108 protein-coding genes and 5 pseudogenes (1 of these 113 running past the window's edge) are annotated in these 113,945 nt (G+C 59.3%); 66 read left to right on the top strand and 47 right to left on the bottom strand.

Translation table 11 applies throughout. The features are described from left to right. Positions 1-298, top strand: the 3' portion of a protein-coding gene (locus ACTJKM_RS27490; RefSeq protein WP_113398635.1) for a RidA family protein. The gene continues 128 nt to the left of window position 1, outside the view; the window shows 298 of its 426 coding nt (coding positions 129-426); the start codon falls outside the window, past its left edge; it ends in the stop codon at positions 296-298. 19 nt (positions 299-317) lie between these two features. After that, a complete protein-coding gene (locus tag ACTJKM_RS27485; RefSeq protein WP_113398636.1) occupies positions 318-1,640 on the top strand; it encodes an NAD(P)/FAD-dependent oxidoreductase in 1,323 nt (440 codons plus the stop codon). 234 nt (positions 1,641-1,874) lie between these two features. Here the strand turns inward: ACTJKM_RS27485 and ACTJKM_RS27480 are convergent, their stop codons facing one another. Next, positions 1,875-2,564 (bottom strand): haloacid dehalogenase type II, encoded by a 690-nt coding sequence (locus tag ACTJKM_RS27480; protein WP_113398637.1) that lies wholly within the window; start codon positions 2,562-2,564, stop codon positions 1,875-1,877. A gap of 604 nt (positions 2,565-3,168) precedes the next feature. Here ACTJKM_RS27480 and ACTJKM_RS27475 point away from each other — a divergent pair. From ACTJKM_RS27475 to ACTJKM_RS27465, 3 genes are all read left to right on the top strand, one after another. Next, positions 3,169-4,170, top strand: a complete 1,002-nt coding sequence (locus ACTJKM_RS27475; protein WP_113398638.1) for a phosphotransferase — start codon at positions 3,169-3,171, stop codon at positions 4,168-4,170. Positions 4,171-4,178: 8 nt separating this feature from the next. Continuing rightward, positions 4,179-5,549 carry an aspartate aminotransferase family protein gene (locus ACTJKM_RS27470; RefSeq protein ID WP_113398639.1) on the top strand — a complete coding sequence of 457 codons (1,371 nt, stop codon included), beginning with the start codon at positions 4,179-4,181 and terminating at the stop codon, positions 5,547-5,549. A 78-nt stretch (positions 5,550-5,627) separates the two neighbouring features. After that, entirely contained in the window at positions 5,628-6,335 is a 708-nt protein-coding gene (locus tag ACTJKM_RS27465) for a GntR family transcriptional regulator (RefSeq protein ID WP_440661388.1), read from the top strand. Positions 6,336-6,750: 415 nt separating this feature from the next. On the opposite strand, the gene ACTJKM_RS27460 is transcribed toward ACTJKM_RS27465, so the two are convergent. From ACTJKM_RS27460 to ltaE, 5 genes are all read right to left on the bottom strand, one after another. Beyond that, positions 6,751-7,113 carry a hypothetical protein gene (locus ACTJKM_RS27460; protein ID WP_440661387.1) on the bottom strand — a complete coding sequence of 121 codons (363 nt, stop codon included), beginning with the start codon at positions 7,111-7,113 and terminating at the stop codon, positions 6,751-6,753. A gap of 147 nt (positions 7,114-7,260) precedes the next feature. Further along, a complete protein-coding gene (locus ACTJKM_RS27455; protein ID WP_440661386.1) occupies positions 7,261-8,109 on the bottom strand; it encodes a GNAT family N-acetyltransferase in 849 nt (282 codons plus the stop codon). Positions 8,110-8,313: 204 nt separating this feature from the next. Then, complete coding sequence (locus ACTJKM_RS27450) at positions 8,314-8,667, bottom strand: cupin domain-containing protein (RefSeq protein WP_113398643.1); 354 nt, start codon at positions 8,665-8,667, stop codon at positions 8,314-8,316. 109 nt (positions 8,668-8,776) lie between these two features. After that, positions 8,777-10,279: an NAD-dependent succinate-semialdehyde dehydrogenase gene (locus ACTJKM_RS27445; protein WP_162752516.1), complete on the bottom strand. Its 1,503-nt coding sequence runs from the start codon at positions 10,277-10,279 to the stop codon at positions 8,777-8,779. A gap of 452 nt (positions 10,280-10,731) precedes the next feature. Next, positions 10,732-11,766, bottom strand: coding sequence for a low-specificity L-threonine aldolase (gene ltaE / locus ACTJKM_RS27440; RefSeq protein WP_440661385.1), 1,035 nt, complete (start codon positions 11,764-11,766; stop codon positions 10,732-10,734). 426 nt (positions 11,767-12,192) lie between these two features. On the opposite strand from ltaE, the gene ACTJKM_RS27435 reads away from it, so the two are divergent. After that, on the top strand, positions 12,193-13,077 hold the full coding sequence (locus tag ACTJKM_RS27435) for a LysR substrate-binding domain-containing protein (protein ID WP_162752517.1): 885 nt from the start codon (positions 12,193-12,195) through the stop codon (positions 13,075-13,077). 338 nt (positions 13,078-13,415) lie between these two features. On the opposite strand, the gene eutC is transcribed toward ACTJKM_RS27435, so the two are convergent. From eutC to ACTJKM_RS27390, 9 genes are all read right to left on the bottom strand, one after another. Beyond that, entirely contained in the window at positions 13,416-14,411 is a 996-nt protein-coding gene (gene eutC / locus ACTJKM_RS27430; RefSeq protein ID WP_113398647.1) for an ectoine utilization protein EutC, read from the bottom strand. After that, complete coding sequence (gene eutB / locus ACTJKM_RS27425) at positions 14,411-15,394, bottom strand: hydroxyectoine utilization dehydratase EutB (protein ID WP_113398648.1); 984 nt, start codon at positions 15,392-15,394, stop codon at positions 14,411-14,413. The genes eutC and eutB overlap by 1 nt, the downstream gene beginning before the upstream one ends. 141 nt (positions 15,395-15,535) lie before the next feature. Continuing rightward, a complete protein-coding gene (locus ACTJKM_RS27420; RefSeq protein ID WP_440661384.1) occupies positions 15,536-16,855 on the bottom strand; it encodes an NAD(P)/FAD-dependent oxidoreductase in 1,320 nt (439 codons plus the stop codon). A 42-nt stretch (positions 16,856-16,897) separates the two neighbouring features. Beyond that, a complete protein-coding gene (locus ACTJKM_RS27415; RefSeq protein ID WP_113398650.1) occupies positions 16,898-17,251 on the bottom strand; it encodes a cupin domain-containing protein in 354 nt (117 codons plus the stop codon). 23 nt (positions 17,252-17,274) lie between these two features. Further along, entirely contained in the window at positions 17,275-17,955 is a 681-nt protein-coding gene (locus ACTJKM_RS27410) for an ABC transporter permease subunit (protein WP_113398651.1), read from the bottom strand. Between the two features lies 1 nt (position 17,956). Then, positions 17,957-18,670: an ABC transporter permease subunit gene (locus ACTJKM_RS27405; protein WP_113398652.1), complete on the bottom strand. Its 714-nt coding sequence runs from the start codon at positions 18,668-18,670 to the stop codon at positions 17,957-17,959. 60 nt (positions 18,671-18,730) lie between these two features. Then, positions 18,731-19,549, bottom strand: coding sequence for a transporter substrate-binding domain-containing protein (locus ACTJKM_RS27400; RefSeq protein ID WP_440661383.1), 819 nt, complete (start codon positions 19,547-19,549; stop codon positions 18,731-18,733). A 39-nt stretch (positions 19,550-19,588) separates the two neighbouring features. After that, entirely contained in the window at positions 19,589-20,365 is a 777-nt protein-coding gene (locus tag ACTJKM_RS27395; RefSeq protein ID WP_113398654.1) for an amino acid ABC transporter ATP-binding protein, read from the bottom strand. Positions 20,366-20,394: 29 nt separating this feature from the next. Further along, entirely contained in the window at positions 20,395-21,795 is a 1,401-nt protein-coding gene (locus ACTJKM_RS27390; RefSeq protein ID WP_113398655.1) for an aspartate aminotransferase family protein, read from the bottom strand. Positions 21,796-21,967: 172 nt separating this feature from the next. Here ACTJKM_RS27390 and ACTJKM_RS27385 point away from each other — a divergent pair, with 172 nt between their 5' ends. From ACTJKM_RS27385 to ACTJKM_RS27350, 8 genes are all read left to right on the top strand, one after another. After that, positions 21,968-22,444: an Lrp/AsnC family transcriptional regulator gene (locus ACTJKM_RS27385; RefSeq protein ID WP_113398656.1), complete on the top strand. Its 477-nt coding sequence runs from the start codon at positions 21,968-21,970 to the stop codon at positions 22,442-22,444. Positions 22,445-22,698: 254 nt separating this feature from the next. After that, positions 22,699-23,760 carry a homoserine dehydrogenase gene (locus ACTJKM_RS27380; protein ID WP_113398657.1) on the top strand — a complete coding sequence of 354 codons (1,062 nt, stop codon included), beginning with the start codon at positions 22,699-22,701 and terminating at the stop codon, positions 23,758-23,760. Continuing rightward, the gene (locus tag ACTJKM_RS27375; RefSeq protein WP_440661381.1) at positions 23,760-25,172 is read left to right on the top strand and encodes an aldehyde dehydrogenase family protein; all 1,413 of its coding nucleotides are present in this window, start codon (positions 23,760-23,762) and stop codon (positions 25,170-25,172) included. The genes ACTJKM_RS27380 and ACTJKM_RS27375 overlap by 1 nt, the downstream gene beginning before the upstream one ends. Positions 25,173-25,226: 54 nt before the next feature. Then, complete coding sequence (gene dapA, locus ACTJKM_RS27370; protein WP_113398659.1) at positions 25,227-26,105, top strand: 4-hydroxy-tetrahydrodipicolinate synthase; 879 nt, start codon at positions 25,227-25,229, stop codon at positions 26,103-26,105. Between the two features lie 10 nt (positions 26,106-26,115). Further along, entirely contained in the window at positions 26,116-27,513 is a 1,398-nt protein-coding gene (locus ACTJKM_RS27365; RefSeq protein ID WP_113398660.1) for an aspartate ammonia-lyase, read from the top strand. 29 nt (positions 27,514-27,542) lie between these two features. After that, positions 27,543-28,328: a homoserine kinase gene (locus ACTJKM_RS27360; protein ID WP_113398661.1), complete on the top strand. Its 786-nt coding sequence runs from the start codon at positions 27,543-27,545 to the stop codon at positions 28,326-28,328. Positions 28,329-28,347: 19 nt separating this feature from the next. Beyond that, positions 28,348-28,791 (top strand): Lrp/AsnC family transcriptional regulator, encoded by a 444-nt coding sequence (locus ACTJKM_RS27355; protein WP_113398662.1) that lies wholly within the window; start codon positions 28,348-28,350, stop codon positions 28,789-28,791. 228 nt (positions 28,792-29,019) lie between these two features. Beyond that, entirely contained in the window at positions 29,020-29,949 is a 930-nt protein-coding gene (locus tag ACTJKM_RS27350) for a LysR family transcriptional regulator (protein ID WP_113398695.1), read from the top strand. Here ACTJKM_RS27350 and ACTJKM_RS27345 read toward each other — a convergent pair. Beyond that, the gene (locus tag ACTJKM_RS27345; RefSeq protein ID WP_113398663.1) at positions 29,943-31,373 is read right to left on the bottom strand and encodes an aldehyde dehydrogenase family protein; all 1,431 of its coding nucleotides are present in this window, start codon (positions 31,371-31,373) and stop codon (positions 29,943-29,945) included. The genes ACTJKM_RS27350 and ACTJKM_RS27345 overlap by 7 nt on opposite strands. A 363-nt stretch (positions 31,374-31,736) precedes the next feature. Between ACTJKM_RS27345 and ACTJKM_RS27340 the strand changes: the two genes are divergently transcribed. The 4 genes from ACTJKM_RS27340 (at position 31,737) to ACTJKM_RS27325 (ending at position 35,590) form a co-directional block, all read left to right on the top strand. Continuing rightward, positions 31,737-32,765, top strand: a complete 1,029-nt coding sequence (locus ACTJKM_RS27340; RefSeq protein ID WP_113398664.1) for an ABC transporter substrate-binding protein — start codon at positions 31,737-31,739, stop codon at positions 32,763-32,765. Positions 32,766-32,827: 62 nt separating this feature from the next. Beyond that, positions 32,828-33,820, top strand: a complete 993-nt coding sequence (locus ACTJKM_RS27335; protein WP_113398696.1) for an iron ABC transporter permease — start codon at positions 32,828-32,830, stop codon at positions 33,818-33,820. Further along, positions 33,817-34,578 (top strand): ABC transporter ATP-binding protein, encoded by a 762-nt coding sequence (locus tag ACTJKM_RS27330; protein WP_113398665.1) that lies wholly within the window; start codon positions 33,817-33,819, stop codon positions 34,576-34,578. The genes ACTJKM_RS27335 and ACTJKM_RS27330 overlap by 4 nt, the downstream gene beginning before the upstream one ends. A gap of 535 nt (positions 34,579-35,113) precedes the next feature. Beyond that, positions 35,114-35,590 (top strand): Lrp/AsnC family transcriptional regulator, encoded by a 477-nt coding sequence (locus ACTJKM_RS27325; protein ID WP_113398666.1) that lies wholly within the window; start codon positions 35,114-35,116, stop codon positions 35,588-35,590. Between the two features lie 44 nt (positions 35,591-35,634). Here ACTJKM_RS27325 and ACTJKM_RS27320 read toward each other — a convergent pair whose 3' ends face one another. Then, on the bottom strand, positions 35,635-37,008 hold the full coding sequence (locus tag ACTJKM_RS27320; RefSeq protein ID WP_113398667.1) for an aspartate aminotransferase family protein: 1,374 nt from the start codon (positions 37,006-37,008) through the stop codon (positions 35,635-35,637). Positions 37,009-37,021: 13 nt separating this feature from the next. Continuing rightward, positions 37,022-37,855 (bottom strand): GNAT family N-acetyltransferase, encoded by an 834-nt coding sequence (locus ACTJKM_RS27315; RefSeq protein WP_440661376.1) that lies wholly within the window; start codon positions 37,853-37,855, stop codon positions 37,022-37,024. A 308-nt stretch (positions 37,856-38,163) separates the two neighbouring features. Here ACTJKM_RS27315 and ACTJKM_RS27310 point away from each other — a divergent pair, with 308 nt between their 5' ends. Together ACTJKM_RS27310 and ACTJKM_RS27305 are read left to right on the top strand one after the other, a co-directional pair. Then, a complete protein-coding gene (locus ACTJKM_RS27310; protein ID WP_440661375.1) occupies positions 38,164-38,832 on the top strand; it encodes a haloacid dehalogenase type II in 669 nt (222 codons plus the stop codon). A gap of 12 nt (positions 38,833-38,844) precedes the next feature. Further along, the gene (locus ACTJKM_RS27305; RefSeq protein WP_440661374.1) at positions 38,845-40,122 is read left to right on the top strand and encodes an NAD(P)/FAD-dependent oxidoreductase; all 1,278 of its coding nucleotides are present in this window, start codon (positions 38,845-38,847) and stop codon (positions 40,120-40,122) included. 161 nt (positions 40,123-40,283) lie between these two features. On the opposite strand, the gene ACTJKM_RS27300 is transcribed toward ACTJKM_RS27305, so the two are convergent. The 8 genes from ACTJKM_RS27300 to ACTJKM_RS27265 form a co-directional block, all read right to left on the bottom strand. After that, positions 40,284-41,324: a tartrate dehydrogenase gene (locus tag ACTJKM_RS27300; protein ID WP_440661373.1), complete on the bottom strand. Its 1,041-nt coding sequence runs from the start codon at positions 41,322-41,324 to the stop codon at positions 40,284-40,286. After that, positions 41,321-42,796 carry an aldehyde dehydrogenase family protein gene (locus ACTJKM_RS27295; RefSeq protein ID WP_440661371.1) on the bottom strand — a complete coding sequence of 492 codons (1,476 nt, stop codon included), beginning with the start codon at positions 42,794-42,796 and terminating at the stop codon, positions 41,321-41,323. The genes ACTJKM_RS27300 and ACTJKM_RS27295 overlap by 4 nt, the downstream gene beginning before the upstream one ends. A gap of 106 nt (positions 42,797-42,902) precedes the next feature. After that, positions 42,903-43,256, bottom strand: a complete 354-nt coding sequence (locus ACTJKM_RS27290; protein WP_113398673.1) for a cupin domain-containing protein — start codon at positions 43,254-43,256, stop codon at positions 42,903-42,905. A 27-nt stretch (positions 43,257-43,283) separates the two neighbouring features. After that, entirely contained in the window at positions 43,284-44,207 is a 924-nt protein-coding gene (locus ACTJKM_RS27285; protein WP_440661369.1) for a 2-hydroxyacid dehydrogenase, read from the bottom strand. Positions 44,208-44,216: 9 nt separating this feature from the next. Further along, on the bottom strand, positions 44,217-45,341 hold the full coding sequence (gene argE / locus ACTJKM_RS27280; protein WP_440661367.1) for an acetylornithine deacetylase: 1,125 nt from the start codon (positions 45,339-45,341) through the stop codon (positions 44,217-44,219). Between the two features lie 250 nt (positions 45,342-45,591). Further along, on the bottom strand, positions 45,592-46,566 hold the full coding sequence (locus ACTJKM_RS27275; RefSeq protein ID WP_440661365.1) for a threonine/serine dehydratase: 975 nt from the start codon (positions 46,564-46,566) through the stop codon (positions 45,592-45,594). Positions 46,567-46,722: 156 nt separating this feature from the next. Then, positions 46,723-47,718, bottom strand: a complete 996-nt coding sequence (locus ACTJKM_RS27270; RefSeq protein ID WP_440661363.1) for an ornithine cyclodeaminase family protein — start codon at positions 47,716-47,718, stop codon at positions 46,723-46,725. Positions 47,719-47,802: 84 nt separating this feature from the next. Beyond that, positions 47,803-48,000 carry a hypothetical protein gene (locus ACTJKM_RS27265; protein WP_440661362.1) on the bottom strand — a complete coding sequence of 66 codons (198 nt, stop codon included), beginning with the start codon at positions 47,998-48,000 and terminating at the stop codon, positions 47,803-47,805. 533 nt (positions 48,001-48,533) lie between these two features. On the opposite strand from ACTJKM_RS27265, the gene ACTJKM_RS27260 reads away from it, so the two are divergent. From ACTJKM_RS27260 to ACTJKM_RS27225, 8 genes are all read left to right on the top strand, one after another. Then, the gene (locus ACTJKM_RS27260) at positions 48,534-49,409 is read left to right on the top strand and encodes a GNAT family N-acetyltransferase (protein ID WP_440661360.1); all 876 of its coding nucleotides are present in this window, start codon (positions 48,534-48,536) and stop codon (positions 49,407-49,409) included. A 426-nt stretch (positions 49,410-49,835) separates the two neighbouring features. Then, positions 49,836-50,504 carry a haloacid dehalogenase type II gene (locus ACTJKM_RS27255; RefSeq protein WP_440661359.1) on the top strand — a complete coding sequence of 223 codons (669 nt, stop codon included), beginning with the start codon at positions 49,836-49,838 and terminating at the stop codon, positions 50,502-50,504. A gap of 147 nt (positions 50,505-50,651) precedes the next feature. Further along, positions 50,652-51,164 carry a hypothetical protein gene (locus ACTJKM_RS27250; RefSeq protein WP_440661357.1) on the top strand — a complete coding sequence of 171 codons (513 nt, stop codon included), beginning with the start codon at positions 50,652-50,654 and terminating at the stop codon, positions 51,162-51,164. 151 nt (positions 51,165-51,315) lie between these two features. Then, entirely contained in the window at positions 51,316-52,851 is a 1,536-nt protein-coding gene (istA, locus tag ACTJKM_RS27245; RefSeq protein ID WP_029742513.1) for an IS21 family transposase, read from the top strand. A 14-nt stretch (positions 52,852-52,865) separates the two neighbouring features. Next, complete coding sequence (gene istB / locus ACTJKM_RS27240; protein WP_014857536.1) at positions 52,866-53,609, top strand: IS21-like element helper ATPase IstB; 744 nt, start codon at positions 52,866-52,868, stop codon at positions 53,607-53,609. Positions 53,610-53,654: 45 nt separating this feature from the next. After that, on the top strand, positions 53,655-54,398 hold the full coding sequence (locus ACTJKM_RS27235; protein WP_440661403.1) for a phosphotransferase enzyme family protein: 744 nt from the start codon (positions 53,655-53,657) through the stop codon (positions 54,396-54,398). Between the two features lie 20 nt (positions 54,399-54,418). Next, positions 54,419-55,747 carry an aspartate aminotransferase family protein gene (locus tag ACTJKM_RS27230; RefSeq protein WP_440661355.1) on the top strand — a complete coding sequence of 443 codons (1,329 nt, stop codon included), beginning with the start codon at positions 54,419-54,421 and terminating at the stop codon, positions 55,745-55,747. 514 nt (positions 55,748-56,261) lie between these two features. Continuing rightward, positions 56,262-58,184, top strand: coding sequence for a HAMP domain-containing methyl-accepting chemotaxis protein (locus tag ACTJKM_RS27225; RefSeq protein ID WP_440661402.1), 1,923 nt, complete (start codon positions 56,262-56,264; stop codon positions 58,182-58,184). A gap of 557 nt (positions 58,185-58,741) precedes the next feature. Here the strand turns inward: ACTJKM_RS27225 and ACTJKM_RS27220 are convergent. The 4 genes from ACTJKM_RS27220 to ACTJKM_RS27205 are packed head-to-tail and all read right to left on the bottom strand — an operon-like array spanning position 58,742 to position 61,193. After that, complete coding sequence (locus ACTJKM_RS27220; protein WP_440661353.1) at positions 58,742-59,311, bottom strand: hypothetical protein; 570 nt, start codon at positions 59,309-59,311, stop codon at positions 58,742-58,744. Between the two features lie 48 nt (positions 59,312-59,359). Next, positions 59,360-60,055 carry a thermonuclease family protein gene (locus ACTJKM_RS27215; RefSeq protein WP_440661352.1) on the bottom strand — a complete coding sequence of 232 codons (696 nt, stop codon included), beginning with the start codon at positions 60,053-60,055 and terminating at the stop codon, positions 59,360-59,362. Further along, entirely contained in the window at positions 60,052-60,588 is a 537-nt protein-coding gene (locus tag ACTJKM_RS27210) for a thermonuclease family protein (protein ID WP_440661350.1), read from the bottom strand. The genes ACTJKM_RS27215 and ACTJKM_RS27210 overlap by 4 nt, the downstream gene beginning before the upstream one ends. Beyond that, positions 60,585-61,193 carry a hypothetical protein gene (locus ACTJKM_RS27205; protein ID WP_440661349.1) on the bottom strand — a complete coding sequence of 203 codons (609 nt, stop codon included), beginning with the start codon at positions 61,191-61,193 and terminating at the stop codon, positions 60,585-60,587. Before ACTJKM_RS27205 ends, ACTJKM_RS27210 begins: the two co-directional genes overlap by 4 nt. A gap of 159 nt (positions 61,194-61,352) precedes the next feature. Between ACTJKM_RS27205 and ACTJKM_RS27200 the strand changes: the two genes are divergently transcribed. The 15 genes from ACTJKM_RS27200 to ACTJKM_RS27130 all read left to right on the top strand — a co-directional run bounded on the left by ACTJKM_RS27200 (position 61,353) and on the right by ACTJKM_RS27130 (position 75,244). Further along, positions 61,353-62,312: a lytic transglycosylase domain-containing protein gene (locus ACTJKM_RS27200; RefSeq protein ID WP_440661348.1), complete on the top strand. Its 960-nt coding sequence runs from the start codon at positions 61,353-61,355 to the stop codon at positions 62,310-62,312. 11 nt (positions 62,313-62,323) lie between these two features. Then, positions 62,324-62,674 (top strand): TrbC/VirB2 family protein, encoded by a 351-nt coding sequence (locus ACTJKM_RS27195; protein ID WP_113399135.1) that lies wholly within the window; start codon positions 62,324-62,326, stop codon positions 62,672-62,674. Between the two features lie 2 nt (positions 62,675-62,676). After that, the gene (locus ACTJKM_RS27190) at positions 62,677-62,976 is read left to right on the top strand and encodes a type IV secretion system protein VirB3 (RefSeq protein WP_113399136.1); all 300 of its coding nucleotides are present in this window, start codon (positions 62,677-62,679) and stop codon (positions 62,974-62,976) included. Positions 62,977-62,978: 2 nt separating this feature from the next. Continuing rightward, positions 62,979-65,438, top strand: coding sequence for a VirB4 family type IV secretion/conjugal transfer ATPase (locus ACTJKM_RS27185; protein ID WP_440661400.1), 2,460 nt, complete (start codon positions 62,979-62,981; stop codon positions 65,436-65,438). Next, positions 65,435-66,517 carry a lytic transglycosylase domain-containing protein gene (locus ACTJKM_RS27180; protein WP_440661345.1) on the top strand — a complete coding sequence of 361 codons (1,083 nt, stop codon included), beginning with the start codon at positions 65,435-65,437 and terminating at the stop codon, positions 66,515-66,517. The genes ACTJKM_RS27185 and ACTJKM_RS27180 overlap by 4 nt, the downstream gene beginning before the upstream one ends. 11 nt (positions 66,518-66,528) lie before the next feature. Further along, the gene (locus ACTJKM_RS27175) at positions 66,529-67,230 is read left to right on the top strand and encodes a type IV secretion system protein (protein WP_440661399.1); all 702 of its coding nucleotides are present in this window, start codon (positions 66,529-66,531) and stop codon (positions 67,228-67,230) included. Further along, positions 67,220-67,447: a hypothetical protein gene (locus tag ACTJKM_RS27170; RefSeq protein ID WP_440661343.1), complete on the top strand. Its 228-nt coding sequence runs from the start codon at positions 67,220-67,222 to the stop codon at positions 67,445-67,447. The genes ACTJKM_RS27175 and ACTJKM_RS27170 overlap by 11 nt, the downstream gene beginning before the upstream one ends. Before the next feature lie 16 nt (positions 67,448-67,463). Next, positions 67,464-68,492 carry a type IV secretion system protein gene (locus tag ACTJKM_RS27165; protein ID WP_440661341.1) on the top strand — a complete coding sequence of 343 codons (1,029 nt, stop codon included), beginning with the start codon at positions 67,464-67,466 and terminating at the stop codon, positions 68,490-68,492. Positions 68,493-68,517: 25 nt separating this feature from the next. Then, positions 68,518-69,213, top strand: coding sequence for a virB8 family protein (locus ACTJKM_RS27160; RefSeq protein WP_440661340.1), 696 nt, complete (start codon positions 68,518-68,520; stop codon positions 69,211-69,213). Continuing rightward, complete coding sequence (virB9, locus tag ACTJKM_RS27155; protein ID WP_440661339.1) at positions 69,210-70,022, top strand: P-type conjugative transfer protein VirB9; 813 nt, start codon at positions 69,210-69,212, stop codon at positions 70,020-70,022. The genes ACTJKM_RS27160 and virB9 overlap by 4 nt, the downstream gene beginning before the upstream one ends. Then, the gene (virB10, locus tag ACTJKM_RS27150) at positions 70,019-71,230 is read left to right on the top strand and encodes a type IV secretion system protein VirB10 (RefSeq protein WP_440661338.1); all 1,212 of its coding nucleotides are present in this window, start codon (positions 70,019-70,021) and stop codon (positions 71,228-71,230) included. The genes virB9 and virB10 overlap by 4 nt, the downstream gene beginning before the upstream one ends. After that, positions 71,211-72,239: a P-type DNA transfer ATPase VirB11 gene (virB11, locus tag ACTJKM_RS27145; RefSeq protein WP_440661336.1), complete on the top strand. Its 1,029-nt coding sequence runs from the start codon at positions 71,211-71,213 to the stop codon at positions 72,237-72,239. Before virB10 ends, virB11 begins: the two co-directional genes overlap by 20 nt. Beyond that, complete coding sequence (locus ACTJKM_RS27140; protein ID WP_440661334.1) at positions 72,236-74,332, top strand: type IV secretory system conjugative DNA transfer family protein; 2,097 nt, start codon at positions 72,236-72,238, stop codon at positions 74,330-74,332. The genes virB11 and ACTJKM_RS27140 overlap by 4 nt, the downstream gene beginning before the upstream one ends. Positions 74,333-74,429: 97 nt before the next feature. Then, positions 74,430-74,771, top strand: a complete 342-nt coding sequence (locus ACTJKM_RS27135) for a hypothetical protein (protein ID WP_440661332.1) — start codon at positions 74,430-74,432, stop codon at positions 74,769-74,771. A gap of 56 nt (positions 74,772-74,827) precedes the next feature. After that, positions 74,828-75,244 (top strand): helix-turn-helix domain-containing protein, encoded by a 417-nt coding sequence (locus ACTJKM_RS27130; RefSeq protein ID WP_440661330.1) that lies wholly within the window; start codon positions 74,828-74,830, stop codon positions 75,242-75,244. 161 nt (positions 75,245-75,405) lie between these two features. Here the strand turns inward: ACTJKM_RS27130 and ACTJKM_RS27125 are convergent, their stop codons facing one another. The 3 genes from ACTJKM_RS27125 to ACTJKM_RS27115 are packed head-to-tail and all read right to left on the bottom strand — an operon-like array spanning position 75,406 to position 78,456. Further along, positions 75,406-75,618 carry a hypothetical protein gene (locus ACTJKM_RS27125; protein ID WP_440661329.1) on the bottom strand — a complete coding sequence of 71 codons (213 nt, stop codon included), beginning with the start codon at positions 75,616-75,618 and terminating at the stop codon, positions 75,406-75,408. Positions 75,619-75,624: 6 nt separating this feature from the next. Then, positions 75,625-78,051 carry a conjugal transfer protein TraA gene (locus ACTJKM_RS27120; RefSeq protein WP_440661327.1) on the bottom strand — a complete coding sequence of 809 codons (2,427 nt, stop codon included), beginning with the start codon at positions 78,049-78,051 and terminating at the stop codon, positions 75,625-75,627. A 3-nt stretch (positions 78,052-78,054) separates the two neighbouring features. After that, entirely contained in the window at positions 78,055-78,456 is a 402-nt protein-coding gene (locus tag ACTJKM_RS27115) for a plasmid mobilization protein (protein ID WP_440661325.1), read from the bottom strand. A gap of 576 nt (positions 78,457-79,032) precedes the next feature. On the opposite strand from ACTJKM_RS27115, the gene ACTJKM_RS27110 reads away from it, so the two are divergent. The 5 genes from ACTJKM_RS27110 (at position 79,033) to ACTJKM_RS27090 (ending at position 82,463) form a co-directional block, all read left to right on the top strand. Continuing rightward, positions 79,033-79,746 (top strand): AAA family ATPase, encoded by a 714-nt coding sequence (locus ACTJKM_RS27110; protein ID WP_440661323.1) that lies wholly within the window; start codon positions 79,033-79,035, stop codon positions 79,744-79,746. After that, positions 79,739-80,176 carry a hypothetical protein gene (locus ACTJKM_RS27105; protein ID WP_440661321.1) on the top strand — a complete coding sequence of 146 codons (438 nt, stop codon included), beginning with the start codon at positions 79,739-79,741 and terminating at the stop codon, positions 80,174-80,176. The genes ACTJKM_RS27110 and ACTJKM_RS27105 overlap by 8 nt, the downstream gene beginning before the upstream one ends. A gap of 622 nt (positions 80,177-80,798) precedes the next feature. Continuing rightward, on the top strand, positions 80,799-81,236 hold the full coding sequence (locus tag ACTJKM_RS27100) for a helix-turn-helix transcriptional regulator (protein ID WP_440661397.1): 438 nt from the start codon (positions 80,799-80,801) through the stop codon (positions 81,234-81,236). A 167-nt stretch (positions 81,237-81,403) separates the two neighbouring features. Continuing rightward, positions 81,404-81,979 (top strand): hypothetical protein, encoded by a 576-nt coding sequence (locus ACTJKM_RS27095; RefSeq protein ID WP_440661320.1) that lies wholly within the window; start codon positions 81,404-81,406, stop codon positions 81,977-81,979. Positions 81,980-82,091: 112 nt separating this feature from the next. Further along, positions 82,092-82,463, top strand: a complete 372-nt coding sequence (locus tag ACTJKM_RS27090; protein WP_440661318.1) for a hypothetical protein — start codon at positions 82,092-82,094, stop codon at positions 82,461-82,463. Between the two features lie 30 nt (positions 82,464-82,493). On the opposite strand, the gene ACTJKM_RS27085 is transcribed toward ACTJKM_RS27090, so the two are convergent. Then, a complete protein-coding gene (locus tag ACTJKM_RS27085) occupies positions 82,494-83,405 on the bottom strand; it encodes a nucleotidyltransferase and HEPN domain-containing protein (protein ID WP_440661395.1) in 912 nt (303 codons plus the stop codon). Positions 83,406-83,620: 215 nt separating this feature from the next. On the opposite strand from ACTJKM_RS27085, the gene ACTJKM_RS27080 reads away from it, so the two are divergent. Together ACTJKM_RS27080 and ACTJKM_RS27075 are read left to right on the top strand one after the other, a co-directional pair. Beyond that, a complete protein-coding gene (locus tag ACTJKM_RS27080; protein WP_440661316.1) occupies positions 83,621-84,100 on the top strand; it encodes a ProQ/FINO family protein in 480 nt (159 codons plus the stop codon). A 148-nt stretch (positions 84,101-84,248) separates the two neighbouring features. After that, positions 84,249-84,482: pseudogene (locus ACTJKM_RS27075) on the top strand (WGR domain-containing protein); the annotation flags it as partial. Between the two features lie 76 nt (positions 84,483-84,558). On the opposite strand, the gene ACTJKM_RS27070 reads toward ACTJKM_RS27075, so the two are convergent. Then, the gene (locus ACTJKM_RS27070; RefSeq protein ID WP_440661308.1) at positions 84,559-85,311 is read right to left on the bottom strand and encodes an ArdC family protein; all 753 of its coding nucleotides are present in this window, start codon (positions 85,309-85,311) and stop codon (positions 84,559-84,561) included. Between the two features lie 398 nt (positions 85,312-85,709). Then, positions 85,710-86,813 (bottom strand): IS110 family transposase, encoded by a 1,104-nt coding sequence (locus tag ACTJKM_RS27065; protein ID WP_440661307.1) that lies wholly within the window; start codon positions 86,811-86,813, stop codon positions 85,710-85,712. Between the two features lie 631 nt (positions 86,814-87,444). Between ACTJKM_RS27065 and ACTJKM_RS27060 the strand changes: the two genes are divergently transcribed. Beyond that, positions 87,445-87,801, top strand: coding sequence for a cupin domain-containing protein (locus tag ACTJKM_RS27060; RefSeq protein WP_334197404.1), 357 nt, complete (start codon positions 87,445-87,447; stop codon positions 87,799-87,801). 124 nt (positions 87,802-87,925) lie between these two features. Here the strand turns inward: ACTJKM_RS27060 and ACTJKM_RS27055 are convergent, their stop codons facing one another. The 6 genes and pseudogenes from ACTJKM_RS27055 to ACTJKM_RS27030 form a co-directional block, all read right to left on the bottom strand. After that, positions 87,926-89,353 carry an aldehyde dehydrogenase family protein gene (locus ACTJKM_RS27055; protein WP_440661305.1) on the bottom strand — a complete coding sequence of 476 codons (1,428 nt, stop codon included), beginning with the start codon at positions 89,351-89,353 and terminating at the stop codon, positions 87,926-87,928. After that, positions 89,350-90,870, bottom strand: a complete 1,521-nt coding sequence (locus tag ACTJKM_RS27050; RefSeq protein ID WP_440661303.1) for an FAD-dependent oxidoreductase — start codon at positions 90,868-90,870, stop codon at positions 89,350-89,352. Before ACTJKM_RS27050 ends, ACTJKM_RS27055 begins: the two co-directional genes overlap by 4 nt. After that, positions 90,867-91,169, bottom strand: a complete 303-nt coding sequence (locus ACTJKM_RS27045; RefSeq protein WP_440661302.1) for a (2Fe-2S)-binding protein — start codon at positions 91,167-91,169, stop codon at positions 90,867-90,869. Before ACTJKM_RS27045 ends, ACTJKM_RS27050 begins: the two co-directional genes overlap by 4 nt. Continuing rightward, on the bottom strand, positions 91,150-92,277 hold the full coding sequence (locus tag ACTJKM_RS27040) for an NAD(P)/FAD-dependent oxidoreductase (RefSeq protein ID WP_440661300.1): 1,128 nt from the start codon (positions 92,275-92,277) through the stop codon (positions 91,150-91,152). The genes ACTJKM_RS27045 and ACTJKM_RS27040 overlap by 20 nt, the downstream gene beginning before the upstream one ends. Before the next feature lie 58 nt (positions 92,278-92,335). Next, positions 92,336-93,658 carry an NAD(P)/FAD-dependent oxidoreductase gene (locus ACTJKM_RS27035; protein ID WP_440661298.1) on the bottom strand — a complete coding sequence of 441 codons (1,323 nt, stop codon included), beginning with the start codon at positions 93,656-93,658 and terminating at the stop codon, positions 92,336-92,338. 32 nt (positions 93,659-93,690) lie between these two features. Next, positions 93,691-93,825 (bottom strand): annotated as a pseudogene (locus tag ACTJKM_RS27030) (RidA family protein); the annotation flags it as partial. A 377-nt stretch (positions 93,826-94,202) separates the two neighbouring features. Between ACTJKM_RS27030 and ACTJKM_RS27025 the strand changes: the two are divergent. The 3 genes from ACTJKM_RS27025 (at position 94,203) to otnC (ending at position 96,975) form a co-directional block, all read left to right on the top strand. Continuing rightward, entirely contained in the window at positions 94,203-94,907 is a 705-nt protein-coding gene (locus ACTJKM_RS27025) for an aspartate/glutamate racemase family protein (protein ID WP_334197410.1), read from the top strand. Positions 94,908-95,074: 167 nt separating this feature from the next. Further along, positions 95,075-96,337 carry a 3-oxo-tetronate kinase gene (gene otnK / locus ACTJKM_RS27020; RefSeq protein ID WP_334198714.1) on the top strand — a complete coding sequence of 421 codons (1,263 nt, stop codon included), beginning with the start codon at positions 95,075-95,077 and terminating at the stop codon, positions 96,335-96,337. Beyond that, positions 96,334-96,975 carry a 3-oxo-tetronate 4-phosphate decarboxylase gene (gene otnC, locus ACTJKM_RS27015; protein WP_440661295.1) on the top strand — a complete coding sequence of 214 codons (642 nt, stop codon included), beginning with the start codon at positions 96,334-96,336 and terminating at the stop codon, positions 96,973-96,975. The genes otnK and otnC overlap by 4 nt, the downstream gene beginning before the upstream one ends. Here the strand turns inward: otnC and ACTJKM_RS27010 are convergent. The 3 genes from ACTJKM_RS27010 to ACTJKM_RS27000 all read right to left on the bottom strand — a co-directional run bounded on the left by ACTJKM_RS27010 (position 96,950) and on the right by ACTJKM_RS27000 (position 98,592). Further along, a complete protein-coding gene (locus ACTJKM_RS27010) occupies positions 96,950-97,591 on the bottom strand; it encodes a hypothetical protein (protein WP_440661293.1) in 642 nt (213 codons plus the stop codon). The genes otnC and ACTJKM_RS27010 overlap by 26 nt on opposite strands. Before the next feature lie 111 nt (positions 97,592-97,702). Beyond that, positions 97,703-98,116: a SyrB-like regulator gene (locus tag ACTJKM_RS27005; RefSeq protein WP_334196999.1), complete on the bottom strand. Its 414-nt coding sequence runs from the start codon at positions 98,114-98,116 to the stop codon at positions 97,703-97,705. A gap of 140 nt (positions 98,117-98,256) precedes the next feature. After that, complete coding sequence (locus ACTJKM_RS27000; RefSeq protein WP_440661292.1) at positions 98,257-98,592, bottom strand: tautomerase family protein; 336 nt, start codon at positions 98,590-98,592, stop codon at positions 98,257-98,259. Between the two features lie 223 nt (positions 98,593-98,815). On the opposite strand from ACTJKM_RS27000, the pseudogene ACTJKM_RS26995 reads away from it, so the two are divergent. The 3 genes and pseudogenes from ACTJKM_RS26995 to ACTJKM_RS26985 form a co-directional block, all read left to right on the top strand. After that, positions 98,816-99,298: pseudogene (locus tag ACTJKM_RS26995) on the top strand (transposase); the annotation flags it as partial. Positions 99,299-99,910: 612 nt separating this feature from the next. Continuing rightward, entirely contained in the window at positions 99,911-101,428 is a 1,518-nt protein-coding gene (ltrA, locus tag ACTJKM_RS26990) for a group II intron reverse transcriptase/maturase (RefSeq protein ID WP_440661291.1), read from the top strand. Between the two features lie 84 nt (positions 101,429-101,512). Next, positions 101,513-101,830 (top strand): annotated as a pseudogene (locus tag ACTJKM_RS26985) (transposase); the annotation flags it as partial. A gap of 451 nt (positions 101,831-102,281) precedes the next feature. Here the strand turns inward: ACTJKM_RS26985 and ACTJKM_RS26980 are convergent. Next, on the bottom strand, positions 102,282-103,133 hold the full coding sequence (locus ACTJKM_RS26980) for a ferritin-like domain-containing protein (protein WP_058330183.1): 852 nt from the start codon (positions 103,131-103,133) through the stop codon (positions 102,282-102,284). A 122-nt stretch (positions 103,134-103,255) separates the two neighbouring features. Between ACTJKM_RS26980 and ACTJKM_RS26975 the strand changes: the two genes are divergently transcribed. The 8 genes from ACTJKM_RS26975 (at position 103,256) to ACTJKM_RS26940 (ending at position 112,626) form a co-directional block, all read left to right on the top strand. Beyond that, positions 103,256-105,517, top strand: coding sequence for a NosR/NirI family protein (locus ACTJKM_RS26975; protein ID WP_058330182.1), 2,262 nt, complete (start codon positions 103,256-103,258; stop codon positions 105,515-105,517). 40 nt (positions 105,518-105,557) lie between these two features. Then, on the top strand, positions 105,558-107,471 hold the full coding sequence (gene nosZ / locus ACTJKM_RS26970) for a TAT-dependent nitrous-oxide reductase (RefSeq protein WP_058330181.1): 1,914 nt from the start codon (positions 105,558-105,560) through the stop codon (positions 107,469-107,471). Between the two features lie 23 nt (positions 107,472-107,494). Next, positions 107,495-108,838 (top strand): nitrous oxide reductase family maturation protein NosD, encoded by a 1,344-nt coding sequence (locus ACTJKM_RS26965; protein WP_245296317.1) that lies wholly within the window; start codon positions 107,495-107,497, stop codon positions 108,836-108,838. Continuing rightward, positions 108,835-109,749, top strand: a complete 915-nt coding sequence (locus tag ACTJKM_RS26960; protein ID WP_058330179.1) for an ABC transporter ATP-binding protein — start codon at positions 108,835-108,837, stop codon at positions 109,747-109,749. Before ACTJKM_RS26965 ends, ACTJKM_RS26960 begins: the two co-directional genes overlap by 4 nt. Then, the gene (locus tag ACTJKM_RS26955) at positions 109,746-110,573 is read left to right on the top strand and encodes an ABC transporter permease (protein WP_058330178.1); all 828 of its coding nucleotides are present in this window, start codon (positions 109,746-109,748) and stop codon (positions 110,571-110,573) included. The genes ACTJKM_RS26960 and ACTJKM_RS26955 overlap by 4 nt, the downstream gene beginning before the upstream one ends. Then, positions 110,570-111,139, top strand: coding sequence for a nitrous oxide reductase accessory protein NosL (locus ACTJKM_RS26950; RefSeq protein ID WP_058330177.1), 570 nt, complete (start codon positions 110,570-110,572; stop codon positions 111,137-111,139). Before ACTJKM_RS26955 ends, ACTJKM_RS26950 begins: the two co-directional genes overlap by 4 nt. Next, entirely contained in the window at positions 111,132-112,124 is a 993-nt protein-coding gene (locus tag ACTJKM_RS26945; RefSeq protein WP_058330176.1) for an FAD:protein FMN transferase, read from the top strand. The genes ACTJKM_RS26950 and ACTJKM_RS26945 overlap by 8 nt, the downstream gene beginning before the upstream one ends. Positions 112,125-112,191: 67 nt before the next feature. Beyond that, complete coding sequence (locus tag ACTJKM_RS26940) at positions 112,192-112,626, top strand: pseudoazurin (RefSeq protein ID WP_058330175.1); 435 nt, start codon at positions 112,192-112,194, stop codon at positions 112,624-112,626. A 305-nt stretch (positions 112,627-112,931) separates the two neighbouring features. On the opposite strand, the pseudogene ACTJKM_RS26935 reads toward ACTJKM_RS26940, so the two are convergent. After that, positions 112,932-113,303: pseudogene (locus ACTJKM_RS26935) on the bottom strand (PAS domain-containing protein); the annotation flags it as partial. A 325-nt stretch (positions 113,304-113,628) separates the two neighbouring features. Between ACTJKM_RS26935 and ACTJKM_RS26930 the strand changes: the two are divergent. Next, on the top strand, positions 113,629-113,945 hold a 317-nt coding region (locus tag ACTJKM_RS26930), incomplete at its 3' end, for an RrF2 family transcriptional regulator (protein WP_440661289.1).

The raw sequence follows: 113,945 nt of genomic DNA, 5'->3' as shown, positions 1-113,945 counted from the left end.
GCTTCCCGACGATGGGTTCGAGACGCAGGCGGGGCAGGCCATCGAGAACATGCTGGCGGTTCTGGAAGCCGCAGGCGGAACCCCGGACGATCTCGTCAGGGTGACCGCCTACATCGTTGGCGTCAGCAACTGGCCGCGCTTCAACCAGGTTTATGCAGCGCGGCTGGCAGAGGCGCGCCCGGCGCGCACCGTGGTTCCGGTACCCGAACTCCACTACGGCTATCTCGTCGAGATCGACGCCATCGCCGTGCTCGCGCAAGACGCTCCTGCGCGGCAGGCAGAAAACAGCTCCGACTAATCAATTCAGGTCAGCCACGATGTCACCACTCCTCAAACGCATACAGAGCGATCAAGAGCTTCCCGCGAGGGCCGACGTCGTCGTCATCGGCGGCGGCATTATTGGTGCGTCGGCGGCATTTTTTCTCGCAGAGCGGGGGCTTTCCGTTGCTTTGGTGGAAAAGGGCTATGTCGGCGGTGAGCAGTCCAGCCGAAACTGGGGCTGGTGCCGCCGGCAAAACCGGGATGAACGCGAACTGCCGCTCTCAGGGATTTCCATGCAGGCGTGGGACCAGTTTGCTGCCAAAATCGACGAGGACGTCGGCTTCCGCCAATGCGGCCTATTCTATGCGACAGACAACCCGCAGCAGCTGGCGGAATGGGAACGATGGCTTGATCTTGCCCGGCAATTCAACGTCAATACGAAGATGCTAACTGCCCGGGAGGCGCAAGACAGAATTCCGGCGCAAGGTCGCCGCTGGCTCGGCGGCGTCCATTCAGTCGATGATGGCAAGGGGGAGCCGGCCATTGCGGCGCCGACGATTGCGAATGGTGCCCGCAAGTTCGGAGCGACTATCCACCAGGAATGCGCTGCACGAGGTCTTGATATCGTCAATGGTGCAGTTGCGGGCGTCATCACCGAAAAAGGGCTTATCAGGTCGCAGGCAGTTCTGAACGCCGGCGGTGCGTGGACATCCTTGTTCTGCCGCCAGCACGGCGTTCAATTCCCGCAGGCAAGCGTGCGCCAGACCGCGATTCGTACGCGGCCAACAACCAATCTCGGCGAGGCGATCTACACGCCGGAGTGCTCGCTGACCCGCAGGTTGGACGGCAGTTATACGCTTGCTATCAGCGGCAGGGCGACCTTGGATATCACGCCACAAGGTCTCCGCTATGCGCGCTGGTTCATGCCCATGTTTCTGAAGCGCCTGAAAGCGGTCCAGATTGGCGTCGGCAGGTCCATGTTCCATGGACCGGAAGCCTTGGCGAGCTGGAACAAGGATACGCCTTCGCCGTTCGAGCGGATCCGTGTTCTCGATCCAAGACCGAGCCGCCGGACGGTCGCGGCTATTCTAAAGGGCGTCACCGAGCAGTTCCCGGCGCTTACGGGTATCGAACTCGCTGACAGTTGGGGCGCCTATGTGGATTGCACACCGGACGCGGTACCGGTTATCTCGGCGTCCGATCATGTGAAAGGCCTTTATTTGGCCGCGGGCGGTTCCGGCCATGGTTTCGGCATTGGTCCGGGCATCGGCCGCCTCGCCGCTGATCTAGTTGCTAACGATAGACCCTGCGTCGATCCCACGCCCTTCCGGCTGTCGCGCTTCTTTGACGGCTCCAGAGTCGAGGTAGGCGGTCTCTGATCGTGCCGGAAGGCCAGTGTAGGACAAGATTTTCCTAGCCGACGCTGTCCAGCATCTTGTTATACATACCGACCAGCGGCAGGAACCAGGGGGTTCAGAAGTGCCCCGGGACGGCCGGCCACGCGTACGAGAGGAGTGTCCGAAAGGCCATGCTTGCTCACCTTCGAACGTTAAAGAGAAGGGGCGAACGGACCGCCCCGGTCTCATCGTAGCAACAGCGCCTGAGCCCTGTTTTCAGGCGCGCTTGAGGGCTGGCTCCAGGCCAACGGCGGCGGCTAGCCCGCCGATATCCTTGATCTCGGTGTATTCGTAAAAGGGATTGGCCGGCTCATGGCCGCGGTTGACCCAGACCTTGCTCTTGATGCCCAGGTCATAGGCGGTCATCAGGTCGTAGCGGAAGGATGAGGACACATGAGTAATATCTTCCGGTCCGCAGCCGAGCCTGTCGAGCATGTATTCGAAGCCCTTCATCAGAGGTTTATATGCCCCGACTTCTTCTGCCGTGATTACCATATGGATGGGCGCGCCCAACTTATCAACGTTCGACATGATCAGGCTGTTCATGGAGTTCGACAGGATGACCAGCGGAATTTCCTTGGCCACTCTGGACAGGCCAGCCGGGACGTCCGGGTGCGGACCCCAGGTTGGCACCTCGTCATAGATGCGTTGGGCGTCTTCGGGTTTGAACGGGATACCAATGCGTTTGCAGCTGCGTTCGATTGAATTGTGCACCACTTCGAGGAAAGGTTTCCACGGCCCTAGCACCTCGTCAAGGCGATAGCCCCTGAAAGCCTCGACCAAGGCGGCCATCGCTTCAGGGGAGAGGCGCTCGCCGTAGACGCGTCGCGCAGCGCCGGCCATATCGAAATTGGTGAGCGTGCCGTAGCAGTCGAAGGTCACGTACTTCGGTCGAAATTGAGTCATAGCGTGTATTCCTTCCAATGTTTCATGGCACCGTGTGCCTATCCAAGGTCATCGTAGCGGCATGCCGCCTGTCTAAAGAGGTCGCGGTTCCAATAGACCGCAATGCGGCAGCGGCGCAGATACCTTTGCGAATCCGTAACTGGTCATTTCCTCCGCCTTTGTTGATACCGGGCCAATCCACCCAAGCGGAGCACTCGAACTTTTTGCTGCACTCCGACCAGTGGGAGCACACTGGCATAACTTGGTGGCGATGGCAACTAATTGTCCAACAATTTTTCATGCTCGATCGCCCTGCAACTGTCCGGCAACTTGAGTGCACCGCACCCAAGCCGCGACCAATATTACCGTATATTGTTGATAGTATTAGCTTATTTTTGTGCGAATTCATCAGAACATTCCGCTCTGTCGCCAATCGCCATCCACCCGAAAAGATCAATCACCTAGATCGGGAAAAATAAATTGTTGTACAAAAATTGGAATGTGAGATACTGCCTCGCATCGAGCTGCCCATTCTCGAGGCAGGATCTGAAATGAGTTGAAGATGGGTCATAAGCATCAGTGTGGGCCAGCCCGCGTCCCTGAGCTCTCCGACGCGTGCCATCCCGTGGGCGCTACGGAAGCCGAAGAAATCACCGAGCGGCTATATGGCGTGCGGGGCTCGGCAACGCGCTTTGAAACCGAGAAAGACGACACGTTCCTCCTCGACTGCGCCGCCCGAGGGAAGTTTGTGCTAAAGATCGCTCATCCTTCTGAGCGGATGGCGGAGCTCGAGTTCCAGGTCGCGCTGATGCGTCACCTCGAGGAGCGGGCCCCTGATCTACCTATCCCCCGCACACTTCGCGACGTCGGCGGCGCGGATTTGCCCATCGTCACTACGAGTGCCGGCGAGCGGCGAGTGGTGCGGCTCATCACCTTCCTCGCCGGAACTCCCCTCGACCGGACATCTTGCACAGCCCCACAGCGCGAACGGATCGGCGAAATCCTGGCAAAGCTGCGTCATTCCATGGCCGATTTCTCGCACCCCGCAGACGGCCGTGCGGTGGCCTGGGACGTCACCCATCTGCTCGACCTCACCAATCTGTTGAGCTTTATCCCTGAGGGCGGCAAGCGGACCTGGACCGTCCGTGCGCTCGAGCGGTTTGCCGAAATCAAGCCGAAGCTCGACCTGTGCCGGCGGCAAGTGCTCCACAACGACTTCAACACGTCGAACCTGGTCGTCGATCATGCTAGTCCGCACTTCCTGACCGGCGTAATCGATTTCGGCGATGCGGTCCGTACCGCCATCGCCGTCGATGTCTCCACGGCGTTGATGAACCAGATGCCAAAAGCCTTCGACCATGGAAACCGGCGCGACCTGTTCGACGAACCGCGCGACCTTCTGCGAGGCTATCTCCGCCACGCCGAACTGACGGAGGAGGAGCTCCGGCTCATTCCCTTCCTATCGATGGGACGTCTTGCGGTTCGTGCGCTGCTGACGAGCTGGCGCGCAGAGATCTTCCCCGAGAATAGCCGCTATATCCTGCGCAATACCGAAGCCGGCTGGGCCCATCTCGAGTGGTTCCACTCAATTTCGACCGCACAGATTTCCGATCTTCTGACACGATAGGAACAGCAATGTCCAAACAGGCGACTACCCTGCCCAAGGGCTTCCGTGGCGACATGCCAAATGGCTTCAACCCTCAGGACACGTCTCATCTCACAAGTGAAGATCTGGCGCATGTCGCCAGGCGGCAAAGGCTCCTCGGGCCAGCTTATCGGCTCTTCTACAAGTCCCCGGTTGAGATCTCCCGTGCGAAGGGCGTCTTCCTCTATGACAAGCACGGCAACGAATATCTCGACGCCTACAACAACGTGGTGTCGCTGGGTCACTCTCATCCGCGTGTCGTTGAGGCGATCCAGAAGCAGCTCGAGATACTCTGTACCCACACGCGTTACATGCAGGAGCCGCTGCTGGACTATGCCGAAGCCCTGATCAATACGTTCGGTGGCGAACTCGGCCGGACCGGATGCGCGATGTTCACATGCACGGGCTCGGAAGCCAACGATCTCGCCTTGCGGATCGCGCGTTACCACACACGCAAGACCGGCGTCATCGTCACGGCGGAAGCCTATCACGGCAACAGCGGCGCGGTGGCGGCAATCTCGCCGTCGCTCGGCAGGAGGTCGGCTCTGGATCCCTATCTTCGCACGGTCGCCGCGCCGGATTCCTATCGCCTGCCCGTCGAGGAAATCGGCCGGCGGATGGCGGAGGATGTCGCGCGGCAGATCACCGACATGGAGCGGCATGGCGGCGGCCTAGCGGCCTTCATCGCGGATTCCGTCTTCTCCTCCGATGGTCTCTACGTCGATCCGACGGACGTATTGGCGCCAGTGGCGGAAGTTGTGCGCAAGGCTGGCGGCCTGTTCATTGCCGACGAGGTGCAATCCGGATTCGGGCGAACCGGTACCCATCTTTGGGGCCACAGCCGTCACAAGGTCGATCCGGACATCGTCACAATGGGCAAACCCATGGGCAACGGCTATCCCGTTGCCGGCGTGGTGCTGCGGCCCGAACTCGTTGCCGAATTCGGATCCAGCATGCGCTACTTCAATACGTTTGGCGGCAACTCCGTCGCTATCGCCGCTGCAAGAGCCGTGCTCGACACGATCCTCGAGGAAGGCCTGTTGGACAATGCCGTCAAGGTCGGCGGCGAAATCCTCGACGGCCTCCGGGACCTTCAGAAGAAATATGAATTCGTCGGCGATGTTCGCGGGGCCGGCCTCTATTTCGCCGTCGAACTCGTCAAGGATAGAGACCGAAAAACGCCGGACATGGACCGTGCGCTTGCAGCCGTCAATGCCTTGCGCGACCGGCGCATCCTCATCTCCGCGACGGGAGCGGACGCGCATATCCTGAAGATCAGGCCCCCGCTCATCTTCACATCGGCCAACGCGGTGCGTCTGCTCGAGGGCGTCGACGAGGTGCTTCGGTCCGTGCAGATCTAGGACCGCCACCATGCGCCCAGGAGGCACAATATCATCTCCCTTGCCCTACGCCGCCGCATGTGGCGTAGGTAGACGAACATGATCAATGAACAAAGACAAGCCATGCCGCCGCAGCCCGCCGAGAATCAAGTCGAAGATCCAGAGATGAACGTCGAGCCCTTGCCCACCAGCGCGGTGGAAATCCTTACCCATGCCTTGCGACGGCGCATCTTGTCGGGGGATTTCCGACCTGGCGAGTTCCTCCGCGACGTGAAGATGTGCGAAGAGCATTCGACCTCGCGACACACATTCCGTACAGCAGCCCAGGTGCTCGTCACCCAGGGCCTGCTGCGTCAGATACCGAACCGAGGCTTTGTGGTGCCCGAATTCGGACCAGACGATATTGTCGATATCACGCGCGTGCGCGGCGCCATCGAGGGCGAGGCCATTCGTCTGATAGTGCTGACCGGCGTCATCCCATCTCAGGCGCTGGACGCGGTCGACGTCATGCACAGGTCGACTCTGTCCTCCGACAGATCCCTGCTGGTTGCTGCGGACCGCGACTTCCACCGCGCGATCATCGCCGCCAGCGGTAGCGCTCGGCTGAAGCGGACCTATTCGGACCTCGAGGGCGAGATCGAGCTCCTCCTCGCACAGCGGCAGGATTTCTACGCCACCGCCGAAGAGATGGCGGAAGAACACGAGCGGCTCATCAACAGCTTGAGAAGCCGCCACTACGATACGGCGCGGGACGCGTTCCAGGAGCACTGGGAAGATCTCCAGATCAAGTTGCTCGATCAACGCTGAGCAGCGCTCCGCGCAGCAAGCACCGTTTCGGATGCTTTCTCTCCGACTCCGCCAGAGCCTGCTTTTCGGCGTAGTTCCGGCGTCGACGCCAATCGCATGGCGCCGAAGGCGCAGTGACGGCCGGTGCCAGACCGGAAAGGCGCTCGATGGAAGATGGGCGATCGCAGGTGATCGCGATGCTTTCGTTGGCGTCGAAAACACCGGGCGCGCTCGTGCCGATCACGACACATCTGCCTTTCGGCGGGGATGGCAAATGCCGCGGAACGGTCAACGCGGGTTCGGCACGGCCCAATGCAGCGTCAAAGATCAGGCGCAATGACACCGCGCATGAACCAGCTCGCGCGCCACGATCGTAATGCGATTTTCATAGCGACCTGCCCAACTCACCACATCACCAACATCCGCGTAATCCTCATCAGCGGGAGCTCGCCAGAAGCGCGTAGTTGCGGTGTACGTGGGTTTGACGGACGAACCTGCCCTGGTGATGGGCGAGCAGGAAATCGATCAGGGGCCTTGGTTTCGGAATCGTTTCTCGCTGCCACCGGGCCGATGACCAGCCCACGGCCAAATCCGGATGGAGCGAAGTCCTGAATCTCGCCGTCATCGCGAACGACAGTGAACTTATCAGTGCCGTACGGTCATGGCCGCTTGCCTCGCGATCCAGCGCCACCAAGTTGGCATGATCGCCGCTCTCGCTCCATGTTACATGGGCCGGCGCCTCCACCCGCAACGGCTCACCCAGGTGCTGCACGGTCTCGCCAGTCGCAGCGAAACCCACCTTCTCCTAGAGCGGAAGACCTTCCTGCGTCGTCACCAGATAGCAGGTGGCGCTCCCGCCTCAGCAAGCGCCCCTTCCAACATCTAACGGCCGCGGTCGCGGCATTGCGGCATCGACGATGACCACGTCGATGGTGGCGACGTCTAATCAGCCAATAGCCTGGCTCGCAAGACAGAAAGTTTGAACGGCCCGTGTTTCAGATTGACCCGAAGCGCCGCGGACCATCGCAACGACGGTGCCCTCCCGAGGCAGCCCCCAGTCTTCGAGCGGTGACGAAAGGCCGGTCTGTTCGGGGATATCGACTCGCACAATGCGACCTTTCTTGCTGGAGAGGACGAAGGCAAGCAGGTCCCTAGCCTGTTCCGAGTTTTCCGCAACGACAGGCCCCACGACTTCACCCTTTCCGAACAACCGCGTTGCCGCAAATGCGACGATACGATCACCTTTCCGGATGGCGGCGAAACTACCCTCCTTCGCCAGAGCATTGTGTACCGAGTCACGGTCGGCCCCGAATCCCGCACGATCGAGCGCTTTGATTTCCGGCAGCGCTTCGGGCCCGACCCAGTCAACATATTTTGGGGCGTCGACGTGACTGGCGACCCCTTGGTGGCGGACAATCTGGTGCGTCGCGACGAATCCCAGTTTTTCATAAATAGGCAAGCCGTCATTCGTCGCCGTCAATCGGCATTCACGATCACCAGCGAGTTCCAACACGGCGGTGGTAAGTTTTCTTCCCACGCCCCGGCCACGCTGGCTTTCGTCGACAATAATCATGTTAATGGCCGCGCAAGTGTCGCCGAAGGGGGTCATGAGGGCGGTACCCACAACCCGGTCGCTCCCAAGCGCAACGCGTCCCTCGCTCAGAGACCATATTATTTCCCAGTCTTCCCTCCTGTGCGCCCAGCCCGCTGCACGCGACAGCGCGAGGGCTCCGCCCAAATGGTGAGCCTCGAAAGGCGCAAGAACGATCGATTCCGTTGGCATCAGTTCATCCATTCGTGGGTCTCTGGCTCTCCAGTGACAAGAGCGACGGGTCTATGAAGCCGCGGCCAGAATCGAGATTCCTGGCCGGACGAGCGACACGGATACAATAAGCCGCGTAAAGACGGCGGGCGGAATAAACCGCCCATCCGATTTCAAGAGGCGCCGACCGAACGGCTTGCCTGCCGCATCGTAAAACGGCATCGGTTGCTCGAATGATCACGTAACGGTGACGAAGATCTTCCGCACAGTCTCGATTGTCTTCCAAACCCCGACGTAGCCCGGCTTCATCACGAAGCTGTCGCCCGCGCGATAGATGACCGGGTCCTTACCATTCTCCGTCAGTTCGATTACACCATGCACAAGATGACAAAATTCAAACGTCTCGCCCTTGATGGAGTGCGTTTCACCGGGCGTCGCCTCGAAAACACCGGTATTGACCTTGCCATCCTTGGCGGTGTCCTGGAGCCACGTCTTGAAAGCGGGGCTGCCCGAAATCAGGCGATCCGGCTCGGCTGTTCTATGCTTCGGCTCGAAGGATGGATTCGGGTCGATGGTTTTCAATAGGGACATTCATCTCTCCTATTCTTGCGGCAGATCCCTGCGGCATTATTCCGTGTTTCGAGCCTGCCTGACGTCGGCACGTGATCGCCAACTGGTAACCAGCGTTGCTCGCGACGACCTACCAGGTCACCGCAATGTACTTCGTTTCGAGGTATTCGAGCATGCCGTGATGGCTGCCTTCGCGCCCGAGGCCGCTCTGCTTCATGCCGCCGAACGGCGCCGCAGCGTCGGAAACGACACCGCGGTTAATTCCGACCATCCCGCTCTCAAGTCTGCCGGCGACTGCAAGCACACGCTTGAGGTCTCGGCTGAAGATATAGGACACAAGCCCGTATTCGGTGTCGTTGGCCAAATCGACGACCTCGTCCTCGGTATCAAACACAATCACTGGCGCAACCGGACCGAAGATTTCTTCGCGAAGTATCTCGGCGTCCGGAGAGACATTGGCGAGAACGGTTGGCAAATAATAGAAACCCTCGCCACTCAGCCTGTTACCCCCCGTCACCAGCCGGGCTCCCTTGGCGATCGCATCGTCTACCAGACGCCCCACCTTGGTCACAGCGGCATCGGTGATCAGTGGGCCAAGCTGCGTATCGGGTGCCAGTCCCGGTCCGACGTTGAGCGCTGCCATCTCCTCCGCGAAGCGCCGAATGAAGTCAGCAGAAATTCCCTTTTGAACGTAGAAGCGGTTTGCGGCCGTGCAAGCCTCACCGCCGTTGCGCATCTTTGCAACCATTGCGCCGGCGACCGCCGTTTCCAGGTCGGCATCATCGAATACAATGAAAGGCGCGTTGCCGCCCAATTCCATTGAACAACTGATGACCTGGTCCGCGGCCTCGCGCAGCAGTATCCTGCCAACGCCGGTCGAGCCGGTGAAAGACAGCTTCCGGACCCGCTTGTCATGCAGCATTGCGCTAACCACAGGGCCGGCTTTTTTCGTGGGAACGATGTTGACCACTCCGGCAGGAACACCTGCCTGCCGCATGAGTTCTCCGATCGCGAGCGCCGTCAGAGGCGTCTCGGCTGCCGGCTTCAGGATGCACGTGCAGCCTGCAGCCAATGCCGGAGCAATTTTTCGCGTCGCCATCGCTGCCGGGAAATTCCACGGCGTTACCAATACGGCGATACCAATCGGCTCATGGCTCACAATGATCTGGTTTGCGCCCGAAGGGGCTGAGCCAAATTCACCGGGAGCCCTCACAGCCTCCTCGGCATACCAGCGGAAAAACTCGGCCGCGTAGGCGACTTCCGATCTCGCGTCGGGGAGCGCCTTGCCGTTTTCTACCGTTATCAGTTGCGCCAGCCACTCTGCCTGTTCGAGAAGAAGGTGAAAACACTTCATGAGAACATCCGCGCGCCGGCGCGGCGGAGTTGCTTTCCAGGCGGCAGCTGCCTTTTCCGCCGCGTCGACGGCCGCCATTGCATCCGGGATGTCGCCGTCACAAACTGTCGCAATTGCTTCAGCAGTCGAAGGATCGATCACATCAAAGGTCCGGCCACTCTTTGCCGAAACCCATTCGCCGCCGATGAAGAGTTGAGTGGGAGCTTCGCATGCTACAGCCGCCTGCGCAGTCGCACGGCTTGTTTCAAGTGTAGGAGTTGCTTTCACGTTCACCACCATTCGCTACCAATCAGGATCGTTGTGCGATCAATATAGAATTGGTTTAGCGATTGGTGTCAATATAGATCAAATTGGTCTCGCGGATTATTTTCGAATTTTTGAAACCGTGCTCCCGCTGCGTGAAAAAGGAGCTAGAAATGGCAGGCGTTCTCTCTCTCCTAGCTAAAGGGAGAACGCCTGCGAAAGGAGCTTTCTTGGTCGACGTGATTAGCTTCATGCGGGGCTTTTGGAAGCGCTCCTGCCCTACTTGATAAGCCGCCTCTCGGCTTCAGTTTGATGCAGCTGCCTCAAACGCCATGACGCTGATAGGTGGGCAAGGGCGAGGTCCGCTGCGCAGCACCCGCCCGCAAATTCCCGCACCGTTTTCGATTCAGAAGAGGCCTGCTTCCTTCTTAGGATGAAGCAGCCCTGGAACGAGCGCGCACCTTGCCTTGTTCAACTCGCCGGGGTCTTCATCTAGCACTTTGAGTGACCTCGCGCACCGCTGCGATAGCCTCGTCCACGGCGACACGATCGACGTCGAGATGGGTGACCCAGCGCATTCGCCCACCTGGCCAAAAACTCGCCGCAATGCCGCGCTCACGCAGCGCCTCGGATAGCCGCGTCGCCAGCTCGGGCGCGAGCTCAACAAAAACCATGTTGGACTGCGGCGGTTTAACCGTCAGTCCTGTGATTTCCGAGAATCCTTTGGCGAGAGCCTTGGCGTTGGCATGATCGTCGGCGAGACGTTGCACATGATGGTCGAGGGCGTACAGCCCCGCCGCCGCAACTATTCCTGCCTGCCGCATCCCTCCGCCAAGCATCTTGCGCCAACGGCGTGCCCGCCCGATCAACCTGACATCCCCGACGAGCACTGATCCGAGCGGCGTCCCGAGCCCCTTTGAGAGGCACACCGACACGCTATCAAAACCCTCAGCCAAACAAGCGACATCCACGTCGAGCGCCACGGCCGCGTTGAATATCCGCGCACCATCAAGATGAGTGGCGAGCTTCCGATCCTGTGCAAACTCGACGACCTCGTCCAGATGACCTCGCGGCAGTACCCGCCCCACGAACGTATTCTCGATCGTGACAAGTCGTGTGACCGCAAAATGCGGATCGTCCGCCTTGACGGCCGCGTGAAGGTCGTCGAGGTGGATCGTCCCATCCGCGCGGACCGGCAAAGGCTGCGGCTGGACCGAGCCGAGCACGGCGGCGCCCCCAGCTTCCCACAGATAGGTATGGGCCTCATTTCCACAGAGGTATTCCTCTCCGCGCTGGCAATGGCTAATGATCGCGGCCAGATTGGCCATGGTACCGGTCGGCAGCAGCAGCCCCGCTTCTTTGCCGAACAACTCGGCAATGCGCGTTTCGAGCGCCTTAACCGTGAAATCATTCCCCAACACATCGTCGCCCACCTCGGCGGCCGCCATCGCCGCGCGCATTTGCGCGGTTGGGCGGGTGACCGTATCGGAACGGAAGTCGAGACGGATAGCATTGGCTTGCATGATCGGGACCCTATCGGTTTGGCTGTATTGGTTATACTAGCGAGAGGATAGGCTCGGACTATCGAAATAAACTGACGGATTATGGTGATAGAGGATCACCAATCATGCGATCTAGCCGCGTCGAGTCATGGCGCCATATGTGCGTTGCAACTGCTTTTGGCCACCACCTGCAACATCGATCTTTGGCTCGATCTCTCGCGGCCTGTCTGCAATCGCCTGCGGCCCTGTGACGTCACATATGCTGCCTCGCCTTCACAGCATGCGGCTGCAGTCTTCCATGGAGACAACGTGCGGAACGTTGCCCTCTTGTCCTACTCTGCAGATTCGAGGAGCTGCGCTTCAGGAGAGCGCCGCCTCGACCGATCCTCCGTACTTCGAGATGGAAATTGATTTGATTTCAAACATACCGGTGATAGTTTGTCACCAATGAAGCGTTCGGACATTCCATCCCTCGATGATCTGCGTGCCTTTGAGGTCGTAGCGCGACTGGGTTCCGTGCGTGCCGCTGCGGGTGAGTTGAATTTGACGCACGGCGCTGTCAGCCGGCGCGTTGCGAAACTTTCCGAACACCTCGGCATTCGTTTGCTGGAAGTTGATGGGCGTGGCCTAAGGTTGACGGGAGAGGGTTCACGGCTCGCGCAGGCGACGACAGACGCTTTGTCCCTCGTTTCGGCGGCGCTGGAGGATATCCGCAAAGTCGACCTGTCACCGCCGATCGTCGTCTCATGCGAACGATCCGTCGCCATGCGATGGCTGATCCCGCGCCTCTCGGAATTTCAGGATCGCCATCCCGAAATCGACTTTCATCTTTCTGTCGGTGGTGGGGGGTTCGATTTCGCGCGCGACCGTATCACCCTTGCGATCCGCAGGCTGGATTTCGCGATCGATGCGAATTGGCAGATCGAACGGCTGATCCAGGAGGAAGTCGGTCCTGTCATGGACCCCGCCATGGCGGATCGGTTTGCTTCCGGCGATTACGTCGCGCTTGCCGCAAAGACCCGGCCGGATGGATGGAAGAAGTGGTCCATCGCCCATACGGACGCGCCAAAGCCGCGCTCAATGCGCTTTCTTGACCATCATTTCCTGATGGTGGAGGCCGCAGCCAGCGGTCTTGGTGTGGCCATGTGCCCAAAGATCATTGCCATTGACGATATCCGCAAAGGCCGCCTGACCGCACCGCTCGGCTTTCACCCTGATGGTTCACATTACGGCGTTATTCGTTCCGCGCTGGCGAGGAGGACGGCTGGAATCGATCAATTCGTGTCTTGGCTCCTCGCCACCATCCAAGAAGATTTCTATGCTGCGTCATGAGAGAAGCGATGGAGATGAGTCGGTTCGCCTGGATTCGTCAGAGCTGTCCAGGCTCCGGAGGATCGGGTAGATTAAGAGGCGAGGTCAAAGACCTCTCCCATGACGGCTCCTTCAATTATGCCTTTGGGGGTCCGAAACTTTCTCAAGGCGATGAGCAGACGTGCTCGTTCGGGTGGACTCTTGGCAAAGACAGAGTGGCGTATGAGGCGCAGGCGCCGCACATTCTGAGCTAGCTAAGCTAGTCTCCAGTGCAGGGTGAACGGCCCCAAATGCAGACCTTTGGCCGCCGAATCGGCAGTCAGGTCGCTGAGGCCTCGGCGGCAAAGAGCCGACCAGCATCAACTTTCAAAGAACGTGCCGGCACTTCGTTCTTCGGCGCGCGCAAACGCCAGCGTGGCAACAGCGGTATCCTGAACACCGGTCCCCGTGAGATCGGCTATGGTGATGTCCGAGGCACTTCTGCGGCCTGGTCTGGCGCCCGCAACGACCTGACCTAGTTCCGGAAAATCAGCGTCACTTGCGACGAGACCTGCGTCGATGGCATGGCGCAATTCACCCAGTCTTCGCGTTTGTTTGAGGCTGTCAGCCACGTAAACATCTGCCGCTTTGATAGCGATGGGGTCAATCTCGTTCTTATGTTCTGCGTCCGAACCCATGGCGGTCAGGTGCTGTCCGGGTTCGAGCCACGAGGCTTCGACAATCGGTCGGTCGGCAGGTGTCGTGGTGACGACGATCTGTGACCCGGCGATCGCGCTTCGCGGATCCTCAAATGCGGAAATAGAAAGATTTTGTCTTGCTCCGAGCTGCTCAACGAGCGCTTGCGCCCGCCGATAATCACGCGCCCAAACGCGGATCTCTCGAATAGGCCTCACCAGCATGAGGGCCTCGAGTTGCAGTCTGGCCTGAACGCCCGCTCCGAAGACCGTTGCGATCGACGCGTCCTTCCGTGCCATATGGTTTGCCGCGACAGCGCCAGCGGCCGCTGTGCGAACGTCGGTGAGGTAGCCATTGTCCAGCAAGAGAGCCTGCACCAAACCGGTTTTGCTCGAAAGCAAGACGATAAGACCGTTGGTGCTCGGAAGCCCGATCTTCGGATTATCAAAGAAACCCGGGCTGACTTTGATGGCAATGCTGCTCAAACCAGGAATATAAGCCGTCTTCACATCGACTTCGCCCCTGCTGTCGGGCACGTCGAGGCGCAAAATCGGGGGCATCTGAACCGCGTTTTCCAAGGCCAATGCGCGAAAGGCGTTTTCAACGCAATTCACCGCATCCATGTCGAGCGGAACGATGGTTCGAAGCTCTGGCTCGGTCAATATCCTTATTTTCGGCATCAGTTTCCCTCACAAATTGTGTCAAGGCCGTTGGCCACCTTCATGTGCAACGCCATGTCGATGTTCCCGCCCGAAAGAATGGCAACGATCGGGCCTTCAACCTGCGCCAGTTTAACCGAGAGCAGCGCAGCAATGCCGACTGCCCCAGCACCTTCGATTATCTCACGCTCACACGCGTAGGCGTGACGTATGCCGGCGGCTATCTCGCGCTCGCTAACAAGCACCACGTCGTCGAGAAGGGTTTTGCACATCGGATACGTCCAGGCATTGGCCAATCCGATGCCGCCGCCGAGCGAGTCGGCGAAACTTCGATACTCCTCAACCTGGACCGGGTGCCCCGCATCGATGCTAGCCTTCATCGCCGCTCCCCTTTCCATAGTTATACCGATCACCTTGGCATCCGGTCGTACCGCCTTGACAGCCGCCGCGACGCCTGCTGCCAAACCGCCGCCAGACAGGGGAACGAGAACCGCGGCGACGTCAGGCATCGCCTCGACGATTTCAAGTCCGACGGTGCCCTGGCCGGCGATGATCCAGGGGTGATCAAAGGGGGGAATCATGCTGAGGCCCTCCTCGGCGACGAGACGATCAACCTCAACCTGCGCTTCATCTTGGGATGACCCAACGATCCGTACGCGAGCGCCGAGCCGGCGGATTTCAGCCACCTTGTTTTCCGGCACGAGGTGCGACATGCAAATGGTCGCTCGGGAGCCAATCGCGCCGGCGGCATAGGACAGCGCGCGTCCGTGATTGCCAGTGGAAGCCGCAACAACGCCTCTATCCCGCTCGGATTGGGTGAGCTGCAACACTGCATTGGTTGCTCCACGAAGCTTGAAGCTTCCGGTCAACTGGCGATGCTCCAGCTTCAGGCTGACCTGCGTCCCGGCCAGTTCGGACAGTGCCGCCGACATGACGACAGGCGTGATGCGGATGTGCCTGCTGATGCGCTCGCGCGCCTGCTCGATCGTTTCCAGACTAATCATGTCTGTTCACCTCAGCTCCGGCCTTTGCCAGTTGTTGTCTGCTGCGCGTAGCGTCAACGCAGGGGCTTGATTGCAAGAGGACGGCACGAACCTTTTTCGGCGCCGTGGCGGACTTGCAGAAACGAGTATGGCATCTGAACCTCAGCCCTTCAGGCGTCTGAGGAGCATCTTCCTGTCGTGGCGCGCATACATCGAGTAAACGATAGGAATGAACCAGGGTTTGCCGTTGAAGAATGGCACGGCCCTGGGAGCGGCATCGAAATCGAACGCAGAGCGCGATTGTTCCGCGTCACCGAGGATCTTGAACGCCGCCTTCTTGCCCAGCCATCTGGCCCACACGACACCGGAGCCGCAATAGCCGGTCGCATAGACTGTATTTCCGCGGGAGACCAGGCGCGGGATCATGTCGCGGTTCATGGCGACATAGCCGAACCAGCTGTGCGTAAGACCTACTCCTGCGAGTTCGGGAAAAAGCCGAGCAAGTTCGCTTTGCAGATGTGCAATCGGAGCGGCGGAGTCTCCTTCAGTCGTCCCGTCGCGTCCGCCGAACAGGATCCGAGATCCATCGTGCGACGGCCGATAATAGTAACTGAGCTTACGCAGGTCGCCATACATCATGCGTGGCGGCATCAGCCGATCCATGACCTCTCTGTCGAGCGGTTCAGTCGCAATTATCCTGCTGCGGACAGGGACAAGGCGGCGACGGAGCCACGGGTCGAAACCGTCGGTGTAGCCATCCGTGCAGACAAGCAGCTTTCTGGCGAAAACCTCTCCGCGCTGCGTTTGAATTCGCACGCCTCCGGCCTCGCTGGTCGATCCAAGGACTGCGGTATTTTCGTGTATGACCGCCGTCGATGAACTTACCAGACCGATCATGGCCGCAAGAAGCTTGGCCGGTTGCAGCCCACCGATGTCTTTGCGCACAAGGCCTCCCACATAAAGGTCGGTTCCGATGAACTTCGGGACATCTGCCCTTTCCACCGGATATGCCTCGATGCCGAGATTCTGATGCAGAAAGTCTGCCTGACGACGAAGTTCGTCGGCTTGATCACCCGTCATGGCCCCGTTGAAGGCACCAGACAGCGAGAAATCACATTCGATATTCTCGTCTCTGAGAAAGCGCCAGAGATCCTCTCGCGCCGCCTTGCCTTCCAGGAGGATGGCTTGTGCCCTCTCCTGCCCGAACCGCCCGACCAGATCCCTGCGCCCCGGGCGGATGCTTCCGCTGGCCATGCCCCCATTGCGGGCCGATGCCGCCAGGCCAAGGGCCTGACGGTCGAACAGCTGGACATGCTTGCCGGCACGGGCAAGTTCGAGCGCCGCCGACAAACCAGTGTACCCTCCCCCAACGATCGCCACGTCGCACGTCTTCTCGACGTTCCGCGGTGGCAGGGCGGGAAACGTGCTGTCTTCCCACCAGTAGGGCGTGGACTTAACGGGATGCGGTTGAGCCTGGGCCATGAGAGCTTAAGTTCCGGAGAGATGATTTGAAGTGATGAGGGCTTAGTCTCGGCAGACCCAGAGCTTTCGAGTCGTTTCGATCACCCTCCAGGTTCCGACGAATCCCGGATGCATGGCGAAAGCGTCGCCTGCAACAATGCGCCGCGGCGCACAGCCATCCTCGATCAGTTCGGACACGCCCGAAAGAATGACACAGAATTCGAAAGTTTCACCCTTGATCGATCGGTAGGCGCCGGGCGTCGCTTCCCAGATGCCGGAGCGAACGACGCCGTCGCCTGTCTGCGCGATGTCCCAGGCGAGAAACTGCGGATTTCCCTCAACCAACCTTTCAGGCGCGGGCTGGCCTTTACGCGGTTCAGGCAGATTGTCGTAATCGACGAAAGTGAGTTTGGACATTGGAAGACCTTTCTTGGATCTGTTTATCGGGCAAACGACAGGCGCCGTTCGAGGAGTTTCAAGCCCGTCAAGACGACGACGTTTATGGTGAGATAGAACGCTGCGGTGATGATGAAGATATCCATGATCGCGAAAGTCTCGCTCATGAGCCGCTTCGCATATCCGGTGATTTCCAGAACGGTGATCGTCGACGCGAGGCTGGATTCCTTCACGATGATCGCCGCTTCGCTGCTATAGGCGGGAAGTGCCTGGCGCACGGCTAGGGGAAACTTCACCCTGCTAAACACGTGCCACGGGTGCATGCCGCAGGCTTCTGCCGCCTCGATAAGTCCTTTCGGCAAGGAGAGGAAAGCCGTGCGGAAAATCTCCGCCGTGTAGGCACCTGTGTTGAGCACCACGGCAAGGATTGCAGCGTTCAGCCCGTCTCCGATCATCCACCACAGAGCCGGGTTCTGACGAATAAAACTCACCTGGGCCAAGCCGTAATAGATGACGAAAACCTGTACCAGCATAGGCGTGCCGCGGAAGATCGCGCAGTAAGCGTCGCATACGCGGCGCAATGCTCGGCTCCTCGAGCACCGCGCGAGCCCGACGGCTACACCAAAGGGAAGCCCGATACCGACGCCGAATACGGCGATCAGCAACGTCGTCTTGGCACCTGTGACAAGGAACGGAACGGCATATGCAATTATCCCAAGATCCATGTCATCGTCCTCGGAAGCCGCGGTCGAGCGCACGTTCTGCGCGGGAAAACGCGGTTTGACTGACTGCGGTCATGCAGAAGAAGAGTGCCGCAGCGATGCAGTAGAAAAGCAGCGGGGACCGCGTGATTCCTGCACCGATGGCAGCCGTCCTCATCAATTCCTGTAAGCCGACGACGGAGACGAGCGACGTATCCTTGATCGTCATCTGCCAGACGTTGTTGATCCCGCCAAGCGCCAGCCGCAGTGCCAGCGGGAACGTGATGTGCATAAACGTCACCCCTCTTGGCAAGGCGAGTGACTGAGCGGCTTCCAGCAGACCGTAAGGCACCGCCTGAAGCGCACCCCGGATAACTTCAATCGAATAGGCACACGAAATGACGGCAATCGCGATTACCCCGACGATGTAGGGGTATGCGTTGTCAGCCGAGTCCTGGTAGCCGAACGCAGCCGTAATCGCCTTCACCCACTCGATCGACCCGAAAAACAGGAGATAGATGACCAGCAAGCCCGGAACGCCACGAACAAGAATGCTGTACCCGTCGACAAGTTGCGAGACGACCACGACCTTCCGCCAGCGCATGATGGCTAATGGTGTTGCGACCAGAAAACCGAGTGCCATCCCGATCAAGCCGATCGCGATCGTGACGACACTTCCTTTCAGTAGTGCGAGCGCCCAACTCTGCTCCACCATCAACATCCAAAGGTCACCCAACATGGACACAATCCCCGTGACCTGCCTTGGGCCGTGCCAAGGCAGGCTTCATGTTCGAAACGATCACTTCTTGCAGGAAATCGTGTAGTCGTCCTGGAACCAATGCATCGAGGATTCCTTGACCTTGCCATCGTTGATCATCTTGCAGAGGGCGGCATCGACCTTGTTCTTGAGTTCGGTATTGCCCTTGCGCATCCCGACTCCCATGCCATGGCCAAGAACGTCTGGGTCGTCCATGGCCATGATCTTCAGGTCGATCCTGGCGAAGTTGGCGCCATCAGGCGTTGCGAGAAAATCCATCCATGTTGGCGAATCCGCGAAGGCAACGTCGATACGGCCGCTCGCGAGATCGGCGGTCAGCTGAGTGACGGCGTCGTATGTCTTAAGATCGGCGCCGTGCATCCGCTTCTCCATGAACCTGGCGTAGGTCGTCCCGGTGACGACGCCGACACTCTTGCCCTGGAGGGCCTTCTCGATTTCGGCGAGGCTCTTGAGACCTGCAAACGGGGAGTCCTTGGCGACAGCGAAATAGAGCGGTGTCGTCGCATAGGGGATGGAGTAGTCGATCTTCTTCTGACGTTCGGCGGTGATACCAAGGCCGGAAATGATGACATCAAAGCGATCGCTATCCATTGAGGGCACCAGCGAGCTGAATGTCTGTACGACGAATTCGCACTTCAGTTTCAGCTCGGCGCAGATGCCGTTGGCGATATCGGCGTCGAAGCCCGTTACGTTGCCGCTCGGATCGGCCATGCTGAACTTTGGCGCATCGCCCTCCGTCCCGATGCGTAGAACGCCGTCCCTTGCCGACGCGCCCGTTGCCAGTGCGCAGACGAGAAGGCTGGTTCCGAATGCTGACTTGATGAGATTGCTGTTGATCATGATTGTTACCCCTTATGGTTTTCGTTGTAGCGCGCGCTTTCACGCGTTGGTCGTCATCACTGTCGATAGAAACCGCTTCACCCCTTCCGTCGCGGGATTTCGAAACAATTCCTTCGGCTCGTCATCCTGCTCAAGGCGGCCGTTTTGCAGGAATATCATCCGGTTCGACACATCGCGTGCGAACCGCATTTCATGCGTGACGAGGAGGATCGTAGCCCCCGCTTCTGCCAGCGCCCTTACGACTTTCAGCACTTCACCCACGAGCTCGGGGTCCAGTGCAGATGTCGGCTCATCGCACAGCATGAGTTTTGGTTTCATTGCCAGAACACGCGCGATTGCGACGCGTTGTTGCTGCCCGCCCGAAAGCTGTTGCGGGTAGCGGTCACGGAAACTCGCCATGCCGACTTTCGACAAGGCCGAGAGCGCAACCTCTTCGGCGTCTTTCTTCCCGAGTTTCAGCACCCAAACGAGTGCCTCGGTCACGTTGGACAGGACGCTCAGGTGAGGCCAGAGATTGAAGTTCTGGAACACCATGCCGATCTGTCTGCGAAGGCTCCTGATATCGCGACCGTTGACGATCTGGCTTCGGCCGCGCTCATCATTGACGACGGAGACGGACTGGCCCATGCACTCGATCCGACCTGATGTCGGCGTCTCCAGTAAATTGATACAGCGAAGTGCGGTGCTTTTTCCACATCCGGACGACCCGATCAGAGAAATGACCTCACCTTCTCTCATGTCGAAGCTGATACCATCCAGCACCTTCGTCGATCCAAACGTCTTTGTGAGTTCGTGAACCTTTAGAATTGCGTTCATGCGCAAAGCCTCAGACGATTGCCCATTCGTTATCCCGCCACCAGTCCTTGGGAGTCCAGTTCCCGCAGCACCTCGTCAACGGCAGCCCTTGCAATCGCAACCATTTCGTCGATTTCCGCCTCCGTCATCACAAGTGGCGGTGCAAAGCCCAGAACGTCTCCATGCGGCATTGCGCGCGCAATGAGGTTGCGATTGCGAGCGGCCTGGGAGATGCGCGCGCCGACCTTAAGGCCCGGATCGAACGAAGCCCGGCTACCGCGATCGGAAACGAACTCGATGGCTGCAAGCATGCCGACACCACGAACTTCCCCTACGATCGGGTTCTGCTCGAACTCTGCCTTCAGCCGTTGCAAAAGATAAGCGCCTTTCGTCGCGGACTGGCCCGCCAGATTTTCACGCTCGACGATATCAAGCACCGCGTTCGCGGCCGCTGCGCCGATCGGATGTCCGGAATAGGTGTAGCCGTGTGAGAAGGAGCCCACACGCGGCGTCGCCTCCTCCATGACCTCGTAGACTTTCTGCGAAACGATGGCCGCCGACAGGGGCACATAGGCTGACGTCAAGCCCTTGGCGACGGTGATCAGATCGGGATCCATACCGTAGAGATCCGAACCGAACATGGCACCGGTGCGGCCAAACCCGCAGACCACCTCGTCGGCAATCAACAGCACGTCGTACTTCTTCAGCACAGCCTGGATCTTCGGCCAATATCCTACCGGCGGCGGCGTAATGCCTCCCGTTCCGAGGACCGGCTCCGCTATGAAGGCGCCGACAGTGTCCGGCCCTTCGGCGAGAATAAGCGCTTCCAGCTCGTCAGCGCGACGCTGTGAAAAGGCTTCCTCGGTCTCGCCGGGCATCGCACCGCGATAGAAATGCGGGACGCCGGTACGCAGAATCCCCGAAACAGGCAGATCCATATGGTCGTGGTAAAAACTCAAGCCTGTCATGGAACCGGAAACCACGGAACATCCATGATAGCCACGCTCTCGCGAGATGATCTTCTTCTTTTGCGCTTTCCCGCGCAGATTGTTGTAATACCAGACGATCTTCGCCTGCGTCTCATTCGCGTCCGAACCCGACAGTCCGTAGAAGACTTTCGACATGTTGCCTGGCGCCATTCGCACCAGTCGATCCGAAAGTCGCGCGAGCTCCTCGGTCGTGTGCGCGGCGTACGAATGATAATAGGCAAGCTTGTAGGCCTGCCGGGCGATCGCTTCGGCGACTTCGGTCCGGCCGTAGCCGACATTCACGCAATAGAGGCCGGCAAACCCGTCCAGATATTCTCGGCCGGATGCGTCGCGAATACGAACGCCTTTCCCAGTCTCGACGATGGTAGGATCGGTCTCCCCGGCGGCGTAATTTTTAAGGTAGGTGAACGGATGCAGAACGGTCCTGCGGTCCATCTCAGCTATTTCAGCAGTGTTGGTCATTTCTTAATTCCTCATGCAGCGAGGTCATCGTCGGGCTGAACGTTTCTGCCGCCTCTGTCTTGTCCGTGAAGCGTAGAAGTATTGAGACGACGAATTCCGGCGTAGGTATTGCTGGGACGAGGAATTCCTGCTTTTTATGGCTGCCAAACGATGAAATCCTGCGGAGTTTCCCATGCGGCTCGATCGCCTAGATGCTCGTCTTCTCAGTATCGTGCAGGTTCAGAACAGGCACAGCAGCGAGGAGCTCGGTGCGATGGTTGGTCTTTCGGCCACTGCGGTGCAGCGCCGCCTCAAGCGGCTGCGTGAGGCGGGAGTGATTGAGGCGGAGATTGCGGTTGTGAAACCCAAATCTGTCGGCCGGCCCATCGCAATGCTTGTACTGGTCACGCTCGAGCGCGAAAGAGCGGACATCGTCGACCGGTTCAAGCAATCGATCCGGCAGACGGCGGAAGTGATGAACGGCTACTATGTAACGGGAGATGCGGATTTCGTCCTGATTGTCACTGCAGAGAGCATGGAGGACTACGAGGTCTTTACCCGCAAGTTCTTCTATGAAAATCCCGATATCAAGGGCTTCAAGACAATGGTGGTGATGGACCGCGTCAAGACCGGCTTTTCAGTTCCTATCGACTTTGATCACTTTTCCTGAGGTTTCTGCCGACAGCCAGTCAGACGCGTCCTCTTTGCGGAAAGATAGACACTCCTACGAATTTGCATCGGCATGCCGGCTTTCTTCGCCCGAAGCATTTGTCCGTCCGTGTGCTCGGGCCGGGCAGACCGGAACGCGCCAATCGGGCAGCATCATGAGCAAAATGCACGGCAGATTGGTCTGTTTGTGCCCTTCCGACTGAGCGATTCGCATCTGATGATTTGCGCACAAATCGCTTCCTCGGAGACAACCGCATGAAAATCTACAATATTGCCCTAATCGGATTTGGTGGCGTCAACCGCGCGTTGGCCGAGCTCATAGCAAAGAAGAATCCTCTGTGGGAGCGGGATCTCGCATTCCGCCTGAACATCGTTGCGGTCAGCGATCTCCATCTGGGCTCCGTCGTTTCGCCGAACGGTCTGGATGCCAAAACCCTCATCGAGGCGAATTTCGCGAAAGGCGGTTTTGGCCGGCTCTCCGGCGGCAATGCCGAGGCCGACAACGAAGCCATCATCAAGACGGCGCCTGCCGACATCGTCGTGGAGGCGACATTTACGAACCCGACGGACGGCGAGCCCGCGGTTTCGCACTGCCGCTGGGCTCTCAACTCGGGCAAACATGTCGTCACCACGAACAAGGGCCCCGTTGCAATCGCGGGTCGGGAGCTGAAGGCCCTCGCGACGGCGAACGGCCTTCATTTCGAGTATGAGGGCTCCGTCATGAGCGGCACGCCCGTCATAAGGATGGCAGAGAAGACCCTCGCCGGCGCGGAGATCAAAGGGTTCGAAGGAATCCTCAACGGCACGTCGAACTTCGTCCTCGGCCGCATGGAAGACGGTCTCGACTTCGCCAGCGCTGTCGCGGAAGCGCAGGCGCTGGGCTATGCCGAAGCCGATCCGACCGCCGACGTCGAAGGTTTCGACGTTCGCCTGAAAGTCGTGATCCTGGCAAATGAGCTGCTGGGAGCAAATCTCAAGCCGGGGGATGTCTCCTGCAACGGCATCTCCAAGCTTTCGCCCACCGACATTCAAGCAGCTACCAAAGCTGAAAGCCGTTGGAAACTGGTCGGCTCGGCAGTTCGCAATGCCGACGGGACGATAACCGGCAGTGTCGCGCCCAAACAGCTTGCCCTTGGACATCCGCTCGCCGGCGTCAACGGCGCTACCAACGCAGTATCGCTGGACACAGAGCTGCTTGGCCCCGTCACCGTTAGCGGCCCGGGCGCCGGTCGAATCGAAACCGCCTACGCACTGCTGTCCGACATCGTGGCTATACACAATGCCCAGTCGGCAAATTTCGCGAAGGAGGCAGCCTAATGCCCGGTCTAGCGCTGAAAACCACCTCATCCAACGAGATCATCGTCAATAATCCGTTCGACGGCAGTTTGGTCGGCGCGATCCGGGAGACCAGTGCGGACGCTGTGGACCTGTTGCTCGAACGCGCCAGACGCGGCGCGCAGGCTGCCCGGTCGCTTCCCCGCCACCAGCGCTCTGCAATTCTCGAAAGGGCCGCAGCCACCATCGAAGAACGCAAGGAGGAGTTTGCGCTCCTGATTGTGCGGGAGGCGGGGAAGACAATTGCCCAGGCGCGCACGGAGGCGACACGCTGTGTTAACACACTGAAACTCTCCGCCGAAGAAGCCAAACGGAATGCTGGCGAAGTCATTCCGTTTGATGCCTATGCTGGATCGGAATCTCGTCAGGGCTGGTATACCCGTGAGCCGCTAGGGATCATTACGGCAATCACGCCTTACAACGATCCGCTCAATCTCGTGGCACACAAGCTTGGCCCGGCCATCGCCGGCGCAAATGCGGTACTTCTGAAGCCGTCGGAACTTGCCCCTCTCTCGGCCATCAAGCTAGTGGACGTGTTAATCGAAAGCGGTTTGCCGGACGAGGTCATCACGGTCGCTGTCGGCGGCCCCGAACTGGGCAAGGCGCTCGTTTCGGCCAAAGACGTGCGCATGATCTCCTTTACAGGGGGATTTGTCACGGGCGAGGCGATTGCAAGATCTGCAGGCATCAAGAAGCTCGCAATGGATCTCGGTGGCAATGCGCCGGTTATCGTGATGGAAAACAGCGATGTTGATGCCGCCGTGGAAGATTGCGTGTCAGGAGCCTTCTGGGCGGCTGGCCAGAACTGCATCGGAACGCAGCGGATCCTCGTGGAGCGCTCGGTCTATGAACGGTTCAAGACCGAGTTCGTGGCCCGAACCGTCCGGATGAAGACTGGCGATCCGATGAACTCCGAGACTGACATGGGCCCGATGATCTCCGAAAGCGCGGTGAACCGCGCCGCCGCCATGGTGGAACGAGCAATCGCTGCCGGCGCGACGCTCCTCTGCGGTCACAAGCCAGCGGGCACGATCTATCCCCCGACCGTCCTGGAAAACGTATCGGCGACGTGCGACTTGCTGAATGAAGAAGCCTTCGCCCCGGTCGTCATACTGCAGCCGTTCGATGAACTTGAAGAGGCAATACAACTGGCTAACACGCCGGAATACAGCCTGCACGCCGGAATCTTTACGAACGATCTTGCCAGTGCCCTCGAGGCCGCCAAGCGGATCGATGCCGGCGGTGTCATGATCAACCAATCGTCGGACTATCGGTTCGACGCAATGCCGTTTGGCGGGTTCAAATACGGCAGCATGGGACGCGAAGGCGTGCGCTTTGCTTATGAGGACATGACCCAGCCGAAGGTCGTCTGCATCACGTCGCTGCAGCACTGATCGCCGGCGCCGGCGCCGCGCCAATCTGAACCCATTGTCGTTTTTGGAAGTCAAATGTTCAAAGGATCCATCTCCGCCCTTGTCACCCCTTTTGCGGATGGGAAAGTGGATGAGGTTGCGCTCCGCAGCCTCATCGAGTGGCAGATCGCCGAGGGCACGTCGGGGCTTGTCCCCTGCGGAACGACGGGAGAAAGCCCGACCCTCAGCCATGCCGAACACAAGCGAGTCGTGGAACTCGCGATCGCGGCAGCGAATGGTCGCGTTCCGGTCATTGCCGGCGCCGGCTCCAACAGCACCGAGGAAGCAATCAGCTTCGTTCGGCATGCACAGGAGGCCGGCGCGGACGGTTTGCTGATCGTCGCGCCCTACTACAATAAACCCACTCAAGAGGGAATCTATCAGCACTTCAAGGCGATCGACGCTGAAGCTACGGTTCCGATCATTGTTTACAATATCCCGGGTAGGAGCGTGATCGATATTGAAGTCGAGACGCTTGCCCGTATTTTCAGGGATTGTTCGAACGTCAAGGGTGTCAAGGACGCGACAGGTAATCTCTTGCGACCGTCGCTGGAGCGTATGGCCTGCGGCAATGAGTTCAATCTTCTCACCGGCGAAGACGGCACCGCGCTGGGTTACATGGCCCATGGCGGCCACGGTTGCATCTCCGTGACCGCGAACGTTGCTCCCAGGCTGTGTGCAGACTTCCAGCAGGCATGCCTAAAAGGCGACTTCGCGGCGGCACTGGCTCTTCAAGATCGACTGATGCCCCTGCATCGCGCGCTATTCCTCGAGACCAGCCCGGCTGGCGTGAAATTCGCGCTGGCGCAACTCTCGAAGATCCGCGGTGACCTGCGCCTTCCTCTCGTGGAGGTGAGCCATCTTGTTGCAGAGGTTATCGTTCATGCCATGCGCCACGCCGGAATTCTGGACTAGGGAGCGGCGAATGGGAATTGAACGCATAGAGACCGATTTGATCGGCCCCCTCCCCATCCCCGGTGACGTTCTCTACGGTGTCCATACGCGTCGAGCCGAGCTTAACTTCACCGTTTCGGGCCTTCGCCTGAAAGACTTCCCCGAACTCATTCAATCTATGGCTATGGTCAAGAAAGCGGCCGCGTATGCAAACGCCGAGCTTGGCCTGCTGTCAGCGGAAAAGGCGTCGGCGATCTCGGAGGCTTGCGATGAGCTCGTCGAGTTGAAATGTGTTGATGAGAACTTCCCGGTCGATATGATGCAGGGTGGTGCCGGAACGTCCACCAACATGAACGTGAATGAAGTTGTCGCGAACCTGGCGCTCTTGAAGCTCGGTGCGAAGGTGGGCGACTATGACAAGCTTCATCCGAATGATGATGTGAACCTGTCCCAATCGACAAACGATGTCTATCCGACTGCACTGCGTCTGACCATCCTTCGTGCTTGCGAAGGGCTGATCGAGTCCCAGGTCGGGCTGCGCGACGCATTCCGCGCCAAGGCGCATGAATATGCGACTGCGCTGAAGGTCGGCCGCACTCAGTTGCAGGACGCCGTCCCAATGACAGTCGGGCAGGAATTTGATGCGTTCGCCGAGCTGATCGACGAAGATATCAACCAACTCCAATTGGCTTCCGGGCTGTTGAAAGAGGTTAATCTCGGCGGATCTGCGATCGGAACTTCGATCAACGTCCCCGGCGGCTTTCCAGCAGCGGCTTGCATCCACCTCACACAGATTTCTGGTATCCAGGTCATCCGAGCTCGAAATCTGATAGAGGCCACGTCCGACACCGGTGGCTTCGTTTCCATCTCCAGTGTCCTTAAGCGAATTGCTGTGAAGCTGACAAAGGTCTGCAATGATCTGCGGCTCTTGAGCAGTGGGCCGAGGGGCGGCCTGGGAGAAATCCGACTTCCGCCCGTCCAGGCCGGTTCCTCGATCATGCCCGGCAAAGTCAACGCGGTCATTCCGGAAATGATGAACCAAATCGCATTTCAGGTAATCGGAAATGATCTCACTGTCACCCTGGCGGCAAGTGCCGGGCAGTTGCAACTCAATGCGATGGAGCCCGTGATCATCCTCAACATCCTACAGTCCATGCGGATGTTGACGCGGGGTATGGACCTTTTTAAGCAGCGGTGCGTCGCCGGCATTGAAGTTGATGTCGACCGTTGCAAGGACCTCCTCGATCAGTCTCTTGTCCTTGCGACACCGTTGGCGTTGCTTATCGGCTACAGTAAGGCAGCGCAGCTTTCCAAGAAAGCTCTGGCCGAAAAGCGCGGGCTGCGGCAGGTCGTGGAAGAGGAAGGGATCTTAGCCTCCAGTCAAGTTGAAGAGCTCTTTGAAGGTAGCGCGGCCTTCGCAAATTTCTGATGGGTTCATCGTCCGCATAAGGGTGGGAAATGGCTGTTTTTACGGAGCTTTCTGACGAAGATCGCCAACTCATTACCGCGGCTTATGGTTTTACATCGCTTCTGTCGGTGATTGGCATTGCGGACGGCGACTCCGAGACGACCTATCTGTTTCGGACGAGGGAAGGCGAATTCATCGTTACCCTTTTCGAAAACGGAGCCCAACCTTCAGATCTGGAAAGGGCCTTCGAAACCATGGAGGCGCTTTATCGACATGGCGTCCCCTGCCCGAAGCCCCTACGCACTGTCGACGGTCACGCCACGTCTCGGGCCGCCGGTCGATTGGTTGCCATCGTCAGCTTCGTACCCGGCGCCTCAGCCACATTTGCAAACACGGCAAAATGCCTCAGCCTGGGCCGTGTCATGGCTGAAATGCACACTGTCCTGGAACGAAAAGCGAAGTGCAAATCGACGGATCTTCCCACTGGCGCAATTCATGGCGCATTGGTCCAGGAGAACGTCTTTTTCCTAGGAGAGGAAGTCAGCGGAGTCATCAACTTCAGGCTTCGGCACGAGGACGTCCTCGTGTCGGAGCTCGCTGATGTACTTGTCGGTTGGGCGGGCGAAATGAACGGAGAGCTGAACAAAGATCGGGCGCGAGCGCTGCTGCAGGGCTATCAGGGAGTCCGCGGCCTGACTGATGCGGAAAAGAAGGCGCTGCCAGGATTCATAATGGCTTCGACATCAAAGCGATTTGCGAGCAAGATGGAAAGAACATTCCTACCTGAAATCGCCGTGTTAGCTTATCGGTCCGTAACCCCCGACATTTTAGGTTAAGCGACCCGGCTCAATCTCCATGAAATATCTTCTCGATCGAACTGACGAACAGATACTTATCGAATTGAAGGCCAACGCCCGTATCTCGCACGCGGATTTGTCGGCGAAGGTGAACCTTTCTCGCAACGCCGTGCGGGCGCGAATCGAACGTCTCGAACGAGAAGGCTTCATCAAGGGATATACAATCCTCACCGGGGATGGAGGGAATAGCCAAAACGTCACAACCGCACTAATCTTCGTGTATCGGCACGATCGCATGCGGGGCGGCGAAGTCATTCAGACGCTACGGAAGATCCCAGAAGTCGTTACTTGCGACGTTATGACTGGTGATTTCGATCTCCTCGTGCGGGTCGAGTCCCCCGACGCCGACCGCATCCGGCAGATTTGGCAATTGATTGCCGAGATGCCCGGCGTGCGCGATACACTGACTGCGTTCACCCTCTCCTCGGTAATCAGAAAATAGTCCGGTTTAGATCGGTCAAAAGCGGGCAAGTGTCGCCCAACAACAACCCCGGGTCCGAACTTAATTGGCGGACCATGCTGCTCCTTGATGAGCACGCGCAAAATTGCGCCCACCATCCGTTCTATGCGTAGGGATTATGATCATTCCATCCAGCATAATCTCACCTTGTCGCCAAACCCTATAAATGGCTATTAATCCTCCATGATCGATCACTTCAGGTACAGATTAATGCTCACGTCCGACGATCTTGCCTTCTTTTCGGTCCTCACAGCCTCCAAATCCCTCGCTGAAAGCGCGAGAAAGCTGAACGTCACCCCTCCGGCGGTGACCCAGCGCCTGCGCGCGCTTGAAGAGAAAGTTGGGGTAAGACTGATCGACCGCTCCGGACGCCACCTGCGTCTTACCGAAGAGGGCTCATTAGTGGCTTCTCACAGCGTTATCGTCAGCGATGCCATAGACTCGCTTGCCGAAGCCTTGGCTGATCGCAAGGGTGCGGTTCGTGGTCACCTAAGGGTCGCGGCACCTCACGGTTTTGGAAGGATCTACGTCGCTCCAGTCGTGGAGGCATTTGCTCGAGAGCATCGTGGTGCTACCGCTACCCTGCAACTGTCCGATCATCCGACGGCATTGACCGTTGAAAGCTATGAAGTGGTTGTTCACATCGGGGCGTCCGCGCATCTGGATCAAGTCGTGACGACGCTGGCGCCGAACAACCGGATTCTCTGCGCAAGTCCCGAATACCTAACTTCGGCTGCGCCCATTGCTACGCCCTCCGATCTGGCGCGACATCGCTGCCTTGTCGTTCGCGAGAATGAGGAGGACGTAACGCTTTGGCGGTTTAAGGGATCACGGCAGGAAAGTACGACAGTGCGAGTCAACCCTGTCATGTCTAGTAATGATGGCGCCGTTATTCGGGATTGGGCGCTGGCGGGTCAGGGCATCATGATGCGCTCCGAATGGGCCGTCGCAGAAGACCTCGCCGACGGACGGCTGAGGCAGGTACTTCCCAAATGGAAGCTGCCGTCGGCCGATATCGTCGCCATCCTCGGATCGCGGCACGGACGAAGTGCGCGCACTGCCGCTTTCCTGACAATGCTTCGCCAGTCGCTGAAACCACTGCCCTGGAGAGCCAACCCTACCGAGAAGCCTCGTCAATAACCGAGGATCGACTTCGTCTCGAGATACTCTTCAAGCCCGTATACGCCATACTCGCGGCCGTTACCCGAGCGCTTGTAGCCACCGAACGCGGCTGCTCCGTCCCAAGCCGGATAGTTGATATGGACCTGGCCGGCACGAATGCGAGTGGCGACCCGGCGTGCCCGCTCCAGGTCTGAAGACTGAACATGGGCGCCCAATCCATAGACGGTATCGTTAGCAATTGCGATTGCCTCTTCCTCGTCCTTGTAGGGCATGATCGAAAGAACGGGACCGAAGATCTCCTCACGAGCAATGCGCATGTGGGGCGTTACCTCGGAAAAGATCGTGGGTTGCGTGAAAAAGCCGCTGTCAAGGCCGCCCGGCCGACCCAGCCCGCCGCACAGCAGCTTGGCGCCGTCATCGATACCGGCCTGGATCATGGCCTGTACCCGCTCGAACTGAGCACGATTGGCGATGGGACCCATGTCCGTCGCCGGATCAAGCGGCGCGCCGACGCGGATGGCACGCGCAGTGGCGCTAGCCAATTCCTCCACTTCGCCCAACCGATGTGCGGGCACAAGCAGGCGCGTCGGGGCGCTGCACGACTGGCCGACATTGCGCATGCCGGCGAGCACGCCCTTGGCTACCGCCTCACTGAAATCGGCATCGGCGAGCAAAATGTTCGGTGACTTGCCGCCGAGTTCCTGAACCACCCGCTTCACAGTCGGTGCGGCCGCCTGCGCGACGAGCACTCCTGCGCGGGTGGAACCGGTGATCGAAATCATGTCTACATCCGGATGGCTGGCGAGGGCTGCGCCTACGCTCTCTCCAGTACCGTTAACCAGATTGAACACGCCCGGCGGAGTTCCGGCATCATGCATCAGTTGGGCAAAGAGCAGGGCGCTATAAGGTGCCAGCTCACTGGGCTTGAGGACGATGGTGCAGCCTGCTGCGATCGCGGGAGCGACCTTCGCCGTGATCTGGTAAAGCGGCCAGTTCCAGGGTGTGATCAGTGCGCAAACCCCGATCGCTTCCTTGGCGGTGGCGGTGCGCCCATCAATTGTCGTGAATTGGTACTTCTCGAGAACCTCCATCTGGACACGAATGTGCTCGGCGGCGAAAGGAACCTGCGATGCCCTGGCGAAGCTGATCGCCGCCCCCATTTCCATGACGAGCGCTTCCGCAAAAGTTTCCGCTCTGTCGATCAGGAGCGAATGCATCCTGGCGAGTAGAGCGACTCTCTGGGATACGGAAGATTGAGAGGAGGAGGAGGAGAAAGCTCCCTTTGCCGCTGCAACCGCCAAGTTGACGTGATCAGCACCGCCCGCAGCAACATGCCCCATAACGACCTCCGAGGCAGGGTCCACGACTGGCAACCGGCAAATGTCGGTAAATTCCTGCCAATGGCCTCCGATATAGAACTGGTTCTCCCGCTCGCTCAACATAGTTCCACCTCGTCTGATACAATGCGGCTGTTAAAGCTGCACAAGGACCATGCCGGAAAAGACCGAAAGATGACATTGAAGTCGTCTTAATGCTCGCTTTAGACAGACGTTAACAGAGGGCAGCGCCAATTCCACTATCCCTGGATTTCGACTCACGGGCCTCGGGTGTCGAGCCACTGGCGGCAGGGATTCTCGTGGTTGTTGACCGATTCTGCATACCGTTCAGGTTCGCGTGGCGCAGTCATTCGCTGTCACCCAGCAACGCCCTCAATAAAAGATGAGCAAGAAGCTCTTGTTTCAGGCACAGATCAGTGATTATAGGGAAATTGTATCTGGTCGATCGAGACGCCGCAGCGGAAGGACATAGCATCTGTGAAACGAGTATTGGCGTTGATAGCGATCTGCTCGCTCACCGGTTGGGCTGCTGCCGCCGCGCAGGCGGCCTCGACGAAATATCCTCTGACTATCGACAATTGCGGCGCCAAGGTGACGTTCGACAAGGCTCCCGAGCGGGCGGTCGGCCTAGGCCAGAACAGCGCCGAAATCATGCTCCTTCTTGGCCTTGAGGAGCAGATGGTCGGCACCGCTTTCTGGCCGAACAAGGTCCTCCCGCAGCTGGCTGAAGCTAACGCGAAGGTCAAAGTGCTGACGGTCGAGTTCCCGACGTTCGAGGCCATTCTTGCACAAACGCCTGATTTCATAGCAGCGGCGCTACCGAGCCTGCTTGGCCCGTCGAGCAAGGTCGCCAAACGCGAGGACTTCGAGAAGGTCGGCGTGCCAAGCTATATCTCGCCGAGCACCTGCGTCGCCGAGGGGGCGGCCAAGGATAAGTTCGGTTACGGTGACCGGTCAAATCTCTGGAACATGGACACCCTTTATCAGGAGATCGACGAACTCGCGCAGATCTTTGACGTACGCGATCGGGGAGATGCCCTGATTGCGGACCTGAAGAAACGAGAGGCTGCGCTACGTACTGATGCGGCAAAAGATAGTAAGAAGCTATCTTACGTCTTCTGGTTCTCCAGCCCATCGCCTTCTGCTGATGCATATCTTGGCGGCAAGAACAGCGCATCCGGCTTCATTGCTAATGTGCTCGGCGGAACGAACGCCATCACCTCCGAAGCCGAGTCACCGGCTCTCGGATGGGAGAGCATCATCGCCAGCAATCCTGATGTCATTGTGGTCGCGCAGGTCGATCGCAACAGATGGGACTTAGACAAGTCGGAGGCAAAGATCAGTTTCCTGACCACCGATCCGGCCACGAGTCAGATGCCGGCGGTCAAGAACAAAGCGGTTGTCGTAATGGACGGTCAAGCCATGAACCCGACAGTGCGGACGATCTATGGCGCCGAACAGGTAGCTCAACAGTTGAAGACGCTCGGCCTGAAGTGACAGCCGAAACCAATAGCAGATCGCCTAGCAAACATCCGCAACAACTTTCTCGCGTTGCGGGGATCACGCTTGGCTCGTTCATTGCCATCGCGCTGGTCGTCGGCATCAGCACGGGGACCGGCGATATGCCGATCCCCCTGTCGACCACCTTTTCGGCCATCCTCAATAAGCTGGGTTGGACGACGGTTGAGCTCAACCGCATCCATGAAACCGTGATCTGGGAGTATCGGCTAAGCCGTGCGCTCGTCGCGGTGTTCTGCGGCGCTGGCCTCGCGCTGTGTGGCGCGATCATGCAGGCATTGCTACGTAATGCGCTGGCAGAACCCTACGTGCTCGGCATTTCCGCAGGCGCCTCGACCGGGGCGGTAGCCGTCGTTATCCTGGGTATCGGCGCGGGAGCCATCTCACTTTCCGCAGGCGCCTTCGCCGGAGCATTTGCGGCGTTCCTGTTTGTTGCCCTTCTTTCGAACGGAGCGCGCGGAAGCGCCGACAGAACAATCCTGGCGGGGGTGGCTACGTCGCAGCTGTTTAACGCCATAACATCTTACGTCGTAACTACCTCTGGTAATGCTCAGCAAGCGCGCGATGTGATATTTTGGCTCCTCGGCAGCTTCGGCGGCGTGCGCTGGCCCGAGCTCTGGCTCGTCTCAGTCGTTGTTGGGTTAGGGCTGGTCGTGTGCTTATTCTATTCGCGCGTGTTGGACGCTTTTGCGTTCGGAGACGAAGCGGCTGCCGCCCTCGGAATCAACGTCGCTCAGACGCGTATCATTCTCTTCGCTCTTACCGCAATCATCACCGCGACCATCGTCAGCATGGTGGGAACGATCGGCTTTGTCGGCCTTGTCGTTCCGCATGCCGCCCGCTTCGTCGTCGGCCCGCTACATGCGAGACTCCTGCCCGCCTGCGCAGTCACGGGGGCAGTGTTCATGGTGCTCGCCGACATTGCGTCGCGCACGCTTATCCCACAACAGGTACTGCCGATCGGCGTCGTTACCGCGCTCGTCGGCGTGCCGTTCTTCGCAATAATTCTCTACAGGCTTCAGCGCGCGCCATGAGCATCAGGGCTGACAATTTGGTCTGGAAAGTCGGCGCGAAGACCATCGTTGACGATGTTTCCCTCATAGCCAAACCGGGTGAGCTTCTGGGTCTACTCGGACCGAACGGCTCCGGAAAAACCTCCCTCCTAAGACTTCTTGCCGGATTGACGCGGCCTACTGCTGGCCAGATTACGCTCGATGGCCAGAACATCGCAAAGATCTGCCGCCGAGCAGTCGCAAAGCGGGTGGCATTTATAGAGCAACACGCCACCACAAACGCAAACCTCAAGGTCGTCGATATCGTGAAGCTCGGCCGGTTCCCACATCGATCCATGTTCTCGGGTTGGGCGGGCGAAGATGACGCTGCGGTCAACGATGCTCTTGATCGCACCGAAATGGCCAATAAGCGCAACGCCCTTTGGCAAAGCTTGTCGGGAGGTGAGAGGCAACGCACTCACCTGGCCCGAGCCCTCGCCCAATCGCCAATGGAACTAATCCTCGACGAGCCGACAAACCACCTCGATGTCCACCACCAGATCAGTCTTCTACGCCTTGTTTCGGACCTTCCCGTCACCAGCGTCATCGCGCTGCATGACCTCAATCACGCAGCGATGTTTTGCGACCGGCTAATTGTGATGCAGGCGGGAAAGATCGTCGCATCTGGTCCGCCGGAGGAGGTGCTGACACGAGAGCTGCTGAGTGCTGTTTTTTCCGTCGAAGCGCACGTGATGCCATCCCCTTTTCATACAAAGCCGCTTGTCCATTACGTGCGATAGCTAACAACGCGCCGAATAGATTACCTCTGCTGACCCTGTCCTGCTTCCTGTTCCCAAGGATGTGGATCGACTTAGGGTGATCTGGCTCGAAGTCTTCCGGTAAGTTTGACTTCTTCGAATTACTCTTCGTGCGGGCACCAGAAAAAGCATCTCGATTGCTCGGCGCCGATAAAGCCCTTTTCAACGAGAACTCCCTATAGGCCGCGGCAGATGAGGTAGTACGCCGCAAGGACGCCGACGATGCCGTCCCGAGACGACAACAACTGCGGCTTCGGGCTGGATCTTGGTGGTTTCTATGCGAGCGGGGCAGGCATGATCGTCTCCGTTGAGACAGATCCTTTCTATTGCGGGGCTCCGCCAAAATGCGCGCCGAATTCACCGGTTCTCGAAATAATGTTCTGCAGTCGGTAACAAGTTCAACCCTTTCTGCTGGAAGGATCTTTGCCTGCGAAAATGGACATGGCTGGATGCTGTGTTATCCTCTTTGGCATAATCTGCTGCAAGGCGGGCTGAAACGGCCCGGAGGGAGATCCGCGTGAAGCTTGACCGCATCGACATCAAGATTCTCTATGAATTGCAGAAGAACGGCCGGATCACCAATGTAGAGCTAGCAGAACTAGTTCATTTATCGCCGAGCCCTTGTCTTATGCGTGTGAAAAAGCTGCAGTCGGAAGGCTATATCGAAGGCTATTCCGCCCTTATCAACACTGCCAAGCTCGGTCAGACTATCACGGTATTTACCGAAATCACCTTGAAGAACCACCGGCAGGTCGATTTCGCACGCTTCCTATCGACAGCTGAAAAGATCGACTCCGTCATCGAATGCCACCTGGTTTCAGGGGGCTACGATTATCTAATCAAGTTCGTCACCAGCGGTATCGCGGAATATCAGGAGATCATGGAGCGCCTCATCGACATGGATGTCGGCATCGACCGATATTTCAGTTACGTCGTTTTGAAATCGCCGATCGTCAAATCGCACCTGCCGCTGACCAGTCTATTCCCCCTATAATCGGGCAAAGGACAGCAAGTTCGAGAGGGTCCAACTCGCGCCCCTCACGCCATGAGAACCCTGACATCCCTATCCTCGAGGGTTTGGTCGAGCGTCTTCCGTGTCCGAGCGACAATCGCGTCGATATCGCCGTCGGTGCAGCAAAGCGGCGGCGCATAGCCCAGCACGCCATTGCCGAAGGCGCGGAGGATGAGGCTGTTGTCCCATGCGCGGTCGAAAATTCGCCGTGAAGGATCGGCCGCCGCCGGAAGCGGCGTCTTCTTCGTCTTGTCGGTGACGAGCTCGATCGCCGCCAGCATGCCTCGACCTCTGATGTCGCCGACGAGGGGATGGTCGGCGAGGCCCTGTAAGCCCTCCATCAGGCGCTTGCCGGCCCTGCGGCCATTTTCCAGAAGCCCGCCCTCATAGAGGCGCAATACCTCAAGCCCTACCGCAGCACTCACCGGATGGGCCGAATAGGTGTAGCCATGCCCCACCAGGGAAGTGCCGGCGCAATCTGCAATTGTGTCATAGACACGGTCGGTCATGAAGACCGCACCCATCGGCACATAGCCCGAGGTCAGGCCCTTGGCGACGGTCAGGAAATCGGGAACCACATCGTCCTCGCTACAGGCGAAGAGCGGGCCGGTGCGGCCGAAACCGGTGATCACTTCGTCGGCGATGAACAGGATATCCAGTTCGTGGCAGAGGTCGGCCATTTCCTTCATCCAGCCCGTTGGCGGCACCAGTACGCCGCCGGAGCCCTGGATCGGCTCGGCATAAAATGCCGCCACCCGCTCCGCACCGATTTCCTCCACCTTCTGCCGCAACGCCTGTTTCGACGCAGCGATGATCGCTTGCGGATCGGTGCCCACCGGATTGCGGTAGGTGTAATGCGAGGGGATCTTGTGCTGCCAGTCGAAGGGAATGCCGAAGCCGGCATGGAAGGCCGGAAGAGCCGTCAGCCCGGCGCCGACCGTCGAAGATCCGTGATAGCCCTGTTCGAGCGAGATGAACTGGTCTTTCTGCGGCGTTCCCTTGGCATAATAGTAATAGCGGATGAACCGCACCGTGCTATCGATCGCGTCGGATCCGCCAAGCGTGAAATAGACATGGTTGAGATCGCCGGGTGCCCGCTCGGCAAGAGCCGCGGCGAGACGGATCCCCGGCTCGGCGCCGAGGCCAAAATAAGCGGTGGCGTAGGGCAATTCGCGCATCTGCCGCGCGGCAGCCTCGACGATGCTTTCATGGCCGTATCCCGCATTGACGCACCAGAGGCCCGCAAAGCCATCGACGAGTTGTCGACCGGTCGCGTCGGTCACCGTGGCGCCGGAGGCGGATGCCAGCATGCGCACGCCGAGCTTTTCGTGGGTGCGATAGGAGGCGACCGGATGGACGAGATGGGCGCGGTCGAGTTCGATAAGGGAGTTGCTGAGCATCTTTGTCTCCGATTCAGCCGAAGGCCTGATTGGCAAGGGCAAAGGTTTTGACGCAGGGGGAGGAGTGGGTGTTGCCGCCGCGCTGCATCGCCGTGCCGCCGCCCACGTGAACAAGCCCAAGCTCGGTCAGCCAACTCGACAGACCTAGATTTGTGGCCGTATCCATGCGGAGAAATGTGTGGCGTCGAGCCGCGATTTGAAAAAGGATGAGCTTGCGGGCATCTTCACCATTCTCCGCAACCACGGGGCCGATAACTTCCCCACGTCCGAAAGGACGCGACGTTGAGAACCCCGACACATGTCCACCCCGCCTGATAACCGCGAAACGTCCAACTTGGTTGAGATAGGATAGCAGCTCACCACGAATGGCGCCGAACGCAAGTTGATCGAGGGCCTCAATTTCAGCGAGATGGCTGGGCTGCGCCCACTCGACATCGACGGGCGCTTCCACTGCCGAACAGAACCCCTGATGTTGCACGATGGCGCCGACCTGACGGAAGCCCAAGCTTTCGTAGAGTGGCAAGCCCTCGTCGGTTGCGATGAGCCTACATGGCAGGCTACCAGCAGCATCAAGCCCTGCTTGCATCAGTCGGCGGCCAAGGCCCCGCCCGCGCATGGCCTCGTCGACAATGACCATGTTAATGGTGGCACAGTCTGTTCCATATCGCGTCGTGAGCGTGGTTCCGACAATCTTGTCACTCTCGAGCGCCACGACGCCCGTGCTGAGTGCAAGCGCCATTTCCCAGTCAGCCAATCTGTGGGGCCCGCCGGCCTGCCTTGAAAGGGCAAGTGCGCCTTCGAGGTGCTGAGTTCCTAATGACACGATCTCAAGTTGGTCAGCTTTCATCGCGTAAATCCCTGTCTCTATGCAAGGATGATAGCCCTGTCAGAAAAGAAGAACGTCCCGTTGAGACGAGTCAGGCGATATCTTTCTCCGTGTCAGCGAGGGCGGACGGCATCTTGTGCTGGAAAGCAATTTTCCCGACGGTTTGGCAAACGTTTATCCCGCAAGCGCCGCGCACAATTCTCTGCCAAAAATTTCGCGAATACGAAAGATTCTGCCTGAACGAGCCGCCACTACCGCCGCCGAAGCTGGAAAACGCGCTTTAGGATGAATTCATGACAGCGCCTCGGATACCAGCAAGGACCAACACGATGACCCAGTTTCGGCCGAAATACATCACCTTCGATTGCTATGGCACGCTTACCAATTTCCAGATGGCGGAGGCGGCCCGCGATCTCTATGGCGAACAGCTTGACGAGTCCCGCATGCAGCAGTTCATCAAGAACTTCGCGGCCTACCGACTCGACGAGATCATGGGGGACTGGAAGCCCTATAATGAAGTGGTGCACAATGCGATCGAGCGTACCTGCCGCAAGAACGGCGTGACCTTCCGCGAGGAGGACGCGCGCATGGTCTATGAGCGGGTACCGACCTGGGGACCGCATCTCGACGTTCCGGCCGGGCTCGCCAAAGTCGCCAAGGAAATTCCGCTGGTGATCCTTTCGAACGCGATGAATTCGCAAATCACGTCGAATGTGGAGAAGCTCGGTGCGCCATTCCACAAGGTCTATACCGCCGAACAGGCGAACGCCTACAAGCCGCGGTTCCAGGCCTTTGAATATATGTTCGACATGCTGGGCTGCGGTCCGGAAGACATCCTTCATTGCTCGTCCTCTTTCCGGTACGATCTGATGTCGGCGCATGACCTCGGCATCAAGAACAAGGTCTGGGTCAATCGCGGCCATGAGCCGGCCAATCCCTATTACGGCTATGTCGAGATCAAGGATATTTCCGGCCTTCCCGGCGTTGTGGGTCTCTAGCGGAGCGCGGCAATGAAGTTCGAATCCTACTGGCACGACACGGCATTGAAATTCAACGGCGCTGCCACCGGTCTTGTTGAAGGTGATTTTGACGTCGCCGTCATCGGCGGCGGCTTTACGGGGCTGGCTGCCGCGCGGCAGTTCGCAAAGTCGGGCGCGCGGGTGGCCGTTCTGGAAGCGAACCATATCGGTTGGGGTGCATCTGGCCGCAACGGCGGGCATGTCAACAACGGGCTTGCCCACAGCTTCATCGCTGCTAAGGCTGAGCTTGGGGTCGAACGCGCGGTCGCGCTTTATCGCGCGCTGGACGACTCGATCGATACGATCGAAAGGATCATCGCTGAAGAAAAGATTGACTGCGACTTCCGTCGAGCGGGGAAACTGAAACTGGCGTCAAAGCCGCAGCATTTCGACGCCATCGCCCGCAATTTCGAAGCGGTTCATCGCGAGGTCGATCCGGATACCGCGCTGCTGACGGCGGATGACCTCAAGACCGAGGTCGGCTCTCCCTTCCACGGCGCAATGCTGTCCAAGAAGAGCGCCATGATGCATATGGGCCGGTATGCCGTTGGATTGGCCGATGCCGCGGTCCGGCATGGCGCCACGATATTCGAAAGGGCTTTGGTAACACGCCACACAGTATCCGGGGCCAAGCACCGGCTGGAAACCTCTCGAGGCGAGGTGACCGCCGACCATGTCCTGGTCGCGACCGGTGCCTACACGTCCGGAGCCTCCTTCAACTATTTCCGGCGCCGTATTATTGCCGTCGGCAGCTTCCTGATCGCAACCCGGCCTTTGACCCCAGCTGAGGTGGCGGCCACCATGCCGGGCAACCGCACCTGCACCACTTCGATGAATATCGGCAACTATTTCCGGCTGTCGCCGGATAACCGGCTGATCTTCGGCGGTCGCGCTCGCTTCGCCGCGACGTCGGATCAGCGCTCGGATGCCAAGAGCGGCGCCATCCTGCGCGCGAGCCTCGCCCAGATATTTCCGCACCTTGCCGATGTCGAGATCGATTATTGCTGGGGCGGCCTAGTGGACATGACCAAGGACCGGTTTCCCCGGGCGGGCTATATCGACGGTGTCTGGTATGCGATGGGCTATTCGGGTCATGGTGCGCAGCTCTCGACGCATCTAGGGATGATTATGGCGGACGCCATACTCGGCAAGCCGGATCGCAATCCCCTCAAGGATCTCGAATGGCCTGCCGTTCCCGGCCATTTCGGTAAGCCGTGGTTCCTTCCGCTGGTCGGGCTCTACTACAAGACCCTCGACCGATTTCAATAGGCGGCTCTCCTCCCCTGCCGCCATTAGGGCGCGGATCACTCGATCCGCGCCCTCTTTTTGACCGATAAAATGGATGGAAGCTCAATGCCGAGTTGCCAGCGTTTGCTGCCACCGCCCAGCCGAGTAAAATCGGTCCGGGGATGCCCCGGCCGACCGGTCTCTCAGAGACGTTCGAGCACAGCCCTTGCGATAGTCTCGGTTTTGTCTTTTCCAGCAATGGTGCCGATCCCGGCCGCGGTCGCCGCTTCGATCGCCGCCATGACCCGGGCAGCAGCATCTCTTTCGCCGAGATGGTCGAACATCATCGCGCCCGACCAGATGGCGGCGATCGGATTTGCGATACCGAGATGGGCGATGTCGGGTGCCGAACCATGGACCGGTTCGAACATGGAAGGCGCGGTGCGATCGGGATTGATGTTGGCAGAGGCCGCAAAACCCAGTCCGCCCTGGATGGCAGCGCCGAGATCGGTGAGGATATCGCCGAACAGGTTGGAAGCGGCGACGACGTCGAGCGTTTCCGGCGCCATGACCATGCGCGCCGCCATCGCGTCGATATGATAGCTCGTCACTTCGACATCGGGAAATTCGCCCGCCAATTCCCGCGTGATCTCATCCCAGAACACCATGGTATGTTTCTGGGCATTTGATTTGGTCACCGAGGCCAGCTTGCCACGGCGCACGCGCGCCTGCTCGAAACCGAAGCGCAGGATGCGTTCGACGCCTTTTCGGGTGAAGATGGAGGTCTCCACCGCCACCTCGTCATCTGTCCCCTGATGGATGCGGCCGCCAGCGCCGGAGTATTCGCCCTCGGTGTTTTCGCGGATGCAGAGAATGTCGAACGCAGCGCTTTTCAGCGGCCCCGAGACGCCTGGCAGCAGCCGATGCGGGCGAATATTGGCATATTGGACGAAGGCCTTGCGGATCGGCAGCAGGAGACCGTGTAGAGAAACGGAATCCGGCACTTCTGCCGGCCAGCCCACCGCACCGAGCAGGATCGCATCGAAGCGCCTGAGTGTTTCGATACCGTCAGCTGGCATCATGGCGCCGGTTTGCCTGTAGAAGTCGCAGGACCACGGAAAGGTCTTTCCTTCGAGAGCAAAACCTGAGGCCTTTGCGGTCGCCTGCAAGACATGCCAGGCGACCTCGGTTACGGGTTTGCCTATGCCGTCACCCGGCAGAAGCGCGATTGAATAAGTCTTCATGTCTGATCCTGGAGGTTGATGAGTACGCTCTTGCTCTTGCGGTTGGCGTGATAGGCTTCGCGGCCGAGATCCTTGCCGATGCCGGAGCGCTTGTAGCCGCCGGTCGGCAGGATATGGTCGCGGGAGCGGCTGTAGCGATTGACCCATACGGTGCCGGCCTGTAGCCGCCGCGTCATCCGGATGGAACGCGAAAGGTCGCGGGTGAAGAGCCCGGCCGCAAGCCCATAGGTCGGGTGGTCGGCGAGCGCGAGCGCCTCTTCTTCGTCCGTGAAGCTCTGCACGGTCAGCACCGGCCCGAAGATTTCCTCGGTGACCGCAGGGGAGGCCCGATCGACATTCGACAGCAGGGTCGGCGCGTAGAAATAGCCGTCGCGTTCAAGGTATCTGCCCCCGGCCAGGCATTCAGCCCCAGCCTGGCGCGCTGCCTGCACGATAGCATCAATTCGCGCGATCTGGCGCTCGGAAATAACAGGCGAATAGTCGCTCGCCTCGTCCCAGGTCGGGCCAGGACGGATTGTGGCCATGCGTGACAAGATGGCCTCGATCAACGGCTCCATCACCGATTTCTCGACGATGATCCGCGAGCCCGCGACACAGGCTTGGCCGGCATTGACGAGGATGCTGTTGGCGATGGCATTGGCGGCAAGTGTCAGGTCGGCATCGGCAAAGACGATTTGCGGGCTCTTGCCGCCGAGTTCGAGCGTCATCGGCTTGACGCCGGTCCTGGCGATATTGGCCATGATCGCCGAACCGGCCGCCGTCGACCCCGTGAAGCTGATCTTGGCGATATCGGGATGGCCGGTCATCGCGTGGCCGGTAGCCTGCCCGTCGCCGAGGACTACGTTAATGAGACCGGCCGGAATGCCGGCTCGCACGGCAAGCTCGGCGAGGTAAAGCGTCGAAAACGGCGTCATCTCGGATGGCTTCAAGACAATGGCGTTGCCGGCCGCGAGCGCGGGGCCGAGCTTCCAGCCAGCCATGGAGAGCGGAAAATTCCACGGTGTGATCGCGCCGACGACACCGTAAGGCTCGGTCATGATCATGCCGAGGCTCTTGTCGTCCGTGGGCACGAGATCGCTGCCCTCCTTGTCGGCGAATTCGGCGAAGAAGCGTATCTGTTCAGCAGTGACAGCGACGTCACCCTGGATGAGCTGCCCGATCGGTCGCGTGGAGGATATTGCTTCCAGACGGGCGAGCGTCTCGCCTTCTGCCTCGATCAGATCCGCCCAGCGATGCATGGCATTGGTGCGCTCGCGCGGGCGGCGAGTGGACCAACCGCTTTCGCGCACTGCGGTCTTTGCAACGGATACCGCCTGATCGACGAGCTCGACATCGGCCACGGGACATTCGGCATAGGCCGCGCCGTCGGATGGGCGATGCATCGGCAGCATGCCTTTGGCTTCGACATAGCGCCCGCCGATGAAATGGCCTTTCGGCAACCGGATTGTGTCGGGGTTGAAACTCAGAGCCATGGCCGTGTCCTTGCGGATGAAATGGGCAAGGCCACACGAGACTTCGTGAGAAATATCCTTCTCAACCGGCTCGTGCGGACCTCGTATGATGCTGGCGATGGTGCGTTTACATCACCGTCACATAGATCTTCCGGACCGTTTCGATCGTGCGCCATGTGCCGGTGAAGCCCGGCTTCATGACAAAACTGTCGCCCGCTTTGTATGTGACCGGCTCGCCGTCATCCGGTGTGAGCTCAACAACGCCTTGGAGGATATGGCAGAACTCGAACGTCTCGCCCTTGATCGAGCGGGTGAGGCCCGGCGTGGCCTCCCAGACACCGGTATGGACGAGCCCGTCACGTGCTACGTCCTGCGCCCAGGTCTTGAACGAGGGATCCCCTGATATCAGTCGCTCGGGAACCGGTTTGGATTCGCGCGGCGCCTCGGTGCTGTTCGGGTCGATGGTTTTGAGAAGGGACATGGTTTCTCCTTGCTGTCCTGCCGTGATTCAGTAGCCGCGGCTGCGGTCGACCAGCCCGATCGGGTCGAGGCCGGCGCGATGGCGCTTGATGTTCTCGATCACCGAGCGGGCCGCGGTTTCGGGCTGCGTCACGCTTGCGATATGCGGCGTGAGCATGATTTGGGGGTGGCGCCAGAACGGATGTTCGGACGGCAGGGGTTCCGGTTCGGTGACGTCGATCACGGCGCCGGATAAGTGGCCCGCGTCGAGCGCATCGATCAGCGCATCATGATCGAGCTGTGCGCCGCGACCGACATGGATGAGCGATGCGCCGGGCGGAAGGGCCGAGAAGAGCCGCGGGTCGAGAATACCGCGGGTCTCCTCCGTGAGCGGCAGCAGGCAGACCAGAATGTCAGTCTCGCCGAGAAAGGACGCCAGCGACTCGGCGCCGTGATGACAGCGCACCCCATCGATCTGGCGCGGGGAACGGCTCCAGCCGGAGAGCGGAAAGCCGAACGGCATCAGCCGCTCGATGACAGATTGCCCGAGCATCCCGAGACCCAGCACACCGATCCGGCAGTCTGCGGCCTGCCGTGCGGGCAGGGCCTGCCATCTGCCTTCCGATTGCTGCCCAAGATATACCTTGAGATTGCGGTGGAGCGCCAGCACCGCAAGCGTCACATATTCCTGCATCATGCGCACGATGCCGTCCTCGACCATCCGGACTAGCTTGACCCCCGGCGGGAGCGTCTCAAGGCGGAACTGATCGACGCCGGCGCCGATTGAAAAGACGATTTCCAGGTTTTTGAAGCGGTCGAGATCCGACGGGGCGGTCCATGTCAGCAGATAGCGGATGTCGCCGGAATCCACCCGCTCAATATCCATGACGAAGTTGAGATCGGGCAGTTCGCGAGCAAAAGCTTCGGCAAAGACACGCCCCCTCTCGCGGTCGGAATTGAACCAGAACGCCATGGAAATCCCTCAGCTTCGGAGTGTTTCGGCAAGCCGCTCGATCATCACCTGACACGCGGTGAGTTCGTCGGCATGGATGAATTCGTCGGCTCGATGGGCCCGGGCGATGTCACCGGGGCCACAGATGATCGCGTCGATGCCGGCCGCCTGGTAAAGTCCTGCTTCCGTGCCGTAGCTCACCGCTGCCAGCGTTTCGGCCCCGGTCAGTTCTTCCAGCAGCCTGGCAAGCGGCGCATCGGCGGCGAGCGATAGCGCCGGGTAGCTACTCAGAAGATCCCAATGTGTTTGGAATCCTCTCTGCTCGAGCGCGACTGCGGCAAGCCTTACCGGCTCGAGGAGATCGGCGGGTGACACTCCCGTGATCGCTCGGGCCTCGATTTCAGCCGTGAGGCAATCCGGAATGATGTTCACGGCTTGCCCGCCAGACACAATTCCGACCTGGAGCGAGGAATAGGGTGGCTCGAAGCTCGAGTCTATTCTACTGCTCTGCAGCGCCTCTTCGGTACGGACGGCGGCGAGCAGGACGCAGGCGAAGGCGTGGATCGCATTTAAGCCCTGATCAGGCCGCGACGAATGACCCGACCGCCCGCGGATCTCGACTCTCGCAGCGGCCTTGCCCTTGTGGGCGCGGATCGCGCGCAGGCCGCTGGGCTCGCCGATGATCGCACCGACCGGCTTCGCGCAAAGCTCGGGTAACCGACGGATGAGATGAGGCACACCCCGGCAGCCGGCTTCCTCGTCATAGGAAAATGCAAAATGCAGGGGGCGCGTGAGCGGCATGTCGGCGATTGCCGGCAGTGCGGCCAATGCTGCAGCTAGAAAGCCCTTCATGTCGCTCGTGCCCCGGCCGAAGAGCAGATCGCCATCCGCGCGCAGCCGAAAGGCGTCAGAGGTCCAGGTCGGCTCCAGGGCGGGAACGACGTCCATATGTCCGGAGAGAATGTAGCCGGCAACATGATTGGGACCCACCGTTGCGAAGACGTTTGCGCGGTCACCTTCCGGCCCCGGCAACACCGTCACCTTGGCACCGCAGCGCTCCGCATAATCCTTGATCCACGCAACGATGCCGTCGTTCGGCGTGCCGACGACGGACGGAAAACCGACCAGCCGGTCGAGTATTTCCTTAGCGTTCATCGCAGGTCTCCTTGACGTAGCCGCCTAAGCGGCGCTCTGATCTCCACATTACGTCTTGGTGGGACCATTTCCTGCCGAACGCTCCGTCCTGAGCAGCAGGATCTATTGAATCCAGCTGCCTCAAAGCAGAAAGTTTCGCACACATGCCCGAAGCGAAGAGACGTATCATGTTCGAGAGCGTGCTACCTGCATCGTGGTAAGGTCCACCTTTTCCAGGCGCCGTGCGCAGCCGACTAGTACTACAAGCAGGTCATTCCGAGCCGACCTTGTATATCTCGGCAAGGTCCGGCAAGTTCCAATTGCCACCGCTTAGCACCGCGCAAACTTTTTCATCCGACCTGACTTTTATGGAGCCTGCCAGGAGAGCTCCGACGCCGATCGAAGCCGCCGGTTCCGCAATCAGCTTGGCATCCTTTGCAATTGAGCGCATGCCCGCGATGATGTGCTCGTCTTCGACGAGAATGATATCATCGACGTATTTTTCAATTATCGGATACGGGTTCTGACCTGGAACACTAATTCTCAGGCCATCAGCGATCGTATTTTTCAGAGGCAACGAGGTGCGCTGTCCGTTGATCCGGCTCTGATAGTATTTCGGCGTCAAAGCAGGCTCGGCACCGATGATTCGAACCGACGGCTTGGTTTCTTTGATGGCGGTCGCAATTCCCGAGATCAGGCCTCCTCCGCCCAATGGAACAATGACCGTGTCCACGTCCTCCAAATCTTCAAGAATTTCGCAGCCGATCGTGCCCTGGCCGGCCATGACCAGCGGGTCTTCGAAGCCGTGGACGGTCGCGTAGTTGTTCTCTTCGGCGATTTCATAGGCCCGCTTCCACCTCGCAGCGGTGTCGCCATCAAAGACAATGACCTCGGCGCCCAGTGCTTCGGTATTGGCAATCTTGATCCTGGGCGTTGTTGCGGGAACAATTATGACAACCTTCACACCGAGCATTCGAGCCGCGTATGAGAGCCCTTGGGCGTGATTGCCCGAGGAACTGGCAATAACGCCGTTTGCTATGGCTTCTCTCGGGAGAGAAAGCATCTTGTTGAGAGCGCCGCGAATTTTGAATGCGCCGGTAATCTGCAGCGTTTCGGGCTTGAGATAGAGCTGACAACCTGCAGCCTTTTCGATCTTGTCAGCGCGCAGCAACGGCGTGTGTCTGATATGGGGTGCCAATCGTTCGCGGGCTTCCAGAATGTCCTGAATAGTCGGATAATCTAGCATAATGCTACTCGCCTCAGTATGTTAGAGCTCAGGTTTTCCTGACGGAAAGGATCGCCCTGAAGATTGATTTGTTTTTCGGCGTCGGACCGCAAGTTAACGGCGTGCCCGCCCGCGCTGGAGCCTTACAGCCGCTTTGCCGATAGTCCGTACTGGAGGTCAGGACTCGAAGAATTCGAAGAAGGTCCCAACGCTTTTTTCTGCGGCATTCCTATAGATCTTCGATGCGGTTGTGTTGTCTTGGATTGCCATTCCCGTGGAATCGAAAATGGTCACCTCATCGTCGCGTTCTCTTCCAGCTTTCGTTCCCAGCAATATCTCTCCGATTTCGCCGTGGATGCCGTCCCTGGTTATGATATGCCGGTCCAGCGGATGCCATGTCTCCCCCTTCTCGCTGCACTGCGCGATCGAGTCGACGACCACTTTGGCGTTTCTGAATATCTCTGGATCCAATTCCTGTTTGCCCCGCTGATCCGTGCCGATGGCGACGATATGCGTACCGGGCCTTACCCAATCGGCTTCAACCAGCGAGCCTTTGCCCCGCGTCGTCGTAATCAGGATATCGGCCTGCTCGACCGCACCCTTCTTGGAGGGCGCAATGACCACGGGAATGCCGAACTCGCCTTCAATATCGGTTTTGTAACGGGAAAGCGTATCCGCGCTATTGTCCCATGCATGGATCTCTGCGATATTTATGACCTCCCGGATCGCGCGAATCTGCATTCGCGCTTGATTTCCGGTCCCGATCGACGTGATCCTTCGAGCGTCTTTCCTTGCCAGCACTTTTACGGAAACGGCACCGGCCGCGCCGGTTCGCAAACCTGTGATCAGGCTTCCGTCCATAACGCAAATCAGCGCCCCGCTTCTGGCGTCGAACAACAGAATGCTCCCCATCCCGCTCGGTAGGCCAAATGTAGTCGGATTGTCGGCAAACCCTCCCGACGACGTTTTCATCGAAATGAGTTGATTGGCTTTGTAGTGGCTGAGCTTGAAGTCGATTTCGCTACCGGGCGACGGGAGATGCATTGCGATATAGTCGGGTTGCTCCACCTGATCGCTGTTGAAAGCCTTGTAGGCCTCCTCGACAGCGCCAATCACGTCCCTCATACTGATCAATCTGCTGACGTCTTCTTTCTTAAGAAGCAGAGTTTTCACGAACTTTCTCCCATCATTGGTACGAAGGCAAAAACGTTAGACTGGGCCCGCAAACTCAAGCCCGGCCAGCGATAAGGAAGCTCTTCATCTCCGGGTATTCCTCCATGCTGAGCTGAGTGCCTTCGCGCCCAGACCAGATTGCTTGATTCCGGCAATGGGGGCTTCGGTCGAGATCGCACCAGTGTTGAAGCCGATCATGCCGAATTTCGGCGCCTCGCCGCGCGACAGGAGCGTTTCACGCTCTCGATAAGAGACTGCAAGGTCAAACAGAGTTCCGTTCACAATCGCGATAGCCTCCAATCCACGCACTGACACAAACTGCCGAGACCTACCGATACATGCAGAGTGCATTCGGATTGAAAGGAGATGCCCTTCGGCGGGCTCCTCCTGACATCGCACGCACATGCCACGACCGAATGAGGTTAGTATCGACTTCTCCCGCCGAACGAGTCACCGAATTACGCTGCAGCAACAGCATGAAATTCCAAAATGCTGGGCGCGTTCAGCATTTCTTGACGCGCTGAAGAGCTGATTTATGCTGCGGTTTCTGTGCGGCACCCGGCAGTCTGTCGAACTTTGATTTTATCCAAGATGGCAAAGTTGCGTTGTCGTCAGCCCGATGCTCCTTGAAGCAAGTCGTGGCACACGGGTCGTCCTGCCCGGCGCCCGCCAGATTTCGGGAGAAGATTTTGACTCCCGAGTGCAAATCAGTGAAAGATGCCGAGTCTGATGTGCAATCATGAGCTGATTGATGCTTGGCAGTAGCGTGGCCAAGGCCGTTCCACTGTCGACCGGGCGAAGGAGCTCATAGTTCAATGCCGAAGTCAGTTCGACTTAAGTCATTCGAGTTGGTGGCTCGGGATATCAATGAGATTGATGTCGGCTCGCTGCATGCTTTGTCCGTGGCGGTCGGATGGCCACACCGTCCCAAGGACTGGGATTGGCTCCGCCAGTTCGGTCGGGGGATCGCGGTAGTAGACAGCATCGGCCGGGTTTTCGGGAGCGCCATGTGGTTCCCCTACGGCCAAGATGTTGCGATGATCGGCCTGGTGATCACCACCCCGCGCTCGCAAGCTCAAGGTAATGCGCGTTGGCTCATGGAGCAGGTATTCGAAGAATGTCGCGGCAGAAATCTGTATCTCAATTCGACGCGCGCGGCACACAATCTGTATGTCTCGCTGGGTTTTGCAAACGAGGCGACGGTATGGATGCACCAAGGGACAGTTGCTTCCTCCCTGCCCCACTTGCCCGCACCGAGCGGTGATCTAATCGAAGCCGGGATTGATGCACTCGGGCAGATCATCGAGCTTGATACCCAAGCGTTCGGTTGGAAGCGCGAGGAGCTGTTCTCGGCACTAGCCCCGATTTCCACCATCCAAACCCTCAGCCGCGATGGGAAGATCGTTGGCTATTCTATATGCCGGGAGTTCGGCCGCGGCCATGTGATCGGCCCTGTGGTAGCAAGCAATGACGATGACGCGCTTCAGCTTATTGCGGTCCATCTACGGAATCTGAAAGGGCAGTTCGCGCGCGTCGACACGCGGGACACAGGGCGATTGGCCAACTTTCTACGCGCGAGTGACTTTCAAGTAGCCGAGCGCGTGACGACTATGTCGCGGGGTCAACCCCTTTTGAACCGCAAGGCGGGCGAGCCTTGGGTTTATGGCTTGGCTGGCCACGCACTCGGGTGAATCGCGGCCCGTCCGCTTCTGACGGGCTAGATAGCTTGATCGGCTCATGCACCAGGAAGCCTGTTTAGAGCGGCCCCGGCTTGCCAGCACTTGCGGCGTCGCTCCCACTTCAACCTATCAAAGTTACTGCTTTCAAAGCGACTTAGGTGTTCCCGCTGGGCCGTCTCGCCAGCTGCCATCAGAGGCAGATCGCAGTAGTACTCAGCTCGGCTTCAAACACAACGCCACGCAAGGGAACGGCTGCCTTCGGCAGCACCAGCCTAACTCAGGCCACGACTGATGCGAGACGAGGCTCCAGCGGAAGGATGTGCGGGATTTGGCGCGACCGAAGAGACTTCTGCTGAAAGACGAAGCATTCCGGCACATTCTGCCAAACGACTGCAACTATGCTTCGTCCATGCCGTACAGTTCACAGGAGCCAGGGACATGGATCGCTTCAGGCCAAAATACGTAACATTCGACTGCCATGGTACGTTGATCAACTTTCAGATGGCGGAAGCCGCTCGGGTTCTGTTCGGTCATCTTCTGGATGGGCCGCGCATGAACGAATTCATCAAGAATTTCCAAGCGTATCGTATTGATGAGGTAATGCAGGACTGGAAGCCCTACGCCGACGTTGTTCACAACGCATTGGAGCGCACGTGCCGCCGCAACAAGGTTGAATTCCGGCCCGAAGACGCCGAAACCATTTACAACCGCGTACCGACATGGGGACCGCATCCGGATGTGCCCGAAGGCCTGGCTAAGCTCGCTAAGGAAATCCCCCTTGTCATTCTGACAAATTCCATGGTGACCCAGATTCCGTCGAATGTGGCAAAGCTCGGCGCGCCGTTTCATGCTGTCTATACTGCCGAGGAGGCAGGTGCCTACAAGCCGCACCTCAAGGCGTTTGAATATATGTTCGACATGCTGGGATGCGGACCGGAGGACATAACGCATGTGTCGTCGTCTTTCCGTCACGACCTCATGTCTGCCTATGATCTGGGTATCAAGAGCAAGGTGTGGGTCAACCGCGGCCATGAGCCGGCCAACCCGTATTATGAATACACCGAGATTCGCGATATTTCGCAGCTGCCCGGCGTCTTCGGACTCTGACTTGAACTAAGGCGGCCGCGGTTCAGGAATCGGAAGGCCGCGCAAGGCAGCAACCTGTGCCAGAGTGCCTGCTCTGATCTAGTCAAACTAGACCGAGCATCCAACTTTGCCGCACGAAAGGCACCATGAACGGCGAGGATTTTCGAATTGGGCGATCGTAGTGGTCTAGATGCTGATCGGAAATTACATCGGTCCAGCAGCCCCGCGGCTGCAGACTTCCGTCAACTACCACATGCTACAGCGTCTACAGAGGTCTATTTTCGCGCCGCTGCCGCAATTCTCTCCACGCCGCCAGACCTGTCGGAACCCGACATTTCGGCGACACTTCTAAAGCGGCACTATGGATTGGAGGGATCGATCGCGGTCTTATCGTCCGAGGTCGAACGCACTGCTGAGGTCTCTCTGCAGGACGGCCGCCGATTGATCCTAAAGACGTCGACACGAAGAGAGGCGATCGACAGCTTCCGTTTCCAAAGCGGCGCTTTGGCGGCAATACAGAATAGCGCGGGATTTGCTGCACCCGCACTTATCCGCACCAGTGACGGCGCATTGATGTTTGAGGGAGAGGGTATTAGCGGTTACCTGCAGACCCGAATTGAGGGCTTGTCCCTGCACAAGGAAACGCGCACGTCTGACCTCCTCTTGCGGATTCCGACCTGAAGCCGGCCACCATTCCGATCAAAATCCGGCCACCGTTCCGATTTGAAGCCGGCCACGATTCCAATCAAAGACCGGCCGGTTTCCGGCTCTGAAGATACCCCTTGGGTCAGCAACTTTGGCATCAAGCCTCCCGTTACACGAGGAGAGTTTGATGCCAGCGAAGAGAAGGCTGACCATGCGACAATTACGACAGATGCTCCGGCTTGCCGGAAGCGGGACAAGCAGCCGAGAGATTGCGGTGATCCTCGGCGTTGCCCGCAGCACCGTCCAGGATAACCTGAAGCGGGCTGCGATGGCGGGGCTGAGCTGGCCATTGCCGGGAGAGCTGACAGACGATGCTCTTGAGTCTCGGCTTTTCGCCCGCGCCGGCGTCAAGCAGGGCCAACGGCGACGTCACGAGCCGAACTGGGCACAGCTCTCTATCGAATTGAAGAAGCCTGGCGTGACACTGCTGATCCTGTGGGAGGAATATCGCAGCGTCCATCCCGATGGTTATGGCTATAGCCGTTTCTGCGAGCTGTTCCGCGGGTTCGAGCAGCGCCTTTCGCCGACGATGCGCCAGGAGCATGCGGCCGGCGACAAGGTCTTCGTCGACTATTCCGGTAAGAGGGTGCCGATCGTCGATCGCAAGACTGGCGAAGTCCGCGAGGCGGAGCTGTTCCTTGGCGTGCTCGGCGCATCGAGCTACACCTTCGCCGAGGTGACCTGGACCCAGACCTTACCGGACTGGGTCGGCTCACATGTGCGCATGTTCGCCTTCTTCGGCGGTGTGCCCCGCCTGGTCGTGCCCGACAATCTGAAGTCCGGCGTCAGCCGCGCCAGCTTCTACGATCCCGAGATCAACCGCAGTTACGGCATGATGGCGTCCCACTATGGTGTCGGCGTTCTGCCGGCCCGACCGCGACGCCCGAAGGACAAAGCGAAGGTCGAGAACGGCATGCGCTTCGCCCAGAGTTGCCTTCTCGGCCGCTTGCGCAAACAGACGTTCTTCTCGCTCGCCGAGGCCAATGCCGCAATCGCCGACGTGCTGGAGCGCATCAACAATCATGTCATGCGCCGGTTGGGTGTCAGCCGCCGCCATCTCTTCGAGACGGTCGAACGCGCGGCGCTCGCAAGCTTGCCCGCCGAGGAGTACGAGTTCGCCGAATGGCGCTTTGCGCGGGTCTCGACGGATTACCATGCCGAGTTCAGGAGCTTCTTCTATTCCGTCCCGCACGCGCTCATTCGTCAGCAGGTCGATATCCGGGCGACCGCGCGAATGATCGAGATCTTCCATCGCGGCAAACGCGTCGCGGTCCATCAGCGCCGCTATGGCGGGCCGCGCTATGGAACAGACCCCGCGCACATGCCGAGCTCCCACCGCCGATACGCCGAATGGACGCCGGAGCGCTTCCGGCGCTGGGGCGCGTCCATCGGTCCGCAGACCGAAGGGCTGATCGTCGCCATTCTCGCCAGCCGGCCACATCCCGAGCAAGGCTTCAGAACATGCCTCGGCATCCTGCGCCTCTATCGCGACCTCGGCCGCGAGCGCGCCGAGGTCGTTTCGGCACGGGCCGTCGAGATCGGCGGCCTGACCTGCAAGACGATTGCCTCGCTCATCGCAACCCACAAGGCCCCCAGACATTCCACCGAACCCGCCGCCGTCATGGAACACGCCAATCTGCGTGGCCCCGGCTACTTCCATTGAGGAGACACCTGATAATGCTGACCAATCCCACCATCGACATGCTGCGCGAACTCGGCCTGACAGGCATGGCCAGCGCCTATCAGGAGCTCGAGGCGCAGCCGGAAGCCAGACACCTCGAGCATGGCGAATGGCTCGCTCTGCTGCTCGAACGCGAGGCGACCACGCGCCGCCAGAAGCGCTTCGAGGCAAGGGCTCGCGCCGCGAGGCTGCGCCATGATGCCCAGATCGAGAACATCGACTTCCGCGCCGCCCGCGGCCTCGATCGCAATCTCGTCCTGAAGCTCGCCAACTGCGACTGGATCAGGCAACACCATAGCCTCTTGCTGATCGGACCCGCCGGCGTCGGCAAGAGCTGGCTGGCCTGCGCGCTCGGACACAAGGCATGCCGCGAGGACTTCTCCGTCGCCTATCATCGCCTGCCCAGGCTGTTCGCCACCCTTGCGCTGGCGCGCGGCGACGGCCGATATCCCAAGGTCCTCAAGGCGCTCGCCAGAACCGACCTGCTCATCCTCGACGACTGGGGTCCGGAGAAGCTCAACGACGAGCAGCGGCGCGATCTCCTGGAGATCGTCGAGGACCGCTACGAGAAGCGATCCACCATCGTCACCAGCCAGGTGCCCGTCGATCACTGGTATGACATGATCGGCAATCCTACGATCGCCGATGCAATCCTCGACCGCCTTGTCCACAACGCCTACCGCATCGAACTGCACGGCGAGAGCTTGCGAAAGCAGCGTCAAACACCATCCGCCGCTTGACCGCGCGACAATCACGCGCCATGCAAAACAACGACCCAGGGGAGCATCAACTGGCCGGCTTCAGATCGGAATGGTGGCCGGAATGAAATCGGAATAGGTGGCCGGCTTCGTTTCGGAATCAGCGGCCGACTTCACCGGAATACGCACCTCCTCTCTCGTACTGGCAGCGCTCTCGGCCGGCTCGACCTAGCACTCGGGCAAGTCAACGTACCCGCAGCCGACCGCCCAATTCTATGGCATGTCGGGTGCTGGCCACGGTTGATGGAACTAGAAGAATACTTACCATCTGGAAACGTAGCGACAAGCGTTCGTAGGGCGATGGCGGAGTACATTCAGATCATCGAGCCGCAGATCCCGAACTTGGAGTGGCAGGTCACTCATAACGATCCTAGTCCGTTCAACACAATCGTTACCAACGATGGCCTGGGTTTTATCGATTTCGGCGATGGATGCTGGAGCCCAAGAATCCAGGACTTGGCGATCGCGGCAAGTCACGTCGTGACGGATCCAACTCTTCCGTTGGGCGGAGCCGAGCATCTCATTGCGGGCTATGCGGCGGTCGTTCCACTTTCGGCTTTGGAAGCAAGACTGCTGGTCGGACTCATGCGCGCACGTCAAAGCGCACTGATACTGATAAATTACTGGCGCTCTCACCTCTTTCCGGCCGACTCGCAGTACATCAAAAAGAATGTTGCTCGTGCTGAACGCGGGCTAACAATCCTGGCGCCTCTTTCTGCTGCATCAGGCGAGGCGGCAGTCCTCGCGGCAGTGTCACAGCCTTCGCCGTAACTCTCAGAGAGGCAGCAAACATGTCTACAGACCTTATGCCCAATCGCTACAGACCAGGTGAGGTTAACCTCCCAGCGCGCGATGCCGAGCTAATTGCCCGTCGCGATGCAGTACTGGGATTATCTTATCGACTTCAATATCGACGGCCCGTGCATTTCGTTCGCGGCGAAGGTATGTGGCTCTATGATCCGGACGGGCGAGCCTATCTGGATTTCTATAACAACGTTCCCTCCCTTGGCCATTGCCACCCCGAGGTGAATGCGGCGATGGCCGAGCAGGCTGCGCGAATTAGCGCCAACACGCGTTATCTCGAGCCAAGACTTGTCGACTATGCCGAGCGGCTGGTTGATGCATTTCCAGAGGAGCTCAACCGAGTAGTATTTACTTGCACCGGCAGTGAATCCAACGATCTGGCCCTACGCATCGCTCGCCTCGCGAGCGGCGGCGAGGGCGTGATTGTCTCCTCATATGCTTATCACGGCACGAGCGCGGCAGCGGCGGCCGTTTCGCCGAATTTGGGCGACGCGGTGAAGCTCAGCCCGTTCGTGCGCATGGTTTCTCTGCCCGGACCGGCAGGTATACCAGAATCGCAAGCCGCCGACTTTTTCGAGGCACAGGTTCGTTCAGCGATACTGGATCTGAACCGTCGCGGCATAGGAGTTGCCGCCCTGCTCATCGACAGCATCTTTTCAAGCGACGGGGTGTGGGTGGATCCTCCTGGATTTATTACGGGCGGAGTCGCAGCCGTGCGGGACGCGGGCGGCCTCATCATCGCCGACGAAGTTCAGCCGGGCTTTGGGCGAACTGGCATTCATATGTGGGGTTTCGAGCGGCACCGGATCGTTCCGGATCTTGTGACTCTGGGCAAGCCAATGGGCAACGGTTTTCCGATTGGCGCCGTCGTCGGTCGCAAAGCTCCAATGGAGCGGTTTGGTGCCACCGCTCGCTACTCGAATACCTTCGCCGGAAACACGGTCGGAATTGCAACGGCCGACGCTGTACTGACAATCTTGCAACGCGACCAAATCCCCCAACACGCCCTTGCCATGAGCGAGCAACTTAGAGCCGGACTGGAGGGCCTCGCAAAGAAGCATAGGGGAGTTCGTGCAATCCGGAATGCGGGGCTATTCTTTGGAATCGATATTGGACCCGACGAGATTGCTATACCGGAGAAGCGTGCGATGGCTCTGGGGGTGGTCAATGCAATGCGGGACGACGGCGTGCTTATCAGCACGACAGGTGCCAATGAAGATACCCTCAAAGTGCGGCCTCCGCTCGTATGCCAAGCCGAACATGTCGATCTCTTCCTCGCAACTTTCGAGCGCGCAATTACCAACGTCGCAGTTTGAGTGTTTGCCTGCGCACAGATGGCTCTGGGTTGCCGGAAGCGCGCTTGCGCTGATCATCCGGCGTCGGCTAAGTGGCCGATGCTGGCCGCAGTTTCTGCTGCGCAACGGAGAGCTGTGGGTGAATTCGTCGATAGTCTTGGGATATCGAATCGTAAGCAAACGACGAGATTGGAACCGCGTCTTCTATCGATCGCGGTTTGACGAGCTTGACGGATAGCGGTCAGTATTTGTTCTGGAAGCACAAGGAAAACTTTGCCTCCTTGTTGAACCGCATCAGCCGGGCCGTGCTTGCATAAGCACTTCCTTAACGACCTGTGAAACAATCTTGGCATACGAGGGCGTCCTCGATTGTGGAGGTGGTGGCAATGATTGCCGGTTCACGGAACCACCTTGAGCAAGGGACAGCGTGCGCGACACAAGACTCCGCGAGTTTGTAGTCTTCAGTTCTAAACGAAATGGCAGTCGCGACCAGGCCTTCGGCTGGTAATTCCCGCGGCCGCTGATGGGAGTCATCCTGACAATGAGCATGCGCTTTGGAATTTCCGCCCGTCTCGGGCTCGGCTTCGGTTTCCTCGTCGCCCTCATGCTGGTGCTGACATGGACGTCAATCTTAGAGGTCAACAGCATCAACGATGACCTCGGCCGCATCAACGACGTGAACAGCGTCAAGCAGCGCTTTGCGATCAACTATCGCGGCAGCGTGCACGATCGCGCCATCGCTATCCGCGATGTCGTGCTACTCGCCTCCGAGGACGAGCGCAGGGAAGCAATCGCGCTGATCCACAAGCTTGCCGCCACCTATACGGAAAATGAAAAGAAAATGGCGGACATGGTGTCCCCGCCGAATGGTGCGACAGCCGAGGAACGGACGATCCTTGCGGAAATCGCGGACATCCAGGCAACAGCCAACCCGCTTGTGACGGAGATCATCGGCCTGATGGCAAAGGGCGACGTGACGAACGCCCGTGCCGTCCTGCTGGAAAAAGCCCGCCCGCAATTCTTCGATTGGCTGGGCGCCATCAACAAGTTCATCGACTATCAGGAAAATCTGAACAGGATGATCGGCGACGAAGTGCGCACGTCCGCCAGCGGCTTCGAATACCTGTCGATGATCGAGGTTTCCGTCGCAGTCGTGCTAGCACTGGCCGCCGCCTTCTTCGCAAGCCGTTCCATCACACGACCTATCGCCCAGTTGAGATCTACGCTGGCAGCCATGGCGCGCGGTGAGCTCGACAACCGATCGGCAACCGACGACCGCAAAGACGAGATCGGCGATCTCGCGCGCGCCGTCACCGAAGTGCGTGACGTAATCCGCGCCAAGGCCGACGAACGTTCGCGTCATGATGCGGACCGTGCCGCCGCCGAACACAAACGTATGACTGCCGAGGCGGAGGCGCGCTCGCTGCAGACCTCCCGGACTGCCGCAGCTGTCAAGGAGATCGGGCTTGCGCTGGAGGAGATGGCGAACGGCCGCCTCGACTATCGCATCACGCGGAGCTTCGACGCTGACCTCGACTCGCTGCGCGCCAATTTCAACGCCTCCATCGGCAAGCTGCAGGCGACCGTCACGGCGATCGGCAAGATCGCCGGCGCCATCGACGCCGGTGCTCGCGAGATAAGCGGCGCGACGAACGATCTTGCCCGGCGCACGGAGCATCAGGCTGCGACGGTCGAGGAGACGGCTGCGGCACTCGATGAAATCTCGGCTACCGTCGCTGATTCGACCAAGCGCGCCGAGGAGGCCGGCGCACTGGTTGCGGAAACCCGACTTAATGCGGAGAAGTCGGGCGATGTCGTTTCTCAGGCTGTTGCAGCCATGGGCGAGATTGACCGGTCTTCCAGCGAGATCAATAATATCATCAGCGTCATTGACGACATCGCCTTCCAGACCAACCTTCTGGCGCTGAATGCCGGCGTCGAGGCCGCGCGGGCTGGTGAGGCCGGCAAGGGCTTTGCGGTCGTCGCGCAAGAGGTGCGTGAGCTTGCGCAGCGCTCCGCAACGGCAGCCAAGGAAATTAAGCAGTTGATCCACTCATCCGGCGAACAGGTCCGCACGGGCGTTGCACTGGTCGCCCAGACCGGCACGGCGCTGACAGGTATAGTCTCCGGCGTGCAGGAGATTAACCGACACGTCGTTTCCATTGTAGAGGCAGCCCGGGAGCAGGCGACCGCGCTTTCCGAGATCAACTCCGCCGTTAATGCCATGGACCAATCGATCCAACAGAATGCGGCGATGGTGGAGGAGACATCCGCCGCCAGCCAGACGCTAGCCAGCGAATCCGTCTCGCTGTCGGAACTGCTCGGCCAGTTCCGCGATGGCGCCCAACTGCGTCCTGCCCCCTCTGCTGGATCTGCATCAGCACCGACCGAACGGCGCCCGGCAACGGTAACGCATGGCAATGTGGCGCTGAAGGCAAGTGATTGGGAAGAATTCTGATAAACGATCCGTTTATCAGCCGCGGTGCGCTTTTCAGATCCCAGAGACTCTGGTTCCAGAGCCTGCTTGCCAAACCAGGACGCGGCACGTTATGGCGCAGGAGGACACGGCCAGGTCCCGTCTCCACTTATGAGCGTGCATTCTCGACCACCGCTCCCGCGGAGCCGCTCGTCTCGTGCCAGAGCCTTGACAACGGACATGGGGGCCGCAGGTTATTCGACCTGACCGTTCAGAGTCTTGGTGCACGGAGAACATTGATGCAGCCCGCTGACCGGTGTGCCCGCAATGTTGGCTGGGACGTCGGCAAGCCTCAAGCCGATTAGCCGGAGCCTGCTGCTATGTCGCACTGGCCAAGAGCGAGTGAGATTGTAGGCATTGCACTGCGATCCCTTGCCAAAGGTGCTTTCGCGTGGGTCTTGCGATAGGTTGCCAGTGCCTCGGCCCCGGTCGGCGCTTTCAGTTGGGACCAGGTTGTGTATAGGGTTCGCCGAAGCAACGGCGAGTTTCGTCTTTTAGATCGCTTGGGTTTTGATCGTTGGCTTGGGTGATGTCCTCGCTCAAGTTCTGAGGTTGAACCAGAAGCGTTCCTTGTCGTCCTTGTCGTTCGGAATGTCGAAGAAATAGGGATTTGAGCGCTGTGGCCGAGGCATCGTGATTTGGACTTTGCATCCGCTGTCGCTCAGATTGCCCCGGCCATTGTGAAGAGTGCGTACTTTGATATTGGCGCGGTCATTGGCATCCGCGTCACCATAGCGGGCTTGAAAGTCCCCACGGTTCTCACACCGGTCGACGATCTGGACACACTTGTTCGGTGTCCGGTTTGCCCCCTCTCGTCCGCTTTCGCTGTAGCCGACGCTCGAGCCGGCAGGGCACTCTTCATATTGCTCGTGCCCCGGTTTTCCCGCCTTTGCCTCGTGGCATATTGGCCAAGAAAAACCGGGCTTTGCCATATCTCGAATGAGTTTCTTCATCGGCGGAACACAATATGGCACACCTTGCCACGAGGGGTTCTGAGAGGCGGCGCAAAGGAGAATTCTGCAACCAAATTCTGCGTCTTGCGCTTTCGCCCCGCTGGGCAAGAAGGCGAAGGCAGCAAGACCTGTTACAGCATAAAGCAGACGTCTCATCTCAGTTGGTCCTCATTTGGGTACGGGAGAGAAAGCAAAGTCGGACAGCTATCGATCTGTCCTCACAGGCTTCCTGCGTGCATCGGTAAAGGGAGGGGAAATCTCACTCGCGCGCTCGGCGAGGAGGTTGGCATCTGCGATCGGCTGGCGAGCGAGCGTCTTGTCTACGGCTTTGCGACGCCACTCCCTCATGTCGAGGACATAGGTCGCCCACATTCCGTAGCGGGCTGCCATCGCATAGTTTTGATAGGCGAGATATCGGCTGTTTGCCGGATTGGGCGAGACGGCCCGTGCCCAACCGACACGCAACATCTCGAGCGCAATGTCATGTCCACGCGAGGTGCAACGCGCCGCAGGCGTACCGTCATTGCCCATGGCCACGACGCTGCACTCTACCGGATTGTTACCGATCGTCCGCTTTAGCCATGCCTTGGCCAGAGGCCCACAAGGAACTGGCGAAGGGGCCTTTTGACGCTGCCGGTCAATCCACTTCGGATCCAGCGCCCATTGTGGCAACTCGCAGGCGTCAATATCGACGAGGCGAACGCGCCGCGCGTATTGTGGATACCATAAGGACCGTCCGTCCATGACCGCGACGCGACCTTTGTAGACCGGATATTGATAGACCTGAGTACCGGCCCTCTGCGGTTGGATTGAAGCATCCGGATCTCTGACGAGATCAGCCGAAACAGCGGGCTGTACGATCAAATTGAGAACCGCGGCCACAGCAAGATATCGCTTCATTTGTCGACCTTTTTGTCTCGCGCGTTCACCTCACGGCTCAAGAGAATGGCCGGGTGCTGAACGTCTTCGAACTGCCAGAGGCCCGCACGCTTATCGCGCGCGAGCTGCTCGGCAACGGCATATGGAATGTGATAGGGCAGGCCTTCACCGTTCAGGGCGGCGAAGGCATATCCGCTGGTGATGAGAACATTTGCCAGGTCGAGGCGATCTTTCCCGACGGTGGCGTAGCAGACAACGTAAACGATACCGTCCTTCTTAACGATCGGCGCGCAAACAGGTTTGGTGTCTTTGATATATGCCGCGAGTACCGCCAGGGAGGCCTCGCCGCAATCGCGCTTCTGCCCGTGATGGTCCGTGTAAGAAGTGCCGCGCAAACAGGATTGAACGCCATAGAGCCGGTAGCGCTTGCCATCCGACGTCCAGGTATCGCCAGTTTCCAACGTGACGCCAGGCAGCAGATCGAAATATCCATCTGGCGCGGCGGCGACGGATGTCGGGAAGAGGGCCAGTAGGAGAATGAGAACCTTTCTCATTGCCCCTTTACCCTTGGATCGGCCCACATCCCGAAAGAGCCTTTTTGCCCGATCTCCTCGGCTTTGGTGAGATCCGAGCGAGCGGGCGTTCCGTCAGGCTTCTGCGACAGGCGTAACGCGCCCAGCGATAGCAGTTGCTCCTCGAACATATCGACGGAATCGAGACTGCCAGGAAAATTGTAATAGCCGTAGCAAGTCGCGTTCTGAAGGGGTGCGCCTTGTTCGCTCACGAATGCGCGGCAAAAGACGACCTTTGGGTTTTGCAGCATGATTTGGAGCTGCTTCTGTGCAAAGTCGTCGCAGCTCCCGACGAAGTCTTCAGTACGGTTGACCATTTCACCTTTGCAGGGCTCGAGCCCGTAGAGGCGAAGCGTCGTCTTGTCGTCAACGCGGAAGTCCGTGGGCGATACGGCCTTGAACCCGGCCGTGGTCGCGTAACCCTTGCGATCGGCGACTTTGCCACTTCCGTCGTAGTACTCGATCACCAGCACGGTCTTACCCGGCGCTGCCAGCGACTTGATGTAATTCTTGTCGATGTCCGAGGCAGACAAAGCGGGGGTTGTCATTACACCACCTATGAGTGTGGCAATGATGGTCCGTTTCATTTTCTAGCCCTTATCCAAATTGCTTCTGTCGATCCCCCGGCAAAAGGGGGTTTCGGTGATCTGCAAAAAGTTGTATCGCTGAACCAAATCGATGTCATTCCCGCACCAACTTAAACAGTTTTTGTTTCAATCACAACACCGCAAGTCAGGCGGAGGACGATGGAAAAAAGGGCTAGAAAAGCAGGCATTTCGGGTAGATGGACTTTTGTCAGCGCCGCGTTTTTGTCACTGGGTTGGGGTGGGATTGCTCACGCCATGGACGATAATAGAAGTCAAATTATCGTAAATAATCAAGTAGCTGGTCAAAATCTCGGCAAACCCACCCTTGCGACGAATTTCGAGGAGCGTTGGTCTGCATCCGAGAAAGAGTTCGTCTTTGGCGCTAACGGCGTTGTGAAGCCAGCGACCGAAACGCAAGAGGACCTCCATAATCTTGGGGTATCGAATCAAATTGATGCACAAATAGGCCACGCATCATCGGCAAAAGATGACACCTTTGAGCATGGAGTTTCGCAAACTTCGACCGGACACTTAGAGCAAATTGATGCATACGAGCCGACCGAGGACGGCCAATCCGAGGCGCAAACCTGCGGTCCGTCTCCGCTGGGCACAGACGAAATCAAATCATTGGTTGTCCGGACGGCACGGAAATACAGGGTGGACGAGCGTTTTGCGACGGCGATCACCTGGGCGGAAAGTGGTTTTGACCAGAGCCGCAATTCGCCAAAGGGCGCGCGCGGGCCGATGCAACTCATGCCGGCGACGGCTGCACGCTTTGGCGTCGAGGACATCTGTGATCCTGCTCAGAATATCGAGGGCGGGGTGAGATACCTGCGGGCGCTCCTCGACGAGTTCCAAAACTCCCTCCTTGTTGCGGCCGCCTACAACAGCGGCGAACAGCGGATTTATCAGCACGGCGGTATCCCGCCGTTTAAGGAAACCGTCAGCTACGTCGCCAAGGTGGTCAACTACCAGATCGGCCTGCCGATGCCGTCGGCAAAAGGCAAGGCGAGAATAGCCGCTTCGCAAGCGGTCTCAGATGCGGGTGGCAGCGGCGATGCCGGCGTCATCGCCGTGAAGAAAACCGGCACGTTTGTCGGTGGCGTAATGCACTTCTAAAGGAGAGAGACATGCAGACGGGTGTACAGAGGGACAAATCCCGAGCGCTGAAGCTTGTGGCGATGTGCGGCATGGTAGCCGCCATTCAGGTTGTTGGCGCCGATATTGCTCTTGCGCAGGCAGGCGGCGGCGCCGGAGGCGCCTTTGCGCCACTTCAAACGGCCGTCCAGATGATCGTTGACTTCATCACCGGCCCGTTCGGTCGCCTGATGGCGATCATTGCTGTCATCGGCCTTGGGTTCCTCGCCTTTGCCGGACGTCTCTCGTGGTTCACAGCGGGTGCGGTTGTTATCGGTATTGGACTTGTGTTCGGAGCCCCGGCGATCGTCGACCAGATGATTTCATCCGTCGGCAGCAACTGAGCATGAGCGAGTTCTCCGACGAAAAACCGGCTCTTACTCCGTTGGTGATTGGGTTAACCCGATCTCCAACGCTTTGGGGCGTGCCATACATGGCGGTGGTGCTGATCGTCGGGGTCACCATTATCGGCTGGCTGGCGACGAACCACTTCCTCGCGCTGCTCATCGCGCCGGTCGCCTACATCGTTCTGTTCTCGCTTTGCACCTGGGACAACAAGATCCTCGACGTGCTGCAGGTGACGTCGCGCAAGACGCCCCGCACGCCCAACAAGCGTTTTTGGGGCACCAACTCGTACGGACCGTGACCATGCTGAAAGTGGTAAAAGAAGAGCTTGGATTCGGACGGGTCGCTAGCAACGAGCGGCCCATGTCGGCCCATATCCCCTACCTCAGACATGTCTCCGACACTGTGATCGGATTGGAAAACGGCCCACTCTTGAGCGTCGTCAAGCTGGATGGGCTGTTCTTCCAAACTGAGGACCAGGCTGAACTTAACATGCGATCCGTCGTGCAAAACACGATGATCCGCGCATTAGGCTCCAGCCGCTATTCCCTTTGGTCCACAGTGATCCGCCGCGAAGTCGAAACGGAGATCGGTGGCGCGTTCGACGAGCCATTCTGCGATCTTCTGAACAGACGCTACGTCGAGCAACTGCGTCACAAGCGCATGTTCACCAACGAAATCTATCTGACCATCGTGCAGTCTGGAATGCGGGGTGCTCTCGGCGTTGGCGACTCGCTAAAGAGGCTCCTCGACGTGGCCAGCAAAGACGCACGGGTCCAGCAAACCCGTGAAGATGTTTCCGAGCTTGAAGAGCTGATCGGCAACATCGTGCGCGACCTGCATAAGTACGGCGCCCGAGCGCTTGGAATTACCTATCGTTGCAGAAAGGACGACGAGGCGACGATCGAGGGGCATGAAACGAAGGAACAGGGCGAACCCTATTCCGAACCCTGCGAATTCATCAACACGATCCTCACCTGTGGTGTGCCGCGAAAGATGCGCCTGCCACGCATGGGCATCCGCAACTACGTTGGCACGTCGCGGCTGCATTTCAGCAAGCGGACAATGCAGGCTCAGGCGGCAGTCGATGAAGACACCCGTTTTGGCGCACTGTTATCGATTAAGGAGTATCCGCCCTTCACCGGGCCGGGAATGTTGGACGGGCTGCTGCAGGTGAACCACGAGTTCATTCTGACGCAGTCTTTCACCATCGCCGACAAGCCGATTGCGCAAGAGCGGATAAGTCGTCTGCAACGGCAAATCCGGGCATCGGACGAATCCGGCAGCGCGGTCGAACAGGACATCGACTATGCGCTCAATAGCCTGATGAACCAGGAAGCCGTGTTCGGCTTCCACCATCTTTCGCTGCTGTGCCTGTCCCGCGACCTCGCCGGCGTGAGCCGCACCGTGTCTGAACTCGGTGCGTGCCTGACTGACATGAACATCAATTGGCTTCGTGAGGACCTGAACCTCGAGGCGGGCTTTTGGGCGCAATTGCCCGGCAATCACAGCTACATTGCCCGCAAGGCCATGTTGTCGAGCGCGAACTTTTCCGGCCTCTCGTCGATGCACAATTTCGCAACGGGGCAGGCTGATCGCACCCATTGGGGACTACCGATCACGATCCTCGAAACGACGTCGCAAACGCCATACTGGTTCAACTTCCATCGCCGTGACATCGGCCACTTCCTTGTCACCGGGCCGACCGGCTCCGGTAAGACGGTCGCACTAACGTTCCTGCTCGCGCAGGCGATGCGCGTTTCACCGACACCAAAGGCCGTGTTCTTCGACAAGGATCGTGGTGCGGAGATCTTTGTAAGGGCGATTGGAGGCTCATATGAGGTATTGTCGCCAGGCACGCCGACCGGCTTCAACCCGCTGCAGCTCGAGAATACCGGCCCGAACCGCGAATTCCTGCTTCGGCTGCTGAAGGCAATGCTGCGCTCCGGAGATCGGAGCGAATTCAATCAGGAAGACGAGGACACGCTTGAACGGGCAATCGTCCGTTTGATGCAGGAGCCTGCCGCGGAGCGGAATCTGCCGAACCTGGCCGGGTTGCTGGTAGGTCGGTCGCGGGCGGATGCCAACGATCTTCATTCGCGCCTTCGGCCCTGGATCGACGGCGAAAAGGCGTGGCTCTTTAACGCCGCGCATGACGTCCTCTCCTTCTCGGGCCGGAGTGTGTTCGGCTTTGACATGACGAACATTCTCGGAAACGAGGACCTGCGCACACCGGCGCTGATGTATTTGTATCATCGGTTGGATGAGCTGCTGGACGGAAACCCCGTCATGTTCTTCATGGACGAAGGTTGGCAGCTTCTCATGGACGAGACCTTTTCGGCGTTCATCGTCGACAAGATGAAGACCATCCGCAAGCTCAACGGCATCGTTGGTTTCGGCACCCAGTCCGCGGCGGATATCGCCAAGGCAAAAGCCTCACACACGTTGATCGAACAGTCAGCAACCAACATCCACTTCCCGAACCCCCGCGCCGACGAAGAGAGCTACATCAAGCGTTTTGGCCTGACGGTGAAGGAATTCAGCTTCATCAAGAATACCCCACCCGAAAAGCGAACCTTCCTCATCAAACACGGCAATGACTCGGTCATTGCCCGGCTCGATCTCTCCACCATGCCCGATCTCGTGAAAGTGCTCTCGGGGCGCAAGGAGACGATCGAGGAATGCGCAGCGCTTCGGGAACGACATGGCGACGAGCCTGAAAACTGGCTGGCTGAATTCTGCGGATGGGAGAAAGCCGAATGAGGAAACGTCCTGCATTGTGGGTGATTTCTGCACTGTCCCTTGTCGAAATCGCACCCGCGCTCTCTCAGGTGCCCGTAATCGACGACAAGGTTCTCAAGACCGATACCACGCGCGACCACACGACGACTGAAATTGAGAAGACCGATAGGGATCGGTACGCGGTCAACAAAGGGATGACCTGCTCGATTTATCGGCCTGGGAGAGGCGGCGATCCAGCCTCGGCAGCGACCGCCAATCCGGAAATTACCGGACTGGTGAAGCGTGTCGCGCAGGAGGAAGGTGTCGATGAAAAGCTCTTCATGGCACTCGTCTACCAGGAAAGCCGCTTCAATCCTTGTGCGAAATCGCCCGTCGGTGCGATCGGGCTCTCTCAGCTGATGCCGGGCACGGCAAAAGACCTTGGAGTCGATCCCCACAACATTGAGGACAATCTCCGGGGTGGTGCGCGTTATCTAAAACAGCAACTTCGCCGCTTCAATGGCAACACCAATCTGGCGCTGGCTGCCTATAACGCCGGTCCCGGGAACGTCCAGAAGTATGGCGGGATCCCCCCTTTCAAGGAAACGCAAGGGTACGTCGCGAACATCACTCAAAAGTGGCTGCCGGCCTTCGGCGGTTCCGACGTCGCCAATATCCCGGTGAATTACGGCGGGGGCTCGACGGCTTTCACTGGCATGCGCAACTCCACGATTAATTCCATGGCGACTTCCCAGGCGATCGGTGAGAGCAGCGGAAACGTCGCGTCCTGGCTGCAACAGCTGGGCGGCATGTACAGCGGCACGGTCCAGGATAGTTGGGACCACAACTCCGGCGCCCGCAATGCCAACCTCGAAATGATGAATCAGGTCATTCGTCTTGGCACGACGATGGCAGATCTCATGAACTCTCGTAGCGCCGTCGATGTTGGCGGCCTGTCCGGATCGTCGCGCACAAGCGATTTCAGAACTGACGATGAAGATCGCGATGTGACTGCCCATTGCGACCCTCGGGCAGGACTTGAATGGAGTCCGACGGAGAAGGCTTGCGTCCAGAAGCGTGAACGTGAGGCCAACGTAAAACTGATGTTGAACGCTCAATGAGGAGAACTGCGATGAGACGTTTAATTGTGACGGTCTATTCGCTGGCCTTTGCATCCACAGCTCTCGCCCAAGTACCGGTCATCGACGGCGCCAATCTTAAGATTGCGCAGCAAACCTCGGCGACGACCGACAAGATTCTTGGCACGAACAAGGAAGTCTTGAAAACGGTTCAGGAAACCCTTCAGGCAGTGACCGGCGAACGCGGTAGTGACGCCAACCAGATGCAGAACCTTGCCATTGGCAATGGATTCAGCGTTTCCCAAATGCCGTCCTTCGACAGCCTTATGTCGGGCGGCGTGCCGAATTTCGGCAGCATGGGCGGTGACATTAGCAAGGTCGCTACGACCTTCATCAACGGCCTGCAACTCGTGAAAAATCTGTCCGGCCAGGCAGGTAGCCCGTTCTCAGGCGACAAGTCATACGAGGAAATGGTCAACACGGTCCTCGGTGTCGCTGCTCTCGTCACCGGCTCGCAAAAGGCCGTCCAAACCCGCCGCACGTCTTTCGAGCAAGCGGGTGCAACCATCGGTCAAGCCAAGGATATCAAGGGCTCGATCGACCAGAATACGCAGCTTCAGGTGCAAGCCGGCCTGACGGTCAACGAATTGATCGGCGTGATGAACGGCGCCGTGTCGTCCCTCCAGGCCGATAACCAGCGGCGCCTGACGGACATCTCCAATTCAAAGAAGGCACTCACCTACAGTGATCAGTAAGATCGTCCTGACAGCAAAGCCTCTCGTTCCGATTCTGATTGCGGCCGGCCTCGCCGGCTGCGGAACGGCGGCGAAGGAAAAGACCGCGCCCTGCAAGAGGCCTGCCAACCTGACGTCGTACGCGCCGGACCCCCGTCAGGAGTGCGGCCCGATGATGAGTGTCAACGGCGTGGCGGCGGAAGCTTTCGCGGCGATCGACGCGATGGCGAGTGAATGAGGACGGAGTCCCACCGATGAACGATTTCCTTGGCGCGCTGCTGGATCGGATCGAACAGACTGGCGCGAATTTCTCAGCAAGAGCATACGGGATCGTCGGCGACGAAATCGTGCCGCTGCTGACCATCATGTTCATCGCCTATGTGGGCTATTACGGGCTGCAACTCTTCATGGGGACCGCCCGTGTCAGCGTTAGCGAGATCATCGGGCGCCTGACCCGTATGTTGATCATCCTCGCGCTCGTGAGAGAGTGGGACTACTTCAACACGCTGTTCTACTCCTGGCTGAACGACACGCCGGAAGACGTCGGCCGGGCGATCCTGACTGCCACTGGCACCGGCATCACGGAACCGACAAACGGCCTGTCGATGATCTGGAGAACGGCCAACGAGGCCGCTTCCGCGTTTGCGGAACAGTCCGGTTATTTTTCGGTGCTGCCGTCGATGGTCGGCTTTCTGATCATGTTCGCCGTAGCGGTGTTCATCGCCGTGGCGTTGGCGATCCTACTGCTCGCAAAAGTGATGATGTGGGTCCTGATCGGGACCGCGCCGATTTTCATCGGCTGCATGTTGTTCGACCAGACAAGAGGCCTGGGCGTCGCATGGTTCCAACAAGTGCTGATGTACGCGTTGATCCCGCTATTCGTTTACGTCGTGGCCGCGTTCCTGATCGCAGCAATGGACCCGGAACTGACAAAGGTCAGCACCGCCGCGAATCAAAGGCGCCTTCAACTCAGCGACATCTCCGCGTTCCTATTGCTCTGCGCCGCTGGCGCGTTCGTCCTCTTCAACATTCAGGTTCTCGCCCAGGGCATTACCGGCGGCGTAGCGGCCGGCATTGGCAACGCTGCGCGTGCTTTCGGTCGGTTGACCGGTATTTCCGCGCCTATGTCCGCCCTGTCGGGAGGACAGGGGCTGGCGGGAGCCGTTGGCAGTGCAGGCATGCGGGCCAGGGCGCGGACCCACGAAGGCATGAGAGCCAACATTAGGAATGCCAGTGCTGAGGCGATGCAGAACCGCATCAGCAACAACAGCATGCCTCGCTGAGGGGCGAACGTAAGGGCTAGAACGAATGGCAGAAACGAATGAAACAGCTCTTCGGAGCTATTTTCAGGATGGCGATCGCTGGGAGCAGGAGATCGTGAAGAAGGCCAAGCGATCGCGGACGCTCGCGTGGATGGTCACGACGATTTTCGCAGCGATAACCCTGCTGTCATTGACAGCTTTGGTGATGCTCGTCCCGCTGAAGAGCTTCGAACCCTACATCGTCGAGGTCGACAAAAACACAGGCTACATGGAGGTCAAAACCGGTCTCACGCGCCCGGCGAGCCTCACCGACCAACAGGCCGTAACTCAGGCGTATGTCGTTCGCTACATTCGATCGCGTGAAGGCTACGACCCCTTCGCCATCGAGCAGAACTTCGGCATTGCCGCCCTGCTGTCGACTGGCGATGCAGCCCGCGAGCTGCAGGAGCTCTACAGCGCAGCAAATCCCAACAATCCGGCAAGGGTCCTGGGCAAGAACAAGAAGGTGACCGTTGATATCAAGTCCGTCACCTTCTCGAATGCGAGCACGGCCTTGGTCCGGTTTTCGACCACCGAAAAATCGGACACGGACACGATCGTCCGGCATTACATTTCCGTCGTCCGCTATCGCTATACGGATACGCCGGCGACCAATGAATGGCGCTTCGAGAACCCCTTGGGCTTCCAGGTCTACAACTATCGCCGCGACCAGGAGACGGTGACACAAGGGGGCGCTGAGTGATGAAACGCTTCCTGCTTTCGGCCGCGAGCGCGGTCGCGATGATGACTCACGTCTATGCGGCGCAAGCACCCCGTCCCGGCTCGCTCGATTCGCGTATAACCAGCGTAGTTTACCAGTCCAACAACGTCGTGAAGGTTTCCGCGACCTACGGCATTTCCACCATGATCATCTTTGACGAGGACGAAAAGTTCGAGACGATCTCGCTTGGCGACACCGACAGCTGGCAGGTGGCCCCGTCCGAGAAGGGCAACATCCTCTTCGTCAAGCCGATCGCGAAGAATGTCGCCACCAACATGAATGTTGTCACCAGCAAGAGGATCTACTTTCTCGAGCTCAACGACCATGCTCCGACCGACGGCAAGCAGGTGTTCGGGATCCGTTTCGTGTACCCCGAAAAAGACCTGAACGCATCGCTCCGCAAAGAAGCCGAGTACCGGGCGGCAAACCCGAACATGTCCAACATCGACAAGGCGAACGTCAACATCGACTACTCCTTTTCCGGTGACCCGGCGCTGAAGCCGACCATGATCTTTGACGACGGCAAGAAGACCTTCTTCAAGTTCGGCAGCCGCGTTCCGGCGATCTTTGCCGTCCAGACGGACTTTTCCGAGACGCTCCGAAATTTCCGCAAAGAGGGCGAATACATCGTCGTCGATGGCGTTGCGACGCAGTACACGCTGCGCGACGGCAACCAATGGACCTGCATCTTCAATCTTCGCAAGCCCGACTTCGGTGCTCCGGACCCTGACATTCTCGGGCCGGCCCATGACACAAAGGCGGCGAAACGTAGAAGGAGCGGCAACGAATGAAAATCAGCCCCGAACTTGAAGCCATGACAGCGGCCGACGAAACCGCCGTCAGCAATCGTCGTGTCGGTCGCAATCAATCCCTGGGCATGGCTGCCCTCATTGTGGGCGGAGCTGTCGCCGCCTACTTCGTCCTTGCCGCTGCCAACGAAAAGCCCCGTGACATCGCTGACAGCGACGAGGAGTTTCAAACCACGACGTTCCGGCCACCATCGTTTGTGCGGGACGAAGAAAAACCGCAGCCGCAGCCCGAGCCGGAAGTTATCAAGCTCCCTGAGCCTCCTGAGGCGGTCGAAGAAGCGCCCGTCGATACGACCGAGTTCAACGTTCCAGCCCCCCCTGAGGTCGTTGAACAAGCGGCTGAGATTGCACCTGTCGAGGAATTTCCCGAACGATATAAGTCCGGCCTGATCTCGCTTGATCAAAAAGGAAACGGGACCAGCAGCGGAAACTTGTCGGGCGAAGGGGATTCCGGACTGACTGTTGCCGGCGAGGACCGCAGCAGCAAGTACCTGGCCACGGCCGCGAGCCTTGCGGACCGAACCGCGAAGGCTCGGCAGATCGAGCGGATCGACGCGTTGATACCAGAAGGAACCTTGATTCCCGGAATTCTCGAAACCGCTATCAACAGCGATCTTCCCGGTCAGATTCGTGCGATCACGTCGCAGGACGTTTATTCGTTCGACGGCCGGCGCGTGTTGATCCCGACCGGAACCCGTCTCATCGGCGAATACCAGTCCGAGGTGACCCGCGGGCAGAAACGCATCTTTGTCATCTGGACGCGGCTTCTTCGTGACGACGGTGTCTCAGTGCGGCTCAACTCTATCGGTGCAGACAGCTTGGGTCGCTCCGGTTTAACCGGCCATGTCGACAACAAATGGCGTGAGCGGTTCGGCTCGGCGATCATGCTTTCGGTCGTCGGCGCCGGCGCCAGCTTCCTGACGGGATATGGAAGCGACCAGGCGTTCGGTGATGACGATAACGATGCACAGCGCGGCGAAGAGCTGGCCCGCGAAACGATCGCCGAGACCTTCTCCGACATGGCCAACCAGGTCTTGGGCGAAAACCTCCGCATTCCTCCCACCATCAGCGTCAGCCAAGGCGAGCGCGTCTTTGTCTATGTACGTCAGGACCTCGATTTCGGCGCCATGTACGATGATCCGGTCACCGAAGCGATGAAGGAGATACAGCGTGAACGTCGCGGCAGGTAACGCCAGTACCCTCAGGCGCGCTCCGCATTACTTCCTGGATCGCGCCCTCGAACCGATCCAGCATTTTCTTGATGACCCCAAGGTGGTGGAGATCGCGGTCAACAAACCGGGTCACGTCTACGTGGAACGGTTCGGCGCCGATCATATGGAGCATCATCGGATCGAAACGCTGACGGTCGATGAAATCCAGAACATCGGTGAGCGCGTTGCGGCGGCAACCAACCAGTTTATCAGCCGTGCCAAACCGATCCTCAGCGCCGCGCTCCCCTCTGGTGAGCGTATTCAGATTGTCTTGCCGCCGGCGGCGCCCGAAGGTGGCTCGATCTCGATCCGCAAGCAGGTGGTCAATAACTTCACGCTCGAGGAGTATCGCGACAACGGCTCACTCGAAAAGGTATCGGTGGCCGTTGGGGGTCTCAGCGACATTGACCGGGAGCTGATCGGGCATCTGCGCGCAAGTCGGATCTATGAATTCATCCATACCGCCATCACCAAGCGTGTCTCCATCCTGATTAGTGGCGGCACGTCCTCTGGTAAGACGACCTTCCTCAATGCCTGCCTGAAGAGCGTGAACCCGCATGAACGCATCATTACGCTCGAAGACACGCGTGAGCTGTTCCCCCCTCAAGCAAACGCGGTTCACATGATTGCGTCGAAGGGCGATCAGGGCACAGCGGATGTGACCATTCAAAACCTGCTCGAGTCATCGCTGCGCATGCGTCCGGACCGCCTGTTTGTCGGCGAAATTCGTGGTTCCGAAGCCTTCGCCTTTCTCCGCGCGATTAACACCGGCCATCCGGGCAGCATGTCCACGGTCCATGCGGATACGCCTATGGGCGCCTATGAGCAGCTCGCCATGATGATGCAGCAGGCCGGCATGTCGGCAGGTTTCTCCAAGCAGGATCTCATGTCGTACATCCAGATGGTGATCCCGATTGTTATCCAGCTCCGCCGGGAGGGCGGCAAGCGCGGCGTTTCTGAGATCTATTTTGCCCGGGATGAAACATGACCAAGGGGCTCCAGGCCTTCTATCTTCTCTTCTGCATCGGGATAGCGTTTGTTGTCTGGATGCTTGGCTACGGCCTGGGGCTTCAGCTCTTCTATAAAGACGGGCGGATTCTTGAAACGACCATCACCAGCAATCCTTTTGCTCCAATTCAACAGTTCTGGCTCTACCGGACGAGCCCTTCCCTGCAGAAGGTCGCGCTTGGCTCGATCGCGCCGGCACTGCTGGTCGCTGGTCTTGTCGCTTACATCGGTCTCAAGCCGGTCACCAATCCCCTTGGAGACGCTGCCTTTCAGGACATGGCCTCGCTTCGGCGAGGGAAATGGTTCCGCAAACAGGGCCATATCTTCGGCCGCATCGGGCGCAGCATTCTTCGCACCAAGGACGACCGGCATCACCTGATCATCGGCCCGACGCGCTCCGGCAAGGGCGCCGGATATGTGATCCCGAATGCGCTCATGCATGAAGGTTCGATGATCGTAACCGATCTCAAGGGCGAGGTGTTCAAGGCAACCGCGGGCTATCGGCGCCAGAGTGGAAGCCAGGTCTTCCTGTTCGCACCGGGCTCGGAAACAACCAATCGCTACAACCCGCTCGATTTCGTGCGCTCCGAGCGCGGAAATCGGACGACCGACATACAAAACATCGCCAGCATCCTGGTGCCCGAAAACTTGGCTTCGGAAAATTCCGTCTGGCAAGCGACCGCACAGCAAGTCCTTGCCGGCGTGATCAGCTACATCACCGAAAGCCCATTCTATAAGGACCGGCGAAATCTCGGCGAGGTCAACTCCTTCTTCAACAGCGGCGTCGATCTGCAGGCGCTTATGAAGTACATCAAGGAAAAAGAGCCCTACGTGTCGAAGTTCACCATCGAAAGCTTCAATTCCTACATCGCCCTATCTGAGCGGGCGGCCGCCTCAGCCCTGTTGGATATTCAGAAGGCCATGCGGCCTTTCAAGAATGAACGGATTGTCGCCGCCACCAATGTCACTGACATGGATTTGCGGGCGATGAAGCGCCGGCCTATCTCGATCTACCTGGCGCCCAACATCACCGACATCACGCTGCTGCGCCCCCTCCTGACCTTGTTCGTGCAGCAAGTGATGGACATCCTCACGCTCGAGCACGATCCCAAATCCCTCCCCGTGTACTTCCTGCTCGACGAGTTTCGGCAGTTGAAGCGGATGGACGAGATCATGACGAAGCTGCCCTACGTGGCCGGCTATAACATCAAGCTCGCCTTCATCATCCAGGACCTGAAGAACCTCGACGAGATTTACGGCGAGACCTCGAGGCATTCCCTGCTCGGCAATTGCGGCTATCAGCTCGTCCTCGGTGCCAACGACCAGGCCACCGCCGAATATGCGTCCCGGGCGCTTGGGAAGCGCACGATCCGCTACCAGTCAGAATCCCGAACGATCGAGTTGTTGGGTCTGCCACGTCGCACGAAGGTAGAGCAGATTCGGGAGCGCGACCTGATGATGCCGCAGGAAGTCCGGCAAATGCCGGAGAATAAGATGATCCTGCTCATTGAGGGACAAAGGCCGATTTTCGCAGAAAAGCTTCGGTTCTTCCAAACGCAGCCATTCAAATCAGCAGAGGCGTTCTCTCAAGCACACGTTCCGCAAGTGCCGGACGTCGAATATCTGCCCTCGAAAGCCGTTCCGGCCACGACCCCGGAATATGCGAGGGCTGGAGATCCTTCCGTCGAGGTGCTCTCGCCGAAGCCCGCGGAGGAAGAAAAACTGGAGGCGGCCGCCACCATCGAGCCGGTTGCCGCAAAGCTGGACGTTGCTCCAGTGGAGAACGCCGCTCCGACCGCCAAGCGAACCGTCAACAAAAACGCGCTGCGACCAAACCCAAAGTCGGCGCCTGCCAAGACGGGGGCTGCAGCGTCCGCAAGCCTTGCGGCCACGGAAGCCCGGATAAAGGCGATTGAGGACGGCCTGACACCAAAGGCCGCGCAGCTCAAGGCGACGGTCGAAATGAAGGTCGAAAAGCTCGGCGGTAAGTCACCGACTGCGCGCCGCAATTACATGGAAATCTTCAACACGACGATACCTGATCCCGTCGAGGTTGGAGTGTCAGCCGAATAGTGATCAGAGCTCTAAAATAGGGAAACCAATGGGGGAATGGCGGTGGCGAAATGGACCTTTTATCTCTTTACGCTTGCGGGAGAGAGCCGCGACAGCCTTGCGTGCCTACCGGGAGGTGGAGGCGCGCTTTCATGCGATTCAAGAAACCAAGGATGCACTGGACGCCGAGGAGCGGGTCATTTTGCATATATGGGCAGTGAACCTGTCAAAAGCTTCACTCAGTCCGGAAGATTGCGAAGCGTTCCAGCCCGCATATCGGTCGCTCGGAGAGCGGCGCCTAGAGCTATTCGAGCCCTGGCAGGTCGCTAACGCGGACTTGGTGTCTGCTCATGAAGACGCGCTGCGCCTGCTGCAGGAAATCGGTTCCGGTCTCCCCGAGACGCCTGATGTGTCACGTTGCGTACACACGGACGACATCGTAACAGAGAAAGGACAGTAATTTACGTTCTCACGGCGTGGCGCATTCCTTTAGCCGCGCATCCAATTGAGGTCATGATGCCCCATAAACTGCAGACCAAGACGCCAAATGCCATTGATGTTCACGTCGGCAGCCGTATCCGCTTGCAGCGGACGCTCAAGGGAATGAGCCAGACGACATTGGCCGAAGGGCTTGGCGTCACATTCCAGCAGGTTCAGAAATACGAAAAGGGCACTAACCGGGTCGGCTCGAGCCGGCTACAGGCCATCGCCAACATTCTCGCCGTCCCGGTGGCTTGGTTTTTCGAGGATGGACCCGTGAGCCCTCCGACTTCGCAAGGACCGGAGTCGGGAGCCGGCAGCGAAATCACGGAGTTCCTGAACTCTGTCGAGGGGCTGTCGCTCAATCGCGCCTTTGTGGCGATTCAGGATGACAAGGTCCGACGGAAGGTCGTTGACCTGGTTAAAACCCTGGCAAGAGAGGCTTCGGCGTAAGACCGGAATCTATTCGGGCAATCGAGGTATCACGACGGCGATCGTCTCGTAGTTTCCGAGCGGTTGCCGTCGACTGTCGAGCCATATTTGGGGCGGCTCGATCACCGGCCGATGGAACGAGGGTCGGCCTGCTTTGCTGAGCTGGATGAGTAAACCGGCACCTAAAGCGGCCAGAAGCTTCCCACGTATGCCGCTGTCTCACTTACCCAAGCTATCGTCTCACGATACCAAAACATGACCGCTTCATAGGCATACTGAACCGCGGCCAGAAAAATCACGAACAACACGATTACGCCCATCGCCTTACCGACACCTTCTTCGCCTTTCGCGTCATTGGTCTGGATGACGTATTGCTGCCGGTTTTCGTTCAACATTTTGCCTTAACGGTCCCGATCATCGCGGTCGCGTTCCTTCTGTTCAATCTGTTCCTGCTCAAGCTCCTCGAGGCGAGGGATATGCTGTTCGGCGGGATCTGTGCGTGTCGTCTCTCCGGTACGTTGTGCGGCTTCCCGATCCTTATTTAACCGATCTTGCAGTCGATTTGTAGCATCGACGGTGGAGCCGAGTTCGTGAACTTCCGGCGCATCGTTATCGATTGGCGTCCGGTCCGCATCCTCGGCACGCAAACCGCGCTCTTGCTCCACGGTAACATCCGCGGTCGAAGGCAGCACTGCCGTCGGTCGACCCGCCTGACCGATCGCTCGTTGTAGATCGGCATTATGCTCAGCCACTTCGCGAACGTAGCTGTTACCTTCGACAGCCAAATGAGCAGCTTTCTCAATCGCCTGATCAAGACCAGCCTGCATCGCCTCCTTGCGGTCGGCCGAAAATTCTCCGGCCTCGATCCGATCGAGACCTTGTCGGTAGTGATCAATGTCAAGCATGGCTTCGTTGCCAGTCTCGACAATAGTTTGGCCGTGTTTCGCGACTGCCGCATCCCATTCGGCATCGGCAGGACCACGCGGCACATGGCGCGGTTCTTCGACGCCCTGCTCCGCCAACGCCTCTTCGCGCTGCTCGTAAAGTTCCACCAGCTCACGCTTCTGATTGACAAAATCGCGGGCCAGGCCGGCGACTTCATCAAAGTCAGCCCGATCCTCTGGCGCAACGGAGCGCTCAAGCTTGAACAAGGCCGTCTCGACCTTTTTCTCGTAAACCTCAAATTCTGCTCGTGACGTTTCGCGCAATTGCTGACCCTCCAGAACCATCTCCTCCAATGTAACCAAATTGGTGCGGAACTTCGATCCAAAATCAGCATGAATTACGGTGGCTCTGGTTTCCGTCGGCGTCTCAGAAAGTCCAGAATGCAAGTATTCTCCATGCCTTATGGCATAAGCTACGATTTGACGATCCCCACTCACCCGGGCGATCGACTGCCATGAATCCTGCACCTTTATGATGTATTTCCGACTCCTATCGCTCTGAGGGACCGTCCGGCGGCCGCTGCGCTTTGCGTCATATCGTGCCTGTGCAGGCTCGCTCGTGCCGACATGCTCCGTGCGACCTTCCCGGCTTACCGGTCGAACCTGTGTGCGGGTGAACGCCGGTGGGCTGGCAAACTCGCGCCGATCGGTCATTTCCATCTCGATGCCATGATCGCGCGCCTTCTCGGCCATGACTGTTCGCCATTCCCGGAACACAGCCGGCGTCGTTTCAATGCGATCACCGGAATCTGATTTCATCGCGACGATCGCATGAGCATGAACATGCGGGCGCTTGCCCCCCTCCCTTTCTTCCTTTGGATCGCTCGACGGATCGTGCATGGCGAAAACATAGCGGTGTCCGGCAAATTGATGCGCCAGGAACTCGCGCGCCGCGCCTTCGAATGCCGCAACGTCAGTTCCGGCCCGCGCCGACATGATGACATGCATCACGTCGCGGCTCTTCCGGCTGTGCAACTCGCCGCGCCATTCCTTTTGTACCAGGTCACCCGCTGCCTTCTCGTCAGCGATTTGCTGACCGCGTTCGTCGCGGAGATCCTGATGCCGATCGACCAGGTCGCGCAGACGGCCGGCGCCGAACTCGACGCCATTGCCGTAGCCATGAAACGAGAACTTCGCTTCTGCGTCGCGAGCGGCCGCACTAACATCATATCGGCTCTGGATGATTGCTGCCGCCTTGGCGTCGCCTGTTAGCCGCTCCCCCTGCCCGCTCCTGAGCACTACAAGCCCTTGAACCGTCAGAGAGCCGTCGTCGTGTTTCTCCACGGCATAGGCATAACGGCGATCGCCAAAGCCACTCGATAACGCGCTTCGGACCAGCTCGTGCATTGCCGCGTCGGATGCGAAGGCCGAAGTCGCGATCTCAACTGTGAAACTTCCGATGTCTCGACTTTCTGCCCGGTTTTGAAAAAGGTGATCCCAATCTCCCCGGATCCGCGCCAGCTCCTCACGCCCTTCGAGGACCCTACCGTTCTCATTCTCCACCTTCAGCTCGCCACCGCGGGATACGTAATTCAGCATCGCACCGACGCGAGCGCCGCCGCCATAGGACGCCATTTTCACGACGGCCGGTTGGCTGCCCTTCGCAACTGCCGCCAACCTGACCTCCATCGGACGGCTCGCCGCTTCCGCCGGCGCAACTGCTGATCGAGGCCCGCTCCGCCCCTTCGCTGCGCCTCCTCGGGCGCCAGAACTGCCGCCCGCACTCCCACCGCCACCGGCGGCCCCATATTCCGCCATCTTCTTCAAGCGCTTGCGCATTTCATCCTCAGCCGAAGCACGACGCCCACCAGAGGACATTTCATGCAACAGCGCTGCGCGCCGCTGCTCCCACTCACTGGTGAAGGCGCCGAAGAAGATTTCCAAGCGCTACTTCTCCCCTCGGCGCTGATAACCAGCTCGCCGGGTCAGGCCACGGAGCTCGCTCATGACGGCGGCCTGCACCCGCTGCACGTTCTCAAGGTTGATGTCCAATTCGCTGGGGTGGACACCCCGACCGCTATTCAGCGCCCTCGCGACTTGGTTCAGGTTGATGCCGATCATCCGCATGTCCTCAAGCAAGGCCGCCATAACCAACCGATCATCGGCGGTCAGGATTGGCCGAACGCCGGCGCCTTCCAAATTCAAAGAGCGAAAAAAGCTGGAGACTGTCATGTCGGCCGCGGCGGCGGCCGTTTCGATCGCTGCATGTTCGTCATCCGTGACGCGCACATGCAAAGTGCGATCCTTCTTCGGCGGCTCAAGAAAACCGTTGAATTTCCCCTCATCCATTGGCCGTGGCCCCCCTACTGGCGCTTGCGACGGATGATCGAGGGCTCGTCCCTCGATTGCAGGAAAAGGCGTAGCACATTTTTCCGTATCCTGCCACTCTCAATATAGATCAATTCAACCTAACAACCTCGAGCCGCACTCGCTTCGCTCGCCCGGTCCTCTAAACGTGGAAACGCTCACCAGGGTTCACCTCCGAATCCGCTTTTGAAGGCCTTTGTCAGCCCCTCGTACTCAGCTGCAAGGGACGCTCCGCTCTTCGCCCTTGCCGCTTCCGTGCGAGCGTCAAAGCCGGCCTCACGCGGCTCCGGGGTTCACTGATTTGACGGCGCCTGCAGGAGCAACCGCCGTATCCACAAGGAGCTTCGTGTGAAAATTCCACACGAGTTAGCAACACGGAGTCTCCACACGGTGTGGACTTGGTTTGATGGCCGAGATCGTCTACACTGTATGGTAGTAGCATGTTGCGATATCGTGTGAGCGATCGCTCACATCATGTGTGCGTTTTCGGCCCGGAAATAGCCGCGCACCCAACTAGCGGCCGAGATACCTATCGGCTGGCAAGAGGAGTTGCCACATATGCCTCTATGCATTTCAGCCGTCAGCGGCAAAGGCGGAGCCGGAAAGACGACAGCGGCAATTCTGATCGCGGGGGAATATGCCCTGCAGGGAAAGCGCGTCCTTCTCGTCGATGCCGACGGTCGGCAAAACCTGCAGGAATGGTGGAAACGCAGCGAGGCGAAAGACAATCTTCCTGAAAACATCGAGCTGGTCACCGCCGCGCGCCAAACCGCCATCGAACAGCTTTTGGAAAACGACGCGAACAGGTTCGACGTGGTGCTTATCGACTCGCCCGGCCAGGACACGGTTCTAAGAGATGCGATCATCTCCGGATCAGATATCGTGCTCACGCCAATCCAGCCGAACCAGGACGAGATCAAAGCGGCAGGACAGGCCGCAGCCGACACTGCCGATATCTCGGACAAAGTAGGCCGTCTGATCCCCCACGCCAATCTAGTCACCAGGATAACGTTGCCGGCCAGAGCGCTTGAAGCGTATCGGCTTATCAGACCTTTTGTGGAGAACCTGCGGGAAGGCGGCTACCACTCCTATCTGCTCGAGACCGAACTCATGGAGCGCAATTGCTATCGTGAGATCCGAAACGGCTACGGCACTTTGCAGATGTTGGAGCTCACGGATCCGGTAAAGAAAGCGAGAGCCGAAGTAATGAGCCTGGTTCAGAACATCGAGGACCTGCTGTCAGGAGAGAAAGAGGTAGCGGCGAATGGCTAAGGGTCAGACAACGGTTTCAGACTTTGCGGTCGCACCGCGCCGCAGCCGCACAGTGGACCCGGCTGCGAAACAGGACGATGCGTTCCTGAGCTCGGAGCGGATCTCAGAGGAAGTAGGCGCCGAAACACAGCCTAAGGCCCCCGCGCCGCACGCTGTCGAGGCTGATCAACCGCCAAGCCGCTTGATAGCACCGACAGAAGAGGCCCGGCGCGAGCGGTCGGTGAGCAAGGCCCTACAGAGAGAAGATTCGAGAGTTCGCCTCCGTGACCTGAAGAGGGCGCGCGATCGCGAATCCAAACATTACGTCAACTGCCCATTGAACTATGAGACGAAGAAACGGCTCGAGAGAGCCTCCTTCGAAAACGACGTGAAAATGACCAAGATCATGCAGGCCGCAATCGATCAGTATCTCAAAGATAACGGCTATTGACCGAAGATTGCCCATGGTTTCCCTTTCGGCCGAGTCTTCGGCGTTTGCATCGCGCCTCGTCTCGGCCGCCAGAGGATAGGGAAAAGAGCCCCGACCGAAAGCAAATTGCCCCAACAGGATCCGGCTGCGCATACCCGCAAACGTTAATTGCCGACGGATGTTGAAGCGAGACCGCAGTTGCTCGCACGGGCGAGATGAGACATACGCGAGCATCGTATTGGCTCTGGGTTAACGTCGGTCGCTGCCTTCGAGTTTCTCAGACAGACTCCGCCAGCGCGCAGGCGACGCGGCTCGGCCGGGATCAGTAACGAAACACATTGAAGCTGTTTTCCGAGCGAAGTCTTTAGGTTGGAAGAGGATAGCCGCTAAGAATCGCTAGTTGCGCTATTCTCCCGATTGCTTTCTTCTAGATGCAAATAGGCTCGAATCTCCGGGCAATGTTGAAGCATTTCGGTTCACCGCCTGAGGGAAGCTCGCCATCGAAAATTCCCCCAAAAAGATAGTGGACTCCGCAGCGTTCATCTGAGATGGAGCGTGCCAAATTGCTTCAACTGGGTGCATAGTGGCTGCCAAGGGCGGCTTGCATAAGAAGGTATGATCGGTGAGTGATTTAAGCAGCTATATGCACGCTCGGAATTTGGTGGAAACAACTGATCCGGAGTTGGAGAGGCCCGTCTATCGAAAGACTGGCTTCGACGGCATTCAAACATCCCATGAGATGGACGAGCGCATCTCCGCCTTCCTCAAGAAAACCCGTGAGGACAAGGGGCTTTCCCGCGCCGAGATGGCGCAACTGCTTGGACTTTCCGTGTCCGTTTACGGGAGATACGAACGCTCCGAGTCGCGCATGACGGTTCCTCGCCTTATTCATCTCTGCGAACTGATGGGCTTCATGCCGATGGACATGATTTTCGAAACCGCTCCCCACCTGTGGGGCAAGACACCGGAAGAGGCAGAGGATCGCCGGACGCTGACCAGGCTCATTGAGCACCTACCGCATGACACCATGCGCGATCTGATCGGGCTCCTGAAGCGCATGACGCCCACGCAACAAGACTAAGCTAAGTATCACCGGTACGAGCGACCGCCGGTATGGACGGACGGTGGCCGTCCGCGCGAGGCAGCGCAGCAAGTCGCTCTCGCTTAGGACCGTTGAAACGAGGAGTCCATCGCTGTAAGGAGCCACATTAGGCACGGCGCCTCAAGCTACCGTTAGGTTCAGAACTTATGAAAAAACCACAGCGCAGATTCGTTGTTGAGTTCAAATCCGGCCGCCGCCTGCCAAAAAGTGGGGCAAACTCGATTTGGGGGAACACCGATCTCAAGGCTCTTGCCCGCGAGGTTGAAGATCAATCCTATCATCTCTTCAGGGCCGGGAAGGCCTCTGTTCAAGACGTCAGGGAACCTGACCCTGGCACAAATGTTTCAATTCCTGCAAGCGAGCTTGCGGTAGAAGATGTCGCTCTTGAGCCGCCCACAAATCTGATAAGCGCAGGCAGCCTCGGATCCGTTTCAGCTGTCACCGATGAGGTTCCCGAGCCCGCGCCAACCGCAATCGAGCCGGCAACAGTGTTCAAGACTGTTAAAGCCCCCAAAAAGGCTCCTCGGAAACGAGTTGCTCGGGTCTTGCCGGCACCTGTTCCGAGCGCAAAAGATGTGCCACCGGCGAGGGCTGTGACAGCATCGACTACCTCGGACGATTTGGCCACGCTTGAAGCCGAAAACAAGCGTCTTCGGCACCTGTTGGCAAACAAGCTTCGTGCGCAAAATGCAGAGCTCAAGAGAATGCTTGAGCGGTTTTGACCGTCTCCGAGGGAAGCTTCGGCCCGAGAGCTGAAGTCGTTGCAGGCCCAAAGCCCGATCACTGCGGCGAAGCTCGCCTGTTATACTGACCCAGAATTCGAGGGAGCATTCGATGCAGTTTGAACTTGCGCTTTTGACTATGGTCACCAGGCAGATCATGGCCAATCCGCTGGAGGACGAAACGTCGGCTGCCCGTCTCAAACAGATCGCGCTCATGACGGTGATCGTGGTCGAGAAACTGCATGCCACCGCCTCGCCGATCACGCTGGCACAACTCGTTGACATGACCGGTCTCGCGAGAAACGTAGCTGCCCAGACGGTCGACCCGCTCGTAGAGCGCGGCCTTCTGATCGAGGAAATGGGCAAGAACTCCATGGGACGCGGCATGGCGCGGCAATTTCAGCTCGCGCCTGCGGTGCTCGAGGCTGTCGCACCTTTGATGGGCGCGCCGCTCGGCCGATCGAAGACGAAAGCCGAGGCTTGATGACGGGCTGACTTGCGCGCGAGCGCAGAGTTAGGGCGCGTTCGCCGCCCGTGCGAGTTCGCTTAGCCGCTCCTGACAAACTGTCTCAACAAGCTGAAGAAGATGCTTCGTCCGCTCGAGCAGCCAGCCGAGCCCCTCGTCGGTAATCTCGAAGTGCTTGGAGTAGCGTGCCTTCACATAGGCTTCGTTGAGGATGTTGTACCAGGCGGTAAAACGATGCTGGTCGCGCGGCCAAGCCTCGATCAGCCGCTGGTCGCGATCCTCAGCCAGGCCTCGGAGAAATTTGAGGTTGTGCGACGGCGGACTATAGTTCGTCAGGACGAGCAGCAGTCCTGAATAGGCTTGCTCTATTGACTGATGCAACAAAAAGGCTGCTTCCTTGAGTCTCCCCCGGCTGGCAAAAATCTCGGCTCCATCAGCAAACGTTTTGGCCTGGGGCAGGCGATCATCGAAGTATTCTTTGGCAAAGCGAAAAGCATCCGCCGGTGTCCGTGGGCGCGGCTCCGCCAGCGGCCGATCATCGAGTTCGTAGAGCACGATGCCCTCGCGCAGGATGTCGACGAAGAAATATTGGCCATCCGCGAGGAAGTTGTTCACTTCCCGGGCGCCATGAACTATCAACCCAACCGGCGTCGAAACAGTTTTGTCCCACATCAACCGGTCGTTCGCCTTGTCCCAATATTCCGGTTCCGCAAGCTTCTTCGAATTGACGATAACAAGGATGTCGTAATCAGAACGGTAGCCCTTCATCGTGTGCGGTTCGTCGACATAGGTGCCGCGGGCGTAGGAACCGAACAGGATGATTTTCAGAATCCGACCGCGCTTCTTGAAGTCGGCCGAGCCGCCCTCGAGCGCATCGGCAAACTCCTGGTGGAGGATCTCCACGACGCGGTCAAGCTCGCGCTGCTTCTTCTCGGGAAGATGTTCCAGGCTCGTTTTCATGTGCAACCGATAGGATAAAGACGACTCGCCGTCTACTACAGGAATTATCAGGCAGGTGCGCCTCTCCTTCACGGCACAGGTGGGCCGTAGCTCGCCGCACTTCACGTTCCGGCACACACGCTATAGATGCTTTGGAACTCAAGTTGATGTCGCTGGTTCGTGCCGTCGAATGACGTATTCTTAAAGCGTGACATCCTGGATTGGCGGGGGCTGCGATGGGTCAGAAAGCGGACGCGACGAAATCTCCCCGAACGCGCTCTGCGCCGATTCTGGCGCGCGAACGAGAGGTCGCGAAAACCGCGGCGATCAACGCTCTCCTCACCCGGCCAATCGGGATCCTTCCGGCGAAAGTTGGTGACCCGGTTAGACCCTTTGCGCTCGGGCTCTGGAATGACGTCCGTCCCCTGCTGAAACCGGAAGTCAGCGTCTCGGCTCTGCGCAAGGCGGTGGCAACCTATGTGCACTCGCGAAGCTATCAAATCGCGGTCGCGCGAGCCGGGTCCCTTCGCCATGACATCAACGGCGTCCCGGTCGAACCTGTCTCGGATGCCGACCGGATGGATGCGCTCAGCAAGTATGAAGGCTTCCAGGCGCGCGATGGATCCAGCAAGCCCAAGTCGGCATCTCCAGCTCAACCGACAAAGACAGAAGCGATCCGGATCGCCCTTCTGAGAAGGAAGGAAAACCCGCGCTAGATAGATGCCGTGGCACCCGACTTGGCAGCTCGCGGGCGGCGATCGCTGCGCATCGACAGACCGGTCCATCACGAAAATGAATCGGTCAGGCTCAATCGATTCATAAGTGTGGTTGGACGGGCGCGGCGCAACGCGCGACTCTACGCGCATGATCACGCAGCCCTATCGCCTCTATATCGAACGCAAGGACGCGACGAAGAACATGGCGCGGTTCTATTCGCTCGAGATCGGCAGCAACCTCTTCGGCGAAATCTGCCTCACACGTCGCTGGGGACGGATTGGCGCGCGCGGACAAACGGTGGCGCATCAGTTTTCGCGCGAAGAAGGCGCGGTCGGCCTCTTCCTTGATTTGGCGCGCCGCAAGCTGCGGCGCAGATATCGCCNCCGCCCGCAAAATGCTTCCAGGCGGGATCTGAGAAGAGCCACCCAACCTGGAAGCAAATACAGAGCGATGCACCTCACGCGGCGGCCGGATTGCCTGCAGTCGCGATCGCGACATTCGAACCTGGCTGCAGTCCGTGCAGGTAGGCAACCGCGCGTTCGGCATGAGCGGCCATCTGGAACACGGCGCGCTTTTCGTTTTTCAGGCACTTGAGCCAGGACGCAATGTAGGCCGCATGATCCTCCCGCGGCTCGATCGCGATGCCAAGGTCAGCCGAGAGGAAGACGCTGCCGAGTTCGGCGACCAGTTCTTCCTTGGCGTAGCCTTCGTCGCCCCATTTGTCGCGGCCAAGGTTTCGGTCGAGGCGGGTGCTCTTCATCGTCCAATGAACACATTCATGCGCCAGGGTCCCCGCGTGTGTTTCGGCCGATATGAAAGCGTCGAACACAGGCATCTGAATGAAGTCACCAACGGGATGGTAAAACGCCCTGTTGCCACCATGGCGGATGTCAGCACCAAGATTAGCGAAAAATCGATCGGCAGCTTCGACGCGTTGCTTACGCTGACCGTTCCCCGGCTCGGCCTCGGTCCCGTAGAAATGCTGCGGCAGGCCTTCGATTTGGCCGGCGTTGAAGGCATTGTAGCCCTTCATGAACGGAATGCGACGTTCTACTTCTTCGCCCTCCTCGTCAGTCTCTTTCCGCTCAATCGCATTGGCATAAACGACGAGAGTGGATTTCTCGCCCTTGCGGACATTGCCGCCAAGCTCCTGCGCCTGCCGAAACGTCATCCAGTAGTTCGAACTGTAGCCGCGCTCGGCCGCCGTCATCCAGAGCAGAACCGTGTTGATGCCGCGATAAGCAATCCCGTTGAGGGCATAGCGTTGGCTTCCCGCTAGACAACGCTCTCATGAACGTCATGGGCGTGGGAACGCACGGAAAGCCATCGCCGAGTTTACATCGGCGTGTCATGATTTCAACCTGACTGGGGTGCCGCGATCCGATCGGACGACGATTGATCACGCTCTCATCCGCGGATTGATTACCGCATTTCCCATCTTCGTCGCGGGCCTTCCTCACTCTAAGGACGGGCATGAGCCGCAAGCTCGCCCCAGCGTAGTCCGAGGATTTCCCATCATGCCTGGATTTCGCGGCACGCCAGTCAGGTTGCTATGTGATCGTCAGGCCCAAAGCCTCTCTGTTGCGGTGTCGACGCTGCCGAGTCGCTTCAGCTCGGCTGGACCTGGCGGCTCACATCCCAAACGAAGCCGGCCAGTTCGCGGGCGATGGCCGTGATCACTTTCGGCTGCGACTTGCCTGCGGCGACCAGGCGGCGGTAGCGCTGACACAATCGCGCCTGCGCCTTCCACGCAATGGCCCTGATCTCTTCCGAAAGCCCCTCGACGCGGATGCGGTAGCGTTTTTCCTCGCGGGCCGGAAGGCGATAGGACCAGGCGGCCTCGACCAGCATCGCCCGCGCCTGCGCATTGCCGGTCTTGGTGATCGCGCCGCGCCGGGTGCGTGTCCCGGTCGACGCTTCGGAGGGAACAAGGCCGAGCCAGCTCATCAGGTGCTTTGGCGTTCGGAAGCGGCCGAGGTCGCCGATCTCGGTCACCAATGTCGCCGCGATCACGAGGCCGATGCCGCGCAACGCCTGCAAAGCCTTGACGAGCGGTGCCAGCGACCAGCCCGGTATCGCCTCCTCGAGCATGCGGTCCAGCCTGTCACACCGGGCCTGTGCGTCCTCGATCCGGCGAATGCATTCGGCAAAGACAAATTGCTGGTGCGGGGAGGAGAAGGCCTGCTCTCCCAGCCAACGCCAGTGCATCCGTGTCCAGTTCGTCCGCCCGGAATACTTGCGCCCGTGCCGCAACAGAAACCCGAGCAGCATCTGGCGAGCGGCCACAAGATCATCTTTCGCCTGCCGGCGGGCCCGGACAAGATCGCGCATCGCCTCGTGGTCCTCGTCGGGGACCCAGATGGCCGTCAATTCGCCTGCCCGCAGCAAGCGCGCCAATGCAACCGCATCGCGGCGATCATTCTTGATCCGGTCGCCACGCTTCTTCGGCATCATCGCCGGCGCAATGACGCTGCAGACGGCCCCGAACTGGCGAAGCTGGCGATAGATTCCGTAACCGCACCCACCCGCTTCATAGCAGAAATGCGGATCGGAACCCGAACCGGAAAGCCGTTCGAAAAGGCGGCGAACAGCTTCCGGCGTATTCGGGATCGTTCCGTAAAACCGGACTTCGCCATCCCGACCGCCGTCAGCAATCGCAACGGCGATCGTCTCCTTGTGGACGTCAAGACCAATGAACTTCGTTTCTTTCATCGTCATCCTCCAGGTGAGCAACATAGGCGGCTCCCATGCTATTCACCCGCCCCGCGGACGGCGAGAATGACGATCATTGGGTCTAAGGGAGATCAAATCGCGAACACCAAACAGATCGTGCGCGGAACTTCTCACTTGGGTGGAGAGCGGAATTAGGTGGCCAAAGCGCTGAATGGCGGCGTTCGCAGACAGGAACCGTCATTGCTCACTGCCCACTCGCGGTGTTCCCCGCAAGAGATGAGTCCAGGCTGCATGCTGCAACTGGACTGCACCGTTGTGCAGAAAGCAGCGATGCATTCGACGGCGACGATGCTATGGCCAGCGGCGCATCGGGCAAGTCAGTGTTTCATACTAAAAGAAACTTGCCGCTGTGTCGCAAACGCGGCGACCGCCGTCATACGGCGCGGGCAGCTTCGCTGGTTCGCAGCGAACTTTTGAAATTATCTGCTGAACCGACGCTCTATTTGGCAAAGCCAACTCCTTGATCGACCTATTCTGGGTAACGCCCGATCCAGCTCAGAGGCACATCGCTGGCTCAACCGCGCAGGGCAGCAAAACATCCGGTCCGCGCCGGACGGAATTTAATCAGCCTCATCGATCCCGCACCCGCGAACCGAACAAGGAAAACGACATGTCACTGTTGATTACCATTGATACCGATCCGAGCTTCACACCAAAGGAGGCGGTTCCCGCACAGGACCGGCTCATTTCGGGGAACCCGCTCTTCAAGACCTGGGCGCAGGATGCCTCGAAAGGAGAGAAGGTGCTGACCGGCGTCTGGGAGGCGACGCCTGGCGAGCATCATTCGATCAAGGGTACCACCTACGAATTCTGCCATCTCATTTCGGGCCTCGTGGAAATCGAGGAGGAGGGCGGCGAGACGAAGACCTATCGCGCCGGTGACAGCTTCGTCATGAAGCCGGGTTTCGTCGGTGTTTGGCGTACGATCGAGACCGTACGCAAGATCTACATTTGTGTTTACGAGTGACAGCAAACCCAGGTGCGCCGACTGTGGCACACCTGAGACTTCCGGATGAGGCGACGCCGAGACTGGGGCAAATAGCAGCCGCGATGTGCGCCCGGCATCCGGCCCGGCACACCGATCTTGACCCTCACTCGTTCGAGAAGCCGACGATGCCCTTGATCTCGGTAAACTCGTGCAGCCCGAACTTCCCGTATTCCCGGCCGTTGCCGGATTGCTTGTAGCCGCCGAAGGGGGCGGCCGGGTCCCAGGCGGAGCTGTTGAAGCGAACGATGCCGGCGCGTAGCCTGCCTGCGAGCGCCCGCGCTTGCTCGAGATCGCCCTGAATATAGGCGGCGAGGCCGTAGGGCGTATCGTTGGCGATCGCGACTGCTTCCTCTTCGCTGTTATAACCGATGATCGACAGCACCGGGCCGAAGATCTCCTCGCGCGCAATCGACATCTGGTTGGTGACGCGGGCAAACACCGTCGGGCGCACGTAATAGCCGGCATTGAGATGCGACGGGCGGCCGAGGCCACCGGCGACGAGCTCCGCTCCTTCGGCGATGCCGCGTTCGATCAGCGCCTGGATCTTGTCGAACTGGGCGGCGCTTGCGACCGGTCCGAGGTCGGTGCGCGAATCCGAAGGCGGACCGACGACGAGCGCATCCGCTTGCCTCGCGGCGATCGAGCTTGCCTCGTCCATGCGCTCCGCCGGCACCAGCATCCGCGTTGGCGCAGTGCAGGTCTGGCCGGAATTGCCGAAGCAGCGGCGGACGCCAGCAGCGACCGCGGCAGAGAAGTCGGCGCTGCGCAGGATGATGTTCGGCGACTTGCCGCCGAGCTCCTGATGCATCCGCTTGACGGTCGGTGCCGCGGCCTGCGCCACGGCGATGCCGGCGCGGGTCGACCCGGTGAAGGACACCATGTCCACGTCCGGGTGGCTGGCGAGTGCCGCACCCACCGTGGGCCCGTCGCCCTGGACGAGGTTGAAGACCCCCCTGGGCACGCCCGCCTCATCCATGATCTCGGCGAAGATCACGGCATTGAAGGGAGCGATCTCCGAAGGCTTCAGCACCATGGTGCAGCCGGTGGCGAGCGCCGGAGCGACCTTGCAGGCGATCTGGTTGATCGGCCAGTTCCACGGCGTGATCATCGCAACGACCCCGACCGGCTCGTGCACGATGCGCGTGGTCCCCTGCATGTAGTCGAAGGCAAAGGTCCCGAAGGCATTGATCGTCTGCTCGAAATGGGCAGCACCAAGGGCGGCCTGCTCGGCCCGGGCCATGGCGAGCGGCGCGCCCATTTCCCGTGAGATGACATCGCCGAGCTCGTCATTGCGGCGCTTCAGGATCGTTACAATGCGCTTCAGCAGTTCGACGCGCTCTTCCTTTGGCGACTGCGAGAAGGAGGCAAACGCCCGCCGCGCGGCCGCGACCGCCTTTTCCGCGTCGGCGGCACTGCCGAGTGCGATCGTACCCGTCGGCTGCTCGGTCGAGGGATCGATGACCTCAAGTATTTTAGACACCGAGGGCTCGATCCACTGACCGTCGATATAGAACTTGTGGGCATGTTTCATTGGTGGCTCCCATGGATGGCGTCCTGCGCGCCATCGGCGGCGCGTTCCAAGAATCCGGCGACAGCGACGATGGCTGCCTCGGTGTGCGGCAAAGCGGCCAGTTCGCCCAGTGTCACCGGTTTAATGGGCGGGCGTAGCCGATAGTAACCGACCTCGCCGGGCGGAACGTTACGGCGATGCGCCAGCAGTTCAACCGAGGTCAGACCGCACAGCCGGCCCTGGCATGGTCCCATTCCGCATCGTGTGAACGCCTTCATCTGGTTAGGGCCCGGCACGCCGAGCGCCGCAACTTCACGCAGCTTGCCGGCTGTGATTTCTTCGCAGCGGCAGACGATGGTGCCGTCGTCCTCGGGCGCGCGAAACGTTTTGCCGGGCCGGAACCGATGCTCGAGGAAAGTCCTGCCCCTGAGGGCAAGAGAGAGCTTTCGCGCGAGTTGGTTCCGGCGCTGTTGGTAGGCACCCTGGCCAATGCGATTTAGGTCGAGCGCCGCAGACAGGCCCGCGAGTCCTCCTTGGTGAGCCGAGGCAACCGCCCCGACAATTCCCGCCGCATCACCGGCGATCGAAACCCCCGGAACCGAACTTGCGCCGCGAACGTCGACGGTCGGGCGGAAGGCTGCCAGGCGCTCGTCCCAGGTGTAGTCGCACCCGGCTGCCAGCGTGAGATTGAGGTTCGGCGCGATCCCCTGGTGCAGAAGGAGCAGGTCGCCCTCTATGTGCAGGGACTTGTTGCCGCGACGAACCCGCAAGGCGCTGAATTGTCCGGAACCGACCGCCTCGATCGCAGTCACCCCGCGGATGACACGGGTTCGACGGTGAACCTCCAAAAGGAGCTTCAGGCCCTTGAGGGCGTAGGGCGACGTGGCAAAGCTAAGCACGTGAGGCAGGGCCAAGCGCCAGTTCTCGACTGGCGTGGTATCGACGACCGCTGTCACGGACACGCCTGCCCGCAGAAGTTGGCTTGCAAGCAAGTACAGCAGCGGCCCGGTCCCGGCGAGGATGGTCCGTCCCGAGGGCACGAGGCCTGACGACTTCACCAGGATCTGCGCCGCTCCCGCCGCCATGACGCCGGGCATGGTCCAACCCGGGAATGGGAACGGGCGCTCGAGCGCGCCGGTTGCGAGAATCACTCGATCGGCGGCGATCGGCCGAGCAATGCCGCCGAGCGAGATCCCGACCTCGAGCGCATGCGCGCCGTCGCCCGTTTCCTCGTCAGCAGGCCCGACGCTCCACACCGTCGCCCGGCGGGCATAGCTCAAGTCTGCGCTCCGGAACCGCTCGATGAGCCGCCGACCGGCAGCGTAGTCCGGCCCCATGCGCGTGAGATCGGCATCCGAAGCACGGTCGACCGACCGATAGATCTGGCCGCCGGGCGATTCATTTTCGTCGGCCAGCAATACGGCGAGGCCGTGGGTCGAGGCTTCGATGGCTGCCGAGAGGCCGGCGGGCCCGGCACCAACGACGACGAGGTCATAGGCAGGCGCGAGATCGGCGGCAGACTGAACGTTTTGAATCATTCTTCCTGCCCCGGCATGGCCGCGCCGTCCTGTGTTTCGACCCGCATTCCCGCCACCACGGTGGTCATGCAACCCTGCCGGTTCGGCCGGCCATCGATTTTGACGAGGCACTCGAAGCAGACACCCATCATGCAGTAAGGACCACGGGCGGCGCCGGACACCGGGGTGCGCCGCGTGCTGCAATGTCCCGCAGCCAACAGTGCAGCGGCAACGCTATCGCCTTGGCGGGCCATGGTCGGCACGCCGTTGAATGTGAATGAGACCGAACTCTCTTTTCTGTCAGACAGCCGCCGGAACATGGAACCTCCGGGAATGAAATACTGAAAGATCCTCAGAAAGCGCCCCGGCCGAAATTTGCCGCGGCAGAACCAGCGCGTGGTTCGCCGCCAGCGTCACGCCGGAATGACAGGCGCATGCAAACGCACCTGGAAACCTCTCCGATTGCTCGTAAATGGGGTAGCCGTCCGGGGTCACCACACGGAATGCGGCCCAGATCCGCACCGCCTTGGCTTCCCTGAGCAGTGGGAAGGCGCGTAGGGCGCGTTCGGCCAGAACTGCGGTGATTGGTCCTCGCGGTCGCTGATGATCGATCGTCGCCTCCTTGCTCTCACCGATCAGTACAGAGCCCTCGTCTGTCTGTCGCAGATAGCCGGTAGCATGGCTGAGGAAGGGCTTCAGCCGCTCGGTGACGATGATCTGGCCGCGACTGGGCGAGAGCGGAACGTTCAGCCCCACCATCGGGGCGAGCGCAGTGTTACCGATGCCGGCCGCAAGCACGATCTTGCCGCCAACGAGCCTCCACCCGTCTCCGGCCAGTTCGAACGCGCCGGCGCGATGGCGGATCGCAGTCGTCTTCCGGTGCGGCAGATAATGAACGCCACGCTGCTGCGCCGCCTTGTGAAAGCCCGCGAACAGCCGCAGCGCGTTTGCGTGACCATCGAGCGGGCTGAAAATTGCGCCTGCCACCGTCTCGCCGACGAGAGGCAAGCGGCGGCGCGTCTCCGCCTGATCGAGTATCTCATATTCGAGCGGCGGCGTTCCTTCCGCGTCCATTCCTGGTTGGCCGGCGAGCTTCGCCATCGATGCTATCCCGCGTTCCAGCTCCGTTGGCGTGAGCCGAATTGAGAAGCCGCCCGACTGGACAAAGCCAGTGTCGATGCCGGTTTCGCCCTTGAGTTCGGCTGCCAGCTGGTGCCAGTTCGCGGTCGAGGTTCGCGACCATCGCGAATAGGCGGCGTTGCCGAGGCCCTTGCTTGAGCTCCATACGAGACCGAAATTCGCCCGGGCGGCCCTGTTTGCCAGATCGCCTTCGTCGACGATTGCAACCCTTTGTCCGCATTTCGACAGACCCCAGGCTATCGATACGCCTACCAGCCCGCCGCCGATGACGATTACGTCGTAATCCATTCCGCTAGCTTCCCTCGGCGCGTATCCCCCACGGCTTTCTCCGGATCTGGCCTCACGATCAGATTGCGCCGACTTTGACTTTCGAACCATCAAGGAGGCGCGACAGACGGAAGGGAGTGGGGTCGACACAGGGTGTATCATTGGCAACCAGGTCGGCCGCCAGGCGGCCGATGCCCGGGCCAAGGCCGAAGCCATGGCCGGAGCAGCCCGCGGCCAAATAGAGACCTCTCACACCGTCGGCCGGCGAGATGACCGGCACCGCGTCCGGCGTGAAATCCACGTACGCTCCCCAGCTGTCGGCGACTTCGACCCCCGCCAACGCAGGAAACTGCTCCGTGACACGTTTCAAAATAGCCGCGATGGTGCGGCGGCTCGGCGGTGGGTCAAGAACGCGCATCCGCTCGAAGGCCGACGGTTTACTCTTGTTCAAGCTTCCGAATGCCTCCGGACCCTGGAGGAAGGATTTGCCGATGCCGAACTGCACCGCTTTCAGACGCTTCATGAACATCGGCATGAACCAGCGGGCGTAGCGAATGCCTTGTGGGGTGATGTCGAGCATCGCCCTGCCGCTGATCGCAAGCGTGTAGCTGCCATCCAACCGGCGGGTCAACGCACACTCCGGCGTATAGATCGCTTCGCCCAAATTCGCTGTCGGCCGCGTTCGAAGCGCCGTCTGGCGCACGCTCGCCTGCGGAAACAGAACTCCGTGCTGGCGACAAAACATGGACGTCCAGGCACCGCCGGCGCAGAGAACGGCTTGTGTCCGGATGGTCCCCTTTTCGGTGATCACCCCAGCTACCGCTCCATTGACCAGATCGAGGCCTCGGGCAGCGCACTCCTGGTGGATCGTCGCTCCGAATCTGCGAGCGCCGTTCGCGATCGTCGGCGCGGCGATGGCGGGTTCGCCCTTGCCGTCAGCGATCGAATGCACTCCGCCCAGCCATCGGCGGCCGTTCGCCGGAATCGTGGCAGCCGCTTCCTTGGCGCTCAGCATCTTGGTATTGACGTTGAACTGGCGGGCCGTATCACGCCATGCTTCCCATTCCGCCAGTTGCTGCGGATTGTCCGTAGCGTAAAGCAGACCGCATCGACGGAAACCGACGTCCTCTCCGATTTTGGACTCGAACTCACCCCATAGCCGCAGGGCGACACCCGATAGCGGCAGCTCGCGCTCATCCCGGTTCTGTTGGCGGCACCAACCCCAGTTGCGGCTCGACTGCTCGCAGCCGGCATGGCCCTTTTCAACCAGAGCGACGGACAGTCCCCGCTCCGCGAGAAAGAAAGCTGCCGTTGCACCAATAATGCCGCCGCCGATGACGACGACATCCGCCTTGGCGGGAAGCTCTTGATCGTTTTGTATGTGTTTGACAATTGGAGACATGGGGGCTGACCTGAATTATTTTTTCGGCCGATCTATACGGCACTGTTTCCTGCCCCTCTGGCAGGAGCATCTGAGGCAATGACGGCTATCGCATCGACTTCTACGAGATAGCCGTAGTGGAGTTCCGGCACCTGAACGACCGTGCGAGTCGGGCGGGAAGCGCCCAGGCCTTGCCGTTCGAACGGATGCATTTCGATGACGCCTTCGGCCGGAAGCAGGAAATTCCCGACGGGCAGGGGCAGGTCTGGATCAAAGCTTGGGTTCATCGCGCGCCCTCGAAGTGAGCTCATATGACGGTACCGAAGAAAGGCGAGCAGCATGCATCGAATGCAAATGCAGGGATGGCAGAAAGTTCGGTTTTTGGCGGCGCGACGGTCAAATCTTCGGCCGTCGCGCGGGTAAGTTACAGAGCATCGTCTGACGACAGTGGTTTTGAATCGACTTCCGGTCGAGCACGACAGATGCCGCGATCGGGTTCGTATCCCCCCTGCTGTTACAGGCTCAAATTGAAGAGCGTGCACAATTAAAAACAGAGATATAAGCCATGACTACAGGCATTCATGAGTCCCCTGCGCTTGCCATGATCCATACGGTCCCCGGGATCATCCCCGCGTTTAACGAACTCGTTGGCCACCATCTGCCCGCTTGGCGCCCGTTCAACATGTTGGATGAGAGCCTGCTGGGGAACACGATCCGCGAAGGCACGCTGTCACGTCAGACCATGCGGCGGCTTGCGACTCACATCTGGTCGGCGGTGGATGCGGGGGCTTCGGCGGTCCTCGTCACCTGTTCGTCGCTCGGCCCTGCAGTGGATGCGGCAATGCCACTCTGCCCCGTCCCCCTCTTCCGTATCGATGACGGGATGGCGATCGAGGCGATCAACCGCGGGAATCGAATCGGTGTCCTCGCGACCCTGGCTACAACAATGGAGCCTACGACCCGGTTGATTGAACGCCATGCGCAAAGAATGAATCGCGACGTTTCCGTCGCCAGTGGTCTTTGTGAGGGAGCCTTCGATAAATTGCGAAACGGGGACAGGGCGGCGCATGATGCGATGATACGCGAGGGCCTCGCTTCGCTCGTGGGCAGTGTCGACGTGGTTGTTCTTGCTCAAGCATCAATGGCGAATGCCCTGAAAGAAATGAGCGAGATGTCGGTGCCAGTACTTACTAGCCCTGAACTCGGTGTGCTGCACATGTCCTCCGCACTGAATGCGCGCTCCCGCGTCCAGGAAAGTGCTCAAAGTTAGGTCAGCGGTTTGCCTGCTTTCAGCAGTCCCGAACAGGCCGTCTTGAAGCCGCGCGATCCGATCGCAAAGCAGTGATCAAAGAAGGCATCAGGCGTCGCGGCATCGGCTGAAAGAGACAGTTTGCTGCAAGTCTCCATCGGGTGGTATCCGCGAAGAAAGGAAAAGTAGTGCTTTTAGGAGTGATCGCCGACGATTTTACCGGCGCAAGCGATATTGCAAACACAATTGCAAAGGGCGTGGCGCCTAACGGTGGACTGCGCACCGCCCAGTTTCTCGGCGTACCGAAAACCGCTGCATCTGCCGACGTTGAGGCGGGTGTGGTTGCCCTCAAAAGCCGAACTATTCCAGTCGAGGAGGCGGTAGCGCAATCCCTTGACGCCTTGAACTGGCTTCTGGCCCAAGGCTGCCGGCAGATCGTCTTCAAATACTGCTCGACATTCGATTCCACCCGTGACGGCAACATTGGACCCGTGGGCGAAGCGCTTGCGGCCGCACTCGATGTGAAAAGCGTCGTCGCATGCCCGGCGTTCCCAGGTGCTGGCCGCACCGTCTACATGGCGCACCTGTTCGTCCATGACCGGCTCCTGTGTGAATCCGGAATGCAGAACCATCCGCTTACACCCATGACGGATCCCGACATTCGCCGATGGCTGCGATACCAGACCCGATCGTCCGTTGGGCATGTCGCGCTTGATACGGTTCGCAAGGGTGCCGAGGAAGTCGCCGCTGCGCTTGCCGCGAAGGATGACACGTTGGTAATCGTCGATGCGACATCCGATCAGGATCTGATCACAATCGGGTCGGCGATTGCCGACCATAAGCTGGTAACAGGCGGGTCTGGCATAGCGATTGGTCTTGCTGAGAACTTCATTCGGCGCGGCCAAGCTTCAGGAAACTCAGGCAGGTTGATCGGAACAGACGGGCCGGACGCGATCCTGGCGGGAAGCTGCTCTGGTGCGACCCGCAGCCAGATCGATGTCCACAAGCAAAACCACCCGACGCTAGCCATCGACGTCGACAAGGTGATGAGCGGCGAAACCACCTCCGACCACGTCGTAGAATTTATAACGGGCAATCACGGCCAGGCCCCGCTTGCCTACTCCTCCGGTACACCTGAAGAAGTCAAGGCCATTCAGGCGAAGTATGGTCGCGACAAAGTCGCAGCCAAGCTCGACGCCCTCTTCGCCGACACAGCCCTCAAGCTGATTCAATCGGGCGTGACACGGTTGGTCGTTGCTGGCGGCGAAACGTCTGGCGCAGTCGTATCAGCTCTGGATCTTGGCGCGCTGACGATTGGGCAGGAAATTGATCCAGGCGTGCCAGTCCTCCTTTCCGATGGCGACAAGCCGATCGCTCTTGCCCTGAAGTCAGGCAACTTCGGCTCTGCCGATTTCTTCGTCAAAGCGCTGGAAAGGTTGAAAGCAAATTGAGTAGCTCGGAAAACAGAATCCGCGAGGATATCGTACGCTTATCGCGGTCGCTCTATGAACGTGGTTTCTCGGTCGGTTCCGCAGGCAACATCAGCGCGGCCGTTGATGACGTCATCCTCATGACACCCACGAACTCCTGTCTTGGCTTTCTAGATTCCGCCAAGATCAGCAAAGTCACGCGTGATGGTCGGCACCTGTCAGGGGACAGACCATCCAAGGAAATTTTTCTGCACAAGGCATTTTATGAAACGCGGCCCCAGACCGGAGCGGTGGTTCATCTTCATTCAACCTATGCAACCGCGCTCTCCTGTTTCACCGACATCGACCCTGACGATTGCATCCCGCCGCTCACCCCATATGTTGTGATGCGCGTGGGCCAGGTCAAACTCTTGGAATACGTGCGGCCGGGAGATGAGAAGGCGGGAGATTTGATCCGGGCGCTCGGGGGGAAATATGCTGCAGTGCTTCTCGCAAATCACGGCCCGGTCGTCACCGGCAAAGATATTTCCTCGGCCGTCTATGCGGCGGAAGAACTGGAAGAAACCGCGAAACTGCTCCTTATGCTGCGTGGCCTGCCAACGCGGATGTTGTCGGATGAAAACGTGGTTGAGCTCAAGTCCGTTTTCGGCGCGTATTAGCCCCTCCGCTTTTCAAAGGCGACGGCCATAATGTTGTCGCTTCATCTTTCGAGCCAGGATCGGAGTTTAACGAGATTGAACGTGATCTCGGGCCAATTGACTTCCGGATCAACAACGCCAGCAGCGCAACTTCAACGACGGTGGGAACTCTCCCGGAAGAGTCCATCCATTCATCCAGAGCAGCAACTTCGTCGAACAACGCCGGCGGCGGCCGCCCGACGACGGGCGCTTCCTTCGGCTGAATCGCTTTAACAGCAACTGGCCTGGCGTTTGGCTTCGTGACGCGCCGCTGCACTTTTCTCGGTTTCGCCGATTGTCCGCGTTCTGACGCGTGTTCGTCGGCGCGCGGCGAATCGACCGTAATGGCCACGGACACCAGCTCGACTATTTCGGCCGGGACAACGAGGTTACCGGTTGGGTCAGCCGACGTGTCCGGCCCGTCAACCGTCGCGCCTGCACCGTCGTCGCTCCGATCCAAGGGTGCCGGAATGCCCTCTTCCGGAGCGAACGATGGTTCGTCCGGCTTCGACGTTTCGGCTTCCGGCGGGCTCGCAGGCTCCTTGATCGTCCGGCCAAAAGACGTCAAACCGGCCAGGTATTTCCAGGGTGACTTCATCGTGCGCCCTCATCTCACGCGATGGCGTCGGCACCCATTGCTAGGACCGTAAGCCACCAAAATGTAGGAGGAGGCCGATCGCGCAGACCGATCGGCCATCACCGAAAACGATCAGGAAAGACCGAGCCGCTTGCGCAGGTCCGCGTTCTCGGCCCGCAGCTTTTCGGCCAGCGCCTTACGGAGTCGTGCATTCTCTTCTTCGAGCTGAAGCAGGTCCGCGATGTCGTCAAGGACCGGAGCTGCCGCTGCGGTGGTTTGCTTCGGCGCTCGGGTCTTTCCGGCGCCCTTGGCGCTGTTCTTTGCCGAGGTCTTGCCGCCGGCCACGACAGTGGTCACGCCTTCGGCCGACGTCGCGGAATTCTTCCGGCGTCCCCTTCCCGTCTTGACACCATCTTCCTTTGGGGCTTCGGCGGTCGCTCCCGCAGCGACGTTCTTCGGCTTCGGGCCCCGGCGCTTTTTCGGCGGCGCAATTTCCGCCGGGGTGGTCGTCGTCTCGACGGTCTCGATATTGTTGTCGTCTGCCATGGCTGTTCCCTCTGCAACTATCAGGCTTATTTCCAACGCGGAAAGGGCAGAGTCAATGAGACTCTCCGGTCCGCAACAACCCGGCTGTCAAAAGACGGCGCCGCTTTTCGGCAGCTTGAGACTTTCGCAGAGGCGTGAACTCAGCGAATGGGTTTTGTACGGGAGCCCTTCTCCATCCAAAAACGCTGTACAGGCGTTGGCGGGCTCCACTGATCAGAGCCCTTGCTCGGTCTACCACTACGACTGTGCCAGAGCTCCGTAACCGGTCTCTTGTAGAGCATGCTCTCGTTGGCCGCGATTTCAGGATCGTAAACTCTTGCATCCCACACCGCCGGTCCCACTTCGGAGATGGAAACGGAAAGGGAAGCATCGCTTGAACCTAAGATGGTTTTCGCGGCTTCGACTACTTTCGCGGCGAATTCCTGCTTCTGCTCCTCGGTGCGGCCAGGGAACATCTTTACGGCTATGTGCGGCATTTCCATTCCATTCGTTGGTAGCGAGTGCACTGATGCGGACAGAAACGACCTTGAGTATGACGCGATCGTGTCCCGGGACGTGGTGTAGGTGGCGGGAGGTAGCAAAGCCGAGCGCCCGCGCGCTTTTCATAGCGCTGTAGCGGGTGATCGGCTTTGCGGGCGGCCATCAGTGTTTTCCGATAGGGTCGGGTTGTTCAAGACCAACCTGACGGAAAGACCACTGATGACCAATGACATGATGAACGTGCGCTCGCTTGTTGAGAAGAGCGCGGATGCAGATTTGTTGCGCGAGATGATCGGCTTTGCGGCCGAACGACTGATGGAGCTGGAGGTCGGCTCAGCCACGGGTGCTGACTTCGGCGAGAAGAATCCGATGCGCCTTGCGCAACGCAACGGTTACCGTGATCGGGATTGGGAGACGCGGGCCGGAACGGTTGAGCTTCGCATTCCGAAGCTGCGCAAGGGGAGCTATTTCCCGAGCTTTCTCGAGCCACGTCGCATGGCGGAAAAGGCCCTGACGGCGGTCATTCAGGAGGCGTATATCCAAGGGATATCAACGCGTTCTGTCGACGATCTGGTCAAAGCCATGGGGATGAGCGGCATCTCCAAGAGCCAGGTGAGCCGCCTGTGCGAAGAGATCGACGTCAAGGTGAAGGCATTCCTCGATAGGCCGATTGAAGGCGAGTGGCCATACGTGTGGGTCGACGGTGCGCCGTGCGGCGCGGGAGGTGCGCATGAGTTAGCGTGACCTCTCAAGCTTGCCGATTTTTGACCGGCGGCTGAGATGCCGCCCGATTTACAGGAGCAATGGATTGAAGGGGGCCGAGAAGCCTGACCGCGCGTCGCCGGTTGGGTTGCATGAGCAGATCGGCCTTAAATGTACCGGATGCGGGCCATCAACCGCAGGCCGGGCTACCGCAATGCCCATGGCGAGATAACGAAGTGAACGTCAGAAGCCTCGAAACACATATATCGCTCCCATTAGCGTGATGGCGTGGGAGCACGAAGAGCGATCAGAGGCGGTAAGGCTCGTCGATCCTTACTGCTGGGTTCTCGAAGAGACCCGAGATGGGACTGGCTCCTATGCCCCATCTCCCGCATTGCACGGGGTAGAGCTCACCGCCTAAAGGCAGAAGGTTGAAAGTCGGAACACGGGAACTTGGATTGTCTGCCCGGTTGGAAGCCGGGCTCGCTGCGACGGCCAGACATGGACAACCCCAAGGGCGGAGCTTTCGTAGTAGTCGGAGTGTGGGAAAGCCACGCACAGGGCGAAGGGAAGCAGGAAGACGATAGGCTTGTAAAGACGGAGGAGTGATCTGTGGACACGGATCATCGGACCGATAAGGTCTGGGTACTCGGCATTCAACGCAAACTCTATCAGTGGAGTAAGGCTAATCCCGACGACCAGTGGCGCGACATGTGGGGTTGGTTGACCGACCTCAGGGTGCTGCGGCACGCCTGGCAGCGCGTTGCCTCCAACAAAGGTGGACGCACGGCCGGGGTTGACGGGATGACGGTGGGACGTATCCGAAACAGGAGTGAACATCGCTTCCTGGTCGATCTTCAAGCTGATCTGCGCAGTGGTGCATATCGGCCAAGTCCGGCCAGACGCAAGCTCATTCCAAAGGCCGGGAAACCGGGGCAATTCCGACCCTTGGGCATCCCCACCATCAGAGACCGCGTCGTACAAGGCGCGGCCAAAATCCTTTTGGAGCCGATCTTCGAGGCGCAATTCTGGCATGTCTCTTATGGGTTTCGACCCGGCAGAAACACCCACGGCGCCTTGGAGTACATTCGTCGGGCAGCCTTGCCGCAGAAGCGGGACAAGGACACTCGGCGAAACCGGTTGCCATATCCTTGGGTTATTGAGGGGGACATCAAAGGATGCTTCGACAATATCAATCATCATCACCTGCTCGAGCGGATGCGCAAGCGCATCGGTGATCGACGAGTGGTGCGATTGGTCGGATTATTCCTCAAGGCCGGTGTTTTGACTGAGGATCAGTTCCTCCGGACGGACGCCGGTACCCCTCAGGGCGGGATCATCTCACCTTTGCTCGCAAACATCGCCCTTAGCGCGATCGAGGAGCGGTATGAAAGGTGGACCTATCACCGCAAAAAGACCCAAGCCCGTCGCAAAAGCAACGGGGTGGCGGCAGCGGCGAGCGCCCGGGACAGCGATCGTATAGCAGGACGCTGTGTTTATCTGCCGGTGCGCTACGCCGACGACTTCGTGGTTCTGGTGTCCGGATCGTTGGAGGAGGCAATGGCAGAGAAATCTGCTCTGGCCGACTACCTGATCAAGACAACCGGACTGACGCTGTCGCCGGAAAAGACGAAGGTTACGGCCATGACAGAGGGCTTCGAGTTTCTCGGATTCCGCTTCAGTGTGCATTGGGATAAACGCTATGGCTACGGCCCGCGCGTTGAAATACCCAAGGCAACGGCCGCGAACCTGCGTCACAAAGTCAAGCAACTGACGCAACGTGATAGCATATCCGTCAGTCTTGGCGAAAAGCTTCGAGGGGTGAATGCCATCACAAGCGGATGGGCGAATTATTATCGCTACTGTGTAGGTGCCGGCCGCGTATTTGTCGCTCTCGACTGGTACATTGGCCTACGTCTGTACCGCTGGCTACATAAGAAACGTCCAAAGGCAACACCGAGCGAACTGTGGGGCTCAAAACAGCCAAGCAGACGCCGGGCGACGAGACGGGTTTGGAAGGAAGGGTCCGTTGAGCAACACGTGCTCGGCTGGACACCTGTCGAGCGATACCGTCTCGCGTGGATGGACATGCCTGACTTTGCCATGTCTTCTGGAGAGCCGGATGCGTAACGAAAGGCGCACGTCCGGTTCGGCGAGAGGCGATGCGAAACCTGCCGCCGTGATGCGGTAAGGCGCGTATCGCCTACTCATCCGACCTACCTCAAAGTCCGGCGCGGCGGACGAGTTGTCTCTGTTGCTGTCATCATCGCCGTCGGCGTCAACAGCGATGGCCGGCGCGAGGTCCTGGGTATGGAAGTCGGCACATCCGAGGCGGAACCGATCTGGACAGAGTTCCTGCGCAGGCTGACACGCCGGGGATTGCGCGGCGTGAAGCTTGTCGTCTCCGATGCGCATGAAGGTCTCAAAGCTGCCGTCACGAAGGTTCTCAATGCCACCTGGCAAAGGTGCCGGGTTCACTTCATGAGGAACGTGCTGGCGCATGCTGGAAAGAGCGGCAGGCGGGTCGTATCGAACGCTTACACCAGGCGAGTGACGATCACCGCACCGATCCCGCCCTCGAGGGGGTCGGCTTGGCCCCGAATGGACGAGATATGCGTCGATCGTTCCGGTGCAGCATCGAGGATGCGACTGCAGCACAACCCTTGTGGTGCTCCGGCCCCAGAGCTTCTGCCGCGAGCAGAGGCTCACCCCCACGTCCAGTGCCGCGGCCTGAAAGGCTCATCTGCTCCTCGATTGCGACCCGCAGGTTTACTGGTGGCGGCGCAAACGTGCCCCAGTTCCGGACGATACATTATGCGATCCTGGGCGCACAAATCGGAAACAAACACGATACCGTATGCGGTAATCTGGAGCACGATCGGCTCGACGTTCATTCTGATGCAGCTCGGCGCCCCGAAGGAAATTGACCGCGTCGTCTCCGCCATGGCTAGATGCTGAGATGGACTAGTACGATGGCTTGCGATCAATTCGAGGGTAGGCGACGAAGCGCCCGAAGACAGTGAATGACCTGGGAGGCGAACTCGCGGGCCCTATCAGCATCCTCCTCATTGGCCGCGCGATCTCCGATGTCGAGATAGCAGTCTGCCAGGAATTCACAGAGCGGCAGCGCACTTTCGACGGCCTTTTGTGTCGCCCTCTCCGGACGCGCAGTAGTCAAAAACGGGTGTCCCAGCATCGATTTCGACCTCAGGTCGGCTTCATTTGAACGAGCCAGTAGGTCGTCGCCTCCGCCCGCCGTCGATAGTTCCGCCATCGATTTGAAGAGGTTCGACAACCTCTGCTCGAGGAGCGGCAAATCGCCTTTGTCGAGCGCAAGTAGCTGGCCTCGTTCCTGATGAAATGCACGCCGTCGCTCGCGCCTCAATGTGGTAACATGACCGAGCTCCTCGCGGGCCATACGTTCGGCCGCGTCTCTAATGTGCTGCGACCTGGCATGGGCCGAAACATAGGACCAGAACACGAACGCGCGTTCCTCGTTGCGAACGGCAATCGAGAAAGCGCGGTAGGCGGTGAGCATCTCGGCAGCCACTTTCCCCGCTCCCTCGTCGTCGAACAAATGCTCCGGAGGATATGTGGGGACCGAGCGCGTTTTGTGTCCAAGCGCGTTCTCCCATTCACCCACTTTGCTCAAGTGCCCCCGCTCCTCGGCGACCAACGCGTCGAACACCGCCGCAAGCTCGGGGCGCCCCATGTCCTTCATCCTAAGACTGAGGGCGACGTAACCGTCTATCGCTTCCTGTTCCATGGCACCCGCGAGCGCCAACAGCTCGTCCAATGACGCCAGTTGCCAAGGATCGGAGGTCTTTGACGACATACCAACACACTCCATTCAGTCTTTCCATTGCAGGAGACGCGTACGTTTTTCCAACGAAGAGTTGTCTTCGGTCACGGTTCGGTACATTCTGGTCTTGGGACCCCCACGCCAAGGCCAGCGCAATGAGCTTTTCCAAGAAAGTTCGACTGCCTTCGTTTGCAAGCGTGCTAGTGCTTGCAGTTGCGTATGTCGGGCTTTCGTTCGGAACCGCGGCGTTGGCGGGACAGCTTCCCACTTTTCTTGAAAGAGTCCAGCCAGGCGAGCTTTTCGAAGGTGCCAACCGCTTCGGCGACGTCGTGGGCGACCCACCCATCGCGCCCGTCTTTCGAGGTGCGGACCTGCTTGGGTATGTCTACCTCAATTCCGATTTCACAAGTTCGGTCGGCTATTCCGGCAAGCCCATTCACATCGCGGTTGGCATCGATCCGTCCGGCACCATCAAGGGCTTCAAGCTCATAGAACACCACGAGCCGATCGTGCTTGTGGGGATTCCTCAGGCCAAAGTCGTCGCGTCCTTGAACTCGATTATCGGCAAAGACCTTGGAAGGGTCGCATCCGGAGCAGAGCGCCCGCCGGAAGTCGACATCGTCAGCGGGGCGACCGTCACGGTTCTCGTTATGGGCGACAGCGTCATTCGCTCGGCCGTCAGCCTCATCAGGAGCAACCGCTTGGGTGGAGGCCAGTCAGTCGGCGTTCAGCAGACCCCGGACGTCAAAAAACTCGACCTTTCGAAAGACCAAGCGAGTGACTGGCAAACCCTCCTCGGAGACGGCTCGGTCAGGAGCCTGCGGCTGACAGTTGACGAGGTTTCGAAGGCTTTTCAAGAGGCCGGACATTCGGAGGCGGCCTCGCACCCGGAAACCGCAAACCCCAAAGACCGTTTCATCGATCTGTATATCGCCCCGGTGAGCGTGCCCGTGATCGGCAAAACCCTCCTTGGCGACGTCGCATATCAGCGTCTCGCCGGCAAGCTCAAGCCGGGCCAGTCCGCGATCCTGGTGGCCGGGGACGGCGCATACTCCTTCAAAGGCTCCGGATACGTCCGGGGCGGTATTTTCGACCGCATCGAGTTGCTTCAGGACGGACAGGGACTGCGGTTTCGCGATCGCGACCATACGAGGATCGCTGCTCTCGCCCCGTCGGACGCTCCTCGCCTGAGGGAGATCGCGCTGTTCGTGGCGCCGCTGGAATTCGCCTTCGATGTGACCGAGCCTTGGGAGCTGGAACTGCTCGTGCAACGCAGCAGCACGGGCGCGCGGGACAAATCAGTTATCCCGTTTACGATCGGTTACTCGCTTCCCTCCAGCTTCTACACCGTCACCAAAGCGGAGGTGCCGACGGGGCCGGCCCAGACATCGCAAGTCGCGGCCCCCCAGGCGAGCGATCCGAAGTTGACGCCAGACGAACAGCCGTTGTGGAAGCGCATGTGGGACATGAACAGCGTCGAGATCGCGATCACCGTCGCAGCGCTCCTCTTCCTGACGGCGATATTCTTCTTCCAGGACTGGCTGGTCAAAAGGCCCAGATTATTCGGCGGGCTTCGTACCGGATATCTGGTTTTCACCCTCGTCTGGCTTGGTTGGTATGCCAACGCACAGCTGTCGGTCGTTAACGTCCTCACGTTCACGAACGCGCTGGTCACCAATTTCAGTTGGGAGTTCTTCCTGGCTGCACCGTTGATATTCATCCTTTGGGCCGCAGTGGCAGCCGGCCTACTATTCTGGGGGCGCGGTCCGTTCTGCGGATGGCTTTGCCCGTTCGGCGCGTTGCAGGAACTGCTGAGCATTGTGGCCAAACGATTGAAGGTGCCTCAGGTAACCATTCCCTGGGGACTTCACGAGCGCCTTTGGCCAATCAAATACATCGTCTTCCTCGGGCTTTTCGGTATGTCGTTCTATTCGATGGCCTATGCGGAAATGCTGTCCGAGGTCGAGCCGTTCAAGACCGCGATCATCCTTAAATTCATCCGTGACTGGCCGTTCGTGGTCTTCGCCTTGGCACTCTTGGCAGCCAGCCTCTTCATCGAGCGGTTTTACTGCCGTTATCTCTGCCCACTTGGGGCAGCGCTTGCCATTCCCGGCCGTATGCGCACGTTCGAATGGTTGAAGCGCTGGTCCGAATGCGGCTCCCCCTGTCAGCGTTGCGCCAAGGAGTGCCCGGTTCAGGCGATTCATCCGGAAGGTCCCATCAACGTCAACGAGTGCATCTACTGCATGCATTGCCAGGAGCTCTACCATGACGACCAGCGCTGTCCGCACATGATCCAGGTGCGGCTGAAACGCGAAAAGTTCATGGCGCTTTCGACCCCGGAATCGAGGGGAGAAAAGAAACCGCCAAAGACGCTCGTCACGCATAACGGAGAGCCGGTCACCAGTTCGAAATAGGCACGCGACAAATGCTAGTCGCATCTCAGGAGGCAATATCATGTCGAATGAAGACAACAAGCTGCCACTTTTCAACAGACGTCAACTACTGGGCACCACTGCCGTGGCTGCGGCCGCGGGAGCAGCGACGGCTAGCGGTGCGTTGGGCCTTTCAGGCGGGGCGTCTCAAGCGATGGCCCAGGAACCGTCGAAATGGGAGGTCCGCCCCGGCGAGCTGGACGAATACTACACTTTCTTTTCGAGCGGCCAGTCGGGCGAAGTCCGCATCGTCGGCGTTCCGTCGATGCGCGAAATCATGCGCATTCCGGTGTTCAACCGTTGCAGCGCCACAGGATGGGGGCAAACGAACGAGAGCCTGAAGGTCCTCACGGAAAACATGCGGCCGGAGACAGTGGAGTTTCTCAAAGACCGCGGCGGTGTCTACCAGAACGGTGACCTTCACCACCCACACCCGTCCTTCACGGACGGCACCTACGACGGCCGCTATCTCTTCGCCAACGACAAGTCCAACACGCGGGTCTGCCGTATCCGGCTTGATGTCATGAAGTGCGACAAGGTCATCGAGCTTCCAAACCAGCATACCGTGCACGGGCTGCGCGTCCAGAAGTTCCCCAAGACAGGCTACGTGTTCTGCAATGGAGAAGACGGTGTGCCGATCCCCAACGACGGCAAGGTCCTGGACGATCCAAAGCAGTACCAATCCATCTTCACCGCAGTCGACGGTGAGACAATGAAAGTCGCCTGGCAGGTCATGGTCGATGGCAACCTCGACAACGTCGATGCGGATTACCAGGGCAAGTACTGCTATTCGACCTGCTACAATTCGGAGGAGGGAGTAACTCTCGAGCAGATGATGAGCAAGGACTTGGACTGGGTCGTCGTGTTCAACCTCAAACGCATCGAAGAAGCGGTCGCCAACGGTGACTATAAAGAAATCGGCGGCGTTCCCGTCATCGATGGCTCCCACGGCTCGAAGTACACCCGCTACATTCCGGTCCCGAACAGTCCCCACGGTATAAACACGGCCCCGGACGGCATCCACTTCGTAGCCAACGGCAAGCTTTCACCGACCGTCACGGTGTTCGACGTGCGCAAGTTCGACGACCTATTCGACGACAAGATCGAGCCGCGCGACACCGTCGTCGCCGAAACTGAACTTGGGCTTGGGCCATTGCACACGGCCTACGATGGGAGAGGGAACGCCTACACCACGCTGTTCCTCGACAGCCAGGTGTGCAAGTGGAACATCGAGGACGCCATTCGGGCATTCAAAGGCGAGAAAGTCAATCCGATCCGACAGAAGCTGGATGTCCACTACCAGCCGGGACACAACCACTCCTCGATGGGCCAGACCAAGGAGGCCGACGGCAAGTGGCTTATCTCGCTCAACAAATTCTCGAAGGACCGCTACCTCAACGCCGGCCCACTGAAGCCGGAGAGCGACCAGCTGATCGACATCTCAGGCGATGAAATGGTGTTGGTCCACGACAACCCGACCTTCGCCGAGCCCCACGACGCGACGATCGTGCATGCGTCCAAGATCAATCCGGTGCACGTGTGGAACCGCGAGGACCCCTTCTTCGCAGACGCCGTCGCGCAGGCCAAAAAGGACAACATCGACCTCATGGTGGATTCCGAAATCAAGCGCGATGGCGACAAGGTGCGCGTTTACATGACGTCCGCGGCTCCCGCCTTCGGGCTTGAGTCGTTCACCGTCAAGCAGGGCGACGAGGTGACCGTCTACGTCACCAACATCGACGAGGTCGAGGATCTGACGCACGGCTTTTGCATCGTCAACTACGGCATCAACATGGAGATCGGGCCGCTGGCGACGGCGTCGGTGACCTTCAAGGCCTCCAAGCCCGGGGTCTACTGGTACTATTGCACATGGTTCTGCCATGCGATGCACATGGAAATGAAAGGCCGCATGATGGTCGAACCGAAGTCGGTGTGATGATGCGCGTGAGGATCATAGCGATGGTGGCCATCTGGGTCGCCGTCGCCATCCCCGCCGGGGCCGCTGAGCGGACAGTCACGTTTGCCGACAACCTGGCAGCGATCATCGAGGCAGCATCGCCAGGGGACCGCATCACCCTGCTGCCCGGCAAGCACAAGGGTCCCGTGAAGATCGCCAATTCCCTGACGCTGGAAGGGCAACCTGGCGCTGCGATCATGGGCAACGGGAAAGGCACCGTCGTCACCATTGACGCACCTGGCGTAACACTCCGTGGCCTTGAAATTGGCGGTTCGGGCACGAACCTCGAAGGCATGGACTCGGGCGTGTTCGCCACCGAGAACGCAAAAGGCGCGCTTATCGAACTCAACAGGGTCATCGGGAATCTCTACGGCATCTACGTCCACGGGGCCGCCGATTCCTTGATCCGCAACAACACAGTCATCGGCCTGAAGAAGGGCCACATGAGCGAATTGGGCAACGGGATTGCAGTGTGGAACGCGCCGGGTGCCAAGATCGTGGATAACGACGTCAGCTTCGGCCGCGATGGCATCTTCACCATCGCGAGCAAACGCAATGTGTTCAGTGGCAATAAGTTCCACGACGTGCGTTTCGCGATCCATTACATGTACACCAACAACAGCGAGATCAGCGGCAACACGTCGATAGGAAACGCTGTCGGCTATGCGCTTATGTTCTCCAACAAGCTGAAAGTCGTTGGCAACGTGTCTGACGGCGACCGCGATCATGGCCTCGTGCTGAATTTCGCCAACGGATCGCAAATAGAGGGGAACACCGTCATTGGGCGGATGCAGCCCCAGAGCCGATGGACAACGGCCGGGAACCGCGACCCCGCTGACAAAATGCCTTCCGATGACAGCTCGGTGAACCCGGACGCAAGCCCCTTGGGCGAGCGATTAGGCCCGGAGAAGTGCGTCTTCATTTACAACGCCAACAAGAACCGCCTGAAGGGCAACAGGTTCGACGGGTGCTCGATTGGCGTTCACTTCACAGCCGGCTCGGAGGGCAATTCGATAAGCGGAAACGCCTTCATCAACAACCGCAATCAGGTCAAATATGTAGGAACTCGGTATCTCGATTGGTCGGTGGACGGCCGCGGCAATTACTGGAGCGACAATCCGGCCTTCGATCTCGATGGCGACGGGCTCGGCGACAACGCCTACCGTCCAAACGATGTCATGGACAAAGTGATGTGGACAGCTCCCCAGGCTAAGGTGCTGGCCACCAGTCCCGCAGTCCAGGTCATCCGCTGGGCTCAGGCTCAATTTCCGGCCCTGCTGCCAGGTGGTGTCGTTGACAGCCATCCCCTAATGGCACCCCCCACCCGAGGGGGGCCGGCGCAATGAGTACCGCGACGGTAGCGATATCAGGGATCGGAAAGCGTTATGGCAGCGTCGTGGCGGTCAAGGATGTTACGTTCGAGCTCAACAAAGGGGAGACCGTCGCGCTCGTCGGCCACAACGGAGCCGGTAAGACGACACTGATCAAACTCATGCTTGGACTGATCCGCCCTTCGACCGGCACCGTGCTTGTTCTTGGCGAGGACCCGGCTAAGGGCGATTTCGAGGTTCGCAGGCGACTCGGCTATCTGCCTGAGAGCGTGTCTTTCCATATGGCCCTGACGGGACGGGAAACGCTTGCCTTCTACGCGCGCCTCAAGCGCGTCGAGGTCTCCTCGGTGCCTGCGCTTCTGGAGCGGGTTGGTCTAGCTCCGGCTGCGGCTGACCGTCCGGTTCGGACCTATTCAAAGGGCATGCGGCAGAGACTGGGACTGGCGCAAGCGCTGCTTGGCCATCCGCGGGTCCTGCTTCTGGACGAACCTACGAGCGGTCTCGATCCAGCTCTTCGTCGACAGTTCTACGACATCCTGGACGGACTGCGCTCGGCCGGAACCACGATCCTTCTTTCGTCGCACGCATTGACAGAACTCGAGGGCCGTGCCGATCGCGTGGTGATCGTCAACGAAGGCGTGAAGGTCGCCGATGGATCGCTGGACACTTTGCGAGGTTTGGCTCACCTGCCCACGCGCGTGAGTGTCAAACTTGCCAACGGTAAATCGACAGCCAGCTGGAACGCAGGCGCGTGGAGGATCACAGGCGTCGACACCGTCGAGACCGAGGTGGCGGTGGAAGACAAAGTCTCGCTCCTTCGGGCAGTCACGGCGGACCCCACGGAGGTTGCCGGACTGCAACTCGTCGAGCCGACATTGGACGATCTCTATGCCCATTTTCTTGGCGGACGGAAGGTGGTCGAATGAAGAACATCCTTATCATCGCCCGCAAGGAAATCCGAGAAGGCTTGCGCAATCGATGGGTGCTCGGGGCTACCCTTCTCCTTGCGGCATTGGCGCTCACCCTCACCGCGCTGGGGAGCGCGCCAACAGGCAACGTCGGGGTCAACCAGCTCGACGTGGTCATCGTCAGCCTTTCCAGCCTGACCATCTTTCTCGTGCCGTTGATCGCGCTCCTACTCTCGCACGACGCGATCGTTGGCGAGATGGAGCGCGGAACGATGCTGCTGCTTTTAAGCTATCCGATCGGACGCAATCAGGTCATTCTCGGCAAATTCCTCGGCCATATTGCCATCCTCTCCTTTGCGACGCTCTGCGGCTATGGTGCCGCCGCGCTGGCACTCGCGATCACGGGGGCCGACATCGACGCTGCCAGCTGGTGGGCGTTCCTCAACATGATCGGATCGTCGGTGCTCTTGGGCGCGGTATTCGTCGCGATCGGATACCTCGCCAGTGCGATCGTCAGCGAGCGGAGCACGGCGGGCGGGATAGCTATCGGCACCTGGCTGCTTTTTGTCCTGATATACGACATGGCCTTGCTCGGGGCACTGGTCGCGGCGGGAGGGCATGCTATCCCGTCAGGCCTACTGGATGCGGTTTTGCTATTCAACCCGACCGACACCTACCGGATGCTGAACCTCGGCTCGGGAGAGGCGAGCGCCCTTTCGGGTCTGGGCGGCGTCGCAGAGCATTCCGGGCTTAATGCCGTATTGATGGTCGGCGCGCTCGCTGCGTGGACCGCAGTGCCGCTTGCGCTGGCCGCGGCGGTATTTTCGAGGAGGGAGCTATGAGGCGCGCTTTGGTGGCCGCAGCACTCCTGTCGGCTTTTCTGCTCGCAAACTGCAAGAAAGAGCAAGACGCTCCTCCGCCCGCACCGTACGCGCTGACGTCCGAGGCGATAGGCAGATACTGCGGAATGAACGTACTCGAACACCCAGGGCCGAAGGGGCAGATCATTCTCGACGCGCAAGTTCCCGAACCCATCTGGTTTTCGTCCGCTCGCGACGCTTTGGCGTTCACCATGCTGCCGGAGGAGCCGAAGGACATCGCGGCGATTTATGTCTCCGACATGAGCAAGGCACCGAGCTGGGAGAAGCCCGGAGAAAACAACTGGATTGACGCCCGCAAGGCTTTCTACGTCATCGGCAGTTCCTTGCGTGGCGGCATGGGGGCGGAAGAGGCTGTGCCATTCTCCACTGAGGAGGGGGCACGGCAGTTTTCCACCGAGAACGGCGGGCGCGTCGTCTCGTTCGGCCAGGTCCCGCAGGACTACGTGCTGGGCGCAGGCGGTGTCGAACCCACGACCACCAGCCCCATCGACGCCGAGGAAAAGGTGGAAGGGCGCGACCATGGCTAAAGGATACACTCGACGCCGCGCCATCGCGATTTTCGCCGCAGCGGCCGGCTTGCCCCTCCTGACTGCCGCGAAGGCGGCATCAAGCGCCGTCACCTGGAAGGGACAGGCACTCGGCGCGCCAGCGACACTGATCCTCAATCACGAAGACCGCGCGCGCGCCGAACGATTGATCGACGCAGCCGTCGCCGAGGTCACAAGGCTGGAACGCGTGTTCAGCCTCTATCGTGACGATACCGCGCTTTCCGAGTTGAACAGGGTCGGCGCTCTGGTCGCGCCCCCGCAAGACCTTGTGGCCCTGCTTGGCTCCTGCCAAGAATTTTGGAACATGAGTGACCGCGCGTTCGATCCCACTGTACAGCCACTATGGTCGCTATACCGAGACTACTTCACGCTGCCCGAGGCGGACCCCTCCGGCCCATCAGCCGAAACGATCAGGGACACGCTCGATGCGGTTGGCTTCGGATGGATCAGGTTCGATCGGGATCGCATCGTCCTGACCCGACCGAAGATGGCACTGACCTTGAATGGCATCGCCCAAGGCTACATCACGGACAGGATCGTGGACTTGCTGCGAGACGCCGGGGTAACCAGCAGTCTTGTGGACATGGGAGAAAATCGCGCTATCGGCTCGAGGATGGATGGAACGCCGTGGAGAATCGGCCTTGCGGAGCAACAGGACGACGAACCCGACGTCGTTCTCGACGTGATCGACAAGGCTGTCGCGACCTCCAGTGGCATAGGTTTCCACTTCGACGAGGCACAGCGTTTCAGCCATATCCTTGATCCGCGCACCGGAGACACTGCTGCATTGTACAGGCGCGTCACCGTCATCGCCGATGATGCGACCACCGCCGATGCTCTGTCGACGGCATTCAGCTTGATGCATGAGACCAGTATCCGATCGACGATAGACCGCAGATCAGACGTACTGGTTGATCTTGTCCGGGCGGACGGCGGCCATCGCCGATTCGAAACGCGAGCCTGAGGTCGCAAAACGCCAGTCCTCGCATTTTCCATAGCGCAATTTACCAACGTCAACGGAGTACTTGACCATGCACCTTCTGAAAAATCTGGCTGGGGCAACGATGTTTGCAGTGATCGCAGTTCCGGCTGCGGCTGCGGACTTCGAGGTTCATATGATGAACAAGGGCCCTGACGGGGTGATGGTATTCGAGCCTGTGCTGACGAAGGTACAGCCAGGTGACACGATCACTTTTGTTCCCACCGACAAGGGTCATAACGCTGAAACGATGAAGGGATTGATCCCCGAAGGGGCCGAAGCCTTCAAAAGCAAGATCAACGACACTTTGAAACAGACCTTCACGGTGCCAGGCGCGTATGTGATCAAATGCACGCCGCATCTAGCGATGGGAATGGTCGCCGTTGTCGTAGTTGGTGACGCTCCAGCCAATCTCGATGCGGTCAAATCCGGGAAACTGCCGAAGAAGGCCCGGGAACGGGTCGACAAGGCGCTTTCGCAGCTCTAGGCTGGCGCTAAGAGAAAGCCGGCGGGCGACGAGGTCGCAAAGCTCGCCAGCTTTTCCCGAACGGTCGGCTGCATTGGTGTCACGCTTCACCGCCCTATCGGCTCGCTCTTACTTTTGAGGCCCGGCGATCAACAATCGCCGAATTTCACCGTGACGAATGCCCCCGAAGCCCAAAAGCTCGCCGAGCGCCTAACGCTTGCCCACGAGATCGGCGAGCGTGTATTTGTCGAAAACCGCCATGATGCGCTCGGCCGATTTTTTTGCTCGCTCTAGGATCCGCCTCAAGCCAGCGCCGCATGCGTCGGGACCTCCCCGCCGATGTCCGGGCAGATGACGTTCCATTGGACGATTGTGGCTCTTTCGTCGCGCATCGCGACTGCTCGCGTCTCGATCCACCGATACTCGCCATCAAAGCGCCCCAGCCGGTGCTTGCGACCGTACGGCTCCCCGGTGGCAAGGCTATGGGCATATCTTTCCTTGGCCCCCGCCAGGTCGTGCGGGTGGACCCCGGCGCCGAGCGTACCGTCCAGTCGTGACTTTCCACCGCCGTCCAGTTCTTCGAGATTGTAGCCGAGAAACTCGCGAAGCTGCTGGCTTCGGTAGACGGGTTCGCCATTCGGCGCTGCACAGTCGGTCATCGTCGGCAGTGTCTCGACAAGCTGCCAGAGAGAACCTTCTGATCCTGTCCATTCACCTTGGCAACCGGATGAAAAACGTCGACGCTTCAGCCAATTGAAAAGTTGACCAATGCGCAAATGGTCGCATCGCCATGACTCATTAAGTTAGAAAGCGGGACCCCGTACGCAAAGACCAATCGCAAAGAGTGAAATTTGACCGAATAGAAAAGCCGTTGAAGGCCGCAAACATCCCTCCCCTCCTATCAATATTGGTTGCGCAGCGGCTCTTCCTGGCAGACGACTAAATCGCCCTTCCACTCGTCGACCAAGCACAGTAAAGTGGCCCACAAAATACCACTTTATGGAATTCACTGCGACGATGCGAATGACACTCCACACCGACTATGCCCTGCGCATGCTGATCTTCGCCGCGACGCGACGGAACGGCACATGCACGGTCAATGACGTGGCGCAAGCCTATGGGCTTTCACGCAACCACCTCCTTAAGGTGGCGCAGACTTTGCGCGACCTCGGAATCGTCGAAACGACGCGCGGGCGTGCGGGCGGCATCCGGCTCGCGAAGACACCGGAGGAGATCGCTGTTGGCGCGCTGGTGCGAGCGACCGAGGAGGAGTTCGCGCTGGCCGAATGCATGCAAGCAGGAGGGCACAGCTGCGTGATTTCGCCAGCCTGTCAGCTCAA

Origin of the sequence: Ensifer sp. 22460 (assembly GCF_052044935.1) — a bacterium.
GTDB lineage: Bacteria > Pseudomonadota > Alphaproteobacteria > Rhizobiales > Rhizobiaceae > Ensifer.
Note: the sequence above shows the minus strand (reverse complement) of the source record. Positions and strands in the feature narration are given on the sequence as shown.

Bases quoted from the DNA above. Each gene is read 5' to 3' on its own strand.
- ACTJKM_RS27485 (WP_113398636.1), top strand. From the start codon at position 318: ATGTCACCACTCCTCAAACGCATACAGAGCGATCAAGAGCTTCCCGCG.
- ACTJKM_RS27480 (WP_113398637.1), bottom strand. From the start codon at position 2,564: ATGACTCAATTTCGACCGAAGTACGTGACCTTCGACTGCTACGGCACG.
- ACTJKM_RS27470 (WP_113398639.1), top strand. From the start codon at position 4,179: ATGTCCAAACAGGCGACTACCCTGCCCAAGGGCTTCCGTGGCGACATG.
- ACTJKM_RS27465 (WP_440661388.1), top strand. From the start codon at position 5,628: ATGATCAATGAACAAAGACAAGCCATGCCGCCGCAGCCCGCCGAGAAT.
- ACTJKM_RS27455 (WP_440661386.1), bottom strand. From the start codon at position 8,109: ATGGATGAACTGATGCCAACGGAATCGATCGTTCTTGCGCCTTTCGAG.
- ACTJKM_RS27450 (WP_113398643.1), bottom strand. From the start codon at position 8,667: ATGTCCCTATTGAAAACCATCGACCCGAATCCATCCTTCGAGCCGAAG.
- ACTJKM_RS27445 (WP_162752516.1), bottom strand. From the start codon at position 10,279: ATGGTGGTGAACGTGAAAGCAACTCCTACACTTGAAACAAGCCGTGCG.
- ltaE (WP_440661385.1), bottom strand. From the start codon at position 11,766: ATGCAAGCCAATGCTATCCGTCTCGACTTCCGTTCCGATACGGTCACC.
- ACTJKM_RS27435 (WP_162752517.1), top strand. From the start codon at position 12,193: ATGAAGCGTTCGGACATTCCATCCCTCGATGATCTGCGTGCCTTTGAG.
- eutC (WP_113398647.1), bottom strand. From the start codon at position 14,411: ATGCCGAAAATAAGGATATTGACCGAGCCAGAGCTTCGAACCATCGTT.
- eutB (WP_113398648.1), bottom strand. From the start codon at position 15,394: ATGATTAGTCTGGAAACGATCGAGCAGGCGCGCGAGCGCATCAGCAGG.
- ACTJKM_RS27420 (WP_440661384.1), bottom strand. From the start codon at position 16,855: ATGGCCCAGGCTCAACCGCATCCCGTTAAGTCCACGCCCTACTGGTGG.
- ACTJKM_RS27415 (WP_113398650.1), bottom strand. From the start codon at position 17,251: ATGTCCAAACTCACTTTCGTCGATTACGACAATCTGCCTGAACCGCGT.
- ACTJKM_RS27410 (WP_113398651.1), bottom strand. From the start codon at position 17,955: ATGGATCTTGGGATAATTGCATATGCCGTTCCGTTCCTTGTCACAGGT.
- ACTJKM_RS27405 (WP_113398652.1), bottom strand. From the start codon at position 18,670: ATGTTGGGTGACCTTTGGATGTTGATGGTGGAGCAGAGTTGGGCGCTC.
- ACTJKM_RS27400 (WP_440661383.1), bottom strand. From the start codon at position 19,549: ATGATCAACAGCAATCTCATCAAGTCAGCATTCGGAACCAGCCTTCTC.
- ACTJKM_RS27395 (WP_113398654.1), bottom strand. From the start codon at position 20,365: ATGAACGCAATTCTAAAGGTTCACGAACTCACAAAGACGTTTGGATCG.
- ACTJKM_RS27390 (WP_113398655.1), bottom strand. From the start codon at position 21,795: ATGACCAACACTGCTGAAATAGCTGAGATGGACCGCAGGACCGTTCTG.
- ACTJKM_RS27385 (WP_113398656.1), top strand. From the start codon at position 21,968: ATGCGGCTCGATCGCCTAGATGCTCGTCTTCTCAGTATCGTGCAGGTT.
- ACTJKM_RS27380 (WP_113398657.1), top strand. From the start codon at position 22,699: ATGAAAATCTACAATATTGCCCTAATCGGATTTGGTGGCGTCAACCGC.
- ACTJKM_RS27375 (WP_440661381.1), top strand. From the start codon at position 23,760: ATGCCCGGTCTAGCGCTGAAAACCACCTCATCCAACGAGATCATCGTC.
- dapA (WP_113398659.1), top strand. From the start codon at position 25,227: ATGTTCAAAGGATCCATCTCCGCCCTTGTCACCCCTTTTGCGGATGGG.
- ACTJKM_RS27365 (WP_113398660.1), top strand. From the start codon at position 26,116: ATGGGAATTGAACGCATAGAGACCGATTTGATCGGCCCCCTCCCCATC.
- ACTJKM_RS27360 (WP_113398661.1), top strand. From the start codon at position 27,543: ATGGCTGTTTTTACGGAGCTTTCTGACGAAGATCGCCAACTCATTACC.
- ACTJKM_RS27355 (WP_113398662.1), top strand. From the start codon at position 28,348: ATGAAATATCTTCTCGATCGAACTGACGAACAGATACTTATCGAATTG.
- ACTJKM_RS27350 (WP_113398695.1), top strand. From the start codon at position 29,020: ATGCTCACGTCCGACGATCTTGCCTTCTTTTCGGTCCTCACAGCCTCC.
- ACTJKM_RS27345 (WP_113398663.1), bottom strand. From the start codon at position 31,373: ATGTTGAGCGAGCGGGAGAACCAGTTCTATATCGGAGGCCATTGGCAG.
- ACTJKM_RS27330 (WP_113398665.1), top strand. From the start codon at position 33,817: ATGAGCATCAGGGCTGACAATTTGGTCTGGAAAGTCGGCGCGAAGACC.
- ACTJKM_RS27320 (WP_113398667.1), bottom strand. From the start codon at position 37,008: ATGCTCAGCAACTCCCTTATCGAACTCGACCGCGCCCATCTCGTCCAT.
- ACTJKM_RS27315 (WP_440661376.1), bottom strand. From the start codon at position 37,855: ATGAAAGCTGACCAACTTGAGATCGTGTCATTAGGAACTCAGCACCTC.
- ACTJKM_RS27310 (WP_440661375.1), top strand. From the start codon at position 38,164: ATGACCCAGTTTCGGCCGAAATACATCACCTTCGATTGCTATGGCACG.
- ACTJKM_RS27305 (WP_440661374.1), top strand. From the start codon at position 38,845: ATGAAGTTCGAATCCTACTGGCACGACACGGCATTGAAATTCAACGGC.
- ACTJKM_RS27300 (WP_440661373.1), bottom strand. From the start codon at position 41,324: ATGAAGACTTATTCAATCGCGCTTCTGCCGGGTGACGGCATAGGCAAA.
- ACTJKM_RS27295 (WP_440661371.1), bottom strand. From the start codon at position 42,796: ATGGCTCTGAGTTTCAACCCCGACACAATCCGGTTGCCGAAAGGCCAT.
- ACTJKM_RS27290 (WP_113398673.1), bottom strand. From the start codon at position 43,256: ATGTCCCTTCTCAAAACCATCGACCCGAACAGCACCGAGGCGCCGCGC.
- ACTJKM_RS27285 (WP_440661369.1), bottom strand. From the start codon at position 44,207: ATGGCGTTCTGGTTCAATTCCGACCGCGAGAGGGGGCGTGTCTTTGCC.
- argE (WP_440661367.1), bottom strand. From the start codon at position 45,341: ATGAACGCTAAGGAAATACTCGACCGGCTGGTCGGTTTTCCGTCCGTC.
- ACTJKM_RS27275 (WP_440661365.1), bottom strand. From the start codon at position 46,566: ATGCTAGATTATCCGACTATTCAGGACATTCTGGAAGCCCGCGAACGA.
- ACTJKM_RS27260 (WP_440661360.1), top strand. From the start codon at position 48,534: ATGCCGAAGTCAGTTCGACTTAAGTCATTCGAGTTGGTGGCTCGGGAT.
- ACTJKM_RS27255 (WP_440661359.1), top strand. From the start codon at position 49,836: ATGGATCGCTTCAGGCCAAAATACGTAACATTCGACTGCCATGGTACG.
- istA (WP_029742513.1), top strand. From the start codon at position 51,316: ATGCCAGCGAAGAGAAGGCTGACCATGCGACAATTACGACAGATGCTC.
- istB (WP_014857536.1), top strand. From the start codon at position 52,866: ATGCTGACCAATCCCACCATCGACATGCTGCGCGAACTCGGCCTGACA.
- ACTJKM_RS27230 (WP_440661355.1), top strand. From the start codon at position 54,419: ATGTCTACAGACCTTATGCCCAATCGCTACAGACCAGGTGAGGTTAAC.
- ACTJKM_RS27220 (WP_440661353.1), bottom strand. From the start codon at position 59,311: ATGAGACGTCTGCTTTATGCTGTAACAGGTCTTGCTGCCTTCGCCTTC.
- ACTJKM_RS27215 (WP_440661352.1), bottom strand. From the start codon at position 60,055: ATGAAGCGATATCTTGCTGTGGCCGCGGTTCTCAATTTGATCGTACAG.
- ACTJKM_RS27210 (WP_440661350.1), bottom strand. From the start codon at position 60,588: ATGAGAAAGGTTCTCATTCTCCTACTGGCCCTCTTCCCGACATCCGTC.
- ACTJKM_RS27205 (WP_440661349.1), bottom strand. From the start codon at position 61,193: ATGAAACGGACCATCATTGCCACACTCATAGGTGGTGTAATGACAACC.
- ACTJKM_RS27200 (WP_440661348.1), top strand. From the start codon at position 61,353: ATGGAAAAAAGGGCTAGAAAAGCAGGCATTTCGGGTAGATGGACTTTT.
- ACTJKM_RS27195 (WP_113399135.1), top strand. From the start codon at position 62,324: ATGCAGACGGGTGTACAGAGGGACAAATCCCGAGCGCTGAAGCTTGTG.
- ACTJKM_RS27190 (WP_113399136.1), top strand. From the start codon at position 62,677: ATGAGCGAGTTCTCCGACGAAAAACCGGCTCTTACTCCGTTGGTGATT.
- ACTJKM_RS27185 (WP_440661400.1), top strand. From the start codon at position 62,979: ATGCTGAAAGTGGTAAAAGAAGAGCTTGGATTCGGACGGGTCGCTAGC.
- ACTJKM_RS27180 (WP_440661345.1), top strand. From the start codon at position 65,435: ATGAGGAAACGTCCTGCATTGTGGGTGATTTCTGCACTGTCCCTTGTC.
- ACTJKM_RS27175 (WP_440661399.1), top strand. From the start codon at position 66,529: ATGAGACGTTTAATTGTGACGGTCTATTCGCTGGCCTTTGCATCCACA.
- ACTJKM_RS27165 (WP_440661341.1), top strand. From the start codon at position 67,464: ATGAACGATTTCCTTGGCGCGCTGCTGGATCGGATCGAACAGACTGGC.
- ACTJKM_RS27160 (WP_440661340.1), top strand. From the start codon at position 68,518: ATGGCAGAAACGAATGAAACAGCTCTTCGGAGCTATTTTCAGGATGGC.
- virB10 (WP_440661338.1), top strand. From the start codon at position 70,019: ATGAAAATCAGCCCCGAACTTGAAGCCATGACAGCGGCCGACGAAACC.
- ACTJKM_RS27140 (WP_440661334.1), top strand. From the start codon at position 72,236: ATGACCAAGGGGCTCCAGGCCTTCTATCTTCTCTTCTGCATCGGGATA.
- ACTJKM_RS27130 (WP_440661330.1), top strand. From the start codon at position 74,828: ATGCCCCATAAACTGCAGACCAAGACGCCAAATGCCATTGATGTTCAC.
- ACTJKM_RS27125 (WP_440661329.1), bottom strand. From the start codon at position 75,618: ATGTTGAACGAAAACCGGCAGCAATACGTCATCCAGACCAATGACGCG.
- ACTJKM_RS27115 (WP_440661325.1), bottom strand. From the start codon at position 78,456: ATGGATGAGGGGAAATTCAACGGTTTTCTTGAGCCGCCGAAGAAGGAT.
- ACTJKM_RS27110 (WP_440661323.1), top strand. From the start codon at position 79,033: ATGCCTCTATGCATTTCAGCCGTCAGCGGCAAAGGCGGAGCCGGAAAG.
- ACTJKM_RS27105 (WP_440661321.1), top strand. From the start codon at position 79,739: ATGGCTAAGGGTCAGACAACGGTTTCAGACTTTGCGGTCGCACCGCGC.
- ACTJKM_RS27100 (WP_440661397.1), top strand. From the start codon at position 80,799: ATGCACGCTCGGAATTTGGTGGAAACAACTGATCCGGAGTTGGAGAGG.
- ACTJKM_RS27095 (WP_440661320.1), top strand. From the start codon at position 81,404: ATGAAAAAACCACAGCGCAGATTCGTTGTTGAGTTCAAATCCGGCCGC.
- ACTJKM_RS27090 (WP_440661318.1), top strand. From the start codon at position 82,092: ATGCAGTTTGAACTTGCGCTTTTGACTATGGTCACCAGGCAGATCATG.
- ACTJKM_RS27085 (WP_440661395.1), bottom strand. From the start codon at position 83,405: ATGAAAACGAGCCTGGAACATCTTCCCGAGAAGAAGCAGCGCGAGCTT.
- ACTJKM_RS27080 (WP_440661316.1), top strand. From the start codon at position 83,621: ATGGGTCAGAAAGCGGACGCGACGAAATCTCCCCGAACGCGCTCTGCG.
- ACTJKM_RS27070 (WP_440661308.1), bottom strand. From the start codon at position 85,311: ATGACGGCGGCCGAGCGCGGCTACAGTTCGAACTACTGGATGACGTTT.
- ACTJKM_RS27065 (WP_440661307.1), bottom strand. From the start codon at position 86,813: ATGAAAGAAACGAAGTTCATTGGTCTTGACGTCCACAAGGAGACGATC.
- ACTJKM_RS27060 (WP_334197404.1), top strand. From the start codon at position 87,445: ATGTCACTGTTGATTACCATTGATACCGATCCGAGCTTCACACCAAAG.
- ACTJKM_RS27055 (WP_440661305.1), bottom strand. From the start codon at position 89,353: ATGAAACATGCCCACAAGTTCTATATCGACGGTCAGTGGATCGAGCCC.
- ACTJKM_RS27050 (WP_440661303.1), bottom strand. From the start codon at position 90,870: ATGATTCAAAACGTTCAGTCTGCCGCCGATCTCGCGCCTGCCTATGAC.
- ACTJKM_RS27045 (WP_440661302.1), bottom strand. From the start codon at position 91,169: ATGTTCCGGCGGCTGTCTGACAGAAAAGAGAGTTCGGTCTCATTCACA.
- ACTJKM_RS27040 (WP_440661300.1), bottom strand. From the start codon at position 92,277: ATGGATTACGACGTAATCGTCATCGGCGGCGGGCTGGTAGGCGTATCG.
- ACTJKM_RS27035 (WP_440661298.1), bottom strand. From the start codon at position 93,658: ATGTCTCCAATTGTCAAACACATACAAAACGATCAAGAGCTTCCCGCC.
- ACTJKM_RS27025 (WP_334197410.1), top strand. From the start codon at position 94,203: ATGACTACAGGCATTCATGAGTCCCCTGCGCTTGCCATGATCCATACG.
- ACTJKM_RS27010 (WP_440661293.1), bottom strand. From the start codon at position 97,591: ATGAAGTCACCCTGGAAATACCTGGCCGGTTTGACGTCTTTTGGCCGG.
- ACTJKM_RS27005 (WP_334196999.1), bottom strand. From the start codon at position 98,116: ATGGCAGACGACAACAATATCGAGACCGTCGAGACGACGACCACCCCG.
- ACTJKM_RS27000 (WP_440661292.1), bottom strand. From the start codon at position 98,592: ATGCCGCACATAGCCGTAAAGATGTTCCCTGGCCGCACCGAGGAGCAG.
- ACTJKM_RS26980 (WP_058330183.1), bottom strand. From the start codon at position 103,133: ATGTCGTCAAAGACCTCCGATCCTTGGCAACTGGCGTCATTGGACGAG.
- ACTJKM_RS26975 (WP_058330182.1), top strand. From the start codon at position 103,256: ATGAGCTTTTCCAAGAAAGTTCGACTGCCTTCGTTTGCAAGCGTGCTA.
- nosZ (WP_058330181.1), top strand. From the start codon at position 105,558: ATGTCGAATGAAGACAACAAGCTGCCACTTTTCAACAGACGTCAACTA.
- ACTJKM_RS26965 (WP_245296317.1), top strand. From the start codon at position 107,495: ATGGTGGCCATCTGGGTCGCCGTCGCCATCCCCGCCGGGGCCGCTGAG.
- ACTJKM_RS26960 (WP_058330179.1), top strand. From the start codon at position 108,835: ATGAGTACCGCGACGGTAGCGATATCAGGGATCGGAAAGCGTTATGGC.
- ACTJKM_RS26955 (WP_058330178.1), top strand. From the start codon at position 109,746: ATGAAGAACATCCTTATCATCGCCCGCAAGGAAATCCGAGAAGGCTTG.
- ACTJKM_RS26950 (WP_058330177.1), top strand. From the start codon at position 110,570: ATGAGGCGCGCTTTGGTGGCCGCAGCACTCCTGTCGGCTTTTCTGCTC.
- ACTJKM_RS26945 (WP_058330176.1), top strand. From the start codon at position 111,132: ATGGCTAAAGGATACACTCGACGCCGCGCCATCGCGATTTTCGCCGCA.
- ACTJKM_RS26940 (WP_058330175.1), top strand. From the start codon at position 112,192: ATGCACCTTCTGAAAAATCTGGCTGGGGCAACGATGTTTGCAGTGATC.